The following is a 115,343-nucleotide window of genomic DNA, read 5'->3' on the forward strand; positions in this document are numbered from 1 at the left end:
GCACCTCATCCACCACCGGAGCAAGAGGCCACACCTGCCACAAACCCTGGCATCGCCTGCGAAACGACCTGCCCCCACCTGGCATATCCGCCTGCCGATTACCGCTGAGCAGCCAGGCAAGAAACTCACCCAGATGCTTGGCCGAGGTATCAATCCGCTGCACGCCAGTTGAGTGGCACGAGGTGCAATGCCACCTCTGCTTGCCCGATTTCGACAGTCCGTACCGGATCAGCTTCCTGCCACAGGAATCGCATTTCGAGATGTTCACTCACCGAATCTGCCAGTACCAACTTTGACGCCCACTCTCCCGCACCATAAAGCCGAAAAGTCGATGTTTCACCAACACATTTTGTCCACCCTCAAAGTTGGCCCCCAACAACTTTGAACCAGACTTTCTCGCACTACAAAGCCGAAAGGTCGGGCTCAGACCAACTCTTTTTGTCCTTTAACCCAGCAGCCCGGGCAAGGCAACAAAAAACCGGGCCAGTTTCCTGACCCGGTCTTACCAGTGCGCGAGGGGGGACTCGAACCCCCATGATCGTTAGATCACACGGACCTGAACCGTGCGCGTCTACCAATTCCGCCACCCGCGCGGCGCTCTGAAAGATTAGCACGAACCCACCCCTAAAAATCCAATCGAAAGCAGCAAATTAGACTATGATCTCTGCCACATGGGGATATGTCCTTCCAGATGCATCACAGCATTAACCGGTATCATGACCCTTGTATTGGACGTACCACTGCTCTCACAGTCCACAAAGGCCACGCCAGTAGCTAGACTTATGAGCTACCGGTTTAACCTGGATAGTTGAGAGCGCGTTAAGTTTAATAGGCCAGCCCGGCCTGAATACTGTAGGAGGTGTGGCAAATGGGGCTGTTCGACCGTATCGAAAGAAGCGGGGAAGCTGTTGCTAACCGTCTAGTTCACAAAGATGCCCAGCCTTTAGACACGATCGAGATCACCTCCAAGCTAATTGAAACCATGGATAAGAAGGCCACGGCCTTCTCACGTGACCGCACTGTTGCCCCCAACGTGTTCCAGGTTTCTTTAGCGCCGATCAACTTTGACCAGATAAACGCTTGGGGCTCAAGCGTGCTGGCTTCCGAGATGAGTCAGGAGCTCATCCGCCACGCCCACACCCAGGGCTATTCCTTCATTGGCCAAATCGCCATCAGCTTTGCTGCGGAACCCTCCCTTAATCCGCACGCTATCCACGTAAACGCTTTTACACGTAAGGACGCTTCGGCACCCGTGACTCGCCCAACTATTACCTCTCCTATCCTGGACATTAACGGCCAGCGCTATATGCTCACCGGTCCCGTCACCATCATTGGTCGCGGCAGTGAATCAGACATCATCGTTGATGATTCTGGAGTTTCTCGCCGTCACCTGGAAATTCGCCTAACCGCAGGACATACGGTCGCCACTGACCTAGGCTCCACCAACGGCACCTTCGTTGAGGGTGTGCGTATGGATGCCGCTACCCTCGTCAACGGCAACACCATCACCATTGGTCACACCACCATTATGTTCTGGGACGGTAGTGACGAGGTTGCCGGGTGAACGAATTAGCTTTCACTCTCCTACGGCTTTCCTACCTGGTCTTACTGTGGGTCTTTATTTGGGCTTCGCTGCGTATTTTGCGCCGCGACGTCTTGGTGACCGCTGCGTCGTCGTCAACCACTGACCGACGCCGCCGCATGGCCCGTAACCTCCAGACAGACGGCATGGTGGAGGGCCGCCAACGCGGAGCCACCCGGCTAGTCATCACAGAAGGGCCGCTAGCGGGCTCAACTGTGCCGCTAACCCCCAGTTCAATCATTATTGGCCGCTCCCCTGCGGCCACCTTAGTGCTTGACGACGACTACGCTTCGGGCCGTCACGCCCGTATTTTCCCGCAGGACGGTATTTGGTGGTTGGAGGATCTAGGATCCACCAACGGCACTTTGCTAGGAGGTAATCCTGTCACCGGCACCGTCCAACTTCCCATGAACACCCCGGTCCGTATCGGCCAGACCACCCTGGAGCTGAGGCCGTGATCTCTCTACACTACGCAGCGCGCTCTGATGTTGGTTTAGTGCGCTCTTCCAACCAAGACTCCGGCTACGCCGGCCCGCACCTGTGTGTCCTATGTGACGGCATGGGTGGCCCTGCTGGTGGCGATATCGCCTCCGCAGTCGCCGTCAGCCACTTGGCGCCCCTAGACAATGACACGCACGGCGCTGAAGACCTGCTAGCCCTACTACGTGGGGCCGTGGCAGACACTCACGCTGAACTGGCTGCTCTTTCCGCTGCTGACCCATCCCTATCTGGCCTGGGCACCACCTGTATTGCGGTTATGCGTAGCGGCAACAAGCTAGCCATGGTGCACGTGGGTGACTCACGCGCCTACCAGCTGCGTGACGGCAACCTAGAACAGGTCACCCGCGACCACACTTTCGTGGAGTACCTGGTTGAAACCGGTCGGCTAACCCGCGAGGAAGCCTCCCACCACCCCCAGCGTTCCGTGCTACTGCGCGTGCTTGGCGACGCCCAGGGCGACGTCATGCTAGATGAGTCCATCCGTGAAGCCAAGGTGGGCGACCGCTGGCTGCTGTGTTCAGATGGTCTATCCGGGCTGGTCAGCAAAGAAACCATTGAATCCATCTTGAACAAGGTGGAAGACCCCGGTGAGGCTGCTGAAGAGCTAATTTCCCTAGCCCGTAAGGCTGGCGGCCCCGACAACATCACCGCAGTCATCTTTGACATCGTTGACTCCACTACCGTGCAGACTGAGCCGCAGGTAGTGGGCTCTGCTGCCTCCGAAACCGTGGTGCAGCCGCGCACTGTCGCCTCCCCACCGGCCCCTGAACCGGACTCTCCAGCCGCTAAGGCCGCCGCTTTGCTGCCCAATTTCCCAGCTGAGGAAGAAGAAGACGAAGAACTCGTCGACACCACCCCGCACGTAACCAAGCGCTGGAGTTGGCCGCGTCGCATCCTGACTGTGCTGCTGACCCTGGCACTGCTAGGCGGCCTGGGCGCAATCGCCTGGCGCTGGACCCAAAACCAGTACTACGTGACTATCAGTGGCGATTCCATCGTCATTTACCAGGGCATTCCACAAACCCTGGGCCCAGTTAAGCTTTCCAAACCCGTAGAAACGGTTGCCTCTCCCAAACCCAGCCAGTTGGACCAGCAAATGCGGGCCCGCCTGAGCGAAAATGTGCTGCTGCCCTCTCTAAGTTCAGCGCGCAACTATGTCTCTAAGACAGTCACTTCCCACCTGAACGACCCCACGCCGACGTCGTCGTCCACCCTTCCGCCTGCAGGTTCGGCCTCCTCCCCGGCCCCCCTAAACCCGGCACCAGCTCGGACACAACGCCTACAGCGGGGTCAAAACGGTGAATTTAATTAAACCTAGTTCTGGACGCTGGTCTGAGGTTCTGCTGCTTGTAATCGCCCTGGTCATTGGCCTGGGCGGCTTCTTGCTGACCATCCTCAACCGCACCGGCTCAGCCCCCACCTCAATCTGGCAGTTAGCCGGCTCGCTGCTGGGTATTTCTATTGCCGTGCACCTGTGGGTGCGGTGGCGTGCTCCCTACGCCGACCCGGTGCTACTGCCCACTGCGGTGGCGCTAAACGGCCTGGGTCTGGCCATGATCAGCCGCCTAGACATTGCCTACCGCAAGCTTGAGCAGACTGAATACATTGTGGGTTTCAAGCAGGTGGCTTGGACTTCCATTGGCGTGATTTTGTGCTGCGCGGCGCTGTTCTTCATCCGCGACTACCGCCAACTGCGCCGTTGGGACACCTGGTGCATGTGGCTGGGTATTGTCTGCCTAGTTTTGCCTTTTGTGCCCGGCTTGGGGCGTGAAATCAACGGTTCCCAGATTTGGATTGTGGTTCCCGGTCTGGGCATGAGCTTCCAGCCGGCAGAGCTAACCAAGGTGCTGCTGTCGATTTTCTTCGCCTCCTACCTGGTGGCTAACCGCGACAACCTGGCGCTGTCTGGCCGGCGCATCCTGGGTGTGCACTTCCCACGTTGGCGTCACCTGATGCCAATGATGGTGGTGTGGGCAGCCAGCATTGGGGTGCTGGTGATGCAGAAGGACCTGGGCACATCAGTAATGATCTTCGGGATGTTCGTGGTGGTGCTGTATGTGGCCACCAACCGTCCTTCCTGGCTGATTATTGGCGCCACCCTAGCCATTGTGGGTCTGGCCTTGCTATGGCTGCTGTTTGAGCCCGTTTTGTCCTCGCACCTGGCCCACGTAACCGGCCGTGTTAACGCTTGGCGCTTTGCCATGGATGACAAGGTCTACAGCTCCATTGGTGGCTCTTGGCAGCTGGTTATGGGCCTGTTTGGGATGGCTTCTGGCGGCCTGTTTGGTACCGGCTGGGGTAAGGGCTACCCCAACCTGGTTACTTTCGCTAACTCTGACTTCATCACCTCCTCTTTCGGTGAGGAGCTGGGGCTGACTGGTCTAACCGCAATCTTGCTGATGTACCTGGTTTTCATTGAGCGCGGCCTGCGTACTGCGGTGGCGCTGCGTGATGGCTTTGGCAAGCTGCTGGCTACGGCCCTGTCTTTCACCATGGCCTTGCAGGTGTTTGTGGTGGTTGGTGGCGTCACCCGTCTGATTCCGCTAACCGGTTTGACCATGCCGTTCTTGGCTTATGGTGGCTCGTCTTTGGTAGCTAACTGGGTGATTTTGGCTTTGCTGCTGCGTCTTTCCGACGCCGCCCGTCGCCCCACTGTGCGCGCCCCACAGATCATTGATACTACTGAGCTGCCTGAGTCGCTGCGGCGCCAGATTGCGCAGGAAAACGCGGAGGCTGATAAGGCTGCCGCTGCTAGCGCGGGCACTCCCGACGCCGCCGCTGCTGGCTACGGCCCCGCCGGCCCCCAGGGTGGTAGCGTCCCGCAAGGCGGCCCCCAAGGCCCGGTGCCTTATGGCCCTGGCCCGCAGGGCGGCCCTGGCCCGTACGGCCCGCAAGGGCCGACTGGTGGCCCTGGACCGTACGGCCCACAGGGACCGACTGCTGGCCCGCAGGGTACCGCTCCTCAGGGAATACCGATGGGTGGCCCCCAAGGTGCCCCAGCTACTCAGCCAGCCCCGACACTCACCCCTAACCGCGCTCACGGCCGCCGCGCCGCCCAGCCGGCACAGCAGGTACAACCGGTGCAACCGGTACAGCCAGGCAGGACCAATCCGCCGTCGGCACAAGACCACCAGAACACGGAAGTAATCAGAGGAGTATTTGAATGAACCCTCAGATTCGCCACGTTTCTTTGCTTGTGACAGGCATGTTTTTGGCACTGCTTGTGTCCTTGACTTCCCTGCAGGGATTTGCACGTCCCGCCCTATGGGAATCTAGCTCGCAGTATGGCTCGCTAACTGAGGACTCACGTAACGCGCGCACTATCTACCAGGAGTACGGTAAGGCGCGCGGCGCCATTATGGTTGACGGCACGGCCGTAGCCGCCTCGGTTAAGTCTTCCGACTCCCTGGGCTACCAGCGCGTTTACTCTAACGGCCCGCTGTATGCGTCAGTGACCGGCTACTACTCCACTATTTTCTCCAACATGACCGGCATTGAGAATGCCGAAAACACGGTGCTAAACGGCTCTTCGCCGTCGCTGTGGCGTAGTCGCATCCAGAACCTGTTCACCGGGGACCAACCCCAAGGTGGCTCAGTTGAGCTAACCATTAACCCCACTTTGCAAAAGGTCGCCTACCAGGCCCTGGGCACTAAGCGGGGGGCTGTGGTGGCTCTTAACCCCAAGACCGGCGCCATTTTGGCAATGGTTTCCACTCCCTCTTTTGACCCCAACCTGCTAGCCAGCCATGACGGCACCACTGCCGACACCGCCTGGAAGCAGCTCAACTCTGACAGCGGTACCCCGCTGATCAACCGCGCCATTGGCGGTGACCTGTACCCACCCGGTTCTACCTTCAAGGTAATTACCGCCGCAGCCGCACTGCGCCTGGGTAAGGTCACCCCTGATTCCCAAGTTGACGCCCCTGACACCGTCACTCTTCCGGGCACCACCCACCAGTTGCAAAACTATGCGGGTGAGTCCTGCGGTAACGGTAAAGTCACCCTGACTTACGCCTTCGCCGAGTCCTGCAACACCACCTTCGCTCAGCTAGCTATGAACGTAGGCGAGCAGGAGCTCACCCGCGAGGCTGAAGCTTGGGGCTTTAACACGTCGTCGTCGATCCCTTTGACGGTTACCCCCTCCAGCTTCCCGTCAGTCAAGTCACAAGCTGAATTGGCAATGGCGGGTATCGGGCAGCAGTCCGTACGTGTAACTCCTCTGCAAATGGCCCAAGTTGCTGCCACGGTGGCAAACGACGGTAACCAGATGCAGCCCTACCTGGTTAAGCGTACTTTGGACGACAAGCTTTCGGTCATTTCCACCACCAGCCCAAAGGTGGCACGCTCCCCCATTTCTTCGACGGTTGCGGGACAGCTTAAAACCATGATGATCCAGGTGGTTGCTTCGGGAACCGGTACCTCGGCTCAGGTTGATGGCATGGATGTAGCGGGTAAGACTGGTACGGCTGAAACCGGTAGCGACGGCGGCCCCGTCACCTGGTTTATTGGCTACGCTGGTCCTTCCGGACAGGCTCCGACCATTGCCATCGCTGTCGTACTCGATGGCGGCGATCAGACCGCTGATACGGGTACTGGCGGTAGTGAAGCTGCCCCTATCGCAGCCACTGTCTTTAAGGCAACGCAGCAATGATTAAACCAGAAGCTGGACTAGTACTTCAGGACCGCTACCGCCTGATCGAACGCATCGCTATGGGCGGTATGGGCGAAGTTTGGCGTGCTCAAGATCTACGATCTGGACGTGTTGTAGCCGCCAAAGTAATGCGCCCCGAGCTAGCCGGTGACGAGCTGTTTTTGCAGCGTCTACGCACCGAAGCTAAAAATGCTCGTGGCCTGCGCCACCCCAACCTAGCCATGGTGCTTGACTACGGTGAAGCTGATGGCTCCGGCTGGATCATTATGGAGCTAGTGCAGGGTAAGCCCCTGTCAGAGCTGATCGCTGAGAAGGGTACCCTACCCCCCAGCGTGATTTTGCCGTTGCTAGCCCAAACCGCCCGCGCCCTGCAGGTAGTGCATGAGGCCGGCGTGGTACACCGTGACGTTAAGCCCTCCAACATCCTGGTTAACCAGGAGGGACTGGCTAAGCTACTGGATTTTGGTATTTCTTCTGGAGCCAACCAGCTGCCCATGACCGCTACCGGCATGGTTATGGGTACCGCCCAGTATCTTGCCCCCGAGCAGGCTACCGGCGCTGCTGCCACAGCCGCTGGAGACCTGTACTCACTGGGTGTTATCGCTTATGAGGCACTAGCTGGGGCACGTCCTTTCACCGGCGCCACCGCAGTTGATATTGCTTACGCGCACGTTAACGACCCGGTTCCTGCACTGCCTGAGCAGGTGCCGGCAAATGTGCGTGAATTGATTTACGCGCTGCTATCTAAGAAGCCCTCTGACCGGCCCACTACCGCCCAGGATTTGGCCCGCCGTCTAGACCGCATCATTATTGGTCTGCCTAGCGACGACGCCGTCACCTGGAACGCTAACCCGCCGCAGAATTGGGCTCCGGTTCAGCATGAGCCTAAGACGGCCGCTAAGGGCACTCCGATTAGCAAGAAGCCGCATTCGCGAATGCCTAAATCTAACCCGGGCGCCAATTCCTTGTGGGACCTGCTGCAAAGCTCTAATCCCACGAATTTGTCCACGGGTACCTATGCCATTGTTCTCGTGGCAGTATTGTTCTTGGTGTTACTTCTAATTGGATTGGCTGCAAGCGCTTTTGCGGTTCCGGTACGCGCGTTAGACGGTGGCAATATGCCGCCTGCTAGTGCGCACAGTGTTTCGAATATTGCAGAGTTTGCCTCTCGCGAGGCTGGCGCCCCCTCCATATCTATTGCCCAGGAGGCATTGTGACAGCACGTATCTCTAAAGTCTTGGCAGGACGCTATGAGGTGCTTGAACTGATCGGCCGTGGCGGCATGGCTGAGGTGTACCTCGGCCGCGATAAGCGTCTATCTCGCACTGTGGCAATCAAGCTACTACGTAGCGATATTGCTGAAGACCCTACTTTCCAGGCGCGTTTCCGTCGTGAGGCGCAAAGTGCTGCTGCCCTAAACCACCCCTCGATTGTGGGTGTATATGACTTTGGTGAAGAGGTGGTTACCCGCGCTGATGGTTCCACCCAGACTGTGCCCTACATTGTTATGGAGTACGTGCAGGGTCACACGGTACGTGAGCTGCTAAGCGAGGGCGAGGCAGTACCGATTGATGAGGCTGGCGAGATTGTTTCTGGCGTGCTGCAGGCGCTGGGCTACTCGCACCGTAACGGCATTGTGCACCGTGACATTAAGCCTGGAAACATTATGTTGACCAACACCGGCGAGGTGAAGGTCATGGACTTCGGTATTGCTCGCGCTATTGAGGATAGTGCGGTTACGGTAACCCAAACCCACGCGGTAGTAGGTACCGCCCAGTACCTGTCACCAGAGCAAGCGCGCGGCGAGGTGGTTGATGCCCGCTCTGATATTTATTCCTGTGGTTGCCTGCTTTATGAGCTGCTAACTGGCCGCCCGCCCTTTAAGGGTGACTCGGCTGTGGCCATTGCCTACCAGCATGTGCGTGAGTTGCCGGTGCCGCCGTCGCAAATTGCCCCGGACGTGCCCGAATCCATGGACCGCGTGGTGATGAAGGCGCTGGCTAAGCACCGTGAGGATCGCTACCAGAACGCTGACCAGATGCGCGCAGATTTGCAGGCCGCTATCCGTGGTTTGCAGGTTAACGCCCCGGCTACTGAGACTTGGCAGCAGCAGGCGACGACGGTTATCGCCCCCACTCCGGGGGTTCCCTCCGCCCCTGCGGCAACTAACACTGGCTCTATCCCTAAGGTTAAGGATGAGCAAGCTGCCCGTCAGGCTGAGGAAGAGGCTGCTAAACGTAAGAAGAAGCAGCTGCTGATTATTGGTCTAATTACCCTGGTGGCGCTACTAGCGCTGGTAGGGGCGTTGGCTGCGGCCGGCGTGTTTGGGGGGACCCCAAGTAAGCACACCACTGCCTCCCCCACCCAGTCTGCAGTGTCTGTGCCTGACCTTACCGGTAAGGATGAGGCTGGGGCTCGTAGCGCCCTTGAGGGTGTGGGCCTGGCCTTCCAGCGTGGCGCTGACGTTTCTTCTGACACGATCCCTGAGGGTCAGGTAGTTTCCTATGACCCTGGTGCGGGCACGATGGCTGCCCCTGGCACCAAGGTTGAGGTGCACTTCTCCTCTGGTTCTGCCACTGTGGCGGTACCTAACGTGTCTGGCCAAACTCAGGGTGATGCCCGAAATGCTCTGGAAAAGGCCGGTTTCACGGTTGGTGACGTTACTACCGTCGACGCCGGTGGGGTTAAGGCCGGTAACGTGGTTTCTACTGACCCGGCAGCGGGCACCAAGGCTAAGCGTGGCTCTACTGTGAACCTGCAGGTTGCCTCGGGCCGCCTGGTGGTGCCTCAGAACCTGGTGGGTATGAGCACTGATGAGGCGAAGAAGGCGCTAACTAGCGCTGGTTTCACGGTGATCACCATTAACCAGCAGACCACTACTCAGCAAGATCAGAACGGCAAGGTACTTAGCGTGAACCCTGCTGCTGGCGCTACTGTGGATAGCGGCGCTGAGATTACTTTGACGGTAGGCCAGTACTCGGCTCCGCCTACGCAGTCGCCTACCGCCTCGCCTAGCCCCACCACCGGTAATGGAAATGGCAATGGGAACAATAACGGTAACGGTAATGGCAATGAAACGCTCATTCCTTACCCTGGTATCCCGGGTAACAACAACAACCACTAAGTTGTGATATACTCAGAGGCAGGTATATCACTTCCTTTGCGAGTACCTAAAAGGCATGTTTTGTGCCGGCTCGAAAGAGCCGGCACAAAGCATTTTAAGCACCCTGTAGTGGGCATCAGATATACGTCTTGCACCCACAATGGCGCGGTTTAACTAGCGCGATACTTAGGCTAGAGATAGTCATACAGCCCCAGTAATGACACTATTTAGAGCTGTTGGCTTACTGATAGCAGCAGACGCCTACCGGCGTCCACAAGGCGGTTTAGACGTCAAACAATTTAGGCGCCAGGCCTGGCTTTTGGCCGTTAGAAGCTTTTAGCCGTTAGAAACCTCTGCAGTGTTACCCACAATGTAGGTGTTTACCAGCGGGAACACCCACTCAAACAACACAAACACTACGGCCAAAATCAGTACTAGCGATTCAATTACCTTCAGCCATTTGGGGCCGGGTAGGTGGCGGAAAATAAACCCGTACATGTTGCCTCACTTAACGCCAGGATCGGACAGGACAGATTCGGGGCGACCCTCACCGCGAGGAATCCAGTAAGACAGCTGCGCGTGCACAATCCAGCGCTGATCATTACCCCACTCCCCTAATGTGGCCGAGTGGCAGGTGGTCATAGTCAGTAAACGCTGGGTGGGCTGCGCATTGGGGTTATTGGGCACGGGCGCAATCACATCCACCTGTGAGGGATCCACAATTTCATGCCCAGTCACTTTATAGACATACCAGGCGGTAGCGGTTTCAACGATTACTTCGTCGCCAGCTTTAAGTAAATCAATGCGCCTAAAGGAGTTACCGTTAGTGCGTCGGTGTCCGGCCACCGAGAAGTTACCAATAGCGCCCGGGTAGGCAGTGTTTTGGTAGTGACCAGCTGCCGCCTGATCCAGTAGCTCCTGGCCAGTGCCCTGATAGATAGGCATGTTGTTATTGGTGATGCCATACCACTTGGGCACAATCAGCACCCCCATAGGCTGCCCGTAAGCCACTGTGGGCTCTACTGGTGGGGCCTCAGTGTGCTTATTACCTGCCTTCTTAGGCGAGGTGGGCAGGGTGTTGTGAATCTGAGTCATGGTCTGTTCAGCTTTGGCGTTGGCGTCAATCGACGTCCACCACAGCTGCCACACCAGGAATAAACCAATTAGTAAACCAGCCGTTAACAGCAGCTCACCAATAATGGTCAGGAATACATCCAGTACCTTTCGGGACCGAGCTTGACTTGTAACGTGCGCGGTCATGTATGCACTCCATTGCGTTGTTGAGCTGGTCTTGCTCACCTAGATTAAGCGGTAAGCTAGCACTAAAGTACTCTACTTCCACTAAATGAGAAACGAACCGGAGAATCCTGTGTCGAAAAATGGCTCCAAAGATCTAGCCCGCAAGGACGAGGATAAGGACGAGTCCGCCACTAACAGTGCCGCCAAGGACTCCGCTAAGAAGTCTGCCAAGGACTCAGAAAAAGACTCAGATAAGGGCTCTGACAAGAAGCGCTCTGCTAAAAAGTCTTCTAAAAAGTCCAAGGAGTCCGCTAAAGAATCCGCTAAGGATGCCGACGACGCCAAGAAGTCTGCAGGCAAAAAGAAGTCAGCCAAGGACGCTGAGCGCGAACAGGCCCTAGCTAAGCGGGCCCGCAAGGCTGACCGTAAGAGCCTTGAGTTGGACTCAAAGTCCTCTGACTCGCTCAAGGCCAAGGTCGCTAAGAAGGAACTAGAGCGCCGCAAGGCTTCACGTACCCCACACAAGGTTAAGAACATCTCCAGCCCCGCCTGGTATGCCCCCACCATGTGCACCATCATGTGCCTGGGCCTAGCCTGGGTGGTGGTTTCCTACATGACCGGTGGCGAATACCCGGTGCCGTGGTTCATTAAGGCCCACCGGGCCGACTGGCTGGCCAACGGCAACGTATACGTTGGTTTCGTACTCATGCTGGCCGGATTCATTGGGATCTTGCGCTGGAAGTAAAGCCAATGGGTCAGGCATAGATACCTGAACTTGTTTTTTGGCCCATACCTAGCAGCCTTAGCGCCTTAGCCCAACAGTTGGGCTAAGGCGCTTTTCATGCCGCTAGCGCCGCTAGCAGCGCATAGGAGGCGGTGCCAACTATCAAAGATAGGGCCACATTGCCTCGCCACAGGTGCAAACCAGCGGTTATAGCCACTGCCCCCACCAAGGCTGCGCTACGGCCTAAATCTGCGCTTAAATCGCCTAGCGTGTAAGCCACCAGTACCACCATTACCCCCAGGGGCATAGTGCGCGACAAAAACTGCATCAGTGGCCGGTGCGCCACCTGGTCGGCGCCCTTAACCCCGGTGTAGCGCAAGCCAAAGGTGACGGCCGCAGCTACCGCCACCACCGCTAAAACATGCCAGTTACTTACCGCTTGCCTAACCACAGCTTCACTCATCACTACCCCGCGTTTCATGGTTTAACTGCCCTGTTTTAGCCTCAGATTGGTTTAAACCAGCCCCGCGACCACCAGCCGCAGTGACGCTAAGCGAGCGCCGTCGTCGTAAATACAGGGCGCTTAAACACAGGCTTAAAGTAAGCAACCCACAAAACATGGCCAGGCGCCCGCCCACGGCCACCGTCACCACGGCAGAGACCGACGCCGCCACTAGCGCCCCCGAGTCGGGGTTGGCTTTATAGGCCTCAATTGCCAGCACCGTGAACAAGGCGGTGAGCACAAAGTCGGCCACATCCGTATGCTGCGAAATAAAGCCCCCAAAGCTACTGCCAGTAAGCGCCCCCAAGCAGGCCCCCAACACCCAAGACAGGTGCGAACACAGCTGCACTGTCAGCAGGTAACGCCAAGTCATGCGCGAGTGGTCTTTAGCGGCAGTAACCGCATACACCTCGTCGGTAAGCGAGTAGATAGAGTAGGTGCGCGCCAGCCTCCCCGGCGGCACGTTACGGGGAAAGCTCAAGCCGTAAAACAGATGGCGGCCATTAACAAACAGGGCACTAAGCGCCACCGTAACTAGCCCCACCCCGCCGGTTATTAGCGAAACCAGCAAAAATTCCATAGAACCGGCATAAACCACTGTGGCAAAGATAGGTGCCCACCAACCGGGGATACCGGCAGTTACCAATACGATCCCAAAGGCGATGCCTAGCGGGATATAGCCCAGAAAAATTGGGGTACTGTCACGCAAACCATCTCTAACGCTACTCAATGATTGAGCCATGCCCTTGAGCATAGACGCCGCTTTTACAGCGCTCTAACCCTGTACGGATAGTGAAATGGCAACAAAAAACGGCGCCGCTTTAGGCGACACCGTTGTTTGTGTAGTGAAAACTCACTCAGCAGCCGGGGCTTCCTCGTCCTCGTCTTCAGCCTCAACCTCAGACCAGTACTCCTCCGCCCAGGGGTCCTCAACCGGCTGGCTGCGCTTGTACAGCACGAAAGCAGCACCGGCAGCGGCAGCCACTAGGGAGGCTACACCTAGGCCCTTGAAGAAGCTGCAGCTCTTGGTCGATTCGTTTTTGTGGCAAGACATGATGACTCCCTCAAAGAAGTAAGTAACGTTACATCCAATAATGTCACTGTTTTGGCTCTCATTCCATTCGAACCCGCCTCAAAAGCTGCGCCACAAGAAAAATTAGGTCACAGCGTAACTATCTCAACAACTTTCATGGGCTTTTCCATGGGGTAGGCCACGCCGCCAACTAAGCAAATTGTGGGAGTATGAGGTTATGGAAGCAATTATGCACACTAACCTCGGCGATATCCGCCTGGAGCTGTTCGAGGACAAGGCCCCGATTACCGTTACCAACTTCGTAGAGCTGGCTACCGGTAAGCGCGCCTGGATTGACCCGGCCACCGGCGAAGAGACCCAGCGTCCTCTTTACGACGGCGTCACCTTCCACCGCGTAATTAAAGATTTCATGATTCAGGGTGGCGACCCGCTAGGTAACGGTACCGGCGGCCCCGGCTACACCTTCGACGACGAGATCGACAACTCCCTGACCTTCGCCGACACTTACCTGCTGGCTATGGCCAACGCCGGTACCCGCATGGGCCACGGCACCAACGGTTCACAGTTCTTCATCACCACTGTGGCAACCCCTTGGCTGCAGGGCAAGCACACCATTTTCGGCAAGGTAGTGGATGAGGATTCACGCAAGGTTGTGGACGCTATTGAGGCTGCTCCCACCGATGGCCGTGACCGTCCCCTGCAGGACGTGGTTATCAACTCCATCGACATCGTTGAGTAATAACCGAAGTTAATTCCTTCGTGGGGGGTTGGGTGTTTTAAACGCCCAACCCCCCACTTTTATTTGGGCCAGGCCGTGCCGGCGTTGGACGACGCCGAGCCCACCGCAATCCACAGTTATCCACAGGCTGTGTATAAATAGTGTGGATAACCCCACTAAAAAGGTGGAAACGTGTGGGTAGTCAGCTAATAACACCCGTGTATTTACTCCACAGTTGTGGATAACTCTGTGGACTTACACGCTTGTGAGTTATCCACATAGATATCCCCAGCTGGGGAAAACTCCAGGTAAGACGCAGTTTTCAGGTTATCCACGAGATCCACAGCCTCACTTACACACAACCCACCAGCTGTGGATAACGCTTCCCCAGCTGTGATTAACGCATCTGCCCAGTAACTGTGGATAACTGCGCTAGGGCTGCATCTGGGGTTTATATGCGTCTGGGATTTATGTACGTCTGGGTTTATAGCTGGGCTACTGCCGCGAAAATCTTGGCTTGTAGGGGCGCCTGGGGCCGCGTAGTAGGGACAGCGGGGTCAAACCAGTCCACTTCTGCGATTTCAGCGTGTGGGCGCACCTGCTGGGGGTTAAAAACCCCATCCGCAATGAATACGTGGGAAACCACCGTAAAGCCCGGTTCATTTGAGGCTGGCGCACTGAAATCGCCTAAGGGGCGTACAGCAGAGTTTTTAAGGTCTAGCCCCACTTCCTCATGCACCTCGCGTAAAGCCGCTTCTAGGGGGCTTTCGTGGGCTTCTAGCTTGCCTCCGGGCATCTGAAACCTGGGGGAGGAGCCTTTACGCACACTCAGCACCCGCCCCTGGGCGTCACGCAGCACAATGGCAGCTACTTCCACAATTTTGAACTCTTCTAACAGCATCTTTTTCTCCAGCCACTAGTTACGCCTCAAGTATGCGCCCGTAGTGGCTTGTGTCCACGTCGGCTTGGCGACGACGCCCGTGCTGTCTCCCGACCCCGCTGCTGGGTCCCGCAGTCCGGCACAGCGGCTCAGCGCTGCCTGAGAGCGCTGCCTACGCTGGCCTGGTGCCCATAGCGGCTCAGTGCCGCCAACGACGCCGCCCACGCAGCCGCCGTTGCCAGCGTTAGCCGCCCGGCGCCGTCGTGGGCATAAAAAAAATCCGCCGCAGTCTAACTGCGAGCGGATACTGGGTGGAGCTAACGGGACTCGAACCCGTAACCCCCTGCTTGCAAAGCAGGTGCGCTACCAATTGCGCCATAGCCCCATTAGGCCGGATCAGCTACTTTAATCCAAGGTTGCGCTTGCCAACGTTTAGGGGCGGTTTTTAACCAGAGGGCATAACCGCAAGCACCTAGGCTAAGTGCAATCAGGGATTTAGCTGCGAAGCTCATTAATTTGCTCCGTTCAACCGGTGGTGGGCCTAGCTGGACTCGAACCAGCGACCTCATCCTTATCAGGGATGCGCTCTAACCAACTGAGCTATAGGCCCGTTTGACTCGATAGAGATTACACGAGCCAGACGCAGATAATCAAATCGAATTAATCATCTGCCAGTGTGAGATAGATCCCACCGATCAGGTGGGTGGTTACGTTGTAGATCATGGCACCGATAGTGGCCAGGGCGGTGGACAGAATAATGTTCACAACCGCCACCACAGTAGCCAGGGAAACCGCACGCGAAAGCTTGAGGTACTCCACCACGGCCTGCAGCGACTTCTCACCACCAAGCTGCTGTACCTGATCCTTAATCTTGGCGAACACGTGCAGCGCATCTAGGGAGAACCACACCACTACAGCCGCAACGATGGTCATGATGCCTACTGCCACCGATAGCAGGAAGGCAGTCTTCATAACCGACCAAGGATCCACGCGCTCTAGCGCTAGGCGCACAAAACGGCGCTCAGCAGCAACGGGGGCAGGCTTAGGGTTGTGCTGGCGTGGGGGCTGTGCCGGAGGCATAGATGCGGGCATCGGTCGTGGTGCCGGGCGTGAGCCGCCTGCTTGAGGTGCGGTGCGGATACGCGGCGGCGGTCCCGGCTGCACGCCCTTAGGGGGAACACCCTTGGGCTGGTTGCCCTTAGGCTGGGGCGTGATCGAGGGGGGTACCGACATTATTTGGCCTCGCTTTCATTCGCGTCTAAGGCTACCGACTCTTGGGGCTGCTCGTCACCCTCTAAAGGCAGGTTAACTGCCTCATTTACGTCGGATTGAACACTAGCGCCTAGTTCGGTTGCGTCATCGTCAGAAAGGTCACGTTCTTGGGAGCGGGCGACGGCGATAATCCGGTCGCTCTCGTCGGGCTTGGCGAAGGTGACGCCCTGGGTGTTACGGCCGGTGCGCGACACTTCTGCCACCGCCGAGCGCATTACCTTACCTGAAGCCATGATGCACAAAACCTCATCGGATTCGTCCGTGATCAAGGCCCCTACTAGCTCACCGCGTGCTTCTACCAGGTTGGCTACCTTCACGCCCAGACCACCACGGCCCTTAACCGGGTATTCATCCACGCTGGTGCGCTTGGCGTAACCGCCGTCGGTAACCACAAACAGGTCTGCGCCTTCACGCACCACATCCATGGCTAGCAGGCTGTCGCCGTCGCGGAAACGCATACCGGTGACGCCGCTGGTGGCGCGGCCGGTAGCACGCAAGGTGGCGTCGGTGGCAGTAAAGCGGCAGCTTTGGCCGTGACGTGAAACCAGAATTAGATCCTGGCCCTCATCTAGCAAAGCCGCACTGACCAGCTCATCGGGGTTACCGTCGGCGTCTTCACGCAGGTTGATAGCAATCACGCCGCCAGAGCGGTTGGATTCGTATTCACGCAGCGCAGTCTTCTTAACCAGGCCCCGGCGGGTAGCCAACACCAGGTATTGGCTTTGCTCGTAGTCTTTAAGCTCCATTACCTGGGCAATGGTTTCACCCGGCTGGAAAGCCAGCAGGTTAGCTACGTGCTGGCCCTTGGCGTCGCGACCACCCTCGGGCAGCTCATAGGCCTTGGCGCGGTAAACGCGGCCCAGGTTGGTGAAGAACAGCAGCCAGTGGTGGGTGGTGGTGACGAAGAAGTGCTCTACTACGTCGTCTTCACGCAGGGCGGCGCCCTTAATACCCTTACCGCCACGGTGCTGGGAGCGGTAGTTGTCGGTGCGGGTGCGCTTGGCGTAACCACCACGGGTGATAGTAACTACCACTTCCTCTTCGGGGATGAGGTCTTCCATACTCATTTCGCCCTCGTGCGGCACGATTCGAGTACGGCGCTCGTCACCGAATTTCTCAGTGATTTCTGCCAGCTCAGTGGAGATAATGCCGCGCTGACGCTCAGGGCGGGCCAGGATGTCACGCAGGTCGGCTACACGCTCGCGCAGTTCCTCGGTTTCCTGCTGAATCTTTAGGCGTTCCAGGGCGGCCAGGCGTCGCAGCTGCAGGGACAAGATGGCTTCAGCCTGAATCTCATCTACGCTGAGCAGTTCCATTAGACCCACACGTGCCTCATCGGTGGTGGGGGAGCGGCGGATCAGCGCGATTACGGCGTCCAGAGCGTCGATGGCGCGCATTAGGCCATCCAAAATGTGCAGGCGGTCCAGAGCCTTTTGCAGGCGGAACTGGGTGCGGCGCACAATCACGTCCAGCTGGTGCTCCACCCAGTGGCGTACAAAGCCATCCAGGCTTAGGGTGCGCGGCACGCCATCGACTAGCGCCAGCATGTTGGCGGGGAAGGAGTCTTGTAGCTGGGTGCGCTTGTAGAGGTTGTTTAGTACTACCTTGGCTACGGCGTCGCGCTTAAGCACAATTACTAGACGCTGTCCGGTACGGCCGGAGGTTTCGTCACGGATGTCAGCAATACCGCCCAGGGAGCCGTCACGTACCAGCTGGGCAATCTTTTCAGCCAGGTTGTCAGGGTTTACCTGGTAGGGCAGCTCGGTTACTACCAGGCACTGGCGGCCGTGGATTTCTTCCACGTTGACGACGGCGCGCTGGATGATGCCGCCACGACCGGTACGGTAGGCCTGCTCAATACCGCGACGACCCAAAATTGTGGCGCCGGTGGGGAAGTCAGGGCCGTGTACTCGCTGTAGTAGGGCCTCAAGTAGCTCTTCACGTGAAGCGTCGGGGTGCTCTAGCAGCCACTGTACGCCGTCGGCCACTTCCCGCAGGTTGTGCGGGGGAATGCGGGTGGCCATACCCACCGCAATACCCTCAGAGCCGTTAACTAGCAGGTTGGGGAAACGGGAAGGCAAGATAGTGGGTTCTTGCTCTTTACCGTCATAGTTGTCCTGGAAATCGACGGTGTTTTCGTCGATGTCGCGCACCATTTCCATGGCCAGGGGGGCCATCTTACATTCAGTGTATCGCGGCGCAGCCGGGCCCAGGTTACCGGGGGTACCAAAGTTACCCTGTCCGGCTACCAGCGGGTAGCGCATAGACCAGGGCTGTACTAGACGGGCTAGGGCGTCGTAAATGGCGGCGTCACCGTGGGGGTGGAAGCTACCCATTACGTCACCCACCACACGCGAAGACTTAGAGAAAGCCGCGTTGGGGCGGTAACCGCCGTCGTACATGGCGTAAAGAATGCGGCGGTGTACGGGCTTGAGGCCGTCACGCACGTCCGGCAGGGCGCGCCCAACAATCACACTCATGGCGTAGTCGAGGTAGGAGCGCTGCATTTCCAGCTGCAAATCGACGCGCTCAATGCGGTCGAATCCGGGCTCCTCGATTACTTCGATCTGGTCGTCACTCACGAAAGTTATTCCTGTTCTTTAAGTAGTCGAGGGCTCAGATATCCAGGAAGCGCACGTCGTTAGCGTTGCGTTGGATGAAGCTACGGCGTGATTCGACGTCGTCACCCATCAAAACCGCGAAGGTTTCGTCAGCGTCGGCAGCCTCATCCGGGGTGACCTGCTTGAGGATGCGGTGGGCCGGGTCCATGGTGGTGTCCCACAGCTCGTGGTCGTTCATCTCACCTAGACCCTTGTAGCGCTGAATGCCGTTTTCCTTGGGCATACGCCAGCCCTTAGCGGCGCCAGCCTCACGCAGGCGGTCGCGTTGCTCGTCGCTGTAAGCAAATTCGTGCTCGGCGTTGGACCACTTGAGACGGTACAGCGGCGGCATAGCGATGTAGACGTGACCGTTTTCGATCAGCGGGCGCATGTAGCGGAACAGCAACGTCAGCAGCAAGGTGGCAATGTGGGAGCCGTCCACATCGGCGTCGGCCATAATCACGATCTTGTGGTAACGCAGCTTTTCAAGCTCAAAATCTTCACCAATGCCGGTACCAAAAGCGGTGATCAGCGAGCGGATAGTGTCGCTAGAGAGGGCGCGGTCTAGGCGCGCCTTTTCCACGTTCAAAATCTTGCCTCGAATCGGCAAAATTGCCTGGTGCTCAGGGTCTCGGCCACCTACCGCAGAGCCACCTGCAGAGTCACCCTCAACAATGAAAATTTCAGAGTTAGAGGCGTCGCGCGAGGAGCAGTCACGCAGCTTACCGGGCATGGAAGCGCTTTCCAGCACACCCTTACGACGGGTAGCTTCACGGGCTTTACGGGCCGCAATACGCGCAGCAGAAGCCTGCTTAGCCTTGCTAATAACCGCCTTGGCGTCTGCCGGGTGAGCGTCAAACCAGTCGGTTAGCTGGGCGTAAACCGTCTGCTGCACAAAGGAGCGGGCCTCAGTGTTACCCAGTTTGGTTTTGGTCTGGCCCTCAAACTGGGGCTCAGAGAGCTTAATGGAGATAACCGCCGTTAGGCCCTCACGTACGTCCTCACCGGAGAGGTTATCTTCCTTGTCTTTAAGCAGGCCCTTTTCACGCGCATACTTGTTGACCAGCGTGGTCAGGGCGGTGCGGAAGCCTTCTTCGTGAGTACCACCCTCGGTGGTGTTGATGGTGTTGGCGTAGGTGTGTACCGACTCGGAGTAGGCAGCAGTCCACTGCATGGCGATTTCTACGCTCATGCCCCCATGCTCACCGCTTTGCTCAGCGGAGAAGTCAATGATTTCGGGGTGGATCAGCTCAGCCTTCTTGGTTTTGTTCAAGAAGTGCACGTAGTCGCGTAGACCGTCGGAGTACATGTAAGACACGCTGCGGTGCTTGTGCGCCTGGGTGTCTTGCTCGCTGCCGGCAATTTCGTCGCCGTCAACGGATAGGTCACGCTCGTCGGTTAGCGAGATGCGCAGGCCCTTGTTCAAGAAGGCCATCTGCTGGAAACGACGGCGCAGCGTCTCAAAGTCGAAAACGGTGGTTTCGAAAATCTCGGGGTTGGGCCAGAAAGTGACGGTTGTGCCCGTCTGGTCAGTGGGCTCACCGCGACGTAGGGGAGCAGTGGGGACGCCGTCGGCAAAATCAATATTCCAAACGTAACCGTCGCGGCGCACCTCAACGGACAAGCGGGAGGACAGGGCGTTAACTACCGACACACCCACACCGTGCAGACCACCGGAAACGGAGTAACCGCCGCCGCCGAACTTACCGCCTGCGTGCAGCACGGTAAGTACTACCTCAACTGCGGGCTTGTGTTCAGTGGGGTGCTCATCCACCGGGATACCGCGACCGTTATCTACCACGCGCACACCGCCGTCGGGCAGGATGGTGACTTCAATGTGGTCACAGTAACCAGCTAGAGCCTCATCTACGGAGTTATCCACTACCTCGTATACGCAGTGGTGCAGGCCGCGCTCACCGGTGGAACCGATATACATACCGGGACGCTTGCGGACAGCTTCAAGGCCTTCCAAAACCGTGATATTTGAAGCTCCGTAGCTGTCGTTAGTCACAGTGCTATCCTGCTCAGCCACGTCTAATATGCTCCTCGTTCTTGCTTGGCAGGGTCAAAAAAGATCCTTGCCCTTGCATTAGGTCTGTATGTGCCGCCTAGGGAGGGTTTAACGGCACGTTTAACTACCCGGTAAGGCAGCTCAAACTACCTATATTCTACCGTGTTAGGCGCGATTTTCCGGCCTGGCGGCGGTGTGGCCCTAAGCAAATACTGTGCCTTAGCTATCACTTAGGCTCCGGCTGCCCGACGGTGCCTGGTGGCGGTGCTTAGTACCCACAGCCAACGGCGCCCGCTTGGGCAAGCCGCGCACTTTAGCCGTAGGTGTCGCGTACCCCACGCGCCCCGGGCACGGCCAGTTTGCCGTGACGCCAGGTGTAATCCGCGTTAGGGCCGCGCACTTTAATGCTTTTGACAATGCCCGGGCCTACTTCGCGCTCAAATAGGGCCTCCAGCTGGGGCATCATCAGTTGCAGTTGCTGCGCCCAGTTGGTGGAGTGGGCGCGCATTACCAGGCGGCCATTTTTGAAGGAATAAATGCTGCAATTTTCAGCCATATCCTTGCCGACAATCTCTTCCCAGCGCACCTTGACACTGGCTATGCGCAGGGATTCTTCCCAGCCTTGGCGGTGAAAAAAGCCGTCCAGCTCACGTTTACCTGAGCGCGGATCGCGCCAATACACGCGAGCTTGGGAGACGGGTTGGCCGTTGACGATCTCGGCGTGGCGTTCTTGGCGCCGGCGGATACGCCCAATACTGACTGCGTCCCAGGGTGCTAGCGCGTCCGCATTTGCAGCTGGGTTGTGGGCGGCGTTTACAGGTGCGTTTGGGTCCGCATTTGCGGAGCCATTCTGGGCTGCACCTGCGCCCGCGTTTGGGGCGGCATTTGTGCCCGCGTTTAAAGTTGCGTCTGTAGTTTGGCCCTTCAGTGACGACGACGCCGGAGCCCCGCCTGCTGCTGGGCTTGCTGCTAGCACTGGGCCACCGGGGCTTTTACGAGGTAGGCGCTTTAGGCTATGGCCTGCATTCCAGGCTTGCTCGCGTTGGCGTGCCAGCGCGGCCACAGCCATTTGGTCACCGTAATCTTCACTGTTCACGGCTAAACTTCGCTTACTACAGAGCCGGTCACCTGCAAACGGTGATGATCAAGTTCGCTAGGGACGTCGTCGCCAACTGCAGCGGTAATAAGCACTTGCTGAGCCTGGGCCACCATCTGCGACAAGGCCCGACGCCTGCGCATATCTAATTCCGCGAAAACATCATCAAGAATCAAAATCGGGTCTTCACTCTTACCATCGATGCTGGTCAAGGCGCTATCAGCGCGCATTAGCTCAAAACTAGCCAGACGCAACGCAAGCGCTAGCGACCACTGCTCACCGTGTGAAGCAAAACCTTTAGCGGGCAGATGCCCCAGGAACAGCATCAAGTCATCGCGGTGTGCCCCTACTAGGTTCACCGCTCGCTCTAGTTCCCGCTGGCGCAGCTGTCCCATAGTTTCGAGCAAAGCTTTACTGGTGGCCTGCACATCCAGAAGAGAATTTTCGTAATCCTCCCACTCCCCGGTGTCCGCAATATCCGGGTCAGCTACGCCGCGCGCAGCCAACAGGCTCGCGCGGTAGGCCAGATTTGCCTGCGACTGCGCTAGCGAAACCGTCTGATAAGACTGGGCCACCCAAGGGCGTAGCTGGCGCACAAGTTTGACGCGCGCGGCAATCAGCTGGGCAGCTAACTGGGCTAGCTGCTCATCCCACACATCTAAAGTGGCTAGGGCGCTGCTACGTGCTGAGCCGCTTTTACGTTTTAGTCCCCGCAGCAGGCCTGAGCGCTGGGCTAGCACCTTGTCGTGGTCTGCGCGCACCCCGGCCAGACGCGGGCTCATCATAACCACCAGGTCATCTAAAAAACGCCGGCGCACCTGTGGATCTGAACGCACCAAAGCCAGATCTTCCGGGGCAAACAGCACTGTGCGGCAAATCCCCAGCAGTTGGGTGGGGCGGGTGGGGGCGCGGTTTAGCCGGGCCCGGTTAGCTTTGCCGGAAATAATTTCTACTTCTAGCAGCTGCGGGCGGGCGGCAGTGATTAGTTTGGCGCGGATGACGGCGGCGTTGGGTTGATTTTTATCGCTGGCGTCACGCCTGACCAGGGCGGTGTCGGCGCCAACTCGGTGGGAGGAAAGTGTAGCTAAATAGTTAATGGATTCAACCAGGTTGGTTTTACCCTGCCCGTTTGAGCCCACCAGTACCGTAGCTCCAGGCGGAAAACTGACTACCGCCTGCTCATATGAGCGGTAGTCAGTCAGCGCCAAATCAGCTACGTACATATGCCTTACACGCCAAAGCGGATAGGCATCAGCAAGTAGCGGAAGCTGGGGTCAGGCTCGGCTCCAGGCTCATCTACCCCAACCAAAACTGCCGGCTTATTGGGGTGGGTGAAGTCAAAACGCACATAGTTGCTAGCTAGCGCGTTTAGGCCCTCTTGCAGGAAAAGCGGGTTGAAAGCAGCAGAGATTTCGTTGCCATCTAGGTGGGCTACCAGCTCTTCACTGGCCTGTGCATCCTCACCCTGGCCAGCTTCAAGATGCAAGTTACCCTCGGTGAAAGTTAGGCGCAGTGCAGTGTTGCGCTCGGCCACCAAAGACACGAACTTAACCGCATCTAGTAGCTCTTTACGTCCCACCGTGGCATAGGTGTTGACCTGCTCGGGGAACAGGCGACGCACCTGGGGGTATTCGCCGTCGCTAAGCACTGAAGTAGTGCGGCGCTCACCGGATTCAAAACCAATCAGGCGTGAAGCTACGGCGTCGTCGTCATTAAGCGCAATCTCAATGGGGGCGCCGGAAACCAGAGACTTAGCCACATCAGCTAAAGTGCGGGCCTTTAGCAGCACCACCGCGTCCAGGGGCTTAGCTGGGTTCCACTCCACTTCGCGCATAGCTAGCCGGTAACGGTCAGTAGCCAGCATGGTCAGCTTATTGCCGCTAAATTCCATGCACACATTGGTTAGCAGCGGCAGAGTGTCGTCGCGGGCAGCAGCAATAGAAACCTGAGCTACCGCCTTAGAAAGCACGTCAGAGTCGATGGTGCCCACCTGGGCGGGCATTGAAGGCAAAGCTGGGTAGTCATCAACCTGCATAGCCGGCAGCTCAGAATGAGCTGAACCACAGGTGAAACGTACACGGGTGCCCACCAGCTCAATATCTACCGGCTTGCTAGGAAAGCCCTTAGCAAACTTGGTGAGTGCACGGCCAGGAATAAGTACCTCGCCCTCAACCTCAACCGAGGCCGGGATTTCACAACGCCCAGATACCTCATAGTCAAAGGAAGACAGGATTACAACATCCCCCTTAGCCTCCATACGCACCCCAGCCAGCACCGGAACCGGCGGGTTGGGTGGCACTGAGCGAGCAGTCCAGGCTACTGCTTCAGCTAAAACGTCACGGGCTACCCTGAGCTTCACGTTGGGAGGCCTTCCTTAGATGGATATAGAGGGGCGGCTTAAAAGTTTAGCCGGTATCGCCCTATAGGGCATCTCAAAAAGGGTCACTGTGTGACTTTTGCACCCTTGGCTTGGTGCGTCCGTAGCGGGGGTTTTCCCCAATTGGCCTACGTTGGCGAGCTTGCAAATCGTGTGGGGTTTAAAAGTCAGCAGTAGTAGTAGCGGGTGTGGAAGCTGTGGAAAACCGCTTTTTGGGCCGGTAGCGCGCCGACGGCGAATGTGGGCTGTGTGTGGTTAAAGCTTGGGATAACTCGGGGCGGCTGTGGAAAGTGCTAAAGCTCATAGCACCAATCCACAGGCGAGTCTTAGTTAAACACAGCAAAACCGGGGTTGCCCACAGCCTTACCAACAGGGCCTGTGGGTGAAAAAATCACGTATTTGCGGGCAAAAAAGGCCGCCGCTAAGCCCAAAAACAGGGCCCAGCGGCGGCGTCGAGAATTAGGGGAGAAGCAGCTAAAGCACACGGCAAAACGCAACCAGGCGCGGTCAGCGCACGCCGCAAAATCAGAGCAACGGCTAGGAGTGAGGCGTGGCCGCAGCCTGCTTAATGCGGCTGGTTAGCTCAGTTACCTGCTTATAGGTATCTGCCTGGGCCGACATCTGGGTGCGCACCTTCTTATCCGCGCTCATCACGGTGGTGTGGTCGCGGCCGCCAAACTCGCGGCCAATCTTGGGCAGCGACAAGTCAGTCAGCTCGCGGCACAGGTACATGGCGATGTGGCGGGCAGTGACAATAGTGCGCGAGCGGTTGGCCGAAGACAGGTCTTCAATAGTGATGCCAAAGTAGTCGGCGGTCTGCCCAATGATCAGCGCAGCCGTGATATTGCCGGTGTCCTGGTTGGAAACCAGATCCTTAAGCACCATCTCGGCCACGGGCAGATCCACCGGCAGCTTGTTAATTGAGGCGTAGGCAGTTACGCGGATAAGCGCGCCTTCAAGTTCGCGGATGTTAGCCGAGATGCGGCTAGCAATGTAATCCAAAACCTGTGGGGGCACATCCAATTTGTCGGCCTGGGCGCGGCGCGACAAAATCGCGATACGGGTTTCTAGATCCGGGGGCTGAACGTCAGTAGATAGGCCCATGTCGAAGCGTGAACGCAGGCGCTCATCAATTTTCAGGGCCTTGGTGGGCTGGTCGGAGGTCAGCACTACCTGCTTATTGGCGTTATAGAGCGCATTGAAGGTGTGGAAGAACTCCTCCAGGGTCTGCTCTTTGTCTTGCAGGAACTGGATGTCGTCAACCAGCAGGATGTCCACCTGACGGTAGCGGCGTTTGAAGGCATCCATGCGGCCTTCAGACACGGAGGTGATGAAGTCTGAAACGAATTCCTCAGAGTTTACGTACTTGACTTTGCTCTTGTGGTAGGCGCGAGTGTAGTGCCCAATGCCGTGCAACAGGTGGGTTTTGCCCAGACCTGAGCCGCCGTAAATAAATAGCGGATTGTAGGTTTTAGCTGGGGTTTCTGCCACGGCATAGGAAGCGGCGTAGGCAAAGCGGTTGGAGGAGCCAACCACGTAAGTATCGAAGGTGTAGCGCGGGTTTAGCTTGGAGTCATCTAGGACGTCGCTGGGGCGCACATTCAACCCCTTGCCGCGCGGGGCCTTTTTGGGCTGCTCAGGGCGGCTAAATTCCACTACGGTCTGGGTATCTGGCACCACCAGGCCGTTTTCTTGGCCTAGCTCTAGGCCTAGCTGCTGGGGGGCACTTGGCGCGGCGGAGTCGTTAGCGCCGTGGCCTAGCTTTAGCTCGGCTGGGGTGGGGATAGTGCCTTTGAACTGCGACGACGGCGCCTGGGTTGAGTCTGTGGGAGCGGCGGGGGAGTTGGGCGCGGCGGAGGCAGCAGGGGAACTAGCGGCGGCGTCGGCATTTACTCCCGGGGTGCCAGAAACCGGGGCGCCAGAGGCGGCAGAGTCCCCATGCACGGCGGCGCGGGCGGCGCTAATAATGACCTCAAGATCCTTAGCGCCCGGCGCAACCGTGTAAATAATGGGCATGTCATAGCCGATTTGGTCAGCAACTGCTGTCTTGATTGTGGCTGACACTGCGCGGTCAGTTAGACGCTGCTTAACGAATTTAGAGTTGACTACCACTACCAGTGTGCCCTCAACATCGACGGCGTGGCAGGTGCGGGCCATGGCCAGGTAGCTAGGAGTTAGTGAGTTTGAAGCGGTCAGGGCTTCTACAACACTTTCCCAAAGCTGAGCGCCGAATTCAGCGCCCGGGTCAGTTACCGGATCGGACACGGCGTCTCCTTAAGTTCATAAAACAACTAATTGGGTTTAGGGCCCGGCTAATTGGGTTTAGGGCCCGGCGGGCTGAGTCCAAGTTGTCCACAGAGATATCCACACCTGGGGATGGAGCAGACGTCCGCGAACAATTTTAGGCCGCTTATTGAGGATATACGCAATCTAGCTGGTGAATGCGGAGTTACAAGCATGTATTTTCCTGTGGATAACGTGGGGTTATCCACATGCTGTGGGGTAGTGTTTTGCGCAGGTGTGGAGAAGAAAATGGGTAAAATCACCCCCGGATGTAGGCAGCCTCACGGCAAAGATGCTTTGACCGGTGGGTGTAAGACCATATAACGTTAATTAGTCGTACGTGTACATGCGGGTTCCGCTCAGAGGATCCAGTGCACGTGACCTCATCAAAATGGTGAGGTGCCACAAACTTTCGTGCGGCCATCCGGGCGCGCGATATAGACCTAGCAGGAGTACCCCGTGAGCAAGCGGACCTTTCAGCCGAACAACCGTCGCCGCGCCAAGGTGCACGGCTTCCGCCACCGTATGAGCACCCGCGCCGGTCGCGCCGTCCTGGCTGCGCGTCGTCGCAAGGGTCGCGCTCGCCTCGCTGCCTGAGACATGCTCAGTGCGCCGCATCGGATGCTGCGCAGCGAAGACTTCGCGGCTGCAGTTAAAGGCGGCGTGCGCAGCGGTAACCGCGCGCTGGTGGTTCATTTGAACGCCGACGATGACGGAGATAACTCTCCTGCACTCGTCGGCGTTGTTGTGCCCAAAAAGCAGGTTGCCCGCGCCACCCACCGCAATCGCATTAAGCGGCGTCTGCGCGCCCTGTTAGCTGCCCGAGTGGACCTATTGCCTGCCGGTTCGCGCCTGGTGGTGCGTGGTTTAGCAGGTGCCGACGGCGCCTCTAGCCAGCAGTTAGCCCGCCAGCTTGATCGGGCTTTGGCCCGGGTAGGAGTAGCGGTGCCTCAGTCTGTGTCGGGCCAGCTAGCGCCAGGCGGTGAAAGTGTTTAAGCGTTTGGTGCTGGCCCCCATTGGCTGGTACCGCAAGTACATTTCCCCAGCTATAGCGCCGCGTTGCCGCTACTATCCCAGCTGTTCCACCTACGCCGTCGAGGCTATTGAAGTACACGGAGTTTTTAAGGGATTAGCGTTGAGCGCGTGGCGCATTTTGCGTTGCAATCCCTATAGCCGTGGCGGCGTGGATCATGTGCCCGAGGTGGGGCACTGGCGTTACGCCTACCCCAAAGATGTAGCCCGCTTCCAGGTGCCTAGTGCGTCTGCGGGCCAAGATGCGCCGCAGACGCGGCAAGGCCAGCTTGGCTGACCATAAAAGGAGAGTTTAATGGACGGACTGCTAATGCCACTGAAGGTGGCCGAAGCTTGGGTGATGGTTACCATCCACAAGCTGCTGGTTGCCATCGGTATGAGTGATGGACCCGGCCCTGCCTGGGTGCTGTCAATCGTAGGCCTAACCGTAGCGGTGCGAGTGCTGATCATGCCGCTGTTTGTGAAGCAGATTCGCTCTTCACGCGGTATGCAAGCCATGCAGCCTGAGCTGCGCGCCCTGCAGAACAAGTACAAGGGTAAGAAAGACCCCGCATCGCAGGAGCGTATGCGTGAAGAAATGATGGCGCTGTACCGCAAGCACGGTACCAACCCGCTGTCTTCATGCTTGCCGATGCTGATCCAGATACCGATCTTCTTCGCGCTATTCCGTGTGCTGGCTCGCCTGCAGGAAATCGCTAACTCTGCCGGTAGCGCCCACCCGGTAAAGATTGGTCCGCTAACTCCCGCCTTGGCAGCGGATGTGCAGGCCTCCAGCCTGTTTGGGGCGCCGCTGAGCTCTTCCTTTATGAATGGCAGCTCTGCCACCGTAAAGATCGTGACCATGGTGCTGATCGTGCTGATGACTGCCACGCAGTTCTACACCATGCACCAGCTGACCATGAAGAACATGCCTAAGTCAGTTACCGAATCTGACAACCCGGCTATGCGTAGCCAGCGCATGATGATGTACGGTATGCCGCTGATCTTCTTCATTACCGGCCCTCAGTTCCAGGTTGGTGTGTTGATCTACTGGCTGGTTTCCAACGTATGGACCATGGGTCAGCAGTGGTGGACTATCCGCAATATGCCCGCAGTTGGCTCTGAAGCCTACAAGAAGCGCCAGGAGCGCCGTCGTCGTAAGGGCCTGCCGCCCGACGACGAAAAGAAATCCGCAGCCGGCAGTGAGGACGAAGCGGCGTCGTCGGGGCCTGGACAGCGAGTCCAGCCGGTACGTAACAACCGCAAGAAAAAGAAGAACCGCACCGCCTCCACCGCTGAGCAGCGCTACGCTGAGCGCGCCCGCGAACGCCAGCAGGCTTTTGACGCCAGCGGCGCTAAGGATGGCGACGCTAAGGATACTGGCGGGGCTGCTAGCGCTAAGAGCGGCAACAAGCCTGGCGGCTCCAAGAAGAAAAAGGGTTCTAAGGGCGGTAACTCCGCTAAGAAGTAGTTCTTATAAAACTAATAAGACTTAGTTATAACTAGTGGAAGGAGTTTTCTGGTGAGCCAGGAAACCGTCAAGCAGCTTGAGGAAGAAGGCGAAGTCGGCGCTGACTACCTAGAAGAGCTACTGGATATTGCCGATCTAGGCGGGGATATCGATATTGATGTGGATCACGGGCGCGCCTCCGTGGCCATCATCCCCGGCGAGGATGGCGACGAGCGTGAGCTAGCCGCCCTGGTGGGCCGCGACGGTGAGGTGCTTGAAGCCCTCCAGGAGCTGACCCGCCTGGCTGTACAGGCCCGCACCGGTTCGCGTTCGCGCCTAATGCTAGACATCGCTGGTTACCGCGAGGAGCGCCGCCAGCAGCTGACTGCTATCGCCGCTGAGGCGGTTAAGTCTGTGTTGGCTAGCGGCAAGCCGGTAGCGCTGGAGGCCATGAACCCCTTCGAGCGCAAGGTCTGCCACGACGTGGTTGCTAACGCCGGCCTGGTCTCTGAATCTGAGGGGGTAGAGCCGCACCGTCACGTGGTGGTTCTGCCCGTCGACGACGCCGAAGACGAGGTTGACGAGGCTGAAGAGGGCACTGAGGTGGCGGCTGACGCGGCCGACGCGGCTGCCGAAGCCGGGGCCGCTGAAGTTGGCGCCGTCGAGTCCGAGACTGCCGAAGCCAAGGCTGCCGAGTCCGCTGAGACTGTAGACAGCCCGGCCGACGCCGTCGAGGAAGCCTGAAATGAGCCATAACCCCCAGGGGGAGCGCTCCCAGGGTGAGCAGGCCGAGGGCACTCAGGGTCAGCCGGGTGAGCTAGCGGGCCTGCAGGATCTGGAAGTGCCCACCGCCGAAATGCGCGACATGTTCGGCATGGCCTGGTCTGGCCTGGAGCACTACGCCCAGATGCTGGCTGAGGAGGGGCAATTGCGGGGGCTGATCGGCCCGCGCGAGCTACCGCGTCTCTACTCGCGCCACCTGGTTAACAGTGCGGCGGTGGTGCCTTTCCTGCCCAGGCACGGTAGCGTGGCGGATCTAGGTTCAGGCGCGGGGCTGCCCGGAGTGGTGGTGGCCTTGTCTCGTCCGGATCTGGAAGTGACCCTGATTGAGCCGATGGAGCGCCGCTGTGCCTGGCTAGAGCTGGTGGCTGAGGAGCTAGACCTGGACAATGTGCGGGTGTGGCGGGGCCGGGCCGAAGAAATGCGTGAGCGTTTCGATGTGGTGACCGCCCGGGCTGTGGCCAACCTGAGCAAGCTGACCCGCATGGCTTCTCCGCTGATCGCCCCCGGTGGCGTGTTGCTGGCCCTGAAGGGGGAGCAGGCTCAGCGCGAGATTGATGACGCCAAGTACGTTATTAAGAAGGCCAAGCTGCTGCCGGCAGTGCTACATGAAGTGGTTACTAACGACGACGACGTCACCCGCGTGGTGGAGGTGCGTCGGCCCCGCTAAGGCTGGCTCAGGCTAAGGCTGAGTTCAAGCTAAAACTGGACCCAACCAAGGGTGGCCAAATAACGTGAGCGAGGCTCGGGAAACCGGGCCTCGCTTTTGTTTTGAATGCTGTAGGACGTAGTGCGATGAGGTTGATCTAGGGCGCTAAAAACCGCGAACCCCAGTTTCCAAAATTTGGGCATTTTGCGAAGTATAATGTCAAGTTAAGAGTTTTCCCCGCTCACGCAGGGATGATCCGGTTTCCGGAACTGTTTCGCAGGTTACCGATGTGTTTTCCCCGCTCACGCGGGGATGAACCCTGCACTATCAGCCAGTGATTTAACTGATTGCTAACTAGTGGGGCCCGGCAGTGCCGGACCCCACTAGTTTTATGTGCATAGTGAAGTGGCTGCGCTCATCTAGGCGTGGCTTTTATGGCTGTGCTCCAGCAGTTCTACTTGTTAACTGTGTGACTGGTGTGACTGGAGAGGTCAGCCTGTTGCATGTTGTTTCACGTGAAACAACTGTATTATTTTTTGGTGCGCCTGACCTTTGTGAGGGCGTCGATCGCGTAAACTTTAGTCCTGATCTGATCGCACTCGTGAGGAGCAAAGTGTCCGGCTCATCCATTTTCGACCAACTCAAGGCTGATACCACCGCCCTGGAGAAGGTGCGTGAGCTAGGCTTTGCTGCACCCACCCAGACCCGAGTTATCGCCGTCGCTAACCAAAAAGGCGGCGTCGGCAAAACTTCAACTGCGGTAAACGTAGCTGCGGCACTAGCCGAAGCGGGCCTAAGGGTACTGCTTATTGACGCTGACCCGCAGGGTAACGCCTCCACCGCATTCGGGCTGGAACACCCCGAGGGTGAACCTTCCGTCTATGACGTGATAGTGGAAGGTAAACCCATTAGCCAGGTAGCGAAGGTTACCGAGCTAGGGGAGAACCTACAGGTAGTGGTGTCCAATATCGATCTTTCTTCAGTGGAGATTGATCTACTAGAGGCGGTCGGGCGCCAATCACGACTACGCGAAGCAGTTCGCAACTACCTCATTGAGGTAAACCGTAGTGGCGGCAAGCGCGTGGACTACGTGATTATCGACTGCCCGCCCTCACTTGGCATTATCACCATTAACGCTTTCGTGGCCGCCGGTGAAGTGCTAATCCCCATGCAGGCCGAGTACTACGCCCTTGAAGGCTTGGCCCTGCTTACCCGTTCTATCGATCGTATTGCCAAGGTTTACAACCCGGCTCTGCACGTATCGATGATCGCCCTTACCATGTTCGATAAGCGCACCATGTTGGCGCGCGACGTCGAATCCGAGGTGAAAACCTACTTCCCCCACGCCACGCTAGAAACCAAGATTCCTAGGTCGGTTCGTATTGCCGAGGCCCCTTCCTACGGCGAACCGGTGGTCACCTGGGACCCGCGCTCAACCGGCGCGGTGGCATACAAACGACTGGCACAAGAAATTTCAATGCGCGGGATTACCCAGCCCGGCGTCGCTCCTAAGGAAAACTGACATGGCTAAAAACCGTCGAGGGCTAGGTCGTGGCCTCGCCTCATTGATCCCAGAACCCGCCGAGCAAGAAGTTGTTTCCCGTCCTGCGCACAACACCGCTGAGGCTACTGGCACTGATGGCCAGCGCCCCACGGATCTGTTCTTCGCGGGCAGTTCGGAAACTTCCGAGATTGTCACCTCCCTGCTAGCCCCCGCCCCGCGCCGCGATCGAGGCTCTCGTAAAAAGAGTGTTTCACGTGAAACGGTTACTGGCGGCACTCTCTCGTTGGCTAGTGGGTCCGCTGTTTCTAACGACGACGCCGCTGCCGCCGCTGCCGCCACTGAGGGTGCGGAGCCGGTTGAGTTGGTGGATGTGCCCGGCACTAGCTTCGCCGAAATTCCGGTTGACGCGATTGTGCCCAACCGGCGTCAGCCACGGACTTATTTTGATCAGGCAGAAATTGCCGAGCTGTCAGCTTCAATTAAAGAAGTTGGTTTACTACAGCCGATCGTGGTGCGCCCCTGGCCTGAAAGCGAGCCACTGCCCGATGGTGTTTCACGTGAAACGCTGCCTGGTGGACGCGCCTACGAGCTGGTTATGGGTGAGCGGCGTCTGCGCGCCTCGCGCGAGGCTGGCCTGGAAACCATTCCCGCGATTGTGCGTACAACCGCAGACGATGATCTGCTGCGTGACGCCCTGCTGGAAAACCTACACCGCGTCCAGCTGAACCCGCTGGAAGAAGCGGCCGCCTACCAGCAGCTGCTAGACGACTTTGGGTGCACCCAAAGTGAGCTGGCTGAGCGCATTGCCCGCTCCCGCTCCCAGATTGCTAATACATTGCGTCTAATGAAGCTGCCGCCGTCGGTACAAAACCAGCTCACTGACGGCTCCCTGTCTGCTGGTCACGCCCGCGCCCTGCTGGGTCTGCCTGACGCTGAGGCTATGGAAAAACTGGCTGAGCGCATCGTTAACGAGGGTCTGTCGGTGCGCAACACTGAGGAGCAGGTGGCCTTGCAGGTGGACGCCGCTGAGGCGGGGGAGACCAAGGTTAAGGCCCGTAACCGCGCAGTGCTTAACCGTGAGCTTTCCACCAAACTCTCAGGTATTTTCGACGCGCGCGTGAAGGTCACTCAGGGCGCCAAGAAGGGCAAGATCGTCATCGAATTTAGCGGCGGCGAAGACCTAGACCGAATCGTCGGCTCGCTAACTTCAGCCTCCAAAAACTAGCGCCAGTGCCCAGCTGCAGCCTTCTCGCACCTGCGCTGGGTGCCAAGGCGCTGGCGTAGCAGGCGGCGGGGCAGGCGCTTACAAGCCAGCAAGCTGTTTGTCAGCACATCAATCTGCTGACAAACGGGGCGGCCAAGTTCTAACGAACTTGGCCGCCCCTACGTTTTGCTTGTTTCGTTAAACCTTAGCTCGCGAAGATTTAGCGCTTGTGCAGATTTAGTGGCTCAATTTAACTGCTTGTGCAGTTCTAGCAGCTTGCGCAGTTCTAGTGGCTCGTACAGATTTGGCTAGATCCACAATCAGGCTCAGGCTTGCCACTGGTGCCTAGATGCTGGTGCAAGCTAAGAGCGGTCATGCATAGCGTCATTTAGAAAAGCGCAGGTAAAGGGCTAAAAGTCTCATGCGAAAACCTCAAAACAGGGTAACCTAACTTAGGTTATATAAACCTTATCTTCGTGAAGGATCACGATAATGTCTCAGGTTACTGGGTCGGGTGTTACAAAGGCACGCTCGGCCGTCACGATCGGTGCATTCACAGCTGTTTACTTCGTCCTAATGTGGTGCTCGGGAATGCTGGGTTTCTTTGGCCCCGCGTTCATGTTTGTTGGCTGGATTATTGGGCTTATCCTCAACGGGCCGGTCATCATGCTGATGCTGGTGCGCTCACGCATGTTTGGCACGCTCACGATCATGGGAGGCATCGTTGCGCTCCTGATGGTCCTAACCGGCCACTCATGGGTTACCTTGCCGGTTACCCTGGTGCTTGGTTTCCTAGCTGACCTCGTTGCTCGCAGCGGCGGCTACCTAAGCGCATCTCGCAACATCGCGGCATACGTGCTGGTCTCCCTGTGGATGATTGGCCCGCTTGCGCCAATCTTTTTCGCCCCTGACTCCTACTATGCAGATGTTGCCTCCTCAATGGGGCAAGACTACGCCGATAGTATGCGCGCACTCTTTAGCCCCGCAGTGATTGGGGGATGGCTCGTTGCCGCCATGATCATCGCGTTCATCGGCGGGCTCATCGGCCGCTTCCTGCTACGCAAGCACTTCGCTAAGGCCGGCGTTGCCTGAGATTTCGCCGGCCGAGTCCGCCCCCGGTGAGTCGCCAAGCCGGCTGGATCCGCGCACAAAGCTGCTGGCCCTGCTGGTGCTTAACGCGCTGGTTATGCGGGCAAGTCCCACGACGACGCTCATCGCCGTGCAGGTGCTGGCTGTGGCCGCCCTGGCCTGGGAGGTAAGTACCAAGTCTGCGCTGCGTATAGGTTTTGGATGCCTCATCTGCGACGTGATCTACCTGGGCTCTCCCCTCCTGGTTACCTGGATGCAGTCAGCAGCTTGGCCGCATCCCGTGGCGCTCACAATCGGCACCTGCGCGGCAATCATGTACTGGTTTGCGCGTTTCTTCGCGGGCTTCGGCCTGGCCCTGTACGTGTACCGCACCACCAGGATCGGACAGATGAAAGCCGCCCTGCGCGCCATTCACCTGCCGCGCATCTTCGTTGATGCCCTGGTGGTTGCCTTCCGGGTAATCCCCACAGTAGGGGCGGAGGCGGTCGCCATCCGTGAAGCAATGCAGATGCGCGGCGTCGACCTCAGCACACGTGGCGTGCTACGCCACCCACTCGTGATCGCCGAGCAATTCCTAGTGCCACTACTTTCATCCATCGCGCGCGTGGCCGACGACCTAGCGGCCTCCAGCGTGGTTCGCGGCCTAGGCAGCTCTACGCGCCCCACCAGCCTTACGCAGCTACGCGCCACAGGCTGGGACGCACTAGCTCTTGCCTGCATTGCCGCTGTAATTGCCCTTGAATACTGCTGCTACCTGGGAATCCTGCCATGATTGACGTTGCATCCCTATCTTTCTCCTACGTAAGTGAACTAACGGGAGACCGCGTAGAAGCCTTGAAAGACGTGGATCTGTCAGCTGACGCCGGCAGCCTCACCCTGGTCTGCGGGGCCTCAGGCTGCGGCAAATCAACCCTCATGAAGGCACTAACCGGCCTGGTCCCACAAATGACTCCAGGTGAGTTAGACGGGGTGGTGCGTATCAACGGACGCAACCTCGCCGACGTCGCCCTAACCGACGTCGGACATCTATGCTCCTCAGTCTTTCAAAACCCCCGCACCCAGTTCTTCTGCGACACAGTTGCCGAAGAACTAGCCTTCTGCGGAGAAAACTATGGCCGCGAGCGCGCCACACTGCGCCAGCAAAGCGAACGTGCCGCCAAGCTCATGGGCATCAGCCACCTGCTGGAGCGCAAGCTTGCAACCCTCTCGGGTGGGCAGCTGCAGAAGGTGGCGTTGGCCTGCGCACTGGCCAGCGGCGCCCCCGTACTGCTGGCAGATGAGCCCACCTCAAACCTGGACCCCGCCGCGATTAGTGAGGTGCGCGAGGCCCTGAAAGTACTTAAAGAGCAGGGCCTGACGATTGTTGTCGTTGAGCACCGCCTGCACTTCCTGCGCGACCTGGCTGATCAGGTGCTGCTCATGGAAGGCGGTAGGGTGACGCGGCGCTGGAGTGGCGCGGAGTTCTTCTCCATGGGGCAGGCGCAGCGTCGCTCGTTGGGGCTGCGCACGCTTGTGGACCCTGGCCCGCCCGAAACCTGGGTGGGGCAGGGCCAGGTGGGCCGCCAGGAAAATCAGGTGGGGCAGGGCCAGGTGGGCTGCCAGGAAAAACAGGCGGGGCAGGGCCAGGTGGGCTGCCAGGAAAATCAGGCGGGGCAGGGCCAGGCGGGCCGCCAGGAAAAACAGACGGGCCGCTGGGCAAATCAGGTGGGCCGACAGGAAAATAGGGAAGCCGCCGCAAACCCGGTGCGCCTGTCATGTCGGGGGCTGAGCTTTGCCTACGGTGCCAGCCCTGTTTTTGAAGGGCTCGACGCCGACTTTCCAGCTGGGCAGATCACCTGCATTGCGGGAGCCAACGGCGTCGGCAAAACCACCCTAGTGCGGGTGCTGTGCGGGCTAGCCGCCCCCAGCTCAGGCAGCATCAGCATGGATGGCGTGCCCGCCTCACGCAAAACCCGGCGCTCGGCCTGCGCCCTAGTCATGCAAGACACCGGCCGCCAACTTTTTTCCGACACCCTCGCCGGGGAGCTAACAATTGGCGCCTCACACGCCAGCGGACAAAGTGGGGAACAACTACTGGCTGATTTCGACCTAGCTAACCTAGGCGAGCGCCACCCACTGAGCCTATCGGGTGGGCAAAAACAGCGCCTGGTTATCGCCGCCGCCCGCGCAACCGGTAGACCCATCGTCATCCTCGACGAACCCACCTCAGGGGTGGACGCCAGGCACCTAGATTCAATCACCGCCACCCTGCGGCGCATCGCGGACGAGGGGGCCGCCGTCGTCGTTGTTACCCACGACGGCGAGTTTGCCGCAGCCTGCGCAGACCGACTAATCACGCTCACAGCGACGGGCATCAACTGCGCCCGCGAAGGAGACCAACAATGACCACCAACCAAGACGAGAGCAAGGCAGTGCAAACTGCCTGCTTATGTGAAGTGCAGGGCAGTGCACAAAACAGCCAGGGCACGCAGGGCGACGATCCACGCGCCGCCTACCTGGCAGGCAAACGCGCCTTCAAAGAGCTAACCGCCCCAATTCGTAAATCCATGATCATTGCCCAGGTACTCGGGGTTCTCTATGGGGCGCTCGCGGTGGCCCCCTACGTTATCCTCGTTCAACTTGGACAGGTGCTGCTGGATGCCGCCCGGGCGGGTGTATCACCTGATCGCGGTGAGGTTATGGACCTACTGATGTGGCTTATCAGTGCCTTTGGGGCCCGCTACGGAATCTACTTTGTGGCCGTGACTGTCACTCACTTCGCGGACCTGCGTTTTGGGCACATCGTGCGCTCTCGCATGGTTAAAGTTTTATCCGGTGCCCCCCTAGCCTGGTTTACCTCCACTAACTCAGGGACCGTGCGCAAAGCCATCCAGGACGACACACACGACGTACACACTGTTATCGCCCACGCGCCCGTCGAATCTACCGCTGCCATCAGCGCGCCGATCTCTTTAGTTATCTACGCCTTCATTGTTGACTGGCGACTTGGACTCCTCTCGATTGCCACCATCCCTATCTATGGCCTCATATATGCCTGGATGCTGGCAGGTATGGGGGATAAGACAGCGCAGATGGACCGTCACCTCACGCGCGTGTCAGCCACCATGGTTGAGTTCGTCTCCGGCATCAGCGTGGTTAAAGCCTTCGGCACTGTGGGGCGCTCACACCAGCGTTTCACCCAGGCTGCTGAGGAATATTCACGCTTCTACCGCGAGTGGTGCGACCCTATGCTGAAGGGCTCCGCATTGGGGCAGGCCAGTGTGTCTCCCTCCTTGATTCTGCTCATTTCGACGGCGGGAGGGGCGGCGCTGGCGGGCACGGGTGCAGTCAGCCCGGTTCAGGTCATCACCTGTGCGCTCATTGCCTTGGTTATCCCGGCGGCCATCGAGGTGCTGGGAACGACGGCTTGGGCCTATCAGATAGCGGGTGCTGCTGCGCTGCGTATCGTTAACCTGCTTTCTGTGAAGCCCCTGCCCGCCACTGGCACTTTGGTGCCTGAAGCGGCGGATATTGAGATCGACGACGTCTGCTTCTCTTACGGCCCTACGCTCGCCTTAGATCATGTAAGTTTGCGCGTGCCCGAAGGTAGTATCACTGCGCTGGTGGGTTCTTCTGGTTCTGGTAAGTCCACCCTGGCCACACTGGTTGCGCGCTTTGCTGACCCGGACCAAGGCAGGATCCGTATTGGTGGCGTAGATCTGCGCGACGTCGACCCAAATGCGCTCTACAAGCATGTCTCGTTTGTGCTTCAAGACCCGCAGCTTCTTGATATTTCCGTGCGTGAAAATATTGCGCTCGGTATGCCCGAGGCCAGTGACGAGGCAATCTGGGCTGCTGCTAAAGCTGCCTGCATAGATGATTATGTGCGCGGCCTACCTCAAGGTCTTAACGCCGTTATTGGCCAGGATGCGCATCCTTCAGGCGGCCAAGCTCAGCGTATTGCGATTGCACGCGCCCTGCTTGTAGACGCCCCCATCCTTGTACTTGATGAGGCCACCGCCTTCACAGACCCGGAGGCTGAGGCCGATATCCAGGCGGCCCTGACCCGACTGGTCCAAGGCAAGACCGTTCTGGTGATCGCCCACCGTGCTACCTCAATTGCCGGCGTCGATCAGATTGCCATCCTTGAGGCGGGACGTCTCATTGCGCACGGCACCCACGAGCAACTCGCCGACCACCCATACATGCGTCGCATGAGCGCAGTGAAAGGACACTGACATGTTTGAGCTTATATCACGACTGCGTGAACCACTTTCTGCTGCGGGACGCACTAATTTCAGGCAGGTGACGGCGCTTTCCTGCATTGTTGGCGTGGTTAGAGGTTTATCCCTGATCGCGTTCATCCCGGCCGCAATTGCCTTAACTTCAGGGCGTCCAGCCTGGGGCATGAACCTAACTGCCTGGCTCATCGTACTGGCGTTGTGCGCGCTAGCTTCATTCATCACTGAATACCTGCTAGCTATGCGATCCTATATGGTCTCCTTCGACTTCCTGTCCAACATGCACCGCGCAATCGGTGACAAGGTGGCTTCCCTGCCGCTGGGCTCTTTCCGGGCGGACACGGCCGGAAAGATGTCACGCCTGGTTTCACGTGAACTAATGCTGTTAGGCGAGATGTTCGCGCACATGTATTCGCCCTTCATCGCTGCGATCGTCACTTCACTGACGATGCTTGTGGGTATCACTGTGTTCTCACCGGCTCTGGGGCTAGTGTGTGTGCTAGCCATTCCCGTCATCGCTGGGGGAGTGTGCGTAGCCCGCGCCTGCCTGAATTCCGGGTCTGCGCTTAAAGAGCCTCCCGCCCAAGAGTTGTCTCACCGCATCGTAGAGTATGCAACCAAGCAGGGGGCCCTGCGCGCGTGCGGGCGCTCCAGCTCATATGAGCCGCTTGAGCGGGCCGAGGACACCTATGGGAAAGCCGCGCGGCGTTCACTGATACGTGAAACCGTCGGTCAGGTGGTCAACGGAATGGCCGCTCAGGTGGTAGTGGTTTCACTGATTATTGCGATTGGTCTGTTGGCAGTGGGCGGTAGCGTCAGCCCTGTGGAGGCGATCGTCTCGATTGGTCTGCTTTTGCGCTTTACACAGATCCTCGTCGATATTGGGATGCTAGCCTCCGCCTTTGAAACCCGCCGCCCAGTGTTGGATCTAAGCCACGAGGTCCTTAGCGCCCCCGAACTGCCAATCCTTCCAGCCAGCCCCGATCAGGACCCGGCCAGTTCCAATCATGATCCGTTCAGCTCCGATCAGGACCCGGCCTGCTCTGATTCCGCTGTGGCCCTTACTGACGTGTCCTTCGCCTACGAGGCCGACCACCCCGTCCTGCGCGGCGTCTCCTTCCAGGTTGCGCCGGGCACCATGACGGCGATCGTGGGCCCCTCAGGTTGTGGTAAGACCACTATCGCGCGCCTGGTTGCTCGCTTCTACGACGTCGACGCCGGCAGCGTGAGCGTGAGGGGACGCGACGTACGCCAATGGGACACTGCCCAGCTCATGGCCCAGCTGTCGCTAGTCTTCCAGGATGTATATCTTTTCGATGACACACTCGAAGCTAACGTACGCATTGGTAGAGCCGATGCCAGCGACGACGACGTTAAAGAAGCAGCCCGCCTAAGCGGCGTCGACGAAATCGTTGAGCGCCTACCACTAGGGTGGAAAACCCGTGTAGGTGAAGGAGGCCGCGCCCTATCGGGCGGCGAACGTCAACGCGTCTCCATTGCCCGCGCCCTACTCAAAGCCGCCCCCATTGTTCTCTTCGACGAGGCCACCAGCGCACTGGACCTCGAAAACGAAAACCGCATCACCGAGGCCATGGGTGCGCTACGACGCAACGCCACCCTCATTGTCATCGCCCATAAACTCGACACCATTACCGCCGCAGACCAGATCGTTGTGCTTGACCACGCTGGCCGCGTAGCTCAGGTAGGCACACACGCCGAGCTCTATAGCCAAAGCGATGGACAATACCGGGCCTTCTGGCAGGCCCGCAGTCGGGCAGCCGGATGGAAGCTGGTCTAAACCGGGCGGAGACTGGTCTAAAAACCCGGTGGAGACTGGTCTAAAACCATCTCCAATTGAGGCTGATCAAAAAAGCACTCCCGCGAGCCATGGCTCGCGGGAGTTTTGCTGATCTTAGGCTTTGGCGCGTGATAGATCCACAATCAAACCCAAGCCTGCCACCAATGCCGTAGGCAGGATCCAGCCTAGCTGCGCACCCTGGCCGGGGGAGAGAGCCAGCAAGTCAGTTAGCAGCGTTGGCATGTTTTTAACATGCTCACTGGCAAAGGTAAGCGCTGACCATAAGGTTGCGCCCCACGCAGCGAAAGTGAACATGAAATTACTGCGCAGACGCAACGCGTGGCTGAGCAAAGTCGCAAACACCAAAGCAATCGCAATGGGGTACAGGAAAGTAATCAGCGGAGCTGAGATCTTAAGCAGAGTCTCCAAACCATAGCTAGCAAAGGCGAAACCAATCACCGCAAAAACAATCAGCAACGCCCGGTAACTAAGCTTTGGAATAAGCCGATTAAAGAACTCAGCAGAGGCTGCCAACAAGCCCACCGCCGTCGTCATACAAGCCAACAACACCGTCAAACCATAGGCATACCTACCAACCGACCCCATAGTCAGTGCCGACGCATCCGAAAGCAGGGCGGCGCCGTCGCTATAACTAGCCCCATTAGGCATTAACTGACCCACAAAACCCAAGCCCACATAAACTGTGGCCAGCAGGGCGCCAGCGATCAGCGCGGCAATGCCGGTGTGGGTGGTGGCCCCCGAGCGGGAAATGCCGGTGCGGCCAAAAGTGAAGGCGTTAACCACCACGATACCGAAAGCCAAAGCAGCTACAGAGTCCATCGTCATATAGCCGGATAACAAACCGGCATTAATCGGCTGCGTGGTGTAATCACCCTGGGGAGCGCCAGGGCTGGTCTCAAAGACACTCAGCGCGCGCGTCACCAACAGAACCAGCAGTAGCAGCAAGGCCGGGGTGAGGATCTTACCCAAGTAATTAACCACCTTGCCTTCACGCCAGCAAAGCAGTACTGCCACGGTGAAAAACACAGCGTTGAAAATAATCGAAGGCAAAATACCTTCGCTATTAATAATCGGTTTTATAGCGGTTGAATAGCTAACCGCACCGGTACGCGGCACGCCGTAAATAGCGCCAATCGACAAATACACTGCCGAAGGGAAAATAACCCCAAACACCTTACCGGCGCGCGAGGAAAGATCGCGCAGGTCAGCTCCGGCCACCGCAATAGCAAAAACAGAAATAACCGGTAGTAGTACGCCACCGATCAAAAAGCCGGTAATTGCGGGAGTGAAGGCAGTGCCCGCCTGGGCGCCCATCACTGGTGGGAAGATCAGGTTTCCGGCTCCGAAGAACATCGAAAACAGCATCAGTGACACGGCAATAAGCGAGACTTTACCGGCCTGCTTGGACTTATGCGGTTCAGCGCTAGGCGGTGAAAGAGTGTGAGCTGATTTAGCTGCCATAGCGTTTAGGTCTTTCGTCTAGAAGATATTCGATAGGACAAGTCTTGCAGTCTAGACAAATATCTACCAGGCCTACTTTACTAAATACCAAATTTCAGGGTGGCTGGGGTGCAGGCAAAAAATGTTGGGGGTGAGTGTTTCACGTGAAACACTCACCCCCAACGCAGGCTATGTAGTCGGTATTTTGCGGCGCTAGCGGCTACTGGGCGTCCTGGCCCTCGCCCTGATAGTTGTTGTAGGCGGCTAACACCAGCTGCTGGCACAGCTGCGTGAAGTTACCATCCACCTCAGCTGCCAGCGGCAGCAGCGAAGTCTCAGTCATGCCCGGCACCACGTTCACGTCAATGAACCAAGGCGTGCCCTCGGCGTCGACAATAAAGTCAGAGCGCGACAGCGCCCCTAAACCTAAAGTCTCGTGAACCTTCACCGCCGCCTCACGCACGGCGTCGTCACGCGCCTGATCTAAACGTGCGGGCACAAAAAACTCACTACGCCCAGGGTTGTAGCGGGCATCGTAGTCGTAGGAGCCGTCAGTAACAATCTCCACCGTAGGCAGGGCCCGAGCTACGCCGTCGCCGTCACGCACCACCGAAACGGAAGCCTCCACGCCCTCCACAAACACCTCAATCAAGGCGTTGTCAGAATAGGCGAAACACTCCACCATCGCAGAACGCAGCGAGTCGACGTCGTCGGCATAAGAAACCCCCAGTGCCGAGCCGCCCTGGAACGGCTTAACCACCAGCGGCAGACCCAGGTGCGCAATCACCAAATCCAGCAGCTCATTGGCGCCCAGCTGGTTGAAGAAAGACTGCGGCAAGGTCAACGAATCAGGCGTGGCCACACCCGCCGTACGCACCCCAGCCTTAGCGGTGGGCTTGTAGCTAGCGCGCTGGCAGCCATCGGAGTGCGTGCCCACAAACGGCACCTCCAGGGCTAACAGGATGTTTTGCAAACTGCCATCCTCGCCCGTGGAGCCGTGCACCAGCGGCCACACTACATCCGGGTTGTAGCTGCGCAAAGACGCCAGCATAGAGGCGTCAGGGCAGAAAGTATTAACTTCGTGGCCGGCCTCGCGCAGCGCCCTAGCTACGCGGTGAGCCGAGCGCAGCGAAACCTCACGCTCATGGTTGAGGCCGCCGGCAATGATGGCCACACGCAATTGCTGTGTCATGAAAGGCCTTTCTATACGGCTAAAAATTTAAATAGGGGTAAGCGGAGTCCGGGTGTCCGGTGACGGTCCCGCACTGACAGGCGCCGGGGCGGGCGGGGCAAGGTGGTAACCAGGGACCCGGCGGACTAGTGCTGTCCGGGAGCAGGGCGCTTGGCCGTGCCAAACAGCGAAACCAGCTCCAGGTCGCGGTTAACCACCTCAGAGATGCGGCGCACGCCCTCACGAATATCTTGCTCATTGGGGTAGCAGTAGGACAGACGCATATGGTTGCGGCCCTCGCCGTTGGCGTAGAAGGCGGTACCCGAAACATAAGCCACCAAGTTAGTTACCGCGCGCGGCAGCATGTCCTTGGCATCCAGGCCCTGCGGCAACTTAACCCAGGTGTAAAAACCACCCTCGGGAACATTCCACTGGCACATGGGCAGGTAGTCGTTAAGAGCCTGAATCATGGCGTCACGTCGCGAGCGGTACATGCCTCGGAAAGTGGAAATCTGGTTGCGCCAGTCAAACTCGCTTAGGTACATGGAGATCGAATACTGGCCCATAGAGGTGGGGCACAGGATCGCAGACTCAGAGGCTAGCTTCAGCTTTTCGCACATTGCCGACGGCGCACAGGCCCAGCCCACACGGTAACCAGGGGCGAAAATCTTAGAGACAGATCCCAGATACAGTACGTGATCGGGCGCCAAGCTCTTAAACGAAGTGTAGGTGCGCCCGTCAAAGCCCAGTAGGCCGTAGGGGTTGTCCTCCACAATCAGCACGTGGTGGCGCTTGCAAATCTCCACGATCTGCGGGCGACGCTCCTCGCTAACGCACACCCCGGCAGGGTTGTGGTAGTTGGGAATGGTGTAGAAGAACTTAACCTTGCGGCCCTCGCGCTCCAGGCGAGTGAAAGTTTCTTCTAAGGCCTGAGGAATGACGCCGTCGGCATCAATAGGGCTCTGCACTACCTCAGCCTCATAGGCGCGGAAAATACCCAGGCTGCCCAGGTAGGAGGGGGCCTCACAGACCACCACGTCACCCGGGTTAATCATGATTTCGGTGATTAGATCCACGGCCTGCTGAGAGCCGGTGGTGATGAGGATATTGGCACTGTCAGCCTCGATGCCCTCATAAGCCATTACTTCAGTGAGCTGCTCTGCCAGCTGCGGCAGACCTTTACCGTTGCCGTATTGCAGGGCCTTGTAGCCGTCACGCAGCAGCATCTGTTTGGTGGCTTCAGCGATGTCAGCCATGGGCAGGTCTTTGAGGTTGGGCATCCCGCCGGCCAGTGAAACTACCTCCGGGCGCGATGCCACCGAGAATAAGGAACGCACTTCTGACTCGCGCAGCCCTGCGGCTCGCTCTGCGTAGGAGTCTAGCCAGGGGTCGAGTCGGTTACCTCTTTGATTCTCAGTCACGGTGGTTCCTTTCGTAAGCGCTGGTGGGCTGGTTGTGCCCAGGCGCGCGTAGCTTTAATTCTGCCACGTGATGGCGTCTAATGCCGGAAAGCTACTGAGGGCGTAAGTGCTGAGGTGCTGGGGTTGGGATGTTGGGGTTTGGGTGTGGGGCCGACGGCGACGCTGCGGTTGGGTGCTTGAGGTGCTGGGGGTGGGATGCTGGGGGTCGGCGGGGCTGGGGCCGACGGCGACGATGTGCGCACCGCGTTTGCTGTGAGGGGCGGCGCCAGGCGGCAGCTGTGTGGCGCGTGCGGCAGCATAGAGGCCGACGGCTGCGCGGGGTGTGTGTGGCGTGTGTGTTTCACGTGAAACACGATGTTTATTGTGTGGCTGGCGGGCGACGTCGTCGTCGATATTTAGTGCTTAAGGGAGGTGGGCGTAAGGGGCTGAACACAAAAACTGACAAATCATCCCTTCCCTATAAAACCCCATGGAATTTTTATAGGGAAGGGATGAAATTGCCTGTATTTGTATGAAATTGCCTGTGTGTACCTGTGTGTACCTGTGTGTATAGCTCAGGCGTTGGGGAAGGCGGCCTTCTGGACCTCTTCCACAAAGTTAGCCTTGGGGCGCGAACCCACGAACTCGTGGCGGACTTCGCCGTCACGGAACACCAGGAAGGCCGGGATGGAACGCACGCCGTACTTGGCGGCGCTTAGCGGGTTGGCATCCACATCCACCTTCACAAACTTGACGTCCTCAAGCTGCTTAGCGGCCTCGTCAACCACCGGAGCCATCTGACGGCAAGGCGGGCACCAGGTGGCCCAGAAGTCCACCACTACGGGCTTGTCAGAGTTGATGACCTCATCCTGGAAAGTAGCGTCAGTAACTGCGAGAGCGTTCGACATGTTGTTCTCCTTCGTATTTAAGAGCTGTTTCTAGCCTAGTAGAGATTGAAAGGATTGTGGGCGCAAACCCACGTTAGTTATCAGGCGGGTAGTTAGTTCAGTTCGGCCAGGTAGTGTTGGGCGTCTAGAGCGGCGCGGGTGCCCGAGGCGGCAGCAGTGATGGCCTGACGGTAGGTGGGGTCTGCGACGTCGCCGCAAGCAAAGACACCGGGGACGTTAGTGCGGGTGGAGGGGTGAGAAACCACCACATAGCCGGCGGCATCCAGCTCCAGCTGGTCACGCACCAACTCGCTGCGCGGGGTGGAACCAATGGCAACAAACAGCCCGGTAGCCTCCAACTCGCGAGTTTGACCGGTAACCGTGTCGGTTAGGGTTACGCTCTCTAGCGCCCCCTCACCATGCAGTGCCGATACGCGCGAGTTCCAAGCGAAGTTAATCTTGGGGTTCTCCAGGGCGCGCTTAGCCATAGCAGCCGAGGCGCGCAGCTCGTCGCGGCGGTGCACCACAGTCACAGACTTAGCGAAAGTGGTTAGGAAGGTTGCCTCTTCCATAGCGGAGTCGCCGCCACCCACCACAATGATGTCCTGGTCGCGGAAGAAGAAACCGTCACAGGTAGCGCAGTAAGAAACGCCGTGACCGGAGTACTTATCCTCTTCCTCCAAGCCCAGCTTGCGGTAAGCCGAACCGGTGGAGAAGATAACGGTGCGGGTCTCAAGCACCTCATCTTCTAGATGCACGCGCTTTACCTCGCCAGCCAGCTCCAGCTTGACCACATCCTCATAGCGGATGTCGGTGCCAAACTTCTCAGCCTGCTCCATCATGTTGTTCATCAGGTCAGGGCCCTGAATACCCTCAGGGAAACCGGGGAAGTTTTCCACCTCAGTGGTGTTCATTAGGGCGCCACCGGCAGTCACGGCGCCTGCTACCAGCACCGGCTTGAGCTGGGCTCGGGCCGCGTAGATAGCGGCGGTGTAACCGGCAGGTCCGGAACCTACGATAACGACGTCGTGAACCATACTGCTCCTGTTCTTCAATGTTTGTTGGCAGGTACAACCGAGACCTAGGTCCGAATGTTCCCAATACAAATGTTAGCTGCGCCCTATCAACTAGGGGCAGCTAACTTAACTAGCGGCGGTAACTATTGTCCCTGGGTTGAGGTGACCGTGGGCACTGTCGAAGCGGCGGGACCGTCGTCCTCATCGAAGGAAACGTTAGACAGACCTAGCAGGTTCGAGAAGGCAAACACCACTGCCAGAATCACTACCAGCGCTAAGGCGGCCAGCAGCGCCCAGGAGGTGCGGCTGCGTTCCTTGTACTGGATGTACTCTGCTTCGTTTTCTTCCTTGCTGGGCATGGGGCGAGGTGCGTCTAGCGCCTCTTTCGTGGCCGGCATGGTGGGCATAGAGATGATGTCGCTCAGGTCGCTTAAATCAACCTCACGGCCCGGGCCAGGGGCGGCTGGAATGGCGTCACTAGCCGCCTTAATGTCCTCACGCACACTGTTACCCACGCGCGAAGCCAGTTGGGTGGTCTTAATGCGGGTGTTCTTAATCAGGCCCTTAACGGCCTCAATACCCTCAACGCCCTCTTCAAGCTGCTTAGTGGTGAACTCAGTGGGCTGAGCTACCGGCAGTTGGGAGCCTTTAACTGGCTGCCACGTGCCCAGGGCGGTTACCAGCGCGGCGGCGCTACGGATAGGCCTACCCGAATACTGCTGGGCGAAAATCTCGTCCAGGTCAGCCGGAACCTGCGGGTTAATCGTGGCCGGGGAAACCGGGTGACCGCCGGTCATGGGGGCACTGGGAATCCCGGTGCGCTTACCCGGCCAGCGCTTGGTCAACCCGTAGTAGAGCAGATCCAGTAGTGCCTTGGCGTCAGTAATGTCGTAAGCCAACAAGCCATGCTCGTCACGGTCAATCTTTACGTGGCGCAGCGCCGACTCGTAAGACAAGCCAAATACGCGCACTTTACCGTCCGCAGTGACGCGGATATCTTCAGTGCTCAGGCACAGGTGGTGCAGGCCGCGACGGGAGGCATTATCCAAAGCGGAAGCTACCTCACCAATAACGGAGCGGGCCTGCTCAACCTCCAGGCCGTCCTCAATGAGACGGTCGAAGGAGACCCCCTCAACCGGGTCTGTGACAATGAAAGCCGGCTCTAATTCGACGTCGCGCACCCGTACCAGACGCGGGTCGGTAGCCAAGGCAGCGCGCTGAGCAGACTCAAGTACCTCGACCTGGTTGCGTACAGCCTCGGTGAGCACATAAATGGCCACCGGCTGGTCTAAAATCGTGTCGATACCGTGGTAGCGGCGTACGTGTGGAAGTGATGTGGGCAGATTGCCACACAGGTGATAGCGGCCCGAACCGATCGGGAAAGATTGAACTAGATTTTCTGCTTCTGGCTGCATAGGAATAGAAGGCGCTGGCGTATCCGCGCCCGACGACGCCGGGGGCGGAGGAATTGGCGGAATAGCTGCAGCAGGAGCTGCGTTAGCGATTGTACCTAGCGACTTAGATGCAGACGAAGAAGTCTTTGAGGTGTCGCTTACGCTGGTAGAGGTAGCACCCTTAATGGAGTTCTTAGCTGAGCCCTTAGTGGCGGCGCCGTCGACGGCGTCACGGGCAGCCGCAGTGGCATCCTTGGCGGCAGCTAAGGTGGCGGGGGTTGATTCAGCTAGCGTAACTTTACTGGTTGCCTGATCACTGACGGCGTCGGTAGTGGCCGCGTGGATAACCTCACCCTCAGCGATCACGTCAGAGTACTTAAGCGGCACACTCTTATATGCGGGCGGGGTAACCAGGGCGGCGGCACCCTTATTAAGTACCTTGGCGATCGGGGCGGGCAGCAGGGAAGCCACCTTACGCACCACGGAGGTAACCGGGCGGGCAATATTGTTTAGCTCCTCAACGCGCAAAGCCCGGGCGGTAAGCAGATACACCAGGGTCATGATGGGGGCAACAATGAGGATCTGTGCCAGAGAGTCACTAAAACCACTGTTGATGTGGATTAGGTTGAGTCCGTAACGCACCAGGTAACCAGCCACCACGGCGGGGGCCACCGCCAGGCCCAGCAATGCGTAGGTGGTGCTAACCCGGCGTACATCCATATGCGGCAGGTGCTTACGCAGCAAAAACACGATAATTATCGAGCCGGTAGCCTGGCTTGCCGCTGAACCTAAGGCTGCCAGAATCATCCACCAGGTGGCCGGAGCAAACATATATGCCGCAGCGCAAATAATGATCTGGGAAAGACCCACGGGCACGTCGGCCCACAGCATACGTTTAGTGTCGTTATAGGCCAGCATTACACGCTGCATAGTGGCCCATAAACCCTGAGGCACAATACCGATTGCCAGCATCATCAGCACAGCGGCAGAAGCGGAAACCTCTTCAGGGCGCAAAGTGGGTACAAACACCTGCATGGCAGGCCCGGCCAGTACAAAAATACCGGCACTAAATAGGGTGGTGAAAATAGCGATAGTACGCAGACCTAAAGACAAATCATCCTTAACGCCTTCAGCATCTCCCGCAGCCGCTTTTTCACTCATGCGGGTAAATAGCGCCACAATAATTGAGGTAGTCACCAATGATTGCGGCAGCATGAAAATCATTTGCGCATTGGTGTAAATAACCGTAGAAGGCACCACCGTATGGGCATATTCGGGTAATTCACTAGCGCTTAAAGCCGCAGTACCCAGGTTATAGACCACCAAGGTGCTTAGCTCCACCACAATCAGGCCAAACACTGCCCACAGGGCTACCTTGGATACCTGACCCAAGCCAGAACCGCGCAGACCCCACACCAGGCGAGGCTTAAAGCCAGTGCGTACCAGCGGGATATACAGGACCAAAGCCTGGATGGCAATACCCAGGGTGGAGGTACCCGCAATTACAGCAGTGCGGGTGAAATCCCAGTTAGCTGGGCTACCGCCGCCAGAGTATTCGCCGTAAATAAACAGGTAGGCAGCCAGGGAAACGATCGAAATAATGTTATTTAATACCGGCGCCCACATATAGGGGCCGAAATTATTTTTAGCGTTTAGGACCTGGCCCCATAGGGCATAAAGTCCATAGAAGAAAATCTGTGGCAAACACCAGTAGGCAAACGCGGTAGCTAAACCATGCCATTGACCTAATTGGGAACCATAAATAGTTACCACTATGGTGGCAGCTACCGTCAATACGCCGGTAACCACCGCCAGCAGGGCGCCAGCGGTGGTAATTAACCGGTTAATGAATTCTTCACCGGCTTTTTGACGTAGCGCCCGCACAATTTGCGGCACCAAAATAGCGTTTAGTACGCCGGCAGCCAGCAGGTTATAGATCATGGTGGGCGCGTTATTGGCCACCGTGAAGGCGTCAGCGGCGCCCGATCCGGTAGCACCCAGCGCGGCCACCAGCATGGCGTTACGCACCAGCCCCAACATGCGGGAAGCTAGCGTACCCATAAACATGACTGCGCTAGAGCGCGCCAGTGTTGGTGCTTTTGCCATTACTTACCCTTCTGAGATCACCACACGGCGACCACGGTGTACCGTCCTGACGATACCGGCCACCATAAGCACGCTAAATACACTGCCTAAGCCCCAGGTAAACCAGCTTTCCCAGTTGGCGCGCACACGCATATGCACAGTGGAGCTGGAACCTACCGGCTGCCCCAAGGCGTTCTTCATAGAAACCTTGACGTCAATATCACCGCTACCGACGGCATTTACCGGCACCATCACAGTGGTTTGGGAGTTAGCCGGAATAACTGCAGTGGTGTCACCCTTGGAACGCAGTAGCGAACGCGAAGGGCGTAAATGGATAGTGACCTTGGCGGGTTGCGAAGTGTCGTTAGAGACGCGCACAGGTAGGTGCGCGGAGGAGTCAATGAGGTTAATGGTGGAGCTGGGCAGGGTGCGCAGCATATTGCCGATGATCTTATTGCGGCAGCCGACGTCGTCGATAACCACCATGAACTTACCTTGACGCCAAGCTGAGGACGTAGCCACCTCAGTTAGACGCAGGGTAGAGCCAGCGATTTTTGCGGGCTCATTGTAGATAGACACCATGTTTTGGGTGGTGCTAACAGTTTTGGAGGCGGTGGCTAGTTCTTGCTCGTTGATGCGGTAGGGGTCAGTGGAGCTGACAGGCAGAGGTTCGCGTTCAATCTCAGTGCCGTCGCTAGCTTTAGTGCTAGCCAACTGTTCCAGTTCAGCCAGTGGGGCCGGGGTGGACCAGCTGTTGTTTATGGCCGAAAGCCGGTCGTTTAGGTCCTTAACATCCATATTGGAGGCAGAGTCACGCTCTACCAGCAGCAAAACGTGGCGCACCTGATCCGGGCGCTGACGGGTAATAACTGCCGTAGTGCCGCGAGCCAGCTGACGCGCATCAAAGTCGGTGAGGTTACCTAAAAAGCCCTCATAGGTGGTTAGCACCCCAGAAACAGACTCTGACAGGGTCTGGTCGGGGATAAGTACGCGCTGGCCGTTTAGGTTAGCTGTGGAGTCAGGAATGTAGTCCAAGTCCTCAGCTGGGTATAGCGCGGCAGGCGGCGAGATAACCGTGTTTACCTGCCCCTTTACTGCGTCCAGGTAGGTTTGGTCTAGCTCTAACGACGCCGAAATGGCTACATCTGCACGGGCTCCGCTTAGGAGCTGGTCGCTACCAACCATAGCTTTAGATTGGTTGATAGCTTCGCGGATTTGGGCGGCTCCAGTGGTTACGTGGCTAAGGGCAACCAGGTCGGCGTCCATAGGCGGCAGGGCAATTATGCCCCCGCGTTTAAGGGCGCCGGCTAAGGCCTGGTTAAGGGCCGCGACTTGCCGGGCCTCAACTGCTTTTGCGTCTTGAGTGGAGCTTTGGGTGGGGGTAGCTGGAGCACTTGGCTTGGCGCTAGGGGTAGCAGAAGTGCCCGGGGTAGCAGAGGTGCCGCCAGAAGCTCCGGCAGAAGCGCCGGGAGTGGCGCTAGCGCCCCCAGTAGGGGCAACCTCGCTAGCTGGAGCGCCAGCGGTTGGGTTAGCGCTGGGGTTAGCGCTGGGGCTGGCCGTGGCCGGCTCCGCGACTTTTTTGTTAACCGCTGCGGCAGTGGCACCCAGGGCCGAAAGCAGGTAGGGGTCTACGGCCACAACCGTCTGACTATTGGCGGCGTTAAGTATTTCAATGGTGCGCGTACGCATCTGGGTGGTGGCAAGTTTGAGGTCTACCTTGTCACCGGTGATGCAGGCGTTGGGGCTAAAACCGTCGCTTTGACTGGGAGTAAAAGCCGCGCCTGACTGCAATGCCAGTAGCTCACGCATCTGCATGGCTGAAGCGGTGAGGGGAATTACCGTAGTTACTTTGGTGGGCTGCACCTGGGTGGTGGGTGACCACACCGCAATGGCGCGGTCACTGCTAACTAGCTCACCGGAAGTTACCGTCACTTCCATGCCACGAGCGCCCCAGTTATTGCCGCTGGTGTTGGGTAGCTGCGTGGCAGGGATAGTCAGCGAAAAACGCATAGAGGCGCCTGCTGCCAGGGAATGGTTTAGCTGCTCAGTGTGGGCTACATAGCTGTAGGAGTTGTCATCAAATACTAGCCAGTCTTTGAGCATCTCAACTGATCCTTGAGAGCGTGACTGGAGGGATACGCGCATGTCAAAGCCAGACAGTGACTCGGTGGAGGTGTTGGTGATAGTTCCTGCCACGGTGATGTCACTGCCGGGAGTGATTACCTCAGGGTTGATTTGGTCAACTTCTACAGTGAGCCCGTCAGCTGCGGATTGGCTGATATCTGCGGCTGAGCCGGTAGGGGTACCTCGGCGGTGACCAGTGCTTTTAATGCCTGTTCTGTCTGTGGTAGCCGCGTTGGTTTTAGTGCCGACGCCGCCGGCCTGGGCTGTTTTTAGGGTGGCGTAGTGCCCAGTTTGCGACGACGTCGCAGCCACGTTTTCGCTGTAAGTCACCGCTGCAGCGCTCACCCCAGCTGACGCCGAAGGGAAAATAGCGAACAGCGCCATTGCTGAGGCAATGGCGCTACAGCGTAAAGCTTTTTTAAATCGTTTCACCCGTCACCTACCAGAATTCTGCGGGCGGCAGCGACAATGCGACGCTCGTTTGGATAAGCCAAACGGCGTGACACTTCACTTAGTGGCACCCAAGCTACGTCCTCGGCCTCATGATCAGGGTCGTTTTCAATGGTCAGCTCGCCGCCGATAGCTTCCAGCAAATAGTGGTGAACTACCTTGTGTACGCGATGCTGATCCCCGGTGAACCAATAGTCGATTGAGGCCAAGTGGCGCAGTACGCGCCCCTCAATACCGGTTTCTTCCGATATTTCACGGACGGCAGCTTCTTGGGGAGTTTCACTGCCTTCTAGATGACCCTTAGGTAGACACCATTCCAGGCGAGAGCCGCGATTGCGGCGGGCAATTACTGCGGCCATGGCCTGCCCGTTTTGGACGTCTACTACCAGCCCACCAGCGCTGGTTTCGTCTACCACCGGCAGCGCACGCGAACTGACCCGGCGCAGTGTGGGGCCAGGGTACGGTAGCGGGCGGTTAGCAGACATATACAAGATTCTAAAACACTGCTGGATAACTGCGCGTGTGGCGTAGACATGGCAATCTAGTAGGGATGCAAAACGTTCTGCCGCCAATCGCCGACCAAGCTCTAGCCAATCTGCCAATTTCATTGGCTGCATTAGGGCATGCTTTTGTTCGCTCCGGGTATGAAATTTCCCTAGTGGGAGGCCCAGTGCGAGACGCCTGCTTGGGTATTGAGCCACACGATTTTGACCTAACCACCTCCGCGCGCCCAGAAGAAACCGAGCGTTTGCTGCGGCAGTGGGGTGATGCCTGTTGGGATGTGGGACGTAACTTTGGCACGATTGCCGCCAAAAAGGGCGACGTCGTCGTTGAAGTAACCACCTACCGCACTGAAGAGTACGAAATCGGCTCGCGCAAACCGGCCGTAGCTTACGGTGACAACCTCGAAGGTGACCTAACTCGCCGCGACTTCACCGTTAACGCCATGGCGCTGCGGCTACCCGACCTGGAGCTGGTAGACCCCCACAACGGGCTGGCGGACCTGCAAGCGGGGATTTTACGCACCCCGGTAAGCGCTGAGCAGTCTTTCGACGACGACCCGCTACGTATGCTGCGGGCGGCGCGTTTTGCCTCACAGCTAGGTTTCGACGTGGACCTAGAGGTGATGGAAGCCATGGAACAGATGGCGCAGCGTCTAGAGATCGTTTCAGCTGAGCGTATCCGCGCCGAGCTTGAGCGTCTGCTGCTTTCTCCCTACCCGCGTCGAGGTCTAGAGCTGCTGGTACACACCGGTATTTGCGACATTGTGCTGCCTGAGGTCTCAGCCCTACAAGACACGGTCGATGAGCACCGCCGTCACAAGGATGTTTATGAGCACACGCTGACCGTATTGCAGCAGGCCATGGATTTGGAAACTGGCCCTGATGGGGATGTGCCCGGGCCGGATTTGCGGCTGCGCCTAGCGGCGCTACTGCATGACATCGGTAAGCCGGCCACGCGCCGCTTCATGCCTGACGGCACCGTCACTTTCCACGCCCACGACTATGTAGGGGCGCGCATGACCGCTAAACGTATGCGTGCACTGCATTTCGATAAACAAACCATTAAGGACGTTTCACGCCTGGTGGAGTTGCATTTGCGTTTCCACGGCTATGCGGACTCGCCCTGGTCTGATTCGGCGGTGCGTCGCTATGTGACCGACGCCGGCCCGCTGCTGGCCCGCCTGGGCTGCCTGACCCGCGCGGACGTAACCACCGGTAATCGCCGCAAAGCAGCCATGCTTTCACACGCCTACGACGATCTAGAGCGACGCATTGAGGCCCTGCGCCAGCAGGAAGAACTGGCCTCTATCCGGCCTGAGCTGGACGGCCAGGAAATCATGGCAGAGCTAGGTATTAAACCGGGCCCTGAGGTTGGTAAAGCTTACAAGTTCCTGCTGGATCTACGTATGGAACGTGGCCCGATCGGTAAAGAGCTAGCCCGCGAGGCACTACATTCCTGGTGGGCCACCCAGCAGTAGCACCCTGGCCGGCGGCGCTAAAGCCGCCTGCGCCTGAAGCGTGAGCCACAAGCTGGCCAACTAAATAGCTGATGTATACAAAGGGGGGCGCGGCTAAAAGCCGCGCCCCCCTAGCGTTTAGCTAGTGTCAGGCTAGCTCGGGCTGTAGACCCAAAGTGCCTACCAGCGAAGCGCGGTATGCCTCGCTAGCGTAGTGGGCCTGGGCGGCCTCTACCTCGGCTAGGCGCTCGCGGGCACCGATACGCTCAACTACACCCTCGTTACCGGGGGTGTTGATGAACTTCTCAAGGGCAGCGTGAGCCTTGTCAGCGTGCTTGCGGTCACGGACAACCTTGGCGTCCAGGCGGGCGTTGTACCACTCGGAAGCCAGGATGTTCTCACGCTCGAATAGGGCGCGGAACTCGGGGCTGTCTAGGTGCCAACCCTCGCGGCTGACGCCGTCGTGCATGATCTCTAGCAGGGCGCGCAGAGGCGGGCAGGCCTGCTCCAGGGAGCCGTCAGCGAAGTAGCGGTCGGCAACCACCTTGTGGGTGGTGACGATAACGTCAACGCTGTCAGCAAAGGTCTTAGGATCTTGCAGCTCAGGACGCAGCATCTCCTCGGTGAAGATGACATCGGGGTGTAGGAACACACGACCGAAGTAGTTACGTACGAACTCGCCGTTGATGCGGTAGCCCAGGCGGCTAGCCTCAACCTTGCGGCCTTCGTATTCGAAGTCCTCAATGCGCTCCAGGCAGCCCTTAGCGATTAGCTCCTTGGCGTCACGCTCAGCGTGGCTCATGCGGGAGAACAGCTCCGGGATCAGCAGCGAAATGTCGTGGGCGACCTTCACCTTGGGGCCGATGTAACCAGCCGAAGACAACCAACCGTCGTAGCCACCCAGCGCGTAGCTCAGCAGCGAAGCGTTTAGGTCGTACACGGTGGGCAGAGCGTTGAACGGGGCCTTGGTTAGTGCACCTTCACTACCGGCACCGGTGGTGGAGGGGGACTTACCGGTCATGGAGGAAATGAACTCCATGTACAGCTCTGGCAGCTCCATGTAGTGCAGCGGGTTGTAAGCGCACAGGGCGGGCACACCCGGCTCAGGCGGGTTGTTGCGGCGACCAGCGGCCACCACATCCACGCTTTCACGCAGCGGCTCGTCCAGCGGCACCTCGTGGTAGAGGTGGGCAGCTACCTCGGCTAGCTCAACCTCGTAGGGGTTGGCCAGGTCCGGGCGCAGCTGCAGGTAACGCGGGTTCTTAGAGCGAGCACCGTTAACAATGCGGGTGTGAGCGCTGGAAACAAAGTAGGTTCCGTCCTCACCCTGGGCTGCCGCGCGGCGGATCAGGTCCTGCATCGGCTTGGTGTACTGGCTCAGGCCCGGGGCGTCATCCACTAGCTCCTGGGCCTGAGCAGGGCTCATGGGCTCGAAGTTAGAGATGAAGGTGCCCGGCTTGGACATGTCCAGCTCGGTCTGCTTGTCGTAGCCACGTACGACGGCGTCGTCGGGGCGCTGGAACAGCAGACGCTCGCAGTTAGCGACGTACTTGCGGCTCAGGCCAGCAATGCCGTGCTCAGCGGCGAAGGCGGCGTCGGCCTCCTGGGCGGGCACCACAATGGAGGCGGTGATGTCGTCTTCGGTCTGAACCTTGGCGGCGGGGGAGAAGTCCGGACGCAGCGAGAATAGACGCCAGGCGCCGTCGTCCTCGAAGCCCACACGCAGCATGTTGACCTTGATGACCTCGCCATCTAGGCGCAGGGAGTTGGCGTGACGGCCGTTAACCAGACCCACAGTGAAGTGGCTACGCCAGTCGCTACCCCAAGCTGGCTGGTAGTAACGCTTAACGGTGTAAACCAGTTCCTTAACGTGGTCCGGGATAGTGGACAGGAAGTGGTTGTAGTCAGGCGAGTAGGCCGGTGAGGCGGTCAGCAGCTTGATAACCGAACCCAGCGAACGCTCCTCGCTTAGGATCGAGCGGTGGTCAACCCCGTTTGACTTGGGGTCAGCGAAACGGCCTGAGTAGTCGCGGTCGAGTAGTACCTGCACCATGTCCAGGTCCTTTTCGACGTCGCCCACATAAGCCTCACCGAACACGAAGGCGTCCAGTAGGGCCTTAGAGATCTCAGACTTACCACCACCAGAAACGGTAGCGGGCTTGTGCATCTGAGTGGTCCACGGGGCGGTACCTACCAGGTGCCACTGACGCTCGTCACCGCTGCGGTGCTTGGTGTGTAGGCGGTAACCCGAGGGGGTGTAGTAGGTCTTGCCGGCCAGTAGCGGAATGGATGCGCGGGTGCCGTTGTGGTCCCATTCCACGGTCTGGGTGCGCATCGAGAAGTGCGAGCCAGCGGGAACTACCAGTAGGTTCTTGTCGTTGATGGCGACGGCGTGACCGTCGTCGCACATCTGGAAGTAGCTGGGGTTGGCGTCAACTACACTCTGCACGGTTAGGTGTGCAGGGGTGTACTTGTCGGTGTAGTCCTGGCCCAGGTTGTAACGCGGGAAGGCGCGTGCGCCACCGGCGTGCTCTTCTTCCACGTTGCCCAGCAGGTTGGCGCTGTAGCCAATCTGGGTCTTAACTTCCTTCTTGCAGTAACCGAAGTAGTTGTCGGCCACTACGGTGACGATTACGCCGCGCTCGTCACGGGCGCAGCACTTGAAGGCCTTGCCGTCGTTGTAGAGGTCGCCCTCTTCCTTCCAGCACATGCCGTCGCGACGCTGACGCTCGGTGGCCTGATCCCAGTGGGGTAGGCCCAGTTCCTTCTTGGTCAGCTTGGTCAGGTGCGGGGCGAGGATGACGCAACCGGTGTGACCAGTCCAGCTGGTGGGGTCGAGGGAGGCGTCGTTCTCAGGTAGGTAGGGGTCTCCGGCGTTGCCGAAGATGGACTCTACGAAGTCCAGGTTGGAAACCAGACCACCGGGAGCGATGAAACGGATTTCCATGGTGCGCTGGTTGTTTACGCCGGGCACTGCGGGCACGACGATGGGGCGCAGTAAGAGGGATACGAAGGCTTTTGCCGGAGAGTCTGAATGAGCGGCCCAAGGAATCTGCATGAGTTCATCGGGAACGTCATTGATTGCGTGCTCTAGCAGGCGGCCAAAGACTTCGCGCGGCACAGCGCGCTTGTCGTCAGGGATCGGTAGGCCACCTTCAGCCACGTGGAACACGCCGGCAGTGGTACGTCGGTCATTCTTCGGGTTGTGGACGACGCCGTTGAGTACCTTGTAGCTGGTTACGTATTCAGAAACAAAGTGGTCTTCGCCTTCGGGGAGGGCTAGAGCGCGCGAGAGACCAGGCTGATCTAGTACGAAAGTTGCTCCAGGTAGTCGAGGTGCGACGTCGGTACCTTCGAAATAACTGTCTAGGAAGTTCTGAATGCGAGTGTCAGACGCACACAGACGGTTGGATAGTCGCCGCGACATTTCACGAGTACGGGCCAACAGCGGAGCCGTAAGCGAGGCAGTGGCAGAGTCTAGGTTGCCCTGTGACACAGGGATGCCTAGCAGTGCTAAACGTAAGCTGATCGCGGAGTTTGTGCTTTCAGGTGAAGTTTTCTCCATAGGTCATAAGCATAGTAGGTAGGTAGTAGGGTTGTCGTGACGCATGTCCTATACCTGAGAAAGCATTTCTTTCATACTGGAAGGAATCGTTGTGTGGCCGGTTCTCCGCCGGGCGCTAAGAATATTAAGCAGAAACGGGGACTATAGGTGTCGTTACCACCGCAAATCCCGCCGCGCGCTAACTCGGGCGCGAAGGCAAGTGCTAAACAGAGTTCATCGCCTGCAGCGTCTTTAGGTGGAGCTGGCAGGACTAATCAGCGGCCTACGGGTCAAAGGCCTGTGGGCAAGGGGGCCCCGGCGCGTAAAGCGCCAAGTAAAAATTCAACGCGACCGGCAAACCGTGGCGGTTCCAAGGGGCCCAAATCGAAGCGGAAGCTGTGGAATTATCCGCGTGCTGGCAAGGGCAAAATTAGGCGCTGGCTGCCCAGTTGGCAGTTTGTGCTTTGTTCGATCCTATTCGTGCTGACTATGGGGATTGGCACACTGATGCTGGCCTATGCCACTACGGATGTGCCCGCACCTAATGACTTCGCTAAGGCTCAGACCACCGTGGTCTACTACGACGACGGCAAGACTGAGATGGGGCGTTTTACGGATATTAACCGTACCGTCATCGACACCACCAAGCTGCCCTCTTATGTGGGTAACGCGGTGGTAGCCAGTGAGGACTCCAGCTTCTACTCCAACAACGGTATTGACCCTAAGGGTATTGTCCGCGCGTTGTTCAACAACTTAACCGGTGGGCCGATTCAGGGTGCCTCTACCCTGACCCAGCAGTACGTAAAGAACTACTACGTAGACACCACCGATTCTTACGTAGGTAAGCTCAAGCAGGCCTTCTTGGCGGTCAAGATTGACCAGTCCCAGTCCAAGCAGAAGATTTTGGGTAACTACCTCAACACCATTTACTACGGCCGTGGTGCCTACGGTGTGGAGGAAGCCTCCAAGGCCTACTTTGGTCACAGCGCTGACAAGTTGACGCTGTCTGAAGCTGCGCTGCTTAGCGCCGTAATTCCGGCCCCCTCAGGCTGGGACCCGGCGGTGGACGCCAAGACCAGTCAGGCCAAATGGACCCGTGTAGCTGACCTGATGCTTAAGCAGAACTTCATTACCGCCGCCCAGCGCGCAGAAATGAAGTTCCCCAAGACTATTGAGCCCACCACCAAGCAGGTTTATGCAGGTACCAAGGGTTACCTGCTGCAAATGGTGCGTACGGAGCTTAAGTCCAAGATGAAGCTGACCAACGAGCAGCTTGATACTGGTGGTTTCAAGGTCACTACCACCATCAACCAGAAGGATCAGGAAGCTGCTGTTAACGCGGTGCACACCCTGCCCTCTGACAAGCCTGCCGGCTTGGGTGTGGCCTTGACCAGTATTGATCCGCGCACCGGCGCGATTGTGGCGCTCTATGGTGGTGAAGACTTCCTTAAGAGCCAGGTCAACTCTGCTACTCAGGCTGTAGCCCAGGCTGGTTCTACCTATAAGCCTTTCGCGCTGGTCACTGCCCTCAATGACGGCATGAGCCTGTCTGATGGCTACATGGGCACATCCCCCATGACCATTGAGGGTCACGAATTCCAAAACTTCCAGAATGTCTCGTATGGCTGGGTGAACCTGGTTAAAGCTACGGCTTTCTCCATTAACACCCCCTACCTGCAGCTGAATAAAGATGTAGGCCCTGAAAACACCAATAAGACAGCTATTGCCGCTGGTTACCCGGCTAACACGCTAGGTTTCGACGACACTACGCAGGGTGTGCTGGGTTCGGTTTCTCCCCACAACATCGATATTGCTCGCGCTTACTCCACCTTTGCGGCTCAGGGGCAGCGCCACGATATCCACATTGTGGGTAAGGTATCCAACTCCACCAACACGGTGGTTTACACCGCTAACACCACCGGTCAGCAGGTGTTCAAGAAGGAAGTAATGGCGGACGTAACCTACGCACTGACTCAGGTGGTGCAGCTGGGTTCAGGTGAAACCGCTAAGAGCCTGAACCGTCCGGTGGCCGCTAAGACCGGTTCGTCCTCGGACAACAAGTCTGCGCAGTTCGTTGGTTACACCCCCCAGCTGGTTACTGCAGTGACCTTGTTCCAGCAGGGTGCAGATGGCTCTGAACAGTCCATTACCCCCTTCGGTAACTACAGTGAAATCACCGGTAGCACCTACCCGGCCGATATCTTCACTAACTACATGGGCGCAGCTCTTGACGGCCAGGAAGTACTTGACTTCCCTGACCGCTCAGATGGCTCTTACAGCGGCAGCAACCATGGTGGTTCTAGCAGTGGCGGCGGCAGCAGTAACGGCGGCGGCAGCAACTCCGACAACAACAACGGTGGCAGCAACGGTGGCAGCAACGGCGGTGGCGAAGCCACTCAGCCGGCCCAGTCCGCCAGCCCCGTACCCAGCGGCGAATCCAACGGAGGTAACGGCTCCGGTAACGGAAACGACAATGGCAACGGTAACGGTTCCGGTAACGGAGATAACGGCAACGGCAACGGTAACGGTTCCGGTAATGGAGATAACGGAAACGGTAACGGTGGCGGCAACGGCGGTGGAAACGGCGGCGGCTCCGGTGGAGATAACGGCGGTGGAAACGGCGGCGGTAACGGCGGAGGCAATGGCGGCGGTAACGGCGGCGGCTCCGGTGGAGATAACGGCGGTGGAAACGGCGGCGGTAACGGCGGAGGCAATGGCGGCGGTAACGGTGGCGGAAACGGAGGTGGCTCCGGCGGTGGAAACTAGCCACGCTGCTAACCAGCCTCACCGGTAACCGTAACAACCGCATACGGTAACCAAATACACACGGGCGGCGGGAAGTGAATTTACTTCCCGCCGCCCGCCTGTATCGGTTAGGGTTGTGTACTGGTTTGGCTTAGCTGCACCCGCAGCGAATGACAAACCTTACGCATCTACCCTCCTGTCACGGAAAGACCGTGACCGTATAGACCAGAGGAGGTGGGTACCAAGCATGCGTCACTACGAGATTATGATCATTCTCGAACCCGAGACCGACGAACGTACCATCAACGCGTCGCTCGAGAAGCTGCTACAGGTTGTTCCCGCTGAGGGCGGTAGCCTGGACAAGGTGGACGTCTGGGGACGTCGTCGCCTGGCTTACGACATCAAGAAGAAGTCTGAAGGTTTCTACGTCGTCGTCGACATGACCGCGACCCCGGCAACCGCTCAGGAACTGGACCGTCAGCTAAGCCTGAACGAGTCCGTGCTGCGCACCAAGCTGCTGCGTCCTGAGGCCTGAGAAGTAACCGCCAAGGGAGGCAAACATGGCTGGAGACACCATTATCACCGTGGTCGGTAACCTGACCCACGACCCGGAGCTACGCTTTACGCCCTCCGGGGCGGCTGTGGCCTCTTTTACCATCGCGTCAACCCCGCGTACCTACGACCGCCAGTCCGGCGAGTGGAAGGACGGGGAGGCCCTGTTCATGCGCTGCTCTTTGTGGCGTGACGCCGCCGAGAACGTAGCTGAATCCCTCACCAAGGGAATGCGCGTAATTGCGCAGGGCCGTCTCGTGCAGCGCTCCTACACCACCCGTGAAGGTGAACAGCGCACCGTGGTTGAAATGCAGGTAGATGAGATCGGCCCGTCTCTGCGCTACGCCAAGGCCCAAGTAACCCGCAACTCTCGCGGTGGCGGTAACTACGGCGGCAACAACGCTGGCGCCAGCAATGGCGGCGGCTATGGCGGCTCCCAGGGTGGCTACAACGCCAACAACAACGCTTCTGCCGGTGGTGGCTACAGCGGTTACAACAGCGCCCCGCAAGGCGGCAGCGCTGGCGACCCGTGGGCTACTGGCGGCTCTTCTTTCGGTGACGAACCGCCGTTCTAAACCTGCCAGGCGCAGCGCCTAGTGCGCAGTGCCTAGCGCGGGACCTGCTTAGCGCAGAATGCCTCATGCAGGGCCTGCCTAACGCAGGCGGCTTAAGTCACCAACGCCCGCCCATTTGGGATCATTTGGGTAGGGCACCCAGACATTCATCTTTAGAGTGCTAAGCACTCAGACCAAGGAGTACCACTATGGCGAAGCCCCAACTTCGCAAGCCGAAGAAGAAGGTTGGCCCGGTCAAGGCCATCAAGGTCGGCGTCATTGACTACAAGGACACCGCCACCCTACGCAAGTTCATCTCCGACCGCGGCAAGATCCGCGCTCGTCGCGTGACTGGCGTTTCCGTACAGGAACAGCGCAAGATCGCCAAGGCTGTTAAGAACGCCCGCGAGATGGCCCTGCTGCCCTACTCTTCCAACGCTCGCTGATAGGGAGGACTAGCAATGTCAACCAAGCTCATCCTCACCCACGACGTCACCAACCTCGGTGTCGCCGGTGACGTAGTTACCGTTAAGGACGGCTACGCCCGTAACTACCTAGTGCCCCGCAAGCTGGCCACCCCGTGGACCAAGGGCGCTCAGCGTCAGATCGACCAGATGGCCGAGGCTCGCCGCCGCAACGCCATTGAGTCCCTGGAAGCCGCCCAGACCGCTCGCGCCTGGCTAGCCTCCAACGTGGTTACCGTTGCCGCCGTTGCCGGCGCTAACGGCCGCCTGTTCGGTGCTGTAAGCACCTCTGACCTAGCTGAGGCCGTTAAGGCTGCCGGTGGTCCCGCGATTGACCGTCGCAAGATCCAGCTGGCCCGCCCGGTTAAGGCTCTGGGCCGTCACTCCGCTAGCGTGCGCCTGCACCAGGACGTGACTGCTCCCCTGGAGATCAACGTTATCGTGGCTCGCTGAAGCTAGTTGCGCTAATTAACGCAGCTAAATGGCCGCTCACCGGTTTGGTGGGCGGCCATTTGCGTCGGCGCCGTCGTCGCTAATTACTCACTGTAAGGGTCCGCGCCCACCGCTTCGCGGGCCATATTGGCGAAGCAGGAGACGTGCCCACGGAAGGAAACCGGGATAGTGCGGGTCTCACCATTGCGGTGCTTAGCCACAATAATGTCGGCCTCACCGGGGCGGTTTTCCTCCTCATAGTATGAGGGGCGGTGCAGCAGCATAATCAGGTCCGCATCCTGTTCCAATGAGCCAGACTCACGCAGGTCACTCATCTGGGGCTTGCGGTCGGTACGGTTTACCGGGCCACGGTTAAGCTGGGCGGCGGCAATCACCGGAATCTCCAGCTCCTTAGCCAGCAGCTTCAAGGCGCGCGAAAACTCCGAAACTTCCTGCTGACGCGACTCCACGCGGCGTCCACTAGTCATCAACTGCAGATAGTCAATGACAATCAAACCCAGGTTGAACTGCTGCTTTAGGCGTCGGGCTTTGGCGCGGATCTCCGGCATGGTCAGGTTGGGGGAGTCGTCCACATACAGCGGCGCCTCAGAAACCGGGCCGTAATGCTTAGCCAGGCGCTCCCAGTCGCGATCATCCATTTTGCCGCTGCCGCGCAGCTTATTTAGCAGCACATTAGACTCCGCCGACAACATGCGCATCATGATTTCCATGCGCCCCATTTCCAGCGAGAAATAGCAGGCCGCAATCTTGTGGTGAATTGCCGCCGACCGGCAAATATCTAGGGCCAGCGTGGACTTACCCATGGCCGGGCGCCCCGCAATAATTATCATCTGCCCCGCCTGCAAGCCACCGGTGAGCTCATCTAGCTCAATGAACCCCGTGGGCACGCCCCGCATCCCCTTATTGTCGCGGTTTTGGGCGGCTTCAATCTCTAAATTGGCGTCGTCAAGGATGTCACCCACGCGCACGTAATCCTCAGAGTTGTTGCGCTCAGAAACCGCGTAAATTTCGGCTTGGGCTAGGTTTACTAGCTCGTCGACGTCGCCGCCGTCAGTGGCGTAGCCCAGTTGCGTCACGCGCGTACCCGCCTCCACCAGGCGGCGCATAGTGGCGCGTTCACGCACAATACGCGCATAGTAGGCGGTGTTGGCCGCCGTCGGCACTGTAGCAATCAGGGACGCTAAGTAAGGGGCCCCACCCACTTTTTCCAGGTTGCCCTGGCGCTGGAGCTCATCAGCTACCACGATGGGGTCAGCCGGTTCCCCACGCGAATAGACACTAATGATGGCGTCAAAAATCTGCTCGTGGGCGTGGCGGTAAAAGTCAGAGCCTTTAATTTCCTGCAAGGCGTCAGCGATGGCGTCCTTGCTCAGCAGCATGCCCCCCAAGGTGCTCATTTCCGCAGATTCATCCTGAGGTGGGATGCGGTCGAAAATATCTGCGGTGTCGCGCGGCTCCATGGCTGACCTTTCTGGGCTGCTGTTTTGGTGGGGGGTTTAAGTCTTAGCCAGACTGAGCCTTAGCAAGGCTAAGCCCTAGCGAAACTAAGCCTTAGCGAGGCTAAGCCGACCGACGTCGTCGACAAAAACACCCCTCTCAGACTGGCACAAAACCACTTAGGCGACCAGAGGTTAAGCTACCGGCTGGGCCACTGTAGAGGGTGCGAGGGGCAGTTGGCAAATCGAAAAATCGCTTCGCTGTGGGTAATGCAAAAAAGCCTGTGGGCAATGCCTGTGTATATGTGGAAAAACCTGGGGAAAACTGTGGAAAAGGATGTGGCTAGCGCAGATCACATTCTGAGAAATGCTGTTATTGCAACGAAAAGTGTCTGTGGGGAAAGTGGATAAAAAATTGCTCCCAAATCTGTGGAAAACTCGTCAGACCTGGGGAGAACTGGTGTGCGGGGGCTTGACGCAGTGGTACAAAACTGCTTCAAACTTCTTCAAATTGCTTTCAAAAGCTGGACACAACTAGTTAGCGCGGCCAGCGAGGGTTAGGCTCACCAACAGTATGAGTACAGCAGTTTCCCCCTCCCCTGAAGTCTCTTCCCCAGAAGGTTCTCCTCTTGAAGGCTCTTCCACGGCCGGCGCCGATGCTACTGGCGCTGGCGCCGGTACTGCCGGGGCCGCGAGCGCCGGTACTGCCAGGGCCGCGAGCGCCGGTCAAGGCGCCGACGCGCCCTTTACCAGCCCGGCTGACAAACTGCGCGGGCGCGAACTTGACCGCCAAATCCTGGCCCTGGCCCTGCCAGCCCTGGGCGGGCTGGTGGCCTCGCCGATTTTTGTCATGATCGACTCCTCCATGGTTGGCCACCTGGGCGCCGACCCTCTGGCGGCGCTGTCGCTGGCCTCCTCCATTTTGACCACGGCAGTGGGCCTGTTCGTGTTCCTCACCTACGCCACCACGGCCACAACCGCACGGCATTTCGGGGCCGGGCGTCGTCGTGAAGGGCTAAAAGCGGGGCTGGACGGAATCTGGCTGGCGGCCCTAATCGGCGTGGCGGTGGCCGGCGTAGCGATGGTGTTTGCGCCCCAGATTGTGGCGGCGATGGGAGCTAAGGCGTCGGTGGCGACTAACGCGGTGGCGTACCTGCGCATGGTGCTGCCGGGGCTGCCGGGGATGCTGGTGGTGCTGGCGGCCACAGGCACGCTGCGCGGGCTGCTGGACACGCGCACGCCGTTCATTGTGGCCCTGGCGGGGGCGGCGCTAAACACGCTGCTCAACGCCTTCTTCCTGTATGTGGTGGGGCTGGGGGTGGCCGGCTCGGGGCTGGGCACGGCCTTGGCGGAGCTGTCGATGGGGGCGGCGCTGGTGACCCCGATTGCCCGCGCGGCCCACGCTGAGCAGGTCAGTTTGCGTCCGCGCCTGGCCGGGCTGCGCGCCTCCATGGGGGAGGGGCTGGGGCTGTTTGTGCGCAATATTTCTTTGCGCGTGGCCATTTTGTCTACCGTGTGGGCGGCTACCGCTTTAGGGGCGACGGCGCTGGCTTCCTACCAGGTGGTTAACGCCCTGTGGGGGGTGTGCTCGTTTGGGCTTGATGCCTTGGCGATTGCGGCGCAGGCGCTGATTGGTCAGGCACTAGGGCGGGCTGCCGAGGCGCGCCGCCGTGGCGACAAGGATGCTTTAGCGCAGGAAGATGCGGCAATTAGCCGGATTTTGCGCCGCTGCATGGGCTGGACCCTGGGCGTGGGGGTGGCTGTGGGGCTGGTTGTGGCCGGGGGCGCCAAGTGGCTGCCCTGGTTCTTCACCTCTGACGCACCCGTGCGCGAACTGGCTTTCTGGCCGCTACTGGCCATGGCGGCGTCGTTGCCGCTGGTGGCGGTGGCTTTCCTGTACGACGGCATTTTGATGGGGGCTGGCGACGGGCGGTACCTGGCGGTGGCCGGCGTAATCAACCTGGTGCCATACCTGCCGGCGATCTTGCTGCTGGTCAACGCCCATGAGGGCCTGAGCGACAATGCGGCGCTGATGCTGCTGTGGGGGGCGTTTGCATTCATTTTCATGGGGATGCGGGCGCTGACTACCGGCTGGCGGATCCACACCGACGCCTGGAAAAAATAACTGCAGGTGGAAACAGGCAGGCACATAAATACAGGCAAAATCATCCCTTCCCTATAAAAAATTCATGGGGTTTTATAGGGAAGGGATGAAATGTCAGTATTTGTGAGGAGGCCTGGGGAAGAGGGCCTAGAGAAGAGTGGCCGGAGAAGGGGAACCGGGAGCAGCGTGCCAAAAACTGTTTTCTTACAGAGGCCTGGATGTCCGCGCTGTGCGTCGCTGCGCTGGTGATCGCAGGAGTTCCCTAAACAGATGCTTGGATGGTGCACCTAACGGCTGTCCCAAATGTGACCCTGGTGGGGTTCCTTGCTAGACCGCTAGACCTTCACCCCTGGGTAGTTTTCGCGTCCGGGCAGTATCTCGGCGCCGGGACAGCACTTTATGCCCGGATGTCCGGGCACTCATTTACAGATACGCAGATATCGTCCGTTGCCTATAAAACCCCATGGAAAAATTATAGGGAAGGGATGATTTTGCCTGTATTTATGCCTGTATTTGACTGTGCCGACTAAGTCCATAAGTTATACAAAAAGTTAAAAAGTAGGGGCCCCAGGTAACCCCTTAATACCTGGGACCCCCACAGATCATGGGAAAACCGGCTCGGTTCAGCCTTTCAGCCTTGCGGCCTTGGTGGTCGGCGCTGCGGCCGGCGCTGCGGCCGGCCCCTCACAGATACGGAAAAACCGTCCGTTCCCTATAAAACCCCATGGAAAAATTATAGGGAAGGGACGATTTTACCTGTATTTGTCTGTGCCTGTCAGTCTGTCTGTGTCTGTCAGTCTGACTGTGCCTCTGAAGGCCTCAGAGGGTAGCGGATGCGCCGCCCTGGTAGACGTAGCTGAAGGGGGCGTTGCCGTGCATACGGTTCTCGATGGAACTGAGCACTACCTGCTTGGCGTCGCGCACTGCCTGCAGCGGTGCCACGCCCTTAGCTACCTGCGCGGTAATGGCGGCGGCCAGAGTGCAGCCAGCACCAGAAACTCGCTCGGAGCCCACTGCCGGCACTTCCAGCACCTCTAGCTGCTCGCCGTCGTAGTAAACATCCAGCGCAGTGCCGGTGCCCAGCAGGGTGCCAGCCTTAGCCACCACCACGGGCACACCCTGGTCGTAGATGGCCTTAGCAGCGTCCTTAAGCTGCTCCACACTGGTGATCTCGCCGCGACCAGAAAGCACCTGGGTCTCGAACAGGTTCGGGGTAACAATGCTGGCCTTGGGCAGCACCTGGGCGCGCAGAGCATTGTCCACATCCAGGGCCGCGCCGGGCTCCTGACCCTTGCAGATCAGTACCGGGTCCAGCACCACCTGGGGGAACTTGTAGGTATCTAGTGCCTGGGAGACCACCTCGATGGTGGCCGGGGTGCCCAGCATGCCGATCTTTACAGCATCAATGTGGCTGTGAACGCTGGCGGCCGCCTCAATCTGGTCGGCAATCACCTGCGGGTCAACCGGGACGAAACGGTGGCCCCAGTTGTTGTTGGGGTCAAAGGAAACAATGCAGGTAAGCGCAGTGCAGCCAAATACACCCAGTTCGTGGAAAGTTTTTAGGTCAGTCTGAGCGCCGGCGCCGCCGGAAGCCTCAGAGCCAGCAATTGCAAGTGCAATGGGAGTAGCCATACGGATAGTTTGCCCCCTTAATAGCGGCCTTGGCTAGGGTAGAGATGGTGTAGTTAGTTATTACTAACTCAGTTATGTCTTGAGTATTGTCTGGTTACCCCCGCAAATTGATTAACGACGACGCCGCCCGGGTTTGCTCTGATGCTTGCGTCTGTCGGGCAATAATTCACGACGCCGCCGTCCACCGCCTGCCTGCGTCCCCTTAAGCTAAGCGCATACCTACCCGGGCACAGCCCAGACAAAGCTAAATGCGGCATTATTAGAACATGACCGCACTCAACACCAATGCGCTAACGGCCCTGCCGGTTGTCCCCGAAGTTGATGGAGAACTAATCACCCCCGCCGCACTGATGGCTGGCGCAGTTGACCCCGAGCTGGCCTCGCGTCCCTTAAGCGTATTTGACCTGATGCGAGTCGGAATCGGCCCCTCCTCCTCCCATACTGTGGGCCCCATGCGTGCCGGGGCTGCATTTGGCGCTGCTCTCGTGCGCAACCTTGAGCGCCGTCGCCAAGCCGCTGCGCTACCTCAAGTAACCCGCCTGACCGTAGAGCTATACGGCTCGCTGGGGGCCACCGGGCGCGGACACGCCACCGACCGCGCCGTCGTCATGGGCCTGGGCGGCTACAACCCCAAAACTGTCCCCCAGGAAGTGTGCGCCAACTTCTGGGACCAGGTGGAAGCCCAGGGCTACGTGCAAATGCCGGGGCTAGGCCAGGTACCCTTCTCCACCAGCAAAGACATCATGTTCCTACCCGGGCGCGTGCTTTCCTACCACGTCAACGGCATGACCCTAACCGCCTACGACGCCGCCGGGGCGGAAATCCTACGCCGCACCTACTTCTCCGTGGGTGGCGGCTTTGTGATGGAGGATGTGGGCAGTGACGGTCACCCCGAAATCCGCGCCCTGGCCACAGCCGAAACCAAAGAAGTCAGCGCCACGTTAGCCCCCTACCCCTTCTCCAGCGCCAACGAGCTGCTAGCCATCTGCCGGCGCACCGGGCTACGCATCAGCGACGTGGTGCTAGCCAACGAGGTCTCCGCCCGCACCGAACAGGAAGTAATCGACTACATCCGCCTGCTCGAAACCACCATGATGCAGTGCATCGAGGCCGGCTGTAAGGCCCAGGGGGTACTGCCCGGCGTGCTCGGTGTCCACCGCCGCGCCAACGCCCTCTACCAGCGCCTACTGGCGGAGGAGAAAACCCCCGCCGACGCCTACTGCCGCCGTGACCCGCTGCGTGGCATGGACTGGGTTAACCTCTACGCGCTCGCGGTCAATGAGGAAAACGCCGCTGGTCACCGTGTGGTTACTGCCCCCACTAATGGCTCGGCGGGGATTATGCCGGCGGTTTTGGCTTACTACCGCCACTTCTGCCCGGGTGCTAACGACGACGGCGTGCGTCGCTTCATGCTGGCAGCTACCGCCGTGGGGGCCCTGATCAAGACCAACGCGTCGATTGCTGGCGCTGAGGTGGGCTGCCAGGGCGAGGTGGGTTCAGCTTCCTCTATGGCTGCGGCGGGCTTAACTGAGGCCCTGGGTGGCACCCCTGAGCAGGTGGAGAATGCTGCTGAAATCGCCATGGAACACAACTTAGGGCTCACCTGCGACCCGGTTGGTGGCCTGGTGCAAATTCCTTGCATTGAGCGCAACGCGGTGGCCAGTGTGAAGGCTATTAACGCCTCGCGTATGGCCCTGTGGGGCGAGGGCCGTCACCAGGTCAGCCTGGACACGGTTATTGAAACCATGCGCCAAACCGGTGAAGACATGCTCTCCAAGTACAAGGAAACCTCCCTGGGTGGCCTGGCTGTAAACGTCGTCGAGTGCTGAGTAGGGGGAGTCTTCCCTAAGCGTATTAGTAGCGCGCAGCAGCTAAATGCAGTGTGATAGAGCTATGACAGCCACAAACGCCACCACTTCCGATGCCAGCCAGGTCAAGGTGCTAGTGGTCGACGACGAAATTGTCCTAGCCGATCTTCTAGCCAGCGCCCTGCGCTATGAAGGCTGGGAGGTTACCACCGCCCACACCGGTGCCGACGCCGTGCGCCTGGCCCGCGAAATCTCGCCTGACCTGGTGGTTCTAGACATTATGCTGCCAGACTTTGACGGCCTTGAGGTGCTGAGCAAGATCCGTCGCAATGACCCGGACATCTCGGTGCTGTTCCTGACCGCCAAAGACTCCATTGCTGACCGGGTGGAGGGCCTAAGCGCCGGTGGGGATGACTACGTAACCAAGCCCTTCAGCTTGGAAGAGGTAGTGGCCCGCCTGCACGCCCTGCTGCGCCGCTCCGGCTCAGTGGTGGCCCCGCCCAGTAACGAGCTGGTGGTGGGCGATTTACGCATGGATGAAGACTCCCACGAGGTGTGGCGCGGCGAAGACCCAATTAAACTCACCGCCACCGAGTTTGAGCTGCTGCGTTTCTTCATGGAAAACCCGCGCCGGGTGCTGTCTAAGCCGCAAATCCTGGACCGGGTATGGGACTACGACTTTGGCGGCCAAGCTAACGTGGTGGAGCTTTACGTCTCCTACCTGCGTCGCAAGATCGATAAGGGACGCGCCCCCATGATTCACACCGTGCGTGGGGTGGGCTACATGCTCAAGGTCGCTGAGGAAAACTAATTGTTTAGGGCTATAAAGCAGCTTCTGGCCTCGGCACGCGGTTCGGCGAGCGGCTGGGAACGCAACTGGCAACCAAGTGCCGCCCAGTGCGCCCAGCACCCCCAGGTAGAGGCGGGGCGGCGTCGTCGGCTGTGGGCCCACAAAAAACTGAGCCTGCGTCGCATGATTGTGCTGACCGTGGTGGCCGTGGTGTTTGTGCTAGCTGGGACGATTGGCTGCCTTAGTACCTGGGCGCTGGAAGCTTCACTGATGGACCGCGCCGATATTCGTGTGCAGGCCGCCTCCCAGCGCGGTAACACTCGCCGTCACAGCGAATCCACCGAAAAAAACGTCGCCCAGCAGCTACTGCAAACCTATGGCAGTGACAGCAGCGACTATAACCCGCCCGCCGGCCTAGACGCCCCCGGGCAGGCTGCCGGCACCCTGGCCCTGCTGCGTAACCGCCAAGGGGTGGTGGCCAGCGCTTACATCAACAATGAAGGCAAATACACCTACCTGACTCGCGACCAGATAAACACCCTGATGGCAGCGCTTAACTCAGGTAAAACCAAGCCTTTCACGGTGTATGTGGAGGGGCTGGGCACCTACCGGGTACTGGTTACGCGCGACTCGGTTAGCTCCGACGCCGTACTTACCGGGGTGTCTTTAGCTGATGATGAAGCCCTGATCGGCCGCCAAATGATTATTGAGGTGCTGCTGGTGGGCAGCGGTGTAGTTCTGGCGGCGGTGGTCTGCTTTGGCTTGGTGTCTAGGTTTTTGCAGCCTCTGCGGCGCGTGGCAGCTACCGCTCGGCAGGTAGCTACGCAGCCTATGGATAGCGGTGAGGTACAAATTGAGCGCCGTGTAAGCCTTGCTGACCTGTGTTCTTCCACTGAAGTGGGGGAGGTGGGCACAGCCCTTAACACCCTGCTTGACCACGTCAATGATGCTTTGGAGGTGCGTCAACGCTCCGAAACCCAGGTGCGTCAGTTTGTGGCTGACGCTTCCCATGAGCTGCGCACGCCCCTGGCCGCTATCCGTGGTTACACCGAGCTGGTGCGTAGCGGGCGTGAGGGTGATCAGCTTAGCGAGATTTCCCAGCAGGCCATGGACCGTATTGCTAGTGAATCGCTGCGCATGAGTGAGCTGGTTAATGACTTACTGCTGCTGGCGCGCTTGGATGCGGGCCGGGAGCTGGAAGATGAGCTGGTGGATTTAGCTCCGGTGCTGATTGAGTCGGTGGCAGACGCGCAGATAGCTGGCCCTGATCACACTTTTGAGCTGGATTTAAGCGCTGTGTTTGGGGCAGATGAGGATCTTGATGAGCAGCTGCCGCTGGTGCGCGGTGACGAGCAGCGCCTGCGTCAGGTGCTAGCTAATTTGCTGGCTAATGCCCGCCTGCACACTCCCGCCGGCACGCATGTGTGGGTCAAGCTGCTGCAAGAGGGCGATGAGTACCGCATTGTGGTGGCTGATAACGGGCCGGGTATTTCCCCGCAGCTGCGCGGCAAACTGTTTGAGCGCTTTACTCGCGCTGACGCCTCACGTAATCGCCAGGGCGGCTCTACGGGCTTAGGGCTGGCTATTTGCGCCGCTATTGCCCAGGCTCACGGCGGTAGCGTGCAGTTGGCTGATTCGGCTAGCTATCTCGACGACGCCGCCCAAGGCGCCTGCTTCGTGCTCAGTCTGCCTGTGGCCAGCTAGCGCTAGTTTCCATCTGGCCGGCGCGCCACGCGCGGTGGTCCGGTGCGGCTTTGTGCCGCCTAGCCTGCTGGTGGCCGCCGCCGGTGGCCACTGCTGTTCCTGATGCACAGGCGGTCTTGCCGCCACGCGCCGGTGGCGCGGTACGGGTTTGTGCTGCCTAGCCTGCTGGTGGCCGCCGCCGGTGGCCACTGCTGTTCCTGATGCACAGGCGGTCTTGCCGCCGCGCGCCGGTGGCGCGCAGAGTGCAAGTGTTTTCGCGTGTGAGATGAATAGCTAAGCAATTTTTTCTTCTCTAAACACAGCATGTGGGAAAAACTGCGTGCCCGGCCTGGGGGAAGTGGGGATAAACCGCCTTGAACTGGAGCTAAGGGGAGGGCGTGGGGCGACGTCGGAAAAAAGCAGCTAAACCGGCGCAAAAATGGCCACTTAACGCGTGGTGTAGCCCGGGCACACTAAAAGGAAGCGCGCAACGCAGCGAAAGTATCCACAGCGGCGGCGCCAGTTGTCCACAAATTCCGGGAGGTTTATGCACAGATTCGGTGGCAGACACATCATCTTGGGGTGTTGGCGCTTTCGCACCCCTAGGGGTAGTGTTTTCTATTGCCGGTCGGAATATGCCGGCCGCGTGTTACAAGCGTGTTGTTTCTAGCTCTGGTCTCCCCGCCAGACAGACCCATCAGGATTGAAAGGCACAAATAAAAATGGCGATCACCGTCTACTCCAAGCCCAACTGCGTGCAGTGCAACGCCACCTACCGCGCCATGGACAAGGCTGGCCTTTCCTACTCCACCGTCGACATCTCGGTAGACGCTCAGGCGCTAGAGCAGGTTAAGGCTCTGGGCTACGTACAGGCTCCGGTAGTTATCGCTGGCGATGACCACTGGTCCGGTTTCCGCCCCGACAAGATCAAGGCTCTAGCTGTAGCTAACGCCACCGCAGTTGCCGTCTAAGTGGCTCTACGAGCGACGTCTACCTGCTGGTGGGCGTCGCTCAACTGCGTCTTAGGGCGCATCATTGCCGGCCCGCTAGCCGGTGGGATTAACTTGCAACACAGGTCGTGACCAATGGCGCTTTTAGTGTATTTTTCCTCCACCTCTGAAAACACACATCGCTTCGTAAGCAAACTGGGTATGCCCGCTAAACGCATCCCCCTGCTGCCAAGCCAGCCGCCGCTGGAAGTAGATGAGCCATATGTGCTGTTAGTCCCAACCTACGGTGGTGGCAGCATCAAAGGTGCAGTCCCCAAGCAGGTCATTAAATTCCTCAACAATCCCCACAACCGTGAGCTATGTCGTGGCGTTATCGCTTCTGGCAATACCAATTTTGGTGCCGCCTACGGCCTGGCTGGTGACATAATCTCTAATAAGCTAAAAGTCCCATATCTCTACTGCTACGAGCTGTTGGGAACTCCCAAGGACGTAGAGACCGTAAAGCAAGGATTGGAAAAGTTTTGGCAGACACTCTGACTGATACCGGCAGTGAGTCGGTACGTTCCCCTGAACTGGACTACCACGCTCTAAACGCCAAGCTGAACCTTTACGGCGCTGACGGCAAGATCCAGTTTGACGCCGATCGCCAGGCTGCACGTCAGTACTTCCTGCAGCACGTAAACCAGAACACGGTGTTTTTCCACGACATCGAGGAAAAACTCGAATACCTGGTTGAAGAGGGCTACTACGACCCCACCGTGCTAGCCAAGTACCGTGAAGGCTTCCCCAAGGAGGCTTTCAAAGCCGCCTACGCCCACAAGTTCCGTTTCGAAACTTTCCTGGGGGCCTTCAAGTACTACACCTCCTACACCCTCAAAACCTTTGACGGCAAGCGCTACCTGGAGCGTTTTGAGGACCGCGTGGCCACAGTCGCCATGGCCCTAGCCGACGGCGACGAGCAGCTAGCGCTAGACCTGATTGAAGAAATCATGTCTGGCCGCTTCCAGCCAGCCACCCCCACCTTCCTAAACGAGGGTAAAGTCCAGCGCGGCGAGCCTGTATCGTGCTTCCTGGTGCGCATCGAGGACAACATGGAGTCAATCTCGCGCGGGATCAACTCAGCCTTGCAGCTATCCAAGCGCGGTGGCGGCGTCGCCCTGCTGCTAACCAACCTACGCGAGATGGGCGCCCCCATTAAGCGCATCGAAAACCAATCCTCCGGCGTCATTCCCGTAATGAAGCTGCTGGAAGACTCCTTCTCCTACGCCAACCAGCTGGGTGCGCGTCAGGGCGCCGGGGCCGTGTACCTGCACGCCCACCACCCCGACATCATGCGTTTTTTGGACACCAAACGCGAAAACGCTGACGAAAAGATCCGTATCAAGACCCTGTCCCTGGGTGTGGTGATCCCCGACATCACCTTCGAGCTGGCCAAGAAGAACGAGGACATGTACCTGTTCAGCCCCTACGACGTCGAGCGCGTCTACGGGGTGCCCTTCTCCGAAATTTCGGTGACGGAGAAGTACCACGAAATGGTCGACGACGGCCGCATCCGTAAGTCCAAGATCAACGCCCGCCAGTTCTTCCAGACCATAGCTGAGCTCCAGTTTGAATCTGGCTACCCCTACGTGATGTTTGAGGACACGGTCAACAAGACCAACCCCATTAAGGGCAAGGTGGTCATGTCTAACCTGTGCTCGGAAATCTTGCAGGTTTCTGAAGCTAGCGAGCTAAACGCAGACCTAACCTACGCCCACGTGGGTAAGGACATTTCCTGCAACCTGGGTTCGCTAAACATCGCTAAAACCATGGATTCACCTGATTTTAGCCGCACCATCCGCACCGCTGTGTGGGCGCTAACCGCCGTCTCAGACCAGACCGACATTGAGTCTGTGCCTTCCATTCAGCGCGGTAACCGCGAATCGCACGCCATTGGCCTGGGCCAGATGAACCTACACGGTTTCCTGGCGCGCGAATCCATCCACTACGGCAGCGAAGAAGCCCTGGACTTCACCAATGTTTACTTCGCCAGTGTGCTGTTTGAGGCCCTCAAAGCCTCCTGCGAGCTGGCCCGCGAGCGCAATGAGCGTTTTGTCGGTTTCGAAGAATCTAAGTACGCCACCGGCGAGTTCTTTGAAAAGTACCTAAACCAGGATTTTGTGCCCACCACTGAGCGTGTAAAGGAACTGTTTGCCGCTTCTAGTGTGCACGTGCCCAGCCGTGAAGATTGGGCTCGGCTGGCCCAGCAGGTGCGTGAGTACGGCCTGTACAACCGTAACTTGCAGGCGGTGCCGCCCACCGGCTCTATTTCTTACATCAACAACTCCACCTCCTCGATTCACCCGATCGTGGCCAAGGTAGAGATCCGTAAGGAAGGCAAGATTGGGCGTGTCTACTACCCGGCCCCCTATATGACTAACGACAACCTGGAGTACTACAAGGACGCATACGAGATTGGCTATAAGGCCATTATCGACACCTATGCGGTGGCTACCCAGCACGTTGACCAGGGCCTGAGCTTAACCTTGTTCTTCCCGGACACCGCCACCACCCGTGACCTGAACAAGGCCCAGATTTACGCCTGGCGTAAGGGCATAAAAACCATTTACTACGTGCGTCTACGTCAGGCAGCCCTGGAAGGCACTGAGGTAGAAGGCTGCGTCAGCTGTATGCTGTGAGGCTTGGCCCTGCACAGTAATCTGTGGCCTTACACCATAATTTCGCTGCTGGCCGTCTAGGTGGTCTACCACCTAGACGGCCAGCCCGTTTTTGGCTGTGTCACCTTTTGGTGGCGCCATCTTTTGATTGCGACAGCCCCTTTTTTGTGGGGTTGGCCTAGGCCCGTTTGGGGCGGTTATTGGCTAGTATTGAGTTGCCTTTTGCTCGCTATCCACCTCAAGAAGGTCCCAATGCATCACGAGAAGCTCAAGCTACTAGACCGCGTTCAGGCCATTAACTGGAACCGCCTGGTTGATGACAAAGACCTTGAAGTGTGGGACCGCCTCACCGGTAACTTCTGGCTGCCTGAAAAGGTGCCGCTGAGCAATGATGTGCCCTCCTGGGCTACCTTGACTGAAGACGAAAAGCTCATGACTAACCGCGTCTTCACTGGTCTGACGCTGCTAGACACCATCCAGGGCACGGTGGGTGCGGTTTCACTGATCCCTGACGCGCGCACCCCGCATGAGGAAGCGGTGCTAACCAACATTGCTTTCATGGAGTCGGTACACGCACGCTCCTACTCCTCGATTTTCTCGACACTGCTGTCCACTAAGGAAATTGATGAAGCCTACCGCTGGAGTGAAGAAAACCCCCACCTGCAGCGCAAGGCTGACATTATCCTCAACTACTACCGTGGCGATGACCCGGAAAAGCGTAAGGTTGCCTCCACCATGCTGGAGTCTTTCCTGTTCTACTCAGGTTTCTACGCCCCCATGTACTGGTCTAGCCACGCTAAGCTAACCAACACCGCTGACCTGATCCGCCTGATCATTCGTGACGAGGCCGTGCACGGCTACTACATTGGTTACAAGTATCAGCAGGCTGTGGCCGAGGCTTCGCCGCAGCGTCAGCAGGAGCTTAAGGACTACACCTTCGAGCTGCTCTTTGAGCTCTACGACAATGAAGAGCAGTACACCGAGGACCTCTACGACCCACTAGGCCTAACCGAGGACGTTAAGAAGTTCTTGCGTTACAACGCCAACAAGGCCCTAATGAACCTGGGCTATGAGGCCATGTTCCCGGCTGACTCCACGGATGTAAACCCGGCTATTTTGGCTTCGCTTTCCCCTAACGCTGACGAAAACCACGACTTCTTCTCCGGCTCTGGCTCCAGCTACGTCATCGGCACCGCTGAAGCCACCCAGGATGAAGACTGGGACTTCTAAGTCAGCTAGGGAGCTACATGCATACCGTAACTTTCGGACTGCCCTTTAACGGCGTCGTCCCCCTATGGCACGAAGACGGGCTGATCACCTGGCACCAAAGCGACATTGACCTGGCTGAAGTGCTGGGGCTGGGGCTAGTTGAGGAGCGTGAAATCACCGAGGGGGCCCCTGCCGGCTGGAGTGAGCGGGTGGAGGTGGGCCGCCTAATGGGCAACATTTTGGAGCTCAAGGCCATCACCCCGACAGGTAAGCGCGCCATTAAGGATGTGGGGGCTGGGGCCCGCATCGGCATCAGTGACCCGCTGCCTTACCAGGAGGCTATGGGCGAGTTTTTCGACGCCGACGCTTTCAGTGTGCATATCGCTCGGATGCTGCTGCGTGGGGCGCGCGATGGGCTACTGACCGTGTTTACGCTGCACGAGTCGGGCAACCCCCAAACGCATCACCTGCTGAGCGTGTCTTCCACCCTGGATGAGTTGGGATACATGTATTTCCACCTGGTCACCATGGTGGATATGAGTGAGGTTCCCAGCTGGGCGGGTTACTCTAAGTCCGACGGCGTCACTAGCTTGGATATGAGCATTAACTACTCTGATCTGCTGGGTAGGGCGGAAATTAACGGCGTGGAGACCGCTGGTGAGGCGCTCGACGCCGGCAAGCTGATTAGCTTTGTGCGTCCGGCTGTCGATGCCTTGCTAAAGCCTGGTTTCCCCTTCGCTTTGGGGGCCAGCGTGTTTGGCCCCAAGCAGGCCTAGCAGCGGGTAGGCCAAACAGCGGGTAGGCCAAACAGCTGGCTCTAACGCCCTACCTGCGGCCGCTCCCGGCGCCGGGACTGATTGTCCGGCCCTGGCCGCCAAGGCTGCGCCGACAGGCCGACGCGCGCGGCCCTGCGCTAGGCGCCGGGGCTACGTATTTGGCGGGCAGTGCTTAACTGGCACTGCCCGTTTTGTGTGCAGATTCCTATAGTTGAACTATGCGCGACCTTAGCCAGCCCACTGTGCCCTCCCGAGCTTTTTACGACCAACTTGCTGTAGAAACCGAAAAACGCCGTCAAGCTAACCCCACCGCCACCGCCTTAGATCCCCACGGCGGTGCCAGCATCCAGCTGCGTGAAGAACTAAAAGCCCACATTGAGGCTTTGGCCCCGCAGATCGTGGCGCTAAGCCAGGGTATTCACGCTCACCCAGAGGTGGGTTACCAAGAGTTTTATGCCGCCGACGCCGTCGCTAAGCTGCTGCAGGCCCATGGCATTGAGGTTGAGCGCGCCAGTTTCGGCATGGAAACCTCGCTGCGCGCTCAAATCGGCGGCGAGGCCGCTGCTACGGCCGCCGGCGCCGTCGTCGCAGCTGACGCAGACCGCAGCGAAAAGCAGCCCACAATCGCGATTTTGTGCGAGTACGACGCCCTACCCGGGGTGGGTCACGGTTGCGGTCACAACGTCATGTGCGCCAACTCCGTTGGGGCCTTCCTAGCCCTAGCTGAACTGGAAAAAAGCCACCCTGGCGCGCTAGGCGGGCGGGTTATCCTGCAAACCACCCCGGCTGAAGAATGCGACACCGCCAAGGAAATCCTGGCCCAACGCGGCATGCTAGAGGGTGTGGACGCCGCCATCCAAACCCACTCCTACGCCTACGACCTGGTGGATCAGGCCTGGCTGGGGGTACGCCGGATGCGCGTAGTGTTCCACGGGGTTTCCGCCCACGCCGCCAGCGCCCCCTTTATGGGCCGCAACGCCCTGGACGCAGTGACGGTGGCGCAGGTGGGTATGGGTTTGCTGCGTCAGCACATGCTGCCCTCAGACCGTATGCACGCGGTGGTTACCGACGGCGGGCTGGTACCTAATGTGGTGCCTGAGCGGGCAGAAATGAGTGTGATTGTGCGTTCGCTGGATGCTGCCACGCTGCGCGACCTGGTGGCGCGGGTGGAGGATGTGTTCCGGGGCGCCGCCCTAGCTACCGGCTGTGGGATGGAGATCCTTACCGGTGAAACCACCAATGAGATGCCGGTGCGCGCCAATGGCCCGCTTAGCCAGGCTTGGGTGCGCGCGCAGAACACAGTCGGACGCACGGTGCTGCCGCGTGGGGTGATTACCGAGGTGATTGCGGCAGGCACCGATTTTGGCAATGTGTCCCAGCGCGTGCCCGGGATTCACCCGCTGATCAAGATTGCCCCCGAGGGTACGGCCCTGCACACTCATGAATTCGCGACGGCGGCCGGCTCGCCGCTAGGCGACCGCGCGGCTGTGGATGGGGCTTGGGGCCTGGCCAGTGTGGCCCTGGATTACCTCAGTGACCCTCAACTGCGTCAGGCCGTGCGCGCTGACTTCGAGGCCAGTGGTGGGGTAGTGGACGTGGCCTCCTTCTGGGAGAAGTAAATACAGGCAAAATCGTCCCCTCCCTATAAAAAAATCATGGGGTTTTATAGGGAGGGGACGAAATGTCAGTATTTGTGAACCAAGGGCCGTGGCCCTGGCCGCCGGGCCGCACCCAGACCGGTCATACTGCAAGGCGGCGCCGTTGACGCAGTTTCTACGACGACGGCGCCCGGCGCGGGTGTTCAGGCTAGCGCCTCGCGCAGCACATCCAGGCCCACGCTACCAATAGCCAGTGCGCGAGAGTGGAATTCCTTAAGCGAGAACTCCTTGCCTTCACGGGCGGCCTTAGCGGCGGCGTCGTCGCGAATAGACTCCCACAGACGCTGACCCACTGCGTAAGCCGGCGCCTGCCCCGGCCACCCCAGGTAACGCTCCAGCTCAAAGGACAAGAAGCCCTCAGCCATAGCCACATTGTGGGTCAGGTAAGCCCAGGCGCTGTCGCGATCCCACTTACCCTCGCCAACCCCGGGCAGAGCCGCCAGCTCAGCCGGGCGCTGCTTGCCGGTGTGCACACCAATGTCTAGCACCACGCGGGCCGCGCGCAGACGCTGGGAGTCGAGCATACCCATGCGGTCACCCAGGTCATCCTGCCAGCCCAGATCGGCCATGAGGCGCTCAGCGTAAAGCGCCCAGCCTTCGCCGTGCCCAGAAACCCAGCACAGGTGGCGGCGCCAGTCGTTGAGCTCATCGCGCAGGTAGGTCTGCATACCCAGCTGCAGGTGGTGGCCGGGAACGCCCTCGTGGAACACGGTGGTGCGCTCCTGCCAGGTGTTAAACACGGTGGTGCCGGCGGGCACAGACCACCACATACGCCCCGGACGCGAGAAGTCATCGGAGGGGCCGGTGTAGTAGATACCGCCGGTGGAGGAGGGCGCAATGCAGCATTCGATGCGCTGCAGCGGGGCGGGAATGTCAAAGTGGGTGCCGTTTAGGCCGGCCACGGCGGCGTCGGCGGTTTCCTGCATCCACTTCTTCAGCGCGTCGGTGCCGTGCTGCTGGTAGCGCGGCTCCTCGTCCAGGCGCTTGAGGGCTTCCTGCACGCTGACGCCCTCGCCGTACAGCTCGCGGGCCACTTCGCGCTGCTCAGCATCGATGGCGGCCAGGCGCTCGCGGCCCCACTCGTAGGTTTCGTCTAGGTCAATGGTGGCGCCTAGGAATTCGCGCGAGAACAGCTGGTAGCGTTCACGCCCGACGCCGTCCTGCTCGCCCGCCTGGGGCAGCAGCTCGGTCTCCAGGAAGTTAGCGAAGTCGCCGTAGGCTGCCTGGGCGCTGGCTGCGTTGGCGGCTAGCTCCTTGCGTAGGGACTCTGGCAGGGCCTGGGTTTCGGGGGAGGACACTAGGGTCAGGAATGAGGAGGACTCGCCGGCTTGGTTGTGGGCTTGCCCGGCCACGGCGCGCACCTGGCGGGAGGCGGCCACCTGCCCACGGCTGGCGGCTAGGCGCAGGGACTCGACGTGACCACCCAGAGCCCGCTTGACGTCGCCTAGGCGGGCGCTGATGTTGGCCCAGTCCTGCTCGGTCTCGGTGGGTAGCAGGTCGAATAGGTCGCGGATGTCCTGCGAGGTGGAGGCGATGTTGTTGAGGTTGCGTAGCGGCTCGCCGGCTTCGGCTAGCTCAATCGATAGCCCTAGGCGTTCGCGCATGGCGGCTACGGTTACTTCGTCGACGGCGTCGGTGGGGGCTACTTCATCCAGCTTGGCTAGGGTTTCGCGGTCTAGCTGGGTGTATGCGTCTAGACCCTGGGGGGAGAAGTCGTCTAGGACGTCGTGGCGCTCGCCTAGGCCGGTGGAGGAGCCGGTCATCGGTGAAAGCTCAATTACCTTGGCGGTGTACTCGTTGGCGATGGCGTCAATTGCGCTTGGTTTGTGACTCATGAGGCAAGTTTAGTCTTACGTGGAATAATAAGGGCGTGGCTATGTCATACCTTTCTTTACTTCCGGCGTTTGAACGCCTGCCTTACCGCGTGGTTATGGTGTGTACCGGCAATATTTGTCGCTCGGCTATGGCCCAGATTGTGTTGGCGCAGCGCCTGCGTGAGCTGGGGGTAAGTGAGGTGGAGGTTAGCTCTGCCGGGGTTTCTAATGAGGAGCAGGGCAACCCGATTGATTACCGCGCTGCCCGCCTGCTGCGTGAACAGGGCTACAAGAGTAATGACATCAGCACCCACCGGGCCGCTCAGATTACTGACACCCAGCTGCGTCACGCTGATCTGCTGCTAGCCATGACTGCCAGTCATCAGCGGGAGTTGATTCGCCGCGCCCAGAAGCTAGGCGTAGACCCGGGCCGCGTACAGCTTTACCGCATCTATGACCCGCACTGCCGCGAGCAGGTGGAGGCAGCCTGGCAGGGGCAGGGCAGTCTGACTGGTTTGAATGTGCCAGACCCCTGGTATGGGGATGAAGACGATTTTCGCGACACTCTAGATGTGGTTGAGCGCGTCAGTGAGGTTTTGGCGAAGAATCTAGCCCAGCTGGTTGAGGTACAGGAGCCTTAATGGCTGTTAAAGCTAGGTCTAGGCTGGGTGCGCTGGGCACGACGTCGGCACGCGTCAGTGCCACGGCAGTACGCGTCAGCACGACGGCGGCACACGTCGTCGCCGTTGCGGGGCGCAAGCTACGCGTTAATGCACACTCAAAAACCCGCCGTAAGCTGCAAACCTTGACGGTGGCAGTGTCTGCATTGGCGCTGCTGGCCGGTTGCGGGCCTAGCCAGCCGCGAGTGGCCGTGGCTCCTACCGCAACCTATAAGGCTGAGGTGGTACGGGATATGCCCACGACGCCGGCGGGGGTGGCGGCTAGCTGGCTGCTTTACAGCATTTCTAACTCCAAGAGCATTACTCAGGCGCAGATCCGCTCGCATTTTTCGCAGTCACTACTTAAGCAGACATCGTCTAGTAACCTTTACAACTCTCTCACGAAACTGCGTGCGGCCGGCCCGTATACGATGCTCGGCTATGAGGACAGCGGTAACCGCCTGCTAATTGGGGTGCAGGACTCCAATGGCAGGCAGATCAGTATTGATTTGGTGGCTGATTCGCGCAGCCAGATTGTTTCGCTGACTTTTGGGCGCCTGGGCAGGGTTCCGGTTATCACCGATGAGGCTAGTTTGGCTCGCGCCCTTAATGAGGTTGGCGACGACGGCTCTGGCGTGCGTCGTGCGGCTTCAGCTTCCCAGCCGCGCTACCAAAGCAGTTTCTTGGTTGCCCGCATCGATACGTTAAATGGCTGCGGCTCTCCCTTGACACTGTCTAATGCTGATGATCAGATGCCAATTGGGCGCCTGGTAGACCTTTACACCCTGGCTGGGGTGGCGGAGGCCGTGATCGACGGCGGCGTCGAGATTAACCAGGACGCTACTGTCTTGCCGTCCATGATTGCTCAAGGTTATGGGCGTAATGACGCCACCATGATTGGCAAGAAATATCCTCTGCGGGTGGTGGCCTCCCACACTATCCACGAATCTGACCCCACTAGCGCCACCATGTTGATGAAGACGGTGGGGGCCGATGGGATCCGCGCCGCTGCTCAAAACACTGGCAAACAGGATTTAACCTCTTTCTCGCCGCTATTGACGCCCCGTGCGGTGGGACAAATTGCCTGGTCAGACTCGGATTTGCGGTTTTATTGGCGTGAGGCCAATAAGCAGCCTGAGCAGCAGCGCCAGGCTCTGCGCACAGCCTTGGTGAACTCGCTTTCGCGCGGGAGTGTGGCCATGGATCCGAACCGCTACCAGGATGTGCTGTGGCCGGAGGGGATCGGCTGGTTTGCCTCAGCTCGCGAGATTTGCCGTGTGCAAAGCTATTTGGGTCAGTTGAGCCGGCGCGATGTTAACGCCGATATTTTGCTGCGTAATGCCATGGTGGTTGAAAACGGTGTGCATATTGACTCTAGCCAGTGGACTTATGCCACCTATGTGGGCACCGAATCGCCTGGTCAGCTAGCTATGACCTGGGTGCTGACCAGTCCGGCGGGGGCGCGTTACTGCCTGGTTATGATCCTGGCGGCGCGCGACAACACCACTTTGCCTTCGCCGCTATGGTTGCAGGCGGTGGCCCGGCAGGTGATCGACCGGCTGCCTATCTGGATTGCAGCTAAAGAACCTAAAGCTAGCGTCACTGCCACTGCTACAGCCACAAACCCCACCGCCAAGGCCACGAAGGCTAAGGCCAGTAAGAGCAAGGCCACGAAGGGCTCCAAACGGGCTAGCCAGAGCCCCGCCCCGGCCACACCCGCCCCTAGTAGTGCCTCCACTGCTCGTCCCGATAAGAGCACTTCCAGCCCGCATTAAAGCTGACGCCCGCATTAAGTCGACCAGCCCGCGTTAAAAGCCGACGGCGCCGGGCTGCCTGCGTCCCGTCCGATGCGTCCAGGTGCGCCGCGCGTGTGCCTGCGCTGCTCCCGCGCGCCCTGGTTTTAATGCGAACGCTTATAAATCTGGCTATAAGCCCAGGTCAACAGCTAGCGCTATAAATACCCCTAAAAAATAAGTGTTCATATTGTAGACATCACAAAGGTAAAGCTTGCCAGGGGACCTTATACCCGCTTAGCCTGAATTTAGTTAGACCATCAAGAGCAGCCGAGAGACCTGGATCGTTGAAGCTGCAGCAACCCCCCATTTCGGGTGCGGGTGCTACTGCCAGGAACGATGGAGGTGAATATGAGTCAACCAGAAGTAGACCAGCAGCACTCTATGTTGTCGCTGCGTGATGTCCACAAGGTATACAAAATCAAGCCCAAGGGTATTGCTTCAATGCGTACTCCTGCGCGTGAAGTACGTGCGCTAAATGGCTTAAATCTTGAGGTTGCAGCTGGCACCATCCACGGCATTGTAGGTACCTCCGGGGCCGGTAAATCCACCCTAGTGCGCTGTCTAACCGCGCTAGAAACCCCCACTAGCGGCATCATCACTGTAGACGGACAGAACCTGTCTGACCTAAACCAGCGTGACCTGCGTGAAGCCCGCCGTAAGATCGGCATGGTGTTCCAGCACGCCAACCTAATGGATGCGCTAACCACTGCACAGAATGTGGCTTACCCCTTGGCTTTGGCCCGTGCCCCCCACGGTTACCGCCGTGAGCGTGTAAGCAAAATGCTGGACCTGGTGGGTCTAACTGATCGCGCCGACTCCTACCCTTCACAGCTATCGGGTGGCCAAAAGCAGCGTGTGGGTATTGCCCGCGCCCTGGCTGATGAGCCCAGTGTGCTGCTGTGCGACGAGCCCACCAGCGCCCTAGACCCCGAAACCACCCGCTCTATCTTGGATCTGATCCGCTCCGCCCGCGACACCTTGGGCGTGACCGTAGTGATCATTACCCACGAAATGAGCGTAGTGCGCTCCATCTGTGACTCGGTCAGCCTGCTTGAAGCCGGCCAGATCGTCGAAGGTGGCCCCATTGACGAGGTAGTTTCCCAGGTAGATTCGCGACTTTCGCGTGAACTGGTACCGCTACCGGAAGTTAGCGAGAAAGTGCTCGGGCGCGGCGACGTCGTCGTCGACCTGGCTATTACCGCTAAGAAGGGCCAACCCGCAGCCGCCAAGATCCTGACCATTGCCGCTGACCGTGGCGGTGACGTGGCCGGGGGCGTATTCCAGACCATTGCGGGGGCCCAGATTGGCCGCCTGGCAATTACCGTTGAACCCAGCCGCGCCCAGGGCCTAATCGACGCCTTGGCTGACGCTGGGGCTAAGCCAAGTTTGCGCGACACTAGCAAGGAGGTGGCAGCATGATGGGAATCGGTGAATGGCTATGGGATCGTTTCCTGGACATCTCCGACGCCACCGGGCTCACGGGCGCTTTTGGTGAAGGCACCTGGTTTGATAACCGAGCCGTGCGTTTGAAGATGGGTCCGGCAATTGACGAGACCCTGTACATGACTTTCGTTTCTGGCGCTATCACCGTGGTGCTGGGTTTGGCGCTGGGCATTGCCCTAGTGTCTACCGGTCACCGTGGCCTGACCCGCAACCAGGCGGTTTACCAGGTTCTTAGCGCCATCGTTAACGTGGGGCGCTCCATGCCCTTCTTGATCTTAATGATCGCTATCATCCCGCTTACCCGCCTGCTGGTCAGCGACACCACCAGTTGGCAGGCGGCGGCAGTCCCGCTAACCATTGGGGCTATCCCCTTCTACGCGCGTTTGGCGGAAACCGCGCTCGACGGCGTCGAGCAAGGAAAAATCGAAGCGGCCCTGATGCTGGGGGCCTCCCGCATCCAAATAACCTTCGGTGTGCTGGTGCGTGAAGCCCTGCCCAGCCTGATCCAGGCGGCCACAGTCACCCTGGTGACCCTGCTGGGTTACTCGGCGATGGCGGCCTCCATTGGCGCCGGTGGCCTGGGTGCCCTGGCCTTGCAATACGGCTACCAGCGCTACCAAAACGACGTAATGATCCTGACGGTAATCGTCATCGTGCTCATTGTGGGCGTCATCCAGGTGGTTGGCGACATGCTCAGCCGCTTGGCTGACCACCGCTGATCCAACACCAGCTTGGCGCGCCCAGTGCCAACCAAACTGTGGCGCGCAACAGCCAAGCGGCACCACCAGAACTACTTTCCCCACCTAAATTCACAAGGAACAAAATCATGGCAACTGCACTAATCTCTCGTCGTAGCTTCACCGCTGGCTCGCTAGTGGCCGCCAGCGCCGCCGTACTAGCCGCCTGCGGCTCCTCCAAGAAGAAGGGCGGCGACTCCCTACCCAAGGGCATCACCGAGAAGGACGGCACCTACACCATCAAGATCGGCTGCTCCCCGGTACCGCACGGCGACATCCTAGAGTTCGTCCAGTCCAACCTGGCCAAGAAGGAAAACCTGAACCTAGAGATCAAGCAGATCGACGACTACCAGACCCCCAACTCCTCTCTGGCTGACGGCTCCCTAGCCGCCAACTTCTACCAGACCCCCAACTTCCTGGAGCTGCAGGAAAAGGAGAAGGGCTACAAGTTCGAGTCCCTGGCCAAGGTGCACGTTGAGCCCATGGGCCTGTACTCCAACAAGCACAAGAAGCTGGCTGATCTGCCCAGCGGCGCCAAGGTAGTACTCAACTCTGACCCGGCTAACACTGCCCGTGGCCTGAAGCTACTGGAAACCGCCAAGCTGATCACCCTGGACCCCAAGGTTGACCTGCCCACCGACACCGACGTCACCTCCAACCCCAAGAACCTGAAGTTCACCCTGGTGGAGGGCGCCCAGACCGCTCGTAACCTCGACGACGCCGACCTGGTGGTGCTAAACGGTAACTATGCCCTGGCTGCTAAGAAGAACCCGGCCAAGGACGCCCTGCTGCTGGAGAGCGGCACCAACTCCCCCTACGCCAACCTGCTGGTGGTGCGCGAGGAGGACAAGGACAACGAGCAGCTCAAGAAGCTGGCCAAGCTGCTGAACAGCGCTGAGGTCAAGAAGTTCATCCAGGAAAAGTGGACTGACTCCTCGGTTATCCCCGCATTCTGATGCGCAGGTGCCTAATGCCCGGGCGGCATGCCTGGCAAGTGAGCCGGCAGGTGCTGCGGCGGCAGTAGCGCCCGGGCAGCAGTGCCCCGGAGCTCCGCCCGGCATTAGGCACAGCGTTAGATAATAAAAAGGTGTGGCCCCTAGGGGTCACACCTTTTGTATTAGTGCCGTTAGCGGTGCCGGCTGGCAACCGGGCGCCTGCTAACAATCAGCCGGCCGGCAACCGGGGTGAGCGCCGCGCCACCGCAGTTACGGCCGCTAGCTGCCGGCGCCGATTAGAGCGTCAGTCAACCACGCCGTAGAGGCGGTCGCCGGCGTCGCCCAGGCCGGGGACGATGTAGGCGTTTTCGTTGAGGTGGTCATCCACGGCGGCAACCACGATGGTGACGTTGGCGCGGTCGCCCACGGCTTCCTCAACAGCCTTGAGGCCCTCGGGGGCAGCCAGTAGGAACAGGGCGGTTACGTCCTTGGCGCCACGCTCAAGTAGGTAGTCAATGGCGGCGATCAGGGTGTGACCGGTGGCTAGCATCGGGTCCACAATGAACACCTGGCGGCCGGATAGATCCTGGGGGAGACGGTTGGCGTAGGTTTCGATCTCTAGGGTCTTCTCGTTACGGCTCATACCCAGGAAGCCAACCTCAGCGGTGGGCAGTAGGCGAGTCATACCCTCAAGCATGCCTAGGCCGGCGCGCAGGATGGGTACCACCATGGGGCGTGGGTCGGCAATGCGGCGGCAGTGGGCGGTGGCCACGGGGGTGACTACCTCGATTTCTTCGGTGTGTACCTCGCGGGTGGCCTCATAGGCCAACAGGGTAACTAGCTCGTCTGCGAGCTGGCGGAATACGGGAGAAGGGGTCTCCTTATTACGTAGGACAGAAAGCTTGTGGTCAATTAGGGGATGGTCTGCAACATGAACACGCATAGTGCAAGTTTACGGTTAGGGTGCGCCTTGAGCTAGCGGGTAGGCTGACCTTAGCCCGTAATTGCAAGGAGGTGGCTGATGCATAGTTATGAAAATGGGGGCGGCGGACAGCTGCGCGGTGAGGCTTTGACCTGCGCCGTTCAGGAGGAAAAGTACGGTCCGGCCATGGAGTTAGCGCTGCATCAGGCGGCTTTATCTGCGCAATTGGGGGAGGTGCCGGTAGGTGCCGTGGTAATTAACGACGACGGCGAAGTCATCTCCCAGGGTCGCAACCGCCGTGAGGAGCTCAATGACCCCACCGCTCACGCCGAAATTTTGGCACTGCGTAGCGCTGGGGCCAAGTTGGGTACGAGTCATTTGGAGGGCTGTACCCTGGTGGTGACTTTAGAGCCATGCGCGATGTGTGCGGGGGCTATGCTTTTGGCCCGCCTGAAGCGAGTAGTGTTTGCCGCCTGGGAGCCGAAAACGGGGGCTTGTGGCTCGCAGCGTGACTTGGTGCGTGATGTGCGCGCCACGCACCGCCTGGAGGTGCTGGCGGGGTTGCGCCAGAGCCAGGCACAGGCGCTGTTGGAGGATTTTTTCGCCCAGCGCCGCTAGCGGGGTGGCTGGCTTTGGGGGCCGACGTCGTCCGCGCAGCTGTCACTGCCTGCGCGCCTGGTTTTGGGCGTGCACTTTTGTGTGAGTGCGGCTGGGTAAGTAAGGTTTGCGTATTGGCTGTAACCTCCGGTAAATTGGGCAGCCGAGGTAGCGTGTCCGAGCGGCCGAAGGTGCAGCACTCGAAATGCTGTGTGGTGCAAGCCACCCCGGGTTCGAATCCCGGCGCTACCGCCACTAATTCCCGTCATGCAATGCGTGGCGGGATTTTTTGTTTCCGACGGCGCAGGGTGCTGCACGGTAGTACGCGGTGCGGTGGGCTGTGCGCGGGGCGGCGTCGTCGAGAAAAGTGGGGCCGGGAAAAGCGGGAGTAAATAAGGCATAAAAAATCCGGAACCTGACGGTTCCGGATCGGTGGCGGAGGATGGGGGATTCGAACCCCCGAGGGCTTGCACCCAACACGCTTTCCAAGCGTGCGCCATAGGCCACTAGGCGAATCCTCCTAGCAAACCGCAAAGCGGCTACGGTCGAAAATCATAACTGATTAATTGCGCCTGGCGCTACTTGTGGATAGACAAAAAATGTATGCGGTAGGTCACGCACAGGTGGAAAATGCATTTAAGTGTGGCTTAGGTTACGTTTTGCTGTGCATTTGCCTGCTTCTAGTGCTGTAGGAGAGCTAATTTGCCGCTGTCTAGCTCGGTTTGCGCATGGCAAATTACCGGCTGCAGTTTGCTGACTGTAGCTTGCCGGTGGTGGCAGCGCATTGGGGAGAAATGGGTGAGCGCTAACAGCCTTGCTAACGTGGCTAATAAATTCTTAACGCACCTCTAAACTTGCTGTGAAGTGCGAAAATATTTTGCACCAAATCCTTAGGCGGCTAGTTGGAGGCTTGGATTTTTCTTAGAGATCATGCGGGCTTTGTGCACACTCTTTCAAAGTTAATGACTCTGGCGTAGTGCGTTGTAGTTAGTCTCTGAGGGAGAGCTTGGAAGCTATATGCCAGCATCCATTCTTTCGTCTCACATATCAGGATAAAAATGGTGGATAGTCGCGATTTTAGTCGCTCACGGGTAGATAAAGGCCTCTGAGTGTACCTTTGTGGAGCGGCAAACTGAAACCTTGCCGCAACTTAGCTGGTGGTGGCTGTGTTCAAAAATATAGATCACTTGATAGTCGTAGCTTGCAAAGTGAGAGCAATCAAGGTTAAATAACTTCCGTAACAATTTAATAAATCACGGACACAAGTCCGCAACCATAAATACTCGGAAGGAAAATCCATGGCACAGCGTGTGGAGACCATTCTCATCGACGACATTGACGGCTCTAGTGCTGCAGAGACCGTTAACTTCGCTCTAGACGGCGTTAACTACGTCATCGACCTAAACTCCGAAAACGCTAGCCGTCTACGCGCTGACCTACAGGAGTGGATTAACTATGCGCGCCGCGCCCGTAACGGTCGTCGTCGCACCACCACCCCGGCTGTTTCTAACAGCGAGTCCCGCCGCATGCGCGAATGGGCCAAGGAGCACGGTTTCCAGGTCTCTGACCGTGGCCGCGTCTCCGCTGAGATCCGTCAGGCTTACCTAGCTGAGCAGGGTCGCTGATTAATTTAGCGCCAGCTTAACCAGACTTAACTGAATAATTAAATTCAAAACAGGTGTCTATAGGCATCTGTCAGGTAAGTGCCAATAAAACGGTAGTAAATAACTGCTGCGATATTGGTTGTGCTGGTGTCTAAGTTTTATAGCTCGAAGTGCTCGTGCAGTATTTGCTGTGCGGGCACTTTCGTTTATTTAATGACGCGCTGACTTTGGCTTCAAGATTTGCGGCCAAGGATTAAAGCCGGTAACCGATGCGGCCTGGGCGATTAAAGGTGGCGTCTGCGGGGGCTCTGAGCGACGCCGCTGGTGCTGTGTGGATGGTGCCGCTCATGCTAGCCGGCGTTGCTCGCGCTGGCCAGCGTCGCTCATACCGGGCGGACGGCCTTTCGGCGTCGACGGCGCAGGTAGATGATGTGGCGAGCGCAGGTAGGGATACCTGCAGCGTAGGGCAGCGCTACGAGGTGGCAGGGCAGATGGGGGAGTAGTGGTGCCGGGCGTCGTCGACGGCGAATAAGGGGTGCCAGCCGGCGCTTACAGCCCCTCAGACTGTGCCTAAGGCCTCGTTTAGGTGCTTTAGCTCTCGCAAAAGCGTGCAAGTGCTGGCAAAATAGCTTTCATGGCTTACACCCTCGTACTGCTCCGCCACGGCGAGAGCGAATGGAATGCAAAGAACCTATTCACCGGTTGGGTTGACGTGGCCCTATCGGACAAAGGCAAGGCTGAGGCCGTGCATGGTGGTGAGCTGCTAAAGGAGGCCGGTGTTCTACCGGACAAGCTATTTACCTCCATGCTGCGCCGCGCCATCATGACCGCGAACCTAGCCCTAGATGCCGCTGATCGTCACTGGATTCCGGTTGAGCGCAACTGGCGTCTAAACGAGCGTCACTACGGCGCCCTGCAGGGCAAGAACAAGAAGGAAATCCGCGACGAGTACGGCGAGGAGCAGTTCATGCTCTGGCGTCGTTCCTACGATGTGCCGCCGCCGGCCATCGAGGCTGGTAGCGAGTTCAGCCAGGACGCTGACCCGCGTTACGCCGGCGAGCCGGTACCTGCCACCGAGTGCCTCAAGGACGTTATCGCCCGTCTGCTGCCTTACTGGGAATCCACCATCGTTCCCGAGATCAAGACCGGCAAGACCGTCATGATCGCGGCCCACGGTAACTCCCTGCGCGCCATCGTTAAGCACCTGGATGAGATCTCCGATGAGGACATCGCCGGTGTCAACATCCCCACCGGTATTCCGCTGGTTTACGAGCTCGACGAAGAGACCCTCAAGCCCATCAAGAAGGGTGGTCGTTACCTAGACCCCGAGGCTGAGGCCAAGATCGCTGCTGTTGCCAACCAGGGTAAGTGAGCTAGTTTTATAACTAGTTAACTTTTTGGTTGCTAATAGCTAGTAATAGCTACAGATAGCCGCATAACTGTGGGGCGAGTGCGAAAAGCACTCGCCCCACAGTCGTCTTATTTCGGTTTGTAACCGGTTCCAGTTTTGGCTTTGGTGACCGGGCGCCAGTTTTGGCTTTGGTGACCGGCATCGGTTTTGGCTTTGGTGACCGGGCGTCAGTTTCGGTTTTGGTGGCCAGCATCGGTTTTGGCTTTGGTGACCAGCGCCAGCTGATGCGTTAGCAACTAGACACACTGTCCTATGGCGATTGGTTATGTTATGAATATAAGTTTAGGCGTGGAGTGGACTACATGTTGCACGGGCGAGAGCAAAATTAATGCGCCTGCTGGTAGAATATAAGCTAGTTGTATTAGCCCGGAGTGTGTTTATGACCTTTAAAGTTGGCGAGACAGTGGTCTACCCCCACCATGGTGCGGCCCGAATTATTAAAATTCAGGACCGCAAGGTTCGTGGGGAAACGCGGGTTTACCTCACTCTTGAGGTGGCGCAGGGAGATCTAACCATTATGGTCCCTGCTGAAAACGTTGAAGAAATTGGTGTTAGGGACGTAGTAGACCAGGACGGTCTAGAGCACGTTTTCGAGGTGCTACGCACTGAGCAGGTAGAAGAGCCAACCAATTGGTCGCGTCGCTATAAGGCAAATCAGGAAAAGATTGCTTCCGGGGACGTACTTAAGGTTGCTGAGGTAGTACGTGACCTATCGCGTCGCGACACTGATCGCGGCCTAAGCGCCGGCGAAAAGCGCATGCTCGCCAAGGCACGTCAGATTTTGGTTTCAGAGTTGGCATTGGCACAGAAGGTTGAAGAAACCGCTGCTGAGCAAATTCTGGATGAAGTTCTAGCTGACTGATAAGCGCGTTTATATCCCAATGAGTGCTTGCGTTGCGGTTTTAACTGCGGCAGGCTCGGGCACCCGCCTGGGTTGTCAGGGCCCTAAAGCTTTGGTGGAACTAGCTGGCCAGAGTTTGGTGCGCCGCGCAGCAGCCGGATTATTCGCCTGTATGCAGGTCGATGCGGTGGTGGTTACCGCCCCGGCTGATTATCTAGAGGTTTTTAAAGCTGAGCTGGCTGATTTTGACAATTTAGTGGTTGTGGCCGGCTCAGATGTTTCGCGCCAGGCCAGCGTGGCTAACGGTTTGGCTGCGGCAGTTGAGTTAGCGCCGCAGGCAGATGTGGTTTTAATTCACGACGCCGCCCGTTGCTTAACCCCGCCCGCTGCTATTGCCCGTGTGATCGACGCCGTACGCGCGGGTAACCCGGCAGTGATACCGGCTCTGCCGGTCACTGACACAATCAAAGCGGTAGGCCCCGCCCGCCCTCAAGCTGAGATCGCGGCTGCGCCAGCCGCAGCTGGCACGCCAGCGCCCGCAAATGCGCCGCTGTCTAGCCCTACCCAAGTTGAGCCGGTGCTCGAAACTGTAGACCGCCGTCGGCTGCGGGCCGTGCAAACCCCGCAAGGCTTTGAACGCGAAACCATTTTGCGCTCCCACCAGCTTGGCGCCCAGGCAGCAGCCAGTGAATCCAGCGCCGCCTCAGATGACGCAGGCCTAGCTGAGCAGGCCGGCTACCCGGTGGTGGTTGTGCCCGGAGATACCCTCAGCTTTAAAATCACCACCCCCATTGATCTGGCCCTAGCACAAGTGTGCGTAAACCAAGGTCTAGCTGATCTTTAAGGAGTAGCCATGGCGCAATTTTTGCTACCTCGCACCGGTATCGGTATGGATGTGCACGCTTTTGCGACTGAAGGCTCGGGGGTGCCCATGCACCTGGCCTGTCTGGAGTGGCCGGGGGTGACCGGCCTAGCAGGCCATTCTGACGGCGACGTCGTCGCACACGCGTGCGCTGACGCACTGTTCGCAGCCGCCGGGCTAGGTGATTTAGGCAGTAATTTCGGGGTGGACCGCCCTGAGTTTAAAGGTGCATCCGGCGCCACCTTGCTAGGTGAGGCTGCCCGGCGTGTACGCGCTGCCGGTTATGAGATCGGCAATGTGAGCGTGCAGCTAGTTGGCCAGCGTCCGCGCGTAGCGGGCCGAATTGCCCAGGCCAACGCGGCACTGAGCCAGGCAGCTGGGGCCGATGTACAAATGAGCGCCACCACCACCGACCACCTAGGTTTCCTAGGCCGCAGTGAGGGCCTAATGGCAATTGCTAGCGCCCTGGTTTACACCAATACGCCCGCCTAAAACTATTACTTTAGGGTTTCGGGTAGCCTTATAGGGTGAGTACCCTCAAGAGTGAACCCTCCCTGAAACTGTATGATTCGGCCAGCCACGCCCTCGTGGCGCTAGCCCCTACGGTTACCCCCGGTAAGGTCACGATCTACCTGTGTGGTGCCACCGTGCAGGGCAGCCCCCACATTGGGCATATGCGCTCAGCCATTGCTTTTGACGTACTAACCCGCTGGCTAGAGTACTGCGGCCAAGAAGTCGTGCTAGTACGCAACGTAACCGACATTGACGACAAAATCCTGGCTAAATCCGCGCAGGCCGGCGCCCCCTGGTGGGCTTGGGCCTACCGCTATGAGCGCGAATTTTCTGCCGCCTACCAGGCTCTAGGGGTTAAAGACCCCACCTACGAGCCCCACGCCACCGGACACGTACCGGACATGATTGACCTGGTGCAGCGCCTGATCGACGCCGGTCACGCCTATGTGGGTAGCCCCGGCAACGTCTACTTCTCAGTGCGTTCCCTGCCCGACTACGGCTCACTAACCAACCAAAGCCTAGACCAGCTGCGTTCAACTGAGGATGAATCCCAGATTGACGACGCCGTCGAAGCTGACAAACGCGACCCGCGCGACTTTGCCCTATGGAAAGCCGCTAAACCTAGTGAACCTGCCGACGCCTCCTGGGACACCCCCTGGGGACGCGGCCGCCCCGGCTGGCACCTAGAATGCTCAGCCATGAGCCGACGCTACCTGGGCGACACTTTCGACATCCACGGCGGCGGCATTGACCTGCGCTTCCCCCACCACGAGAATGAGCAGGCCCAATCCCACGGCGCCGGCTGGCCCTTTGTGCGCATCTGGGTACACAACGCCTGGGTGACCATTAAGGGTGAAAAGATGAGCAAATCCCTAGGCAATTCCCTAGTTGTCTCTGAACTGCTCAAACAGTACTCAGCTCCAGCTTTACGACTGGTTATCGGTACCACCCACCACCGCTCCACGGTGGAGTTCAGCCCCGACACTCTAGAAGACGCCCAAGCCCTGTGGGACCGCTTCAGCGGGGCCCTGGAACGCGCCGTGAAACTGGCTCCTGAGCTAGCTGAAGTTGATTTGGCGCAGGTAGCGGTCACCAGCGAGTTCCGCGCCGCCATGGATGATGACCTCAACCTGGCTGGGGCCATGACCCAAATTCACGCTGCCCTCAAGCGCCTAAATGTGGCCCTAACTGAGGCTGAAGCCGGTAAGGGCGAAGCTGCGCAGGTAGCTGAAGCCGCCAACCAGCTACGGGTGATGCTTGATATTTTGGGGCTAGATCCACTTTCACCGGTTTGGGCCCGCGCTGGCGTAAGCGAGGAAAACGCAGACAATGCGGCCCTAGCTGCCCTGGGTAACCTGGTGGAAAACCTACTAGAGCAACGCGCTAGTGCCCGCAAAGAAAAAGATTGGGGTCGCGCTGACGCTATCCGTGACGCCTTGGCTAGTGCCGGGGTCGTGGTTGAAGACTCACCTACCGGTGCCCGCTGGCACCTGGGCTGATAGATAAGGAATCCCATGCCTGGAAATGACCGTCCCCACGGCGCTCGCCGTCGTCCTGGTAGTAAAAAAGGCCCCCAGGTTGGCACTGGTGGGCACCGCCGCAAGGCCCTAGAAGGGCGTGGACCCACCCCCAAGGCAGAGGACCGCCCCTATCACCCTAAACACAAGGCCAAGCTGCGCGCTGAGGCTAAAGCCGCTGCCGCCCAACCCACCCGTGAACGTCAGCTAGAAAAGATCCGCAACCGCATTGCGGTGCCCGCAGACCACGAAATTATTTGTGGCCGCAACGCCTGCGCCGAAGCGGCCCGCGCCCGCGTGCCCGTCACGCGCGTATTCATGGCGGTATCCGCTGAAAACGATGACCGCCTAGGGGCTGTGGTACGCCGCGCCACCCTGGAGGGCGCGCCCGTATTTGAAGTCACCAAGCTGGAGCTGGAAGCCCTCACCCAGGGCGCCGTGCACCAGGGCGTGGCCATGGAAATTGCCGCCTACGACTACGCTGACGCCCTAGAGCTACTAGATCGCGTCAGCGCCACCGGCCGCAAGCCCCTATTTGTGGCGCTAGACCAGGTCACCGACCCCCACAACCTAGGTGCGGTGCTGCGTAGTGCGGGTGCATTTGGGGCCGACGGCGTCATCATCCCGCAGCGTCGCAGTGCAGACGTTAACGCCACCGTGTGGAAGGTTAGTGCTGGCGCCGCCGCGCGCGTGCCGGTAGCTAAAGAAACCAACCTGGTGCGTACGCTAGAAGCCTTCAAGGCACGCGGCTGCTTTGTGGTGGGTCTAGACGGTAACGGCAGCGTTAGCGTCGATAACCTAAACCTGGCCGACCAGCCGCTAGTGCTGGTAACTGGGGCTGAAGGCAAGGGCCTATCACGCCTAGTGCGTGAGACCTGCGACGAAATCGCCTCGATTAGCATCCGCGCCGCCGTTGAAAGCCTCAACGCGGCTGTGGCCACCGGTATCGCCCTATATGAGGTAGATCGGGTGCGCCGTACCACTCAGGGCGATTAATCCCTGATAATAGCTATTGGTTGATGCGGGTCGGGCATGGCGCCCGACCTGCCAATTGCTATAAGGAGTTAAGGCAATGGACGCCTCCACGTTGAATCTAGGTGGCGCGCTGGCTTACGGCGCGGATTACAACCCAGAGCAGTTCGACGACGCCACTTTTGAGCGTGACCTGGAGCTAATGCGCCAAGCCCAGGTGAACATGGTGAGCCTGGGGATCTTTTCCTGGACGCGGCTAGAACCCAGTGAGGGCAACTACCGCCTGGACTGGCTGGAGCAAATCATTGACCGCCTGTGGCAGGCAGGTATTAGCGTAGATCTGGCTACCGCCACTGCCTCCCCGCCAGCCTGGTTGGGGCGTCACTACCCTGATACTTTGCCGGTGCGTGCAGATGGCACCGTTTACTCTTGGGGCTCACGCCAACAGTATTGCCCCAGCTCATACCGGTTTAGAGCGGCCGCTAATGCGCTCACGGCGCGCCTTGTGGAGCATTTTGCCGCCCACCCGGCAGTGGCGGCCTGGCATGTTTCTAACGAGTACGGCTGCCATATTCGTGAATGTTTCTGCCAGCAGTGCGCGCAGGCTTGGCGCGACTGGCTTAAAAAGCGTTACTGCTGCCTGGACGCCTTAAACCGGGCTTGGGGAACCAATTTCTGGTCCCAGTTCTACACCGACTGGGAGCAGGTGATTCCTCCGCGTATCACCCCCAGTTTCGCTAACCCCAATCAGATGCTTGATTGGCGTCGCTTTAGTAACCACACTTTGAAATCCGCTTACCTGTCTGAAGCTGCCCTGATTCGCGCCGGGCTAGCTAAAGCAGGCCGGGACGTGCCGGTAACCACCAACTTTATGGATGCCTTTGAGGCACTGGATTATTTTGACTGGGCTAAAGACATTGACCTGGTAACTAACGACTCCTACCCGGACCCGGCTGATCCGCGTGCTGGCCACCAGCTGGCTTTCACTGGGGATCTGATGCGTGGACTAGGCGATGGGCGCCCCTGGCTGCTTATGGAGCAGGCACCCGGCGCGGTGCAGTGGCGAGCCCGTAACGCGGTAAAAGCCCCGGGGGAGTACCTGCTTTGGTCCTTGGCTCACGTCGCCCATGGGGCCGACGGCGTCATGCAGTTCCAGTGGCGCCAGTCGGTTGCGGGGGCGGAAACTTTCCACGGCGCTATGGTGCCTCACAGTGGCACCCAGTCAATGCAGTGGCGTCAAACCGTGGAGCTAGGCCAAGTATTAAAGCGCCTAGCGCCAGTGGTAGGTCAGCGCAGCCAAGCCCAGGTGGCCATCATGCTGGACTGGCCCTCAATGTGGGCCCAAAACGCCGCCATTGGTCCTGATGAGGCCACCCACGGCCTGCAAATTCCGCCGCTAAGCGCCCCCGCTGGCAGCGCCCTACGCGCCGCCCAGGCTTGGCACGCTAGCTGTTTTGAAGCCGGCTATGCGGTAGACATTGTCCAGGTGGATGCTGACCTGGATGATTACAGCCTGATCGTGGTCCCAGAAATCTTCATGACCTACCCCCAGCTAGCCCAGCGGCTAAACCAAGCCGCCAGGGGTGGCGCGCAGGTAGTAATTACCGCCCGTACCGGCGTCGTGGACCAAAGTGGGCACGCCGTCGTCGGCGGCTATCTAAGCCAGGGGCCCAGCGCAGACTACCCGACCACCAGTGGCAACCATCTAGCCTGCGCCCACCACGCAACCCCGGAGGAAGCCCCCGCTACCAGCGTAGCCATGAGCCAGGGTGAGCAAGAAGAAGCCCCCGCCGCAACCATGAGCCTGGCCGAGCTGACCGGCGTGCGGGTACTGGACCAAATCCCGGTACTCGCCGCCCCCGTCTCCGCCTGGAACTGGGAAGGCGAGCCTGACTCCTCCCAGCCCCTAGCCCAAGCCGTAGCCAAAGGCCTAAACCGCAACCTGCAATTCACCCTTGACGCCCACGGCCCCCTGGCGCGGCTACTAGCCCGCAACGAAAACGCCCCGCTGGTGGCTTACGGCTGGAGTGAAAACCTGGCCATCAACGACGACGTCGAAATCCTGGCCTCCTACGCCAACGGCCGCCTAACCGGGCAAGGTGCCATCACCCGCCGCCCCCAAGGTGCCGGGGCTGCCTGGTACATCAGCTGCGACCTAACCCCCGCCGCGCGCGCACACCTACTCAAACTGGCTGGCGCCTACGCGCGTCTACGCCCAGTATTTGCCCACCCGCTACCGGCCGGGGTTAGCGCCCAACGGCGCGGCAACTGCCTATTCCTGCTTAACTTCGCCGCCACCAGCGCCGAAATAGCCGGCGTGGTGGGCTACGACCTAGTCGGGGCGAACCAGGTAACCGGACACCTAGTGCTACCCCCACGTAGCGGCGCAGTTATCCAAATGGCCTAAAATCTCTAGCTTTTTAAAGCAAACTTGAGACAATAAGAACCTAAATGTCGACAATGGGAGGCATCATGGCTGATAACGCCCCTAACTTCATCCGTCGAAGCGGCTTTATAAGCTCGGTTAAGGCAGACGATCAGACCATCGATAAGGCGCTAGCTAACTTAGGTGTGCTGGCGCTACTCGGTGAGCCGGTGCTGCCCCAGCACCGCTCGATCAGCGTACTAGTTAGCGACCAAAACCAGGTGGCTACCGTCAAAAATGGCGAGCTAGCCCCCGGCCTAGACCTATCCGACCTGGTCTACAAGCTAGCCACAGAGCTAGAAGCCGATGTACTAATCGGCCCGGCCCGCTACGACGCCTCAGCCGGTTCCGACGAGGACTACGAACCCGACTACGCCGCCCTGCGCGTAGCAGTGCTCACCCCGATGAGCCCCTACACCGTACCGCTACAATCCACCCTGCTAGAGCGCACCCTGGCGGTAGTGAACCTGCCCGAAATTGACCGCCGCCTGGTGCTTTACGCCGGTGATGGGCTCGAAATCGGTGACCTAGGTTGGGACGAAGAGCAGCTACCGAGCCTAGTGCTGCGCTCCTACAAGGGGGAGCTGAGCCTAGCGGCGATCACCAGTGGGGATCTAGACGACGACTCTGAGGTAGTCACTGTCTTGCGCCGTCGTGAATGGATGGTGTGGCCCAAGGGGCGCATCTCCAAGGACCGCAAGGATGAATTAACTGCCGCCCTGGCTGCTCCCACCCACGCTGCTGAGCTCAGCCTGGTTACCCCGAATGCTGACGTTGAGGCTTTGGATAAGGCTCTGGCTGCAGACAGCGGCAATGGTGTCGACGGCGCCGGCCCGGTGCTAGAGGCCCTGGGACTGCCGCAGTGGCTAGGTCCCTGGCTGCGCGGGGAAATCGCCACCAGCGCTGTGGAGGATGTAGTAGTGCACGAACCGCGCGGCTTGAGCAACGCGGTGGGCCGCAGTGTTTCCATGATGCTAGACGACTCGGCCGTGTCCGGCCCCAGCTTCTGGCAGGGCTACACCCGTACCGTCACCGACCAGCCCTGGCTGTTTAGGGCTGCCCACCTGCTAGAGGCAGGTGCCGGTGGGGCGCTAGTGGGCACGGCCCTAACCCGCCGCCTACGTAAAGGTGGGGGCCTGAGCGGCACCCTGCTAGTTATGGGCGCGGGCCTAGTGGTAGATAGCGCGGCAGAGTTTGCCTTGGCGTCTTGGACCCGTGCGCGTGAGCTGCGCCGCCGCGCGGTTGTGGCCGAGCGTGAAGCCCGCCGCGCCGCTGCCGCACAGTAAAACCTGCTGAGCGCTAATATGCGCTGAGCGGCGCTGCGCGCGGTAGTGGCCCTGGCTGCGCGCGCTGGCACTGCGCGAGTGGCCTGAAAAGCGCCCTGAGATGCGCTAATACTGGGCGCGATTTATAAACTTTGGCCGGCTAGTGGTTTTCCACTAGCCGGCCTTGTATTGGTAGTGCCAGGCAATTTGGTTATGCCCAGCGTGAGCGGTGCCCGTGGTGGTGGTGGCGCCACGGTTTGGCGCCACCAGGCTGCAGCGCCCGTGGCGGTGGCGCCAGGTTTGGCGCCGCCAGGCGGCTACTCGCCCTTGAACTTCAAGTTGGCGGTAAAGCCCATAGGGTTGACGCTGTACTCCTCCACCGCTTCCTGGTCGCGGGCGGCGAATTCGGCGTCGTCTTCATCGCTGGTGCCCGTGGCGTAGTCGATGTCATCTAGAACACTGGGACGCAGCTGCTCATTACCGCTGATCACGGCATGTTCGTCGGGGCGGTTAGCCAACACATTGGCCACATAGTCAGCTACGGCGTCCTGCATAGAAACGTCATAACCGGCGGCCTCAGACATATACCAGCGGTGCTCAAGCACCTCGTGGAAGATTTCCGCAGGCTCCAGCTTGCGGCGCATCTCTACGGGCACAGCCGCAATAGTGGGCTCGAAAACGTCTGCCAACCAGGCGTGGGCAGCGATTTCCAGCGGCTCGTTTTTGCGGTTCCACAGGCTGCGGTAGGCTTCCAGATCGTTAAGCATCCGTCGGCCCTGGCCCTCTTGTACGTCCAGGCCGGTTAGGCGCATGATCTGGCGGTGGTAGTGTCCGGCGTCAACCACCTTGGGCTGGATAGACAGGTGGGTGCCGTCCAGGTCCGTGGTCATTGATAGTTCGCCGACGTCGAAACCCAGAGAGTTTAGACGCTCAATACGGTTAGCTACACGCCAACGCTCAGACATGGAGAAAGACTCTGCACCGGTGAGTACGTCCCACATCTCCAGGTAGCGCGTGACAATACGGTCACCGACGTCGATAGTGTCAACGTCTTCCTCAAGTAGACCACCAGCCTGCAAGTCCATCAGTTCACCAATGATGTTGGTGCGGGCCAACTCAATGTCATACATACGCTTACCAGAGGTGAGGCCCTCAGGGTGGAGTTCACCGGTTTCGGCGTCAACTAGGTAGGCTGCGAAAGCCCCGGCGTCGCGCCTAAAGAGCGTGTTGGATAGGGACACGTCTCCCCAGAAGAAACCCAGCAGATGCAGGCGCACTAGCAGCACCGCGAGTGCGTCAATTAGGCGCGTGGCGGTTTCAGGGCGCATGTACTGGCTAAATAGGGCGCGGTAAGGCAGCGAGTAAGACAGGTGCTCGGTGATCAGTACCGAGTTGAGCTCTTCGCCATTGGCGTCAACGCGTCCGGTAATAACTGCGATTGGACGCACACAGGGTGCCCCTAAACGCAGCAGGTCACGCAGCATTTCGTATTCGCGGTCGGCTACAAAGGAGCTAATTTCCTTAACTGCAATCACATTGGAGTTAAGGTTTACAAAACGCACGATATGGCGGGAAATACCACGCGGAAGAGCAGCCAGAACCTCTGGTGGCCACTGCTCTAGCGGGATATTCCAAGGTAGGTCGAGGAGCGCGGGATCCACGCTCATAGATTTGATGTTAATGGCCTGAGCCATGATCACCCTTCCACAGATGAATAAAGCGGGGTAGCTACCGAGTGGCAGCCACCCCGCTTAGGTGTGTTAGGTATTTGGCGTCTGCCGCCGCGCTAATGGTAGCGCCGCGTAGTTGCCAAATCCGCTAGGCACTCAGGCCGGCAGACGGTTACCCGTGGCGGAGGAGAACAGGTGCTCCTGGCCGGGGCGGATGCGCACGTGGATGACCTCGCCGTTGGCGGGGGCGGTGCGCGGAGGTACGCGAACGATCATCTGGCTGGAGTCCTCGCCACTGCCGAGCTTGTGGGCGGACTTTTCAGCACCCACCAGCTCGCCGTAGACGTAAGCGTCACTGCCCAGTTCCTCCACGAAGGAGATACGTACCGGGATGGAGTCTGCGTCGCCTTCGCTGACCACGTCGAGGGCTTCGGGACGGAAGCCGATGGTCAGGGTCTTGGCGTCTTCGGCAGCTAGAGCCTCAAGGGTGACGCGCGGTAGACGAATCTTGGCGCTACCCAGCTTGGCGACGTCGCCGTCGAGGTCGAAAGTACCCAGGTTCATGGCGGGGGAGCCAATGAATCCGGCCACGAACTCGTTGGCGGGCTTGTCGTACATTTCGCGCGGAGAGCCTACCTGCTGGAGCAGGCCATCCTTAAGTACGGCGATACGGTCACCCATGGTTAGAGCTTCAGTCTGGTCGTGGGTTACGTAGACCGTGGTTACACCCAGCTCACGCTGCAGCGAGGCAATCTGGGTGCGGGTCTGTACGCGTAGCTTCGCGTCCAGGTTCGACAGCGGTTCATCCATGAGGAATACCTTGGGCTTACGCACAATGGCGCGGCCCATGGCTACACGCTGACGCTGACCACCGGATAGAGCCTTGGGCTTGCGCTCCAAGTATTCGGTTAGACCCAGGATCTTGGCTGCCTCTTTAACGCGGCGGTCAATCTCTTCCTTCGGGGTACCTGCGATCTTAAGCGCAAAACCCATGTTGTCGTGCACCGACATGTGGGGGTAGAGCGCGTAGTTCTGGAACACCATAGCGATGTCGCGGTCCTTGGGCTGGACGTCGGTGACGTCGCGGTCGCCGATTAGGATGCGGCCAGAGTTCACATCCTCTAGACCTGCGAGCATGCGCAAAGAAGTGGACTTACCGCAGCCAGACGGACCCACAAGTACCAGGAATTCGCCGTCAGCGATCTCCAAGTTGAGGGCGTCGACAGAGGGGCGGTCGTTACCAGGGTAGATCCTGGTTGCATGGTCAAAAGTTACTGATGCCATGACTTGCTTCCCTTCACCGGCAGGTACGTGCCGGACGATCCGTTGTGAAAGGTGTCCATGCGTGTCCGCACTGACACAAATCTCGTTTTCTTGCGGTTGAGGTTCATCCCCCAACCATGACCAAGTGTGTCATATGTAATAGCTGCTGGGTAGAGTTTGTTCAGAATTGCAGTTGTTATGTGTCTGTAATCACTGAAGTGGTATCGCTGGACTGCTATTTTCACAGGAAACCATTAGCTTCGGGCGCGTAAGCTAGCCCGAGAAGTTAATTTTTAAACTACCGTGAGGTGGCGCGTCAGCGTCGGCTCCAGATACATGAGGAGTTCCCCAGTGGTGTCTTCCAGTAGTGCTCGCGCCGCACGTGAGCGCGCCAAGCAGCTACGCGCAGAGCAAGAACGCAAAGAGCGTCGTGGCAAAATTGCCCGCCGCACCGTTTTGGGGGTCGGTGGCGTAGCGATCCTAGGCGGGACAGCGGGTCTGGTGTTCTACGGGCGCTCGCATGAGGGAAGTGGTGGCGCTAAGGGCAAGGCCGCAAGCGCTGGCGACGTCGACTACACCAAGCTCGACGAGACCAGCCTCAAGAGCAAGCTAGCCAACCGTAAAGGCGTGCCTAAACTCGTACTAGTTGACGGCTCACTGCCCTTCGGTAAGGGTCCGGTGCCGGGCACAATGAACACCGGCACCAAGAACGTAATCGAGGTTGTCTTCGACTACGCCTGCTCGCACTGTGCCGAGTTTGAATCTGTGCACGCCGCTGAACTTAAGGGCATTATTGACACCGGCAAGGCCACGGTAGTGCTGCGCCCCTGCAAGATCCTGGGCTCCGCCTGGTCTGACCTGGCCGACTCCTTCATGGGCACGGTGCTAGACCGCGAGCCCGCCAAGGCTTGGGCCATGCACACCGCTATCTTTGCGCAGCTAGAAAGCGCCATTAAGAGCGGCGCCCAGCAGTACCCCGGCATTGACGCCATCGTCAGCGCCGCTAACGCCGTGGGTCTAAAGGCAGACACCATCACTGACGCCACTAACTCGGCCCAGACCAATGCCTATGAAAACTGGACCAAGCTAGGCACCACCAGCTTCACCAACCAGAACCTGGCCGGCACCCCCACCATCTTTATCAATGGGGTTAACGCAAACCTGGCCCAGCTGCAAGAGCAGGGGTCGCTGCAAAAGCTGTTGCTGCCCGGAGCCACAATCACCCCGGCCCCCACCAACTAAGCCGTCACCTGGCCGCCGTCCTTATATTTAAGGGCGGCGGTACCTTTTTAGTGCTGTCTTAGGCAGGTAGAGTGAGAACTATGCGTAAACCTGTTGATGCAACCCAGACCCCGGCATGGGGCAAGCTAGAGCAGCTACACAAGGAGCTAGCTCCTAACCTACGTGAGTGGTTCGCCCAGGACCCAGCCCGCGCCGAGCGCTACACTTACCAGCTGGCTGACCTGCACGTGGACCTGTCTAAGAACCTTATTAACGACGACGTTCTCGCAGCTCTGCTAGAGCTAGCTGAGCAGGTGGATGTGGCCGAGCGCCGCGAAGCCATGTTCAACGGCGAGCACATCAACATCACTGAAGACCGCGCCGTGCTGCACACCGCCCTGCGTCGCGCCGAGGGCGACACCCTAGAGGTCGACGGTCAGAACGTGGTAGCCGACGTACACGCCACCCTAGCCAAGGTTTACGCCTTTGCTGAAGAGGTTCGCTCTGGCGTTTGGCGCGGCGTCACCGGCAAGCCCATCTCCACCGTAGTGAACATTGGTATTGGTGGCTCTGACCTGGGCCCGGTCATGGTTTACGAAGCTCTGGCTCCCTACCGTCAGCCCGGCCTGGAGTGCCGCTTCATCTCCAACATTGACCCCACTGACTGCGCCGAGACTGTCGCAGATCTAGACCCCGAAACCACCCTGTTCATCATTGCCTCTAAGACCTTCACCACCTTGGAGACCTTGACCAACGCCCGCATGGCCCGCGACTGGTTCCTATCCTCCTTAGAGGCCAAGGGCATCTCCACCGAGGGTGCTATCGCTAAGCACTTCGTGGCCGTCTCTACCGCTCTGGACAAGGTAGCCGAGTTCGGTATTGACCCCAAGAACGCTTTCGGTTTCTGGAACTGGGTTGGTGGCCGCTACTCCGTGGACTCCGCCGTGGGTACCGTTCTGGCCGTGGCCGTGGGTCCGGATAACTTTAACCACTTCCTAGCCGGTTTCCGCGCCGTCGACGAGCACTTCCGCAACACCGAGCCGGCCAAGAACGTGCCGCTGCTAATGGGTCTGCTCAACATCTGGTACGTGAACTTCTTCGGTGCCGCCTCCCACGCGGTACTGCCTTACGACCAGCACCTACACCGCTTCGCTGCCTACCTACAGCAGCTAACCATGGAGTCCAACGGTAAGCGCGTGCGCTGGGACGGTACCCCGGTCACCTCCGCCACCGGCGAGATCTTCTGGGGCGAGCCGGGCACCAACGGTCAGCACGCCTTCTACCAGCTGATCCACCAGGGCACCCAGCTGATCCCGGCTGACTTCATCGCCATGGCTAACCCGGCTCACCCGGTGCGCGACGGCGAGCAGGACGTGCACGAGCTGTTCCTGTCTAACTTCCTGGCTCAGACTGCCGCTCTGGCCTTCGGTAAGACCGAGGCTGAGGTGCGCGCCGAGGGCACCCCCGAGGAGATCGTGCCCGCCCGCATCTTCCCCGGTAACCGTCCCACCACCTCCATCCTGGGCCCCGAGCTGAGCCCGGCAGTGGTTGGTCAGCTGATTGCCCTCTACGAGCACATCACCTTCGTGCAGGGCATCGTTTGGGGTATCGACTCCTTCGACCAGTGGGGTGTGGAGCTAGGTAAGAAGCTGGCTCTGCAGATTGCCCCGGCTGTCTCCGGCGACGCCGAAGCTCTAGCCGCCCAGGACGCCTCCACCCAGGCCCTGATCAAGGCCTACCGCGAGCTGCGTCACTGAGCTTGGCTAGCTGAGTTGCTGCGGCTTAAACAGCCGCAGCGACTAGGTGTTTTAGCTAGCAAGTCTTAAAAAGCACTTTGGCTAGCCGAGTTTTAAAAGCGCTGTAGCGCCAGAAGCTGTAGCTGCTAAAAGTAGTGGCCGGCCGTCATTGACGGCCGGCCACGCTGGCTTTGTAAGCGTTTTAGAGATGTTGCAGGGCTGTGTGCTAAGGCGTTTTAGCGCAGGCCCTGTTCCAGTACGCGCTTGGCGTAGGTTAGGCGCTGGCTGTTGTTAGCGAACTGCAAGCTAGGCGGTCCATCTAGGAGCAAGGTGGCTAGGCCATGCACATAGGCCCACAGGGCCATTTGCTGTTCTTCGCTGGCTTGGGGGTAAATGTTTTCGCATAGCGCGCTTAGCTGTTTGCGTGAGCTAGCTACGGCGGAAACAAAGTTAATGTCGCTTTCTGGCGTGTACATGTCAGAGCGGAACATGATGCGGAAAACGCCGGGGTTTTCTAAAGCAAAGCGCACGTAGGCATAACCGATGGCAACCGCGTCACCTTCATCGCGAGCGCTAGCCAAAACCTCAGACAAAGACGTGAATCCGCCTGTCACTAAAGCGGTAATGATGGCTTCACGATTAGTGAAGTAGTGATAGGGCGCCTGGTGAGTGCAGCCAGCGCGGCGGGCTACCTCGCGCATACTTAAGCCGGCAGGGCCGAACTCGTCGAGTAGCTGCGTGGCAGAAACCAAAATGGCGTCGCGTAAATTTGAGCTGGTTTTAGGCTGTTTGGGCACGCCTATAGCATAGTCATTACGAAAGTTAGACGCTGTCTAAAATCATAGAAGTAGAAATAGCTAGCCCCATATTTGGTCACGAACTTCACTAAAACTACCGATATGGGCAGTTTCGATAATTTTATACGTCTATTTTGTGATGCTTATGTCACTAGATTGAAAATGTGGCCTACGTCGGCCCGCTTGCGTATAGCTAGCAAAATTTGCCAGACTTAGGCGGTAACGCCGCTTTAGCTCAGTTGGTAGAGCAGCTGTCTTGTAAACAGCAGGTCATCGGTTCGAGTCCGATAAGCGGCTCCAATATTGGCTGCAAAGCTACATTTTTGGTCGCATATGGCCCTATGTGGCTGTGTATGGTGCGTTGGCACGAGCTGGCGCCCCGATCTGGCCCCTAAACTATCGCCACCTGAGAAACCCCAGCGCCTTTTAAACGCGCCCTTAAGTATCCTGTTAATAAGGCAAAATTCTTTGATTTAAGGATGCTTTATGCGCGCAGTCATTATGAACGCCCCCGGCGAGGTAGTGGTCGAACAGCGCCCCCTGCCAGTTATCCAAAAGCCCACTGACGCCGTCATCAAACTAGCTGCCAGCTGCATCTGTGGCTCAGACCTGTGGCCCTATCGCGGTATCCGCCCGGTAGACCATGAGGCTATGGGCCACGAATATGTGGGTGAAGTGGTTGAGGTGGGCGCCGAGGTTACCAGCATTAAGCCTGGCGACTTTGTGGTGGGCTCCTTCTGCGCCTCCTGTGGCGAGTGTGAAATCTGCCAGGCCGGCTACCCCTCACGCTGCCAGCGCGCCATCGAGGCTGGTGAGGCCTATGTGCGCGGGGCTCAAGCGGAATACCTGCGGGTGCCCTTCGCTGACGGCACGCTAGTGGCCACCCCCTCCAAGCCTGAACCGGAACTCATCCCTGACCTGCTGGCGGCCTCTGATGTGTTAGGTACTGGTTGGTTTGCGGCTGATGCGGCGGGCGCGGCTGCGGGTAAGACTATTGCTGTTGTTGGCGACGGCGCCGTCGGGCTAGGGGCGGTTATTGGCGCCGCCCAGCTGGGGGCGAAGCGCGTAATTGCCATGTCTCGCCACGAAGCGCGCGCCAAACTGGCCCGCGAATTTGGGGCTACCGACGTCGTCGCTGAACGCGGAGAAGCAGGTGCCGCCAAGGTTAAAGAGTTAACCGGAGGGTATGGGGCCCACGGCACTGCTGAAGCTGTAGGCACCGAGCAAGCCATGCAACAGGCCCTAGCCTCTACCCGCTACGGCGGCTATGTGGGCTTTGTGGGCGTACCCCACGGCGGCACCATCAGCGTAGATCAGCTATTTGGCAAGGAAGTACACCTATTTGGTGGCCCTGCACCCGTGCGCCGCTACCTGCCGCAGCTGATCAAGCTGATCTTTGAGCGCAAAATCCACCCCGGCAAGGTGTTCGACCTGGTGCTACCCATTGAGCAGGCCGCCGAAGGCTACGCCGCTATGGACCAGCGCCGCGCCACCAAGGTGATGTTGACCTTCTAATTAATCCAAAGACCAATCAACCGGGCTAACGCCTTGCTGTTCCAGCAAGGCGTTAGCCCTTGAAAAGGGCTTGGAACCAAAAAATCCGCGTGAAGCACTCAGCGGTGAGGGGTGGGCGCTAGCAATAATCGGGGTGTTGCCCAGCATAGGAGTCAGCGACTGGGCCTGGCGCCCCCACAAAATCGCCACCAGCGCGCTATCGCGCGCCACCAGGGCTTTAATGGCCGCCTCGGTAACCTTCTCCCAACCCCAACCTTGGTGCGAAGCCGCCTGACCAGGGCTAACTGTAAGTACGCGGTTTAATAGCAGTACCCCACGCTGACTCCACGGCGTCAAATCCCCACTAGTAGGAATCGGCACCCCCAGATCGGCGTGCAGCTCCTTAAAAATGTTTTGCAGCGACTTGGGTGGCTTAACCCCCGGCGCTACCGAAAAGCTCAAGCCCACCGCGTGCCCCGGCGTCGGATAGGGGTCCTGGCCCACAATCAGCACTTTCACCGCCGGCAAAGGCTGGCTAAAAGCCCGCAGCACATTAGTTCCCGCCGGCAGATAGCCGCGCCCAGCAGACACTTCGGCGCGCAGACGCTGGCCGATTTCGTGAATTATGGGCTCCACCGGTTCCAGGGCGGGTAGCCAAGAAGGGTCAACAAGTTGGCTCAGCGGCTTAGCATTCATGCCATAAGCCTAACCGGCTCCGATGTGTGCTGTGCTCAAAAGGGGCCTTAACCCGGTAGCCTGTTAGCGTGGAATACGAGTACCCAGCCGACGAATTCGACGAGCCCAATGACAGCGTCCTGCCCGCAGGAGTGCATCGCCGCCCCCTACCAGCCTGGCGCAACTGGCTACCCCTACTACTAATTGTGGTGATTGTGCCCGCCCTAGCCTGGGGGGCCCTGGCCCTATTTAAAGTAGCTGGTGGCACCAACTCCAGTGTGGCCACCTCAATTGCCACCAAGATGGCCAGCAATAAAACAACGGCTAAAGCCAAGGCGACGACGTCGGCCTCAACTGAGGCTAAACCCAATAAACCCAATGCCACAGTGATAACCACCCAAGCACCTGCTCCTACCCCCACTCCCACCCCCACCCAGTCGATCGACTACACCGTGGGCATTACTGTGCATAACGGCACCGACACTGCCGGGCTGGCTGGCCGAGCCGGTTCTAGCCTGGAAGGGGCTGGGTTTACCTCTGTAACCGTCTCGCCCGGGGTTTACTCCCAAGAGACCCCCACTGAATCCACGGTTTACTACGCCAGTGAAGATCGGGAAGCTGTTGCTAAGGCAGTGGCTAAAGAACTGGGTATCTCCAATGTGGAACTGTCTGCTGAGCAGGCCAGTTCCAACCCCATTGTGGTGGTTTTGCGCAGCTAAAGGCATCATTGGTGGCCGCTAGGCCCTAGCCTCACCCGTCCTGGCTGGAAGGTGGGTGTGTTTGCTAACGGCCTAGCGCCTTGCACTCGCAGGGCGAGAGTGCCAACATATTAGTTAGCACTCCAAACGTGAGAGTGATAAGACCAGCCGGAAGGTGAGGGTCTGGTTGCGCTGAGACATGAACAGCGTGGCCATACTCGTCCGTCGCGGGCACCACCCGGCATCCAACTTTGGAGAAATAAATGTCCAAGATCATCGCTTTCGATGAAGAGGCCCGTCGTGGCATGGAGCGCGGCCTAAACACCCTAGCGGACACCGTTAAGGTCACCCTAGGTCCCAAGGGCCGCAATGTCGTCCTAGACAAGAAGTGGGGCGCCCCCACCATCACCAACGACGGCGTCACCATCGCCAAGGAGATCGAGCTCGAAGAGCCTTTCGAGAAGATCGGTGCTGAGCTGGTCAAGGAAGTTGCTAAGAAGACTGACGACGTCGCCGGTGACGGTACCACCACCGCTACCGTTCTGGCTCAGGCCCTGGTTCACGAGGGTCTGCGCAACGTAGTGGCTGGCGCCAACCCCATTGCTCTGCGTCGCGGTATCGACAAGGCCGTTGAGGCTGTTGTTGAGCGCCTGCTCAGCGACGCCACCGAGGTTGAGACCACCGAGCAGATCGCCAACACCGCCTCCATCTCTGCTGCCGACAAGCAGATTGGTAGCCTGATCGCTGAGGCTATGGAGAAGGTTGGCCATGAGGGTGTTATCACCGTCGAGGAGTCCAACACCTTCGGCCTGTCCCTCGAGGTTACCGAGGGTATGCGTTTCGACAAGGGCTACATTTCCCCCTACTTCGTCACCGACGCCGACCGCCAGGAAGCCGTGCTGGAAGACAGCTACGTCCTGCTGGTTGAGTCCAAGATTTCCAACGTCAAGGACCTGCTACCGCTGCTAGAGAAGGTCATGCAGAGCGGCAAGCCCCTGACCATCATCGCCGAGGACGTCGAGGCTGAAGCCCTGGCCACCCTGGTAGTCAACCGCCTGCGCGGCACCTTCAAGTCCGTGGCCGTCAAGGCCCCCGGCTTCGGTGACCGTCGCAAGGCCATGCTGCAGGACATGGCTATCCTCACCGGTGGTACCGTGATCAGCGAGACCGTTGGCCTCAAGCTTGAGAACACCACCCTGGAAGACCTGGGGTCCGCCCGCAAGGTGGTTGTCACCAAGGACGAGACCACCCTGATTGAGGGCGCTGGCGACAAGGAAGCTATCGAAGCCCGCGTCTCCCAGATCCGCAACGAGATCGAGAACTCCGACTCCGAGTACGACCGCGAGAAGCTCTCCGAGCGCCTGGCCAAGCTGGCCGGTGGCGTGGCCGTCCTCAAGTCCGGTGCCGCCACCGAGGTGGAGCTCAAGGAGCGCAAGCACCGCATCGAGGACGCCGTGCGTAACGCTAAGGCTGCCGTGGAAGAGGGTATCGTCGCCGGTGGTGGCGTGGCCCTGATCCAGGCCGCTGAGGTACTCGACTCCCTCGAGCTAGAGGGTGACGAGGCTACCGGTGCCAACATCGTTAAGGTTGCCGTTGAGGCTCCCCTCAAGCAGATCGCCGTTAACGCTGGTCTAGAGGGCGGCGTCGTGGTTGAGCGCGTACGCAACCTGTCCACCGGCGAAGGCCTAAACGCTGCTACCGGCGAGTACGTCAACCTGCTGGCTGCCGGCATCGCCGACCCGGTTAAGGTGACCCGCTCTGCTCTGCAGAACGCTGCCTCCATCGCTGGTCTGTTCCTGACCACCGAAGCTGTTGTGGCCGACAAGCCCGAGCCCCCGGCTCCGGCTGCTCCCGGCGCCGACGACATGGGTGGCATGTACTGAGCCGCTAAGCATTAGCTATAGCCGCCTGGGCCTCGTGAAATGCACGAGGCCCAGGCCTTTTTATAGCTATGGTTTATGGCCTTAACTGACTTGGTTTGCGCTTATAAAACCAAGTTCTAACAAAGTGTTAGGTAACCGTCATGTTTGGACGGCCTGCCGTCGGCTGACACTGGCTAGCATAGGGGTGTGTTGAAGTTGAAGTGTAAGCGCAGGGTTGTAGTAGCCCTGCTATCGGTGACGTCGCTAGTTGGTGCTAGCGCTGGAGCGGTTGCCTACGCTAACTCCTATACCTCGCGAGTGGTGCCCTCTACTACTGTCTCGGGTGTGGATATCAGTGGGCTTAATACCAAAGCCCTAACAGCCAAGCTGGAACGAGCTACGGCTGAAACTAAATTTGTTATCACCACCGACGGTAAAGCCTCAACCTACACTGCCAGCCAGCTGGGTCTAAGTCTCAACACTAAAGAGCTGGTAAAGCAGGCTATGGCTCCCAGTCGTGACGTAACCAAGCGTTACAGCGCGCTATTTGATGAGCACTCGCTGCAGGCCAAATTCTCCCTGAAAACCTCAGCAGTAACCGAGGTAGCCACCAAGCTAAATGCCCAGCTTAAAAACCCGGCTAAAGACGCCCAGGTGGTGCTAGCCGGTGACGGTGAAAGCCTAAGCGCCACCGCCGCCCAAACCGGTGAGCGGGTAGATTCTGCTGCCCTAGCCAAGCTAGTGCACGAAAAGGTACAGCTGGGTAAAACCGTCTCTATCACCGCCCCGGTAACTACCCACAAGCCCGACATTTCCACTGCCGAGGCCACGGCTGCCGCCGCCGGCGCCGCTAACATGCTTACCCCCACCGTCACTTTGACTGACGGCATTGACAGCTTTGGCGCCACCAACGCCGATAAAGCCAGCTGGCTCAGCTTCAAACGCACCAGCTCAGGTGTAAGCGTGGTGTATGACCAGGACAAGATCAAAGCCTGGGTAACTAAGGTAGCCAAAGGCACCGAAACCAAGGCGGCTGTCCCCAGCCTGCGCACCGTGGATGCTAAAGGTAACCAGGTGGCCGTAACCACCGTAGGGGACGTGGCCTACACGGCCTCCAACATTGGCCAGGTAACCAGCGAAATGATTACCGCGCTAAATGCCGGTGAAGACTACTCTGGCTCCTTTGACTACGCCGAAGGCTACGTATGGCAAGACCGCCACCAGCCTGAAGGCAAGGAAGTAACCGCCTACCAGCCCGCCAGTAACGAAAAATGGGTTGATGTTGATCTAACCAACCACACCGTTACCGCCTATGTGGGCACCAAAATCGTGTGGGGGCCGGTAGGTATGGTTTCCGGCGCCCCTGACACTCCCACAGTTGAAGGTACCTTCAAGGTCCACCTCAAATATGAGTACCAGACCATGGAGGGCGCCAACTCAGACGGCTCTAAGTATGAAACCCCGGATGTACCTTGGGTTACCTACTTTGAGGGTGGTTACGCCCTGCACGGTGCCTACTGGCGTGACCGCTTTGGTTACGACGCCGGTTACAACGGCTCCCACGGCTGCGTAAACATGAAGGTGGAAGACGCCAAGTGGATCTACGACTGGGCCCCTGAGGGCACCACCGTAGTTTCACACTACTAACGCATCACGAACTGGCTGCGTACCTGCGCCTCAGTGCTGGAGTAGGTGGTGGCCGCGTTACCCAAAGCCAAGCTGATGTGCTCTAGGCAGGTGTTGACCTGGTTTTGGGCCTGAGCCCACTCGTGTTCGCAGGCCGCCGCCTGGGTGGCGGCCTGCCCCTTCCAGCTGGATTGCAAGGCCTTAAGGGCACTGTCTAGGGCTTGGGCATCGGCACGGATAGAGCCGCATAGGCGGCTGGCGCGAGCCGAGTTTGACTCCAACTCGTCAATGTTGGCGCTAATGATCATGATGGGCTCCTAACTATGTTGAGGTAGCAGCGCTATGCTGCTACCTCAAAGTTAGATCTAGGCGCCACTGGCTTGTTTGCAGGCTGTGGTTAAGTGCTGGGGGCGCAAAAACTTATCCACCTGTGCACAAAACCGGTGGCACGGCGCTCAGCTGGCTCAGTTAGCTAACAGCCGGCTCAGTTGGCTAAAGCGCAAGCGGCGCCTAGCACTCTCGCTGGGCGAGCAACTGCCTGTTAAAACTCTCCGTCTGGACTAATGTCAGTTACCACCGGAATCTCGCCAGTACGCTGGGCGCGGGCCTGAGCAGCCAACTTAGCGCGGCGCTCAACTACTTCCTGCATGGTTTGACGGGCTACCTCAGCAGCCTCTTGACGACTAGTTGTCTGCAGCGGTTTCTTCTTGGATTTAAGCAGGTGGTCAATATCGGCGATACAAGACTCCATAGTGGTGGCCTCACTGTGGCGCTCACCAGGGTGCGTCGTAGCTGACTTAACCTCCGCAGGTACCACCGGCTTGGGTTTATTGGAAACCGGCGGCACATAGGGCTCAGACTCCAGCTCTGCCTCAGCCACGGTAGCTGACCCGCTCGTAGCCGGGGCGGTGGCGGGAGTAGACGACGTCGTCGCTAAAGACCCGGCAACCGGCGCCGTACCTGCCACACTGGCTGCACTAGCCGCGCTTAACGCCACAGATTCAGGGGAGGGGGCACTTGCGGGGGTAACAAAACGGTCAAAGTCGACGACGGCGTCGTTGTCAGCCTCCAAAATAGACAGCTTGCTGCTTAACCGACGCAGCTCAGCCTCAAGATTTTCACGAGCCGGCAGCTCCCAATGCTGACCCAGGGGAGAGGCAAACAGGCGATCACGCGCTAGTAGCTTACGCACAATCGTGGTGCGGGTGCGCAAATAAGTCAGCAGCGGCAAATGTGCGTATTCAGAATAGATAAGGCGTGAATATTCGCGATAACGCTGGGGTTCAATAGCCAAACAACCCAAGTCCGCATCAGACAAAGCTGCCGCATCAATGTCGGAAGTAGGCAGGTCATGGCGGCGTAGATTCATAATCAGCTCAGAGACGCGGTTAGCGTTCTTCTCCGACACGCCCGCCGCCGTCAGCTCCTCATAAGCCAAAGCAGCAGATGCAGCCTCATCCTCACCACCGTTACGGTGCATGGCCTGATCAGCAGAAACACTAAAAATAGCGCCGTGATACCAGGCGGCTAGGCGAACCAGATCCGGGTTACGGGTCTCCTCGCTTAGCTCATCTACACGTGTAAGCAGATCAATTAAGTGGCGTAAGTTGTGGAACGCGCGATCCGGAGTGGACCACAGCGTGATCAGGTTGGTGCCCATGTCGCGAAGCTGCTCACGTGAGGCGCTAGCCCCAGCATGGCTCATAGATTGCACATAGGCAGGAAGTAGCCACTGCGGTACGTCTGTGACGCCCATAGGACAATCCTCCCAGCTCGGTAAGGTGATGCCAGCCAACAAGCAGGCATATTGAAAAACAATCAGCTAGGCTACCGTTCCTGGCTGCAAATTTCTATGAAATAACTCTAAAAACATACTGTAAGTGTTACTCTACCACCGCATATTCGTTAGGCAGAATAATACGCACAGTAGCGCCGCCACCAGGGGTGTTTAGCATAGAGACCTTGCCTCGGTGCATCTTAATGATGGTAGCTACGATCGCCAGACCCAAGCCAGAACCGCCAGTATTGCGGTTACGCGAGGACTCGGTGCGGTAGAAACGGTCAAACACCTTCTTGGCGTCAGCTGGGTCAATACCCGGGCCATGGTCGCGCACCTCAATAATGGTGTGGGTGCCGTTAGTGCCCACCGCGATCTCCACCGGGGAGCCGTCAGGCGAGTAAGCCAAAACATTAGAAAGCAGGTTGGTCAGCACCTGGCTTAGACGCTCACGGTCGCCGTCGATAAAGAGCTCTTCTTCCAGCTCTTCACCCTCCAGCGTGAGCACCTGAGTGTCGCGGTCAGGGGCCAGCACAATCAGGTCAGAGATAGCCTCACGCGCCAGCTGCGAAACATTGAAGTGGGTTACCTCCAGGGGCCGGCCCTCATCCATACGCGCCAACTGCAACAGATCCTCAACCAGGCGCGCCATACGCTTAGCTTCAGACTCAATACGGCCCATAACCTCATCGGTTTGCTCCGGGGGCACCCCACCCATTTGGTACAGCTCGCCCCAGCCTCGCACAGTAGCCAGCGGGGTACGCAGCTCATGGGAGGCGTCAGAGATGAAACGCTGCATCCGCTCTTGGGAGTGGGTGCGCGCTTCAAAAGCATGCTCGTTTTGGGTGAGCATGGAGTTAAGTGAACGCTGCAGGGAGCCAATCTCTGTGTTGCTTGACTGGGTGACATTAATGCGGGCAGATAGCTCACCTTTGGCGATTTTGCCTGCTACCGACTCAATTTCACGCAGC

At 58.8% G+C, this 115,343-nt stretch carries 94 protein-coding genes, 6 tRNA genes and 1 riboswitch (1 of these 101 cut by a window edge); of the genes, 62 read left to right on the plus strand and 38 right to left on the minus strand.

The genetic code is table 11. The features are described from left to right. The coding region (locus HMPREF0045_RS11065; protein ID WP_462138029.1) for a transposase-like zinc-binding domain-containing protein at positions 1–268 on the minus strand (268 nt) is incomplete at its 3' end. A gap of 241 nt (positions 269–509) precedes the next feature. After that, positions 510–593: transfer RNA gene (locus HMPREF0045_RS06695), tRNA-Leu, on the minus strand. Positions 594–868: 275 nt separating this feature from the next. On the opposite strand from HMPREF0045_RS06695, the gene HMPREF0045_RS06700 reads away from it, so the two are divergent. The 7 genes from HMPREF0045_RS06700 to pknB are packed head-to-tail and all read left to right on the plus strand — an operon-like array spanning position 869 to position 9,858. After that, positions 869–1,564, plus strand: a complete 696-nt coding sequence (locus HMPREF0045_RS06700) for an FhaA domain-containing protein (RefSeq protein ID WP_005986765.1) — start codon at positions 869–871, stop codon at positions 1,562–1,564. Continuing rightward, complete coding sequence (locus HMPREF0045_RS06705; RefSeq protein ID WP_005986767.1) at positions 1,561–2,040, plus strand: FHA domain-containing protein FhaB/FipA; 480 nt, start codon at positions 1,561–1,563, stop codon at positions 2,038–2,040. The genes HMPREF0045_RS06700 and HMPREF0045_RS06705 overlap by 4 nt, the downstream gene beginning before the upstream one ends. Next, on the plus strand, positions 2,037–3,395 hold the full coding sequence (locus HMPREF0045_RS06710; RefSeq protein ID WP_005986769.1) for a PP2C family protein-serine/threonine phosphatase: 1,359 nt from the start codon (positions 2,037–2,039) through the stop codon (positions 3,393–3,395). The genes HMPREF0045_RS06705 and HMPREF0045_RS06710 overlap by 4 nt, the downstream gene beginning before the upstream one ends. Beyond that, complete coding sequence (locus HMPREF0045_RS06715) at positions 3,382–5,250, plus strand: FtsW/RodA/SpoVE family cell cycle protein (protein WP_005986771.1); 1,869 nt, start codon at positions 3,382–3,384, stop codon at positions 5,248–5,250. The genes HMPREF0045_RS06710 and HMPREF0045_RS06715 overlap by 14 nt, the downstream gene beginning before the upstream one ends. Continuing rightward, on the plus strand, positions 5,247–6,734 hold the full coding sequence (locus tag HMPREF0045_RS06720) for a peptidoglycan D,D-transpeptidase FtsI family protein (protein WP_005986772.1): 1,488 nt from the start codon (positions 5,247–5,249) through the stop codon (positions 6,732–6,734). Before HMPREF0045_RS06715 ends, HMPREF0045_RS06720 begins: the two co-directional genes overlap by 4 nt. Next, positions 6,731–7,951, plus strand: coding sequence for a serine/threonine-protein kinase (locus tag HMPREF0045_RS06725; protein WP_005986774.1), 1,221 nt, complete (start codon positions 6,731–6,733; stop codon positions 7,949–7,951). The genes HMPREF0045_RS06720 and HMPREF0045_RS06725 overlap by 4 nt, the downstream gene beginning before the upstream one ends. Further along, a complete protein-coding gene (gene pknB, locus HMPREF0045_RS06730) occupies positions 7,948–9,858 on the plus strand; it encodes a Stk1 family PASTA domain-containing Ser/Thr kinase (protein ID WP_005986776.1) in 1,911 nt (636 codons plus the stop codon). Before HMPREF0045_RS06725 ends, pknB begins: the two co-directional genes overlap by 4 nt. 315 nt (positions 9,859–10,173) lie before the next feature. On the opposite strand, the gene HMPREF0045_RS10755 is transcribed toward pknB, so the two are convergent. Further along, positions 10,174–10,335 (minus strand): hypothetical protein, encoded by a 162-nt coding sequence (locus HMPREF0045_RS10755; protein ID WP_005986778.1) that lies wholly within the window; start codon positions 10,333–10,335, stop codon positions 10,174–10,176. 6 nt (positions 10,336–10,341) lie between these two features. Continuing rightward, complete coding sequence (locus HMPREF0045_RS06735; protein WP_005986780.1) at positions 10,342–11,097, minus strand: class E sortase; 756 nt, start codon at positions 11,095–11,097, stop codon at positions 10,342–10,344. Between the two features lie 85 nt (positions 11,098–11,182). On the opposite strand from HMPREF0045_RS06735, the gene HMPREF0045_RS10185 reads away from it, so the two are divergent. Continuing rightward, positions 11,183–11,821 (plus strand): cell division protein CrgA, encoded by a 639-nt coding sequence (locus HMPREF0045_RS10185; RefSeq protein ID WP_081466801.1) that lies wholly within the window; start codon positions 11,183–11,185, stop codon positions 11,819–11,821. Between the two features lie 94 nt (positions 11,822–11,915). On the opposite strand, the gene HMPREF0045_RS06745 is transcribed toward HMPREF0045_RS10185, so the two are convergent. The 3 genes from HMPREF0045_RS06745 to HMPREF0045_RS06755 form a co-directional block, all read right to left on the minus strand. Beyond that, positions 11,916–12,281: an AzlD domain-containing protein gene (locus HMPREF0045_RS06745; protein WP_005986784.1), complete on the minus strand. Its 366-nt coding sequence runs from the start codon at positions 12,279–12,281 to the stop codon at positions 11,916–11,918. Then, positions 12,256–13,044 carry an AzlC family ABC transporter permease gene (locus HMPREF0045_RS06750; RefSeq protein ID WP_196793405.1) on the minus strand — a complete coding sequence of 263 codons (789 nt, stop codon included), beginning with the start codon at positions 13,042–13,044 and terminating at the stop codon, positions 12,256–12,258. The genes HMPREF0045_RS06745 and HMPREF0045_RS06750 overlap by 26 nt, the downstream gene beginning before the upstream one ends. Before the next feature lie 111 nt (positions 13,045–13,155). Continuing rightward, positions 13,156–13,356, minus strand: coding sequence for a hypothetical protein (locus tag HMPREF0045_RS06755; protein WP_005986787.1), 201 nt, complete (start codon positions 13,354–13,356; stop codon positions 13,156–13,158). A gap of 196 nt (positions 13,357–13,552) precedes the next feature. Here HMPREF0045_RS06755 and HMPREF0045_RS06760 point away from each other — a divergent pair, with 196 nt between their 5' ends. Continuing rightward, entirely contained in the window at positions 13,553–14,074 is a 522-nt protein-coding gene (locus HMPREF0045_RS06760) for a peptidylprolyl isomerase (RefSeq protein ID WP_005986789.1), read from the plus strand. Between the two features lie 463 nt (positions 14,075–14,537). Here the strand turns inward: HMPREF0045_RS06760 and HMPREF0045_RS06765 are convergent, their stop codons facing one another. The 10 genes from HMPREF0045_RS06765 to dnaA all read right to left on the minus strand — a co-directional run bounded on the left by HMPREF0045_RS06765 (position 14,538) and on the right by dnaA (position 26,554). Beyond that, on the minus strand, positions 14,538–14,954 hold the full coding sequence (locus tag HMPREF0045_RS06765) for an NUDIX hydrolase (protein WP_005986790.1): 417 nt from the start codon (positions 14,952–14,954) through the stop codon (positions 14,538–14,540). 291 nt (positions 14,955–15,245) lie between these two features. Next, positions 15,246–15,318 (minus strand) — tRNA-Ala (locus tag HMPREF0045_RS06770). 148 nt (positions 15,319–15,466) lie between these two features. Continuing rightward, a tRNA-Ile gene (locus HMPREF0045_RS06775) sits at positions 15,467–15,543 on the minus strand. Between the two features lie 50 nt (positions 15,544–15,593). Next, a complete protein-coding gene (locus HMPREF0045_RS09740; protein ID WP_005986792.1) occupies positions 15,594–16,166 on the minus strand; it encodes a DUF3566 domain-containing protein in 573 nt (190 codons plus the stop codon). Further along, positions 16,166–18,787 (minus strand): DNA gyrase subunit A, encoded by a 2,622-nt coding sequence (gene gyrA / locus HMPREF0045_RS06785; protein WP_005986794.1) that lies wholly within the window; start codon positions 18,785–18,787, stop codon positions 16,166–16,168. The genes HMPREF0045_RS09740 and gyrA overlap by 1 nt, the downstream gene beginning before the upstream one ends. A gap of 34 nt (positions 18,788–18,821) precedes the next feature. Beyond that, on the minus strand, positions 18,822–20,837 hold the full coding sequence (gene gyrB / locus HMPREF0045_RS06790; protein WP_005986795.1) for a DNA topoisomerase (ATP-hydrolyzing) subunit B: 2,016 nt from the start codon (positions 20,835–20,837) through the stop codon (positions 18,822–18,824). A gap of 292 nt (positions 20,838–21,129) precedes the next feature. After that, complete coding sequence (locus tag HMPREF0045_RS09745; RefSeq protein ID WP_005986797.1) at positions 21,130–21,912, minus strand: DciA family protein; 783 nt, start codon at positions 21,910–21,912, stop codon at positions 21,130–21,132. Positions 21,913–21,914: 2 nt separating this feature from the next. Next, complete coding sequence (recF, locus tag HMPREF0045_RS06800; RefSeq protein WP_005986798.1) at positions 21,915–23,135, minus strand: DNA replication/repair protein RecF; 1,221 nt, start codon at positions 23,133–23,135, stop codon at positions 21,915–21,917. A 5-nt stretch (positions 23,136–23,140) separates the two neighbouring features. Next, positions 23,141–24,271: a DNA polymerase III subunit beta gene (dnaN, locus tag HMPREF0045_RS06805; protein WP_005986800.1), complete on the minus strand. Its 1,131-nt coding sequence runs from the start codon at positions 24,269–24,271 to the stop codon at positions 23,141–23,143. 555 nt (positions 24,272–24,826) lie between these two features. Continuing rightward, positions 24,827–26,554 (minus strand): chromosomal replication initiator protein DnaA, encoded by a 1,728-nt coding sequence (gene dnaA, locus HMPREF0045_RS06810; RefSeq protein WP_005986802.1) that lies wholly within the window; start codon positions 26,552–26,554, stop codon positions 24,827–24,829. Between the two features lie 477 nt (positions 26,555–27,031). Between dnaA and rpmH the strand changes: the two genes are divergently transcribed. The 13 genes from rpmH (at position 27,032) to HMPREF0045_RS06875 (ending at position 40,277) form a co-directional block, all read left to right on the plus strand. Further along, positions 27,032–27,169 carry a 50S ribosomal protein L34 gene (gene rpmH, locus HMPREF0045_RS06815; RefSeq protein ID WP_005986805.1) on the plus strand — a complete coding sequence of 46 codons (138 nt, stop codon included), beginning with the start codon at positions 27,032–27,034 and terminating at the stop codon, positions 27,167–27,169. A gap of 3 nt (positions 27,170–27,172) precedes the next feature. Continuing rightward, on the plus strand, positions 27,173–27,568 hold the full coding sequence (gene rnpA / locus HMPREF0045_RS10190) for a ribonuclease P protein component (protein ID WP_005986807.1): 396 nt from the start codon (positions 27,173–27,175) through the stop codon (positions 27,566–27,568). Beyond that, complete coding sequence (gene yidD / locus HMPREF0045_RS06825; RefSeq protein ID WP_005986809.1) at positions 27,561–27,881, plus strand: membrane protein insertion efficiency factor YidD; 321 nt, start codon at positions 27,561–27,563, stop codon at positions 27,879–27,881. Before rnpA ends, yidD begins: the two co-directional genes overlap by 8 nt. A gap of 18 nt (positions 27,882–27,899) precedes the next feature. Next, the gene (yidC, locus tag HMPREF0045_RS06830) at positions 27,900–29,054 is read left to right on the plus strand and encodes a membrane protein insertase YidC (RefSeq protein WP_005986811.1); all 1,155 of its coding nucleotides are present in this window, start codon (positions 27,900–27,902) and stop codon (positions 29,052–29,054) included. Between the two features lie 51 nt (positions 29,055–29,105). Beyond that, positions 29,106–29,777 (plus strand): Jag family protein, encoded by a 672-nt coding sequence (locus HMPREF0045_RS06835; RefSeq protein WP_005986814.1) that lies wholly within the window; start codon positions 29,106–29,108, stop codon positions 29,775–29,777. A gap of 1 nt (position 29,778) precedes the next feature. Continuing rightward, complete coding sequence (rsmG, locus tag HMPREF0045_RS06840; RefSeq protein ID WP_005986816.1) at positions 29,779–30,483, plus strand: 16S rRNA (guanine(527)-N(7))-methyltransferase RsmG; 705 nt, start codon at positions 29,779–29,781, stop codon at positions 30,481–30,483. A gap of 592 nt (positions 30,484–31,075) precedes the next feature. Next, the gene (locus HMPREF0045_RS06845) at positions 31,076–31,984 is read left to right on the plus strand and encodes a ParA family protein (protein WP_005986819.1); all 909 of its coding nucleotides are present in this window, start codon (positions 31,076–31,078) and stop codon (positions 31,982–31,984) included. 1 nt (position 31,985) lies between these two features. Continuing rightward, on the plus strand, positions 31,986–33,191 hold the full coding sequence (locus tag HMPREF0045_RS06850; RefSeq protein ID WP_005986821.1) for a ParB/RepB/Spo0J family partition protein: 1,206 nt from the start codon (positions 31,986–31,988) through the stop codon (positions 33,189–33,191). Positions 33,192–33,662: 471 nt separating this feature from the next. Next, a complete protein-coding gene (locus HMPREF0045_RS06855; RefSeq protein WP_005986823.1) occupies positions 33,663–34,262 on the plus strand; it encodes an MptD family putative ECF transporter S component in 600 nt (199 codons plus the stop codon). Then, a complete protein-coding gene (locus tag HMPREF0045_RS06860; protein WP_005986825.1) occupies positions 34,255–35,031 on the plus strand; it encodes an energy-coupling factor transporter transmembrane component T family protein in 777 nt (258 codons plus the stop codon). The genes HMPREF0045_RS06855 and HMPREF0045_RS06860 overlap by 8 nt, the downstream gene beginning before the upstream one ends. Continuing rightward, positions 35,028–36,644 (plus strand): ABC transporter ATP-binding protein, encoded by a 1,617-nt coding sequence (locus HMPREF0045_RS11070; RefSeq protein WP_005986828.1) that lies wholly within the window; start codon positions 35,028–35,030, stop codon positions 36,642–36,644. The genes HMPREF0045_RS06860 and HMPREF0045_RS11070 overlap by 4 nt, the downstream gene beginning before the upstream one ends. Beyond that, positions 36,641–38,476 (plus strand): ABC transporter ATP-binding protein, encoded by a 1,836-nt coding sequence (locus HMPREF0045_RS06870; RefSeq protein WP_005986830.1) that lies wholly within the window; start codon positions 36,641–36,643, stop codon positions 38,474–38,476. The genes HMPREF0045_RS11070 and HMPREF0045_RS06870 overlap by 4 nt, the downstream gene beginning before the upstream one ends. 1 nt (position 38,477) lies before the next feature. Then, positions 38,478–40,277: an ABC transporter ATP-binding protein gene (locus tag HMPREF0045_RS06875; RefSeq protein ID WP_005986832.1), complete on the plus strand. Its 1,800-nt coding sequence runs from the start codon at positions 38,478–38,480 to the stop codon at positions 40,275–40,277. Between the two features lie 114 nt (positions 40,278–40,391). Here the strand turns inward: HMPREF0045_RS06875 and brnQ are convergent, their stop codons facing one another. The 8 genes from brnQ to HMPREF0045_RS06915 form a co-directional block, all read right to left on the minus strand. After that, entirely contained in the window at positions 40,392–41,759 is a 1,368-nt protein-coding gene (gene brnQ, locus HMPREF0045_RS06880) for a branched-chain amino acid transport system II carrier protein (RefSeq protein ID WP_005986834.1), read from the minus strand. Between the two features lie 199 nt (positions 41,760–41,958). Then, positions 41,959–42,930 (minus strand): D-alanine--D-alanine ligase family protein, encoded by a 972-nt coding sequence (locus tag HMPREF0045_RS06885; protein ID WP_005986836.1) that lies wholly within the window; start codon positions 42,928–42,930, stop codon positions 41,959–41,961. Between the two features lie 125 nt (positions 42,931–43,055). Continuing rightward, the gene (locus HMPREF0045_RS06890; RefSeq protein ID WP_005986838.1) at positions 43,056–44,330 is read right to left on the minus strand and encodes an aminotransferase-like domain-containing protein; all 1,275 of its coding nucleotides are present in this window, start codon (positions 44,328–44,330) and stop codon (positions 43,056–43,058) included. A 554-nt stretch (positions 44,331–44,884) separates the two neighbouring features. Further along, complete coding sequence (gene trxA, locus HMPREF0045_RS06895; protein ID WP_005986840.1) at positions 44,885–45,217, minus strand: thioredoxin; 333 nt, start codon at positions 45,215–45,217, stop codon at positions 44,885–44,887. Positions 45,218–45,309: 92 nt separating this feature from the next. Next, positions 45,310–46,233: a thioredoxin-disulfide reductase gene (trxB, locus tag HMPREF0045_RS06900; protein ID WP_005986843.1), complete on the minus strand. Its 924-nt coding sequence runs from the start codon at positions 46,231–46,233 to the stop codon at positions 45,310–45,312. 122 nt (positions 46,234–46,355) lie between these two features. Continuing rightward, positions 46,356–49,712, minus strand: coding sequence for a murein biosynthesis integral membrane protein MurJ (locus HMPREF0045_RS06905; RefSeq protein ID WP_005986846.1), 3,357 nt, complete (start codon positions 49,710–49,712; stop codon positions 46,356–46,358). Between the two features lie 3 nt (positions 49,713–49,715). After that, on the minus strand, positions 49,716–52,247 hold the full coding sequence (locus HMPREF0045_RS06910; protein WP_040315770.1) for a DUF6049 family protein: 2,532 nt from the start codon (positions 52,245–52,247) through the stop codon (positions 49,716–49,718). Then, the gene (locus HMPREF0045_RS06915; RefSeq protein ID WP_040315772.1) at positions 52,244–52,750 is read right to left on the minus strand and encodes an NUDIX hydrolase; all 507 of its coding nucleotides are present in this window, start codon (positions 52,748–52,750) and stop codon (positions 52,244–52,246) included. The genes HMPREF0045_RS06910 and HMPREF0045_RS06915 overlap by 4 nt, the downstream gene beginning before the upstream one ends. A 65-nt stretch (positions 52,751–52,815) precedes the next feature. Here HMPREF0045_RS06915 and HMPREF0045_RS06920 point away from each other — a divergent pair, with 65 nt between their 5' ends. Continuing rightward, positions 52,816–54,246, plus strand: a complete 1,431-nt coding sequence (locus HMPREF0045_RS06920) for a CCA tRNA nucleotidyltransferase (protein ID WP_050807441.1) — start codon at positions 52,816–52,818, stop codon at positions 54,244–54,246. A 127-nt stretch (positions 54,247–54,373) separates the two neighbouring features. Here the strand turns inward: HMPREF0045_RS06920 and HMPREF0045_RS06925 are convergent, their stop codons facing one another. Beyond that, positions 54,374–57,790: a hypothetical protein gene (locus HMPREF0045_RS06925; protein WP_005986853.1), complete on the minus strand. Its 3,417-nt coding sequence runs from the start codon at positions 57,788–57,790 to the stop codon at positions 54,374–54,376. Between the two features lie 438 nt (positions 57,791–58,228). Here HMPREF0045_RS06925 and HMPREF0045_RS06930 point away from each other — a divergent pair, with 438 nt between their 5' ends. From HMPREF0045_RS06930 to rplI, 5 genes are all read left to right on the plus strand, one after another. After that, positions 58,229–60,535, plus strand: coding sequence for a transglycosylase domain-containing protein (locus HMPREF0045_RS06930; RefSeq protein WP_231196691.1), 2,307 nt, complete (start codon positions 58,229–58,231; stop codon positions 60,533–60,535). Between the two features lie 226 nt (positions 60,536–60,761). Then, positions 60,762–61,049 carry a 30S ribosomal protein S6 gene (rpsF, locus tag HMPREF0045_RS06935; RefSeq protein WP_005986857.1) on the plus strand — a complete coding sequence of 96 codons (288 nt, stop codon included), beginning with the start codon at positions 60,762–60,764 and terminating at the stop codon, positions 61,047–61,049. A 25-nt stretch (positions 61,050–61,074) separates the two neighbouring features. After that, positions 61,075–61,641, plus strand: coding sequence for a single-stranded DNA-binding protein (locus tag HMPREF0045_RS06940; RefSeq protein WP_005986859.1), 567 nt, complete (start codon positions 61,075–61,077; stop codon positions 61,639–61,641). 188 nt (positions 61,642–61,829) lie between these two features. Next, entirely contained in the window at positions 61,830–62,066 is a 237-nt protein-coding gene (gene rpsR / locus HMPREF0045_RS06945; protein ID WP_005986861.1) for a 30S ribosomal protein S18, read from the plus strand. 15 nt (positions 62,067–62,081) lie between these two features. Beyond that, positions 62,082–62,537 (plus strand): 50S ribosomal protein L9, encoded by a 456-nt coding sequence (gene rplI, locus HMPREF0045_RS06950; RefSeq protein ID WP_005986863.1) that lies wholly within the window; start codon positions 62,082–62,084, stop codon positions 62,535–62,537. An 83-nt stretch (positions 62,538–62,620) separates the two neighbouring features. Here the strand turns inward: rplI and dnaB are convergent, their stop codons facing one another. Further along, complete coding sequence (gene dnaB / locus HMPREF0045_RS06955) at positions 62,621–63,997, minus strand: replicative DNA helicase (RefSeq protein ID WP_005986864.1); 1,377 nt, start codon at positions 63,995–63,997, stop codon at positions 62,621–62,623. Between the two features lie 550 nt (positions 63,998–64,547). Between dnaB and HMPREF0045_RS06960 the strand changes: the two genes are divergently transcribed. Beyond that, entirely contained in the window at positions 64,548–66,098 is a 1,551-nt protein-coding gene (locus HMPREF0045_RS06960) for an MATE family efflux transporter (RefSeq protein ID WP_005986867.1), read from the plus strand. 798 nt (positions 66,099–66,896) lie between these two features. Here HMPREF0045_RS06960 and HMPREF0045_RS06970 read toward each other — a convergent pair. Further along, positions 66,897–67,709, minus strand: coding sequence for a hydroxymethylpyrimidine/phosphomethylpyrimidine kinase (locus HMPREF0045_RS06970; RefSeq protein ID WP_005986869.1), 813 nt, complete (start codon positions 67,707–67,709; stop codon positions 66,897–66,899). Positions 67,710–67,975: 266 nt separating this feature from the next. Here HMPREF0045_RS06970 and HMPREF0045_RS06975 point away from each other — a divergent pair, with 266 nt between their 5' ends. From HMPREF0045_RS06975 to HMPREF0045_RS07015, 9 genes are all read left to right on the plus strand, one after another. Beyond that, entirely contained in the window at positions 67,976–69,538 is a 1,563-nt protein-coding gene (locus HMPREF0045_RS06975) for an L-serine ammonia-lyase (RefSeq protein ID WP_005986870.1), read from the plus strand. Between the two features lie 64 nt (positions 69,539–69,602). Then, positions 69,603–70,328: a response regulator transcription factor gene (locus HMPREF0045_RS06980; protein ID WP_196793406.1), complete on the plus strand. Its 726-nt coding sequence runs from the start codon at positions 69,603–69,605 to the stop codon at positions 70,326–70,328. Beyond that, positions 70,329–72,011, plus strand: a complete 1,683-nt coding sequence (locus tag HMPREF0045_RS06985; protein WP_050807442.1) for a sensor histidine kinase — start codon at positions 70,329–70,331, stop codon at positions 72,009–72,011. 701 nt (positions 72,012–72,712) lie between these two features. Continuing rightward, a complete protein-coding gene (gene nrdH, locus HMPREF0045_RS06990; RefSeq protein WP_005986876.1) occupies positions 72,713–72,961 on the plus strand; it encodes a glutaredoxin-like protein NrdH in 249 nt (82 codons plus the stop codon). A 114-nt stretch (positions 72,962–73,075) separates the two neighbouring features. Further along, on the plus strand, positions 73,076–73,477 hold the full coding sequence (gene nrdI, locus HMPREF0045_RS06995; protein ID WP_005986878.1) for a class Ib ribonucleoside-diphosphate reductase assembly flavoprotein NrdI: 402 nt from the start codon (positions 73,076–73,078) through the stop codon (positions 73,475–73,477). Further along, positions 73,462–75,618 carry a class 1b ribonucleoside-diphosphate reductase subunit alpha gene (nrdE, locus tag HMPREF0045_RS07000; protein ID WP_005986881.1) on the plus strand — a complete coding sequence of 719 codons (2,157 nt, stop codon included), beginning with the start codon at positions 73,462–73,464 and terminating at the stop codon, positions 75,616–75,618. Before nrdI ends, nrdE begins: the two co-directional genes overlap by 16 nt. Positions 75,619–75,849: 231 nt before the next feature. Further along, complete coding sequence (gene nrdF / locus HMPREF0045_RS07005) at positions 75,850–76,827, plus strand: class 1b ribonucleoside-diphosphate reductase subunit beta (RefSeq protein ID WP_005986882.1); 978 nt, start codon at positions 75,850–75,852, stop codon at positions 76,825–76,827. Between the two features lie 17 nt (positions 76,828–76,844). Beyond that, entirely contained in the window at positions 76,845–77,582 is a 738-nt protein-coding gene (locus HMPREF0045_RS07010) for a hypothetical protein (RefSeq protein WP_005986884.1), read from the plus strand. A gap of 218 nt (positions 77,583–77,800) precedes the next feature. Further along, positions 77,801–79,201 carry a M20 family metallopeptidase gene (locus tag HMPREF0045_RS07015; protein WP_005986886.1) on the plus strand — a complete coding sequence of 467 codons (1,401 nt, stop codon included), beginning with the start codon at positions 77,801–77,803 and terminating at the stop codon, positions 79,199–79,201. A gap of 182 nt (positions 79,202–79,383) precedes the next feature. Here HMPREF0045_RS07015 and HMPREF0045_RS07020 read toward each other — a convergent pair whose 3' ends face one another. Then, on the minus strand, positions 79,384–81,075 hold the full coding sequence (locus HMPREF0045_RS07020) for a DUF885 domain-containing protein (protein ID WP_005986887.1): 1,692 nt from the start codon (positions 81,073–81,075) through the stop codon (positions 79,384–79,386). Between the two features lie 41 nt (positions 81,076–81,116). Here HMPREF0045_RS07020 and HMPREF0045_RS07025 point away from each other — a divergent pair, with 41 nt between their 5' ends. From HMPREF0045_RS07025 to HMPREF0045_RS07045, 5 genes are all read left to right on the plus strand, one after another. After that, positions 81,117–81,695, plus strand: coding sequence for a low molecular weight protein-tyrosine-phosphatase (locus HMPREF0045_RS07025; RefSeq protein ID WP_005986889.1), 579 nt, complete (start codon positions 81,117–81,119; stop codon positions 81,693–81,695). Continuing rightward, entirely contained in the window at positions 81,695–83,488 is a 1,794-nt protein-coding gene (locus tag HMPREF0045_RS07030) for a Cpe/LpqF family protein (protein WP_005986891.1), read from the plus strand. Before HMPREF0045_RS07025 ends, HMPREF0045_RS07030 begins: the two co-directional genes overlap by 1 nt. Before the next feature lie 272 nt (positions 83,489–83,760). Then, positions 83,761–83,852: riboswitch (SAM riboswitch) on the plus strand. A gap of 5 nt (positions 83,853–83,857) precedes the next feature. Beyond that, positions 83,858–84,928 (plus strand): methionine ABC transporter ATP-binding protein, encoded by a 1,071-nt coding sequence (locus HMPREF0045_RS07035; protein WP_005986893.1) that lies wholly within the window; start codon positions 83,858–83,860, stop codon positions 84,926–84,928. Continuing rightward, on the plus strand, positions 84,925–85,671 hold the full coding sequence (locus HMPREF0045_RS07040; protein WP_005986895.1) for a methionine ABC transporter permease: 747 nt from the start codon (positions 84,925–84,927) through the stop codon (positions 85,669–85,671). The genes HMPREF0045_RS07035 and HMPREF0045_RS07040 overlap by 4 nt, the downstream gene beginning before the upstream one ends. A 107-nt stretch (positions 85,672–85,778) precedes the next feature. Then, positions 85,779–86,645, plus strand: coding sequence for a MetQ/NlpA family ABC transporter substrate-binding protein (locus HMPREF0045_RS07045; protein WP_005986897.1), 867 nt, complete (start codon positions 85,779–85,781; stop codon positions 86,643–86,645). Positions 86,646–86,928: 283 nt separating this feature from the next. On the opposite strand, the gene upp is transcribed toward HMPREF0045_RS07045, so the two are convergent. After that, positions 86,929–87,567, minus strand: a complete 639-nt coding sequence (gene upp / locus HMPREF0045_RS07050) for a uracil phosphoribosyltransferase (protein WP_005986899.1) — start codon at positions 87,565–87,567, stop codon at positions 86,929–86,931. Between the two features lie 78 nt (positions 87,568–87,645). Between upp and HMPREF0045_RS07055 the strand changes: the two genes are divergently transcribed. Then, a complete protein-coding gene (locus tag HMPREF0045_RS07055) occupies positions 87,646–88,164 on the plus strand; it encodes a nucleoside deaminase (RefSeq protein ID WP_005986900.1) in 519 nt (172 codons plus the stop codon). A gap of 146 nt (positions 88,165–88,310) precedes the next feature. After that, positions 88,311–88,398, plus strand: a tRNA-Ser gene (locus HMPREF0045_RS07060). A gap of 178 nt (positions 88,399–88,576) precedes the next feature. Here the strand turns inward: HMPREF0045_RS07060 and HMPREF0045_RS07065 are convergent. Next, positions 88,577–88,664 (minus strand) — tRNA-Ser (locus tag HMPREF0045_RS07065). Between the two features lie 777 nt (positions 88,665–89,441). Between HMPREF0045_RS07065 and HMPREF0045_RS07070 the strand changes: the two genes are divergently transcribed. The 10 genes from HMPREF0045_RS07070 (at position 89,442) to HMPREF0045_RS07115 (ending at position 99,574) form a co-directional block, all read left to right on the plus strand. Further along, the gene (locus HMPREF0045_RS07070; RefSeq protein WP_005986904.1) at positions 89,442–89,768 is read left to right on the plus strand and encodes a histone-like nucleoid-structuring protein Lsr2; all 327 of its coding nucleotides are present in this window, start codon (positions 89,442–89,444) and stop codon (positions 89,766–89,768) included. Between the two features lie 269 nt (positions 89,769–90,037). Next, positions 90,038–90,250 (plus strand): hypothetical protein, encoded by a 213-nt coding sequence (locus HMPREF0045_RS07075; protein WP_155813121.1) that lies wholly within the window; start codon positions 90,038–90,040, stop codon positions 90,248–90,250. Positions 90,251–90,381: 131 nt separating this feature from the next. Next, a complete protein-coding gene (locus HMPREF0045_RS07080) occupies positions 90,382–91,119 on the plus strand; it encodes a phosphoglyceromutase (RefSeq protein WP_005986905.1) in 738 nt (245 codons plus the stop codon). Positions 91,120–91,537: 418 nt separating this feature from the next. After that, on the plus strand, positions 91,538–92,020 hold the full coding sequence (locus tag HMPREF0045_RS07085; RefSeq protein ID WP_040316190.1) for a CarD family transcriptional regulator: 483 nt from the start codon (positions 91,538–91,540) through the stop codon (positions 92,018–92,020). 19 nt (positions 92,021–92,039) lie between these two features. After that, entirely contained in the window at positions 92,040–92,843 is an 804-nt protein-coding gene (locus tag HMPREF0045_RS07090; RefSeq protein ID WP_005986910.1) for an IspD/TarI family cytidylyltransferase, read from the plus strand. A gap of 9 nt (positions 92,844–92,852) precedes the next feature. Then, the gene (ispF, locus tag HMPREF0045_RS07095; protein WP_005986912.1) at positions 92,853–93,353 is read left to right on the plus strand and encodes a 2-C-methyl-D-erythritol 2,4-cyclodiphosphate synthase; all 501 of its coding nucleotides are present in this window, start codon (positions 92,853–92,855) and stop codon (positions 93,351–93,353) included. Between the two features lie 35 nt (positions 93,354–93,388). Next, positions 93,389–94,873, plus strand: coding sequence for a cysteine--tRNA ligase (gene cysS, locus HMPREF0045_RS07100; protein WP_005986913.1), 1,485 nt, complete (start codon positions 93,389–93,391; stop codon positions 94,871–94,873). 15 nt (positions 94,874–94,888) lie between these two features. Continuing rightward, complete coding sequence (gene rlmB, locus HMPREF0045_RS07105; RefSeq protein ID WP_005986915.1) at positions 94,889–95,887, plus strand: 23S rRNA (guanosine(2251)-2'-O)-methyltransferase RlmB; 999 nt, start codon at positions 94,889–94,891, stop codon at positions 95,885–95,887. Positions 95,888–95,963: 76 nt separating this feature from the next. Further along, the gene (locus HMPREF0045_RS07110) at positions 95,964–98,270 is read left to right on the plus strand and encodes a beta-galactosidase (RefSeq protein ID WP_005986918.1); all 2,307 of its coding nucleotides are present in this window, start codon (positions 95,964–95,966) and stop codon (positions 98,268–98,270) included. A 65-nt stretch (positions 98,271–98,335) separates the two neighbouring features. After that, positions 98,336–99,574 carry a hypothetical protein gene (locus tag HMPREF0045_RS07115; protein WP_005986920.1) on the plus strand — a complete coding sequence of 413 codons (1,239 nt, stop codon included), beginning with the start codon at positions 98,336–98,338 and terminating at the stop codon, positions 99,572–99,574. Positions 99,575–99,870: 296 nt separating this feature from the next. On the opposite strand, the gene HMPREF0045_RS07120 is transcribed toward HMPREF0045_RS07115, so the two are convergent. Both HMPREF0045_RS07120 and HMPREF0045_RS07125 read right to left on the minus strand, forming a co-directional pair. After that, a complete protein-coding gene (locus HMPREF0045_RS07120) occupies positions 99,871–101,247 on the minus strand; it encodes a DUF4032 domain-containing protein (RefSeq protein WP_005986922.1) in 1,377 nt (458 codons plus the stop codon). A gap of 132 nt (positions 101,248–101,379) precedes the next feature. After that, the gene (locus tag HMPREF0045_RS07125) at positions 101,380–102,507 is read right to left on the minus strand and encodes an ABC transporter ATP-binding protein (protein ID WP_005986924.1); all 1,128 of its coding nucleotides are present in this window, start codon (positions 102,505–102,507) and stop codon (positions 101,380–101,382) included. 330 nt (positions 102,508–102,837) lie between these two features. Between HMPREF0045_RS07125 and HMPREF0045_RS07130 the strand changes: the two genes are divergently transcribed. Further along, positions 102,838–103,728 (plus strand): DsbA family protein, encoded by an 891-nt coding sequence (locus tag HMPREF0045_RS07130; RefSeq protein ID WP_005986926.1) that lies wholly within the window; start codon positions 102,838–102,840, stop codon positions 103,726–103,728. 80 nt (positions 103,729–103,808) lie between these two features. After that, positions 103,809–105,464 (plus strand): glucose-6-phosphate isomerase, encoded by a 1,656-nt coding sequence (gene pgi, locus HMPREF0045_RS07135; protein WP_005986928.1) that lies wholly within the window; start codon positions 103,809–103,811, stop codon positions 105,462–105,464. Between the two features lie 215 nt (positions 105,465–105,679). Here pgi and HMPREF0045_RS07140 read toward each other — a convergent pair whose 3' ends face one another. Further along, the gene (locus HMPREF0045_RS07140) at positions 105,680–106,240 is read right to left on the minus strand and encodes a TetR/AcrR family transcriptional regulator (RefSeq protein ID WP_005986930.1); all 561 of its coding nucleotides are present in this window, start codon (positions 106,238–106,240) and stop codon (positions 105,680–105,682) included. A gap of 224 nt (positions 106,241–106,464) precedes the next feature. On the opposite strand from HMPREF0045_RS07140, the gene HMPREF0045_RS07145 reads away from it, so the two are divergent. Both HMPREF0045_RS07145 and HMPREF0045_RS07150 read left to right on the plus strand, forming a co-directional pair. Beyond that, a tRNA-Thr gene (locus HMPREF0045_RS07145) sits at positions 106,465–106,540 on the plus strand. A 186-nt stretch (positions 106,541–106,726) separates the two neighbouring features. Then, positions 106,727–107,755, plus strand: a complete 1,029-nt coding sequence (locus tag HMPREF0045_RS07150; protein WP_005986932.1) for a zinc-binding dehydrogenase — start codon at positions 106,727–106,729, stop codon at positions 107,753–107,755. On the opposite strand, the gene HMPREF0045_RS07155 is transcribed toward HMPREF0045_RS07150, so the two are convergent. Next, on the minus strand, positions 107,756–108,430 hold the full coding sequence (locus HMPREF0045_RS07155; protein ID WP_005986935.1) for a uracil-DNA glycosylase: 675 nt from the start codon (positions 108,428–108,430) through the stop codon (positions 107,756–107,758). Positions 108,431–108,498: 68 nt separating this feature from the next. Here HMPREF0045_RS07155 and HMPREF0045_RS07160 point away from each other — a divergent pair, with 68 nt between their 5' ends. The 3 genes from HMPREF0045_RS07160 to HMPREF0045_RS09755 all read left to right on the plus strand — a co-directional run bounded on the left by HMPREF0045_RS07160 (position 108,499) and on the right by HMPREF0045_RS09755 (position 112,616). Then, entirely contained in the window at positions 108,499–109,128 is a 630-nt protein-coding gene (locus tag HMPREF0045_RS07160) for a LytR C-terminal domain-containing protein (RefSeq protein WP_005986937.1), read from the plus strand. Positions 109,129–109,370: 242 nt separating this feature from the next. Then, positions 109,371–110,990 carry a chaperonin GroEL gene (groL, locus tag HMPREF0045_RS07165; RefSeq protein WP_005986939.1) on the plus strand — a complete coding sequence of 540 codons (1,620 nt, stop codon included), beginning with the start codon at positions 109,371–109,373 and terminating at the stop codon, positions 110,988–110,990. A 186-nt stretch (positions 110,991–111,176) separates the two neighbouring features. Continuing rightward, the gene (locus HMPREF0045_RS09755) at positions 111,177–112,616 is read left to right on the plus strand and encodes a L,D-transpeptidase family protein (RefSeq protein ID WP_050807444.1); all 1,440 of its coding nucleotides are present in this window, start codon (positions 111,177–111,179) and stop codon (positions 112,614–112,616) included. Here the strand turns inward: HMPREF0045_RS09755 and HMPREF0045_RS09760 are convergent. From HMPREF0045_RS09760 to HMPREF0045_RS07185, 3 genes are all read right to left on the minus strand, one after another. Then, the gene (locus HMPREF0045_RS09760; RefSeq protein WP_005986943.1) at positions 112,613–112,903 is read right to left on the minus strand and encodes a WXG100 family type VII secretion target; all 291 of its coding nucleotides are present in this window, start codon (positions 112,901–112,903) and stop codon (positions 112,613–112,615) included. The two genes, HMPREF0045_RS09755 and HMPREF0045_RS09760, sit on opposite strands and share 4 nt — an antisense overlap. Positions 112,904–113,136: 233 nt before the next feature. Next, a complete protein-coding gene (locus tag HMPREF0045_RS10760) occupies positions 113,137–114,351 on the minus strand; it encodes a hypothetical protein (protein WP_005986945.1) in 1,215 nt (404 codons plus the stop codon). Positions 114,352–114,478: 127 nt separating this feature from the next. Then, a protein-coding gene (locus HMPREF0045_RS07185) for a sensor histidine kinase (protein ID WP_231196715.1) crosses the window boundary here: on the minus strand, positions 114,479–115,343 show its 3' portion. 530 nt of this gene lie beyond the right edge of the window; only the last 865 of its 1,395 coding nucleotides appear in the window; its start codon lies off the right edge, out of view; it ends in the stop codon at positions 114,479–114,481.

The sequence above is a fragment of the Actinomyces graevenitzii C83 genome (assembly GCF_000239695.1).
Taxonomy (GTDB): Bacteria; Actinomycetota; Actinomycetes; order Actinomycetales; family Actinomycetaceae; genus Actinomyces; species Actinomyces graevenitzii.

Bases quoted from the DNA above. Each gene is read 5' to 3' on its own strand.
- HMPREF0045_RS06700 (WP_005986765.1), top strand. From the start codon at position 869: ATGGGGCTGTTCGACCGTATCGAAAGAAGCGGGGAAGCTGTTGCTAAC.
- HMPREF0045_RS06720 (WP_005986772.1), top strand. From the start codon at position 5,247: ATGAACCCTCAGATTCGCCACGTTTCTTTGCTTGTGACAGGCATGTTT.
- HMPREF0045_RS06725 (WP_005986774.1), top strand. From the start codon at position 6,731: ATGATTAAACCAGAAGCTGGACTAGTACTTCAGGACCGCTACCGCCTG.
- HMPREF0045_RS10755 (WP_005986778.1), bottom strand. From the start codon at position 10,335: ATGTACGGGTTTATTTTCCGCCACCTACCCGGCCCCAAATGGCTGAAG.
- HMPREF0045_RS06735 (WP_005986780.1), bottom strand. From the start codon at position 11,097: ATGACCGCGCACGTTACAAGTCAAGCTCGGTCCCGAAAGGTACTGGAT.
- HMPREF0045_RS10185 (WP_081466801.1), top strand. From the start codon at position 11,183: ATGAGAAACGAACCGGAGAATCCTGTGTCGAAAAATGGCTCCAAAGAT.
- HMPREF0045_RS06745 (WP_005986784.1), bottom strand. From the start codon at position 12,281: ATGAAACGCGGGGTAGTGATGAGTGAAGCTGTGGTTAGGCAAGCGGTA.
- HMPREF0045_RS06750 (WP_196793405.1), bottom strand. From the start codon at position 13,044: ATGGCTCAATCATTGAGTAGCGTTAGAGATGGTTTGCGTGACAGTACC.
- HMPREF0045_RS06755 (WP_005986787.1), bottom strand. From the start codon at position 13,356: ATGTCTTGCCACAAAAACGAATCGACCAAGAGCTGCAGCTTCTTCAAG.
- HMPREF0045_RS06760 (WP_005986789.1), top strand. From the start codon at position 13,553: ATGGAAGCAATTATGCACACTAACCTCGGCGATATCCGCCTGGAGCTG.
- HMPREF0045_RS06765 (WP_005986790.1), bottom strand. From the start codon at position 14,954: ATGCTGTTAGAAGAGTTCAAAATTGTGGAAGTAGCTGCCATTGTGCTG.
- HMPREF0045_RS09740 (WP_005986792.1), bottom strand. From the start codon at position 16,166: ATGTCGGTACCCCCCTCGATCACGCCCCAGCCTAAGGGCAACCAGCCC.
- recF (WP_005986798.1), bottom strand. From the start codon at position 23,135: ATGTACGTAGCTGATTTGGCGCTGACTGACTACCGCTCATATGAGCAG.
- rnpA (WP_005986807.1), top strand. From the start codon at position 27,173: ATGCTCAGTGCGCCGCATCGGATGCTGCGCAGCGAAGACTTCGCGGCT.
- yidC (WP_005986811.1), top strand. From the start codon at position 27,900: ATGGACGGACTGCTAATGCCACTGAAGGTGGCCGAAGCTTGGGTGATG.
- rsmG (WP_005986816.1), top strand. From the start codon at position 29,779: ATGAGCCATAACCCCCAGGGGGAGCGCTCCCAGGGTGAGCAGGCCGAG.
- HMPREF0045_RS06850 (WP_005986821.1), top strand. From the start codon at position 31,986: ATGGCTAAAAACCGTCGAGGGCTAGGTCGTGGCCTCGCCTCATTGATC.
- HMPREF0045_RS06855 (WP_005986823.1), top strand. From the start codon at position 33,663: ATGTCTCAGGTTACTGGGTCGGGTGTTACAAAGGCACGCTCGGCCGTC.
- HMPREF0045_RS11070 (WP_005986828.1), top strand. From the start codon at position 35,028: ATGATTGACGTTGCATCCCTATCTTTCTCCTACGTAAGTGAACTAACG.
- HMPREF0045_RS06870 (WP_005986830.1), top strand. From the start codon at position 36,641: ATGACCACCAACCAAGACGAGAGCAAGGCAGTGCAAACTGCCTGCTTA.
- HMPREF0045_RS06875 (WP_005986832.1), top strand. From the start codon at position 38,478: ATGTTTGAGCTTATATCACGACTGCGTGAACCACTTTCTGCTGCGGGA.
- brnQ (WP_005986834.1), bottom strand. From the start codon at position 41,759: ATGGCAGCTAAATCAGCTCACACTCTTTCACCGCCTAGCGCTGAACCG.
- HMPREF0045_RS06885 (WP_005986836.1), bottom strand. From the start codon at position 42,930: ATGACACAGCAATTGCGTGTGGCCATCATTGCCGGCGGCCTCAACCAT.
- trxA (WP_005986840.1), bottom strand. From the start codon at position 45,217: ATGTCGAACGCTCTCGCAGTTACTGACGCTACTTTCCAGGATGAGGTC.
- trxB (WP_005986843.1), bottom strand. From the start codon at position 46,233: ATGGTTCACGACGTCGTTATCGTAGGTTCCGGACCTGCCGGTTACACC.
- HMPREF0045_RS06905 (WP_005986846.1), bottom strand. From the start codon at position 49,712: ATGGCAAAAGCACCAACACTGGCGCGCTCTAGCGCAGTCATGTTTATG.
- HMPREF0045_RS06915 (WP_040315772.1), bottom strand. From the start codon at position 52,750: ATGTCTGCTAACCGCCCGCTACCGTACCCTGGCCCCACACTGCGCCGG.
- HMPREF0045_RS06920 (WP_050807441.1), top strand. From the start codon at position 52,816: ATGCAAAACGTTCTGCCGCCAATCGCCGACCAAGCTCTAGCCAATCTG.
- HMPREF0045_RS06925 (WP_005986853.1), bottom strand. From the start codon at position 57,790: ATGGAGAAAACTTCACCTGAAAGCACAAACTCCGCGATCAGCTTACGT.
- rpsF (WP_005986857.1), top strand. From the start codon at position 60,762: ATGCGTCACTACGAGATTATGATCATTCTCGAACCCGAGACCGACGAA.
- HMPREF0045_RS06940 (WP_005986859.1), top strand. From the start codon at position 61,075: ATGGCTGGAGACACCATTATCACCGTGGTCGGTAACCTGACCCACGAC.
- rpsR (WP_005986861.1), top strand. From the start codon at position 61,830: ATGGCGAAGCCCCAACTTCGCAAGCCGAAGAAGAAGGTTGGCCCGGTC.
- rplI (WP_005986863.1), top strand. From the start codon at position 62,082: ATGTCAACCAAGCTCATCCTCACCCACGACGTCACCAACCTCGGTGTC.
- dnaB (WP_005986864.1), bottom strand. From the start codon at position 63,997: ATGGAGCCGCGCGACACCGCAGATATTTTCGACCGCATCCCACCTCAG.
- HMPREF0045_RS06960 (WP_005986867.1), top strand. From the start codon at position 64,548: ATGAGTACAGCAGTTTCCCCCTCCCCTGAAGTCTCTTCCCCAGAAGGT.
- HMPREF0045_RS06970 (WP_005986869.1), bottom strand. From the start codon at position 67,709: ATGGCTACTCCCATTGCACTTGCAATTGCTGGCTCTGAGGCTTCCGGC.
- HMPREF0045_RS06975 (WP_005986870.1), top strand. From the start codon at position 67,976: ATGACCGCACTCAACACCAATGCGCTAACGGCCCTGCCGGTTGTCCCC.
- HMPREF0045_RS06980 (WP_196793406.1), top strand. From the start codon at position 69,603: ATGACAGCCACAAACGCCACCACTTCCGATGCCAGCCAGGTCAAGGTG.
- nrdH (WP_005986876.1), top strand. From the start codon at position 72,713: ATGGCGATCACCGTCTACTCCAAGCCCAACTGCGTGCAGTGCAACGCC.
- nrdI (WP_005986878.1), top strand. From the start codon at position 73,076: ATGGCGCTTTTAGTGTATTTTTCCTCCACCTCTGAAAACACACATCGC.
- nrdF (WP_005986882.1), top strand. From the start codon at position 75,850: ATGCATCACGAGAAGCTCAAGCTACTAGACCGCGTTCAGGCCATTAAC.
- HMPREF0045_RS07010 (WP_005986884.1), top strand. From the start codon at position 76,845: ATGCATACCGTAACTTTCGGACTGCCCTTTAACGGCGTCGTCCCCCTA.
- HMPREF0045_RS07015 (WP_005986886.1), top strand. From the start codon at position 77,801: ATGCGCGACCTTAGCCAGCCCACTGTGCCCTCCCGAGCTTTTTACGAC.
- HMPREF0045_RS07020 (WP_005986887.1), bottom strand. From the start codon at position 81,075: ATGAGTCACAAACCAAGCGCAATTGACGCCATCGCCAACGAGTACACC.
- HMPREF0045_RS07025 (WP_005986889.1), top strand. From the start codon at position 81,117: ATGTCATACCTTTCTTTACTTCCGGCGTTTGAACGCCTGCCTTACCGC.
- HMPREF0045_RS07030 (WP_005986891.1), top strand. From the start codon at position 81,695: ATGGCTGTTAAAGCTAGGTCTAGGCTGGGTGCGCTGGGCACGACGTCG.
- HMPREF0045_RS07035 (WP_005986893.1), top strand. From the start codon at position 83,858: ATGAGTCAACCAGAAGTAGACCAGCAGCACTCTATGTTGTCGCTGCGT.
- HMPREF0045_RS07040 (WP_005986895.1), top strand. From the start codon at position 84,925: ATGATGGGAATCGGTGAATGGCTATGGGATCGTTTCCTGGACATCTCC.
- HMPREF0045_RS07045 (WP_005986897.1), top strand. From the start codon at position 85,779: ATGGCAACTGCACTAATCTCTCGTCGTAGCTTCACCGCTGGCTCGCTA.
- upp (WP_005986899.1), bottom strand. From the start codon at position 87,567: ATGCGTGTTCATGTTGCAGACCATCCCCTAATTGACCACAAGCTTTCT.
- HMPREF0045_RS07055 (WP_005986900.1), top strand. From the start codon at position 87,646: ATGCATAGTTATGAAAATGGGGGCGGCGGACAGCTGCGCGGTGAGGCT.
- HMPREF0045_RS07070 (WP_005986904.1), top strand. From the start codon at position 89,442: ATGGCACAGCGTGTGGAGACCATTCTCATCGACGACATTGACGGCTCT.
- HMPREF0045_RS07080 (WP_005986905.1), top strand. From the start codon at position 90,382: ATGGCTTACACCCTCGTACTGCTCCGCCACGGCGAGAGCGAATGGAAT.
- HMPREF0045_RS07085 (WP_040316190.1), top strand. From the start codon at position 91,538: ATGACCTTTAAAGTTGGCGAGACAGTGGTCTACCCCCACCATGGTGCG.
- HMPREF0045_RS07090 (WP_005986910.1), top strand. From the start codon at position 92,040: ATGAGTGCTTGCGTTGCGGTTTTAACTGCGGCAGGCTCGGGCACCCGC.
- ispF (WP_005986912.1), top strand. From the start codon at position 92,853: ATGGCGCAATTTTTGCTACCTCGCACCGGTATCGGTATGGATGTGCAC.
- rlmB (WP_005986915.1), top strand. From the start codon at position 94,889: ATGCCTGGAAATGACCGTCCCCACGGCGCTCGCCGTCGTCCTGGTAGT.
- HMPREF0045_RS07110 (WP_005986918.1), top strand. From the start codon at position 95,964: ATGGACGCCTCCACGTTGAATCTAGGTGGCGCGCTGGCTTACGGCGCG.
- HMPREF0045_RS07115 (WP_005986920.1), top strand. From the start codon at position 98,336: ATGGCTGATAACGCCCCTAACTTCATCCGTCGAAGCGGCTTTATAAGC.
- HMPREF0045_RS07120 (WP_005986922.1), bottom strand. From the start codon at position 101,247: ATGGCTCAGGCCATTAACATCAAATCTATGAGCGTGGATCCCGCGCTC.
- HMPREF0045_RS07125 (WP_005986924.1), bottom strand. From the start codon at position 102,507: ATGGCATCAGTAACTTTTGACCATGCAACCAGGATCTACCCTGGTAAC.
- pgi (WP_005986928.1), top strand. From the start codon at position 103,809: ATGCGTAAACCTGTTGATGCAACCCAGACCCCGGCATGGGGCAAGCTA.
- HMPREF0045_RS07150 (WP_005986932.1), top strand. From the start codon at position 106,727: ATGCGCGCAGTCATTATGAACGCCCCCGGCGAGGTAGTGGTCGAACAG.
- HMPREF0045_RS07155 (WP_005986935.1), bottom strand. From the start codon at position 108,430: ATGAATGCTAAGCCGCTGAGCCAACTTGTTGACCCTTCTTGGCTACCC.
- groL (WP_005986939.1), top strand. From the start codon at position 109,371: ATGTCCAAGATCATCGCTTTCGATGAAGAGGCCCGTCGTGGCATGGAG.
- HMPREF0045_RS09760 (WP_005986943.1), bottom strand. From the start codon at position 112,903: ATGATCATTAGCGCCAACATTGACGAGTTGGAGTCAAACTCGGCTCGC.
- HMPREF0045_RS10760 (WP_005986945.1), bottom strand. From the start codon at position 114,351: ATGGGCGTCACAGACGTACCGCAGTGGCTACTTCCTGCCTATGTGCAA.